At 45.9% G+C, this 115343-nt stretch carries 78 protein-coding genes, 1 tRNA gene and 2 pseudogenes (1 of these 81 running past the window's edge); 38 read left to right on the plus strand and 43 right to left on the minus strand.

From position 1 onward, the window contains the following. Positions 1-16 precede the first annotated feature (16 nt). The 9 genes from D0A37_RS20855 to cheB all read left to right on the plus strand — a co-directional run bounded on the left by D0A37_RS20855 (position 17) and on the right by cheB (position 14836). Positions 17-1339, plus strand: a complete 1323-nt coding sequence (locus tag D0A37_RS20855) for a four-carbon acid sugar kinase family protein (protein ID WP_242717186.1) — start codon at positions 17-19, stop codon at positions 1337-1339. 426 nt (positions 1340-1765) lie between these two features. Further along, positions 1766-2917: a circadian clock protein LdpA gene (ldpA, locus tag D0A37_RS20860; RefSeq protein ID WP_242717188.1), complete on the plus strand. Its 1152-nt coding sequence runs from the start codon at positions 1766-1768 to the stop codon at positions 2915-2917. A gap of 145 nt (positions 2918-3062) precedes the next feature. Next, entirely contained in the window at positions 3063-4829 is a 1767-nt protein-coding gene (locus tag D0A37_RS20865) for a R3H domain-containing nucleic acid-binding protein (protein ID WP_242725669.1), read from the plus strand. Between the two features lie 402 nt (positions 4830-5231). Further along, positions 5232-6902 carry a CheR family methyltransferase gene (locus D0A37_RS20870; RefSeq protein WP_242717190.1) on the plus strand — a complete coding sequence of 557 codons (1671 nt, stop codon included), beginning with the start codon at positions 5232-5234 and terminating at the stop codon, positions 6900-6902. Positions 6903-6905: 3 nt separating this feature from the next. Beyond that, positions 6906-8036 (plus strand): chemotaxis protein CheW, encoded by a 1131-nt coding sequence (locus tag D0A37_RS20875; protein ID WP_242717192.1) that lies wholly within the window; start codon positions 6906-6908, stop codon positions 8034-8036. Between the two features lie 258 nt (positions 8037-8294). Next, positions 8295-9758, plus strand: a complete 1464-nt coding sequence (locus D0A37_RS20880; RefSeq protein ID WP_242717194.1) for a methyl-accepting chemotaxis protein — start codon at positions 8295-8297, stop codon at positions 9756-9758. Between the two features lie 331 nt (positions 9759-10089). Then, positions 10090-10923, plus strand: a complete 834-nt coding sequence (locus D0A37_RS20885; protein ID WP_242717196.1) for a cache domain-containing protein — start codon at positions 10090-10092, stop codon at positions 10921-10923. Between the two features lie 73 nt (positions 10924-10996). Continuing rightward, a complete protein-coding gene (locus D0A37_RS20890) occupies positions 10997-13492 on the plus strand; it encodes a hybrid sensor histidine kinase/response regulator (protein ID WP_242725672.1) in 2496 nt (831 codons plus the stop codon). A gap of 258 nt (positions 13493-13750) precedes the next feature. Continuing rightward, the gene (gene cheB / locus D0A37_RS20895; RefSeq protein WP_242717198.1) at positions 13751-14836 is read left to right on the plus strand and encodes a chemotaxis-specific protein-glutamate methyltransferase CheB; all 1086 of its coding nucleotides are present in this window, start codon (positions 13751-13753) and stop codon (positions 14834-14836) included. A gap of 143 nt (positions 14837-14979) precedes the next feature. On the opposite strand, the gene D0A37_RS20900 is transcribed toward cheB, so the two are convergent. Continuing rightward, on the minus strand, positions 14980-15366 hold the full coding sequence (locus tag D0A37_RS20900) for a response regulator (RefSeq protein ID WP_242717200.1): 387 nt from the start codon (positions 15364-15366) through the stop codon (positions 14980-14982). Between the two features lie 741 nt (positions 15367-16107). On the opposite strand from D0A37_RS20900, the gene D0A37_RS20905 reads away from it, so the two are divergent. Both D0A37_RS20905 and D0A37_RS20910 read left to right on the plus strand, forming a co-directional pair. Then, a complete protein-coding gene (locus D0A37_RS20905) occupies positions 16108-18912 on the plus strand; it encodes a GAF domain-containing protein (protein ID WP_242717202.1) in 2805 nt (934 codons plus the stop codon). 101 nt (positions 18913-19013) lie between these two features. Further along, positions 19014-19085: transfer RNA gene (locus D0A37_RS20910), tRNA-Gln, on the plus strand. A gap of 479 nt (positions 19086-19564) precedes the next feature. Here the strand turns inward: D0A37_RS20910 and D0A37_RS20915 are convergent. Continuing rightward, positions 19565-20842 (minus strand): serine hydrolase, encoded by a 1278-nt coding sequence (locus D0A37_RS20915; RefSeq protein ID WP_242717205.1) that lies wholly within the window; start codon positions 20840-20842, stop codon positions 19565-19567. A 155-nt stretch (positions 20843-20997) separates the two neighbouring features. Here D0A37_RS20915 and D0A37_RS20920 point away from each other — a divergent pair, with 155 nt between their 5' ends. Continuing rightward, entirely contained in the window at positions 20998-22128 is a 1131-nt protein-coding gene (locus tag D0A37_RS20920; RefSeq protein WP_242717207.1) for an N-acetylmuramoyl-L-alanine amidase-like domain-containing protein, read from the plus strand. Positions 22129-22482: 354 nt separating this feature from the next. Here the strand turns inward: D0A37_RS20920 and D0A37_RS20925 are convergent, their stop codons facing one another. Beyond that, a complete protein-coding gene (locus D0A37_RS20925) occupies positions 22483-23907 on the minus strand; it encodes a D-alanyl-D-alanine carboxypeptidase (RefSeq protein ID WP_508632738.1) in 1425 nt (474 codons plus the stop codon). A 552-nt stretch (positions 23908-24459) separates the two neighbouring features. Continuing rightward, the gene (locus D0A37_RS20930) at positions 24460-24795 is read right to left on the minus strand and encodes a ribbon-helix-helix domain-containing protein (RefSeq protein ID WP_039886507.1); all 336 of its coding nucleotides are present in this window, start codon (positions 24793-24795) and stop codon (positions 24460-24462) included. A 93-nt stretch (positions 24796-24888) separates the two neighbouring features. Between D0A37_RS20930 and D0A37_RS20935 the strand changes: the two genes are divergently transcribed. The 3 genes from D0A37_RS20935 to D0A37_RS20945 all read left to right on the plus strand — a co-directional run bounded on the left by D0A37_RS20935 (position 24889) and on the right by D0A37_RS20945 (position 26496). Next, positions 24889-25143 carry a hypothetical protein gene (locus D0A37_RS20935; RefSeq protein ID WP_242717209.1) on the plus strand — a complete coding sequence of 85 codons (255 nt, stop codon included), beginning with the start codon at positions 24889-24891 and terminating at the stop codon, positions 25141-25143. Between the two features lie 212 nt (positions 25144-25355). Continuing rightward, the gene (locus D0A37_RS20940; RefSeq protein WP_242717210.1) at positions 25356-25871 is read left to right on the plus strand and encodes an HNH endonuclease; all 516 of its coding nucleotides are present in this window, start codon (positions 25356-25358) and stop codon (positions 25869-25871) included. Between the two features lie 226 nt (positions 25872-26097). Next, entirely contained in the window at positions 26098-26496 is a 399-nt protein-coding gene (locus D0A37_RS20945) for an alr0857 family protein (RefSeq protein WP_242717213.1), read from the plus strand. Positions 26497-26752: 256 nt separating this feature from the next. Here the strand turns inward: D0A37_RS20945 and D0A37_RS20950 are convergent, their stop codons facing one another. Both D0A37_RS20950 and D0A37_RS20955 read right to left on the minus strand, forming a co-directional pair. Continuing rightward, positions 26753-28873, minus strand: a complete 2121-nt coding sequence (locus tag D0A37_RS20950) for a ShlB/FhaC/HecB family hemolysin secretion/activation protein (protein WP_242717215.1) — start codon at positions 28871-28873, stop codon at positions 26753-26755. A 310-nt stretch (positions 28874-29183) separates the two neighbouring features. Next, complete coding sequence (locus tag D0A37_RS20955; protein WP_242717217.1) at positions 29184-30053, minus strand: DUF928 domain-containing protein; 870 nt, start codon at positions 30051-30053, stop codon at positions 29184-29186. Positions 30054-30476: 423 nt separating this feature from the next. Here D0A37_RS20955 and D0A37_RS20960 point away from each other — a divergent pair, with 423 nt between their 5' ends. Both D0A37_RS20960 and D0A37_RS20965 read left to right on the plus strand, forming a co-directional pair. Next, complete coding sequence (locus D0A37_RS20960) at positions 30477-32168, plus strand: transglutaminase domain-containing protein (RefSeq protein WP_242725679.1); 1692 nt, start codon at positions 30477-30479, stop codon at positions 32166-32168. 108 nt (positions 32169-32276) lie between these two features. Continuing rightward, positions 32277-32417, plus strand: coding sequence for a hypothetical protein (locus tag D0A37_RS20965; protein ID WP_242717219.1), 141 nt, complete (start codon positions 32277-32279; stop codon positions 32415-32417). Between the two features lie 172 nt (positions 32418-32589). Here the strand turns inward: D0A37_RS20965 and D0A37_RS20970 are convergent, their stop codons facing one another. From D0A37_RS20970 to D0A37_RS20985, 5 genes are all read right to left on the minus strand, one after another. Then, positions 32590-33120, minus strand: coding sequence for a hypothetical protein (locus tag D0A37_RS20970; protein WP_242717221.1), 531 nt, complete (start codon positions 33118-33120; stop codon positions 32590-32592). A 10-nt stretch (positions 33121-33130) separates the two neighbouring features. Continuing rightward, positions 33131-34534, minus strand: a complete 1404-nt coding sequence (locus D0A37_RS20975; protein WP_242717223.1) for an AAA family ATPase — start codon at positions 34532-34534, stop codon at positions 33131-33133. A gap of 165 nt (positions 34535-34699) precedes the next feature. Further along, positions 34700-35470, minus strand: coding sequence for an aldo/keto reductase (locus D0A37_RS20980; RefSeq protein ID WP_445242554.1), 771 nt, complete (start codon positions 35468-35470; stop codon positions 34700-34702). Continuing rightward, on the minus strand, positions 35410-35739 hold the full coding sequence (locus tag D0A37_RS29540) for a hypothetical protein (RefSeq protein WP_445242423.1): 330 nt from the start codon (positions 35737-35739) through the stop codon (positions 35410-35412). Before D0A37_RS29540 ends, D0A37_RS20980 begins: the two co-directional genes overlap by 61 nt. Positions 35740-35828: 89 nt before the next feature. Continuing rightward, positions 35829-36722 (minus strand): alpha/beta fold hydrolase, encoded by an 894-nt coding sequence (locus D0A37_RS20985; protein ID WP_242717225.1) that lies wholly within the window; start codon positions 36720-36722, stop codon positions 35829-35831. A 697-nt stretch (positions 36723-37419) separates the two neighbouring features. Here D0A37_RS20985 and D0A37_RS20990 point away from each other — a divergent pair. Next, complete coding sequence (locus tag D0A37_RS20990; RefSeq protein WP_242717227.1) at positions 37420-37908, plus strand: ATP-binding protein; 489 nt, start codon at positions 37420-37422, stop codon at positions 37906-37908. Between the two features lie 245 nt (positions 37909-38153). Here the strand turns inward: D0A37_RS20990 and D0A37_RS20995 are convergent, their stop codons facing one another. Further along, positions 38154-38429 carry a DUF6439 family protein gene (locus tag D0A37_RS20995; protein WP_242717229.1) on the minus strand — a complete coding sequence of 92 codons (276 nt, stop codon included), beginning with the start codon at positions 38427-38429 and terminating at the stop codon, positions 38154-38156. Between the two features lie 211 nt (positions 38430-38640). Here D0A37_RS20995 and D0A37_RS21000 point away from each other — a divergent pair, with 211 nt between their 5' ends. The 3 genes from D0A37_RS21000 (at position 38641) to D0A37_RS21010 (ending at position 42207) form a co-directional block, all read left to right on the plus strand. Beyond that, complete coding sequence (locus D0A37_RS21000) at positions 38641-39015, plus strand: sll0565 family protein (RefSeq protein ID WP_242717231.1); 375 nt, start codon at positions 38641-38643, stop codon at positions 39013-39015. A gap of 113 nt (positions 39016-39128) precedes the next feature. Continuing rightward, positions 39129-40520 carry an asparagine--tRNA ligase gene (gene asnS / locus D0A37_RS21005; RefSeq protein ID WP_242717233.1) on the plus strand — a complete coding sequence of 464 codons (1392 nt, stop codon included), beginning with the start codon at positions 39129-39131 and terminating at the stop codon, positions 40518-40520. Between the two features lie 259 nt (positions 40521-40779). Continuing rightward, positions 40780-42207 carry an IS4 family transposase gene (locus tag D0A37_RS21010; RefSeq protein WP_242715793.1) on the plus strand — a complete coding sequence of 476 codons (1428 nt, stop codon included), beginning with the start codon at positions 40780-40782 and terminating at the stop codon, positions 42205-42207. A 176-nt stretch (positions 42208-42383) separates the two neighbouring features. Here D0A37_RS21010 and D0A37_RS21015 read toward each other — a convergent pair whose 3' ends face one another. From D0A37_RS21015 to D0A37_RS21025, 3 genes are all read right to left on the minus strand, one after another. Then, positions 42384-43865, minus strand: a complete 1482-nt coding sequence (locus D0A37_RS21015) for a M16 family metallopeptidase (protein ID WP_242717235.1) — start codon at positions 43863-43865, stop codon at positions 42384-42386. 214 nt (positions 43866-44079) lie between these two features. Further along, positions 44080-44268, minus strand: coding sequence for a hypothetical protein (locus D0A37_RS21020; protein ID WP_242717237.1), 189 nt, complete (start codon positions 44266-44268; stop codon positions 44080-44082). Continuing rightward, entirely contained in the window at positions 44246-45841 is a 1596-nt protein-coding gene (locus tag D0A37_RS21025) for a M16 family metallopeptidase (protein WP_242717239.1), read from the minus strand. Before D0A37_RS21025 ends, D0A37_RS21020 begins: the two co-directional genes overlap by 23 nt. A gap of 281 nt (positions 45842-46122) precedes the next feature. Between D0A37_RS21025 and D0A37_RS21030 the strand changes: the two genes are divergently transcribed. Continuing rightward, the gene (locus D0A37_RS21030) at positions 46123-46740 is read left to right on the plus strand and encodes a TetR/AcrR family transcriptional regulator (RefSeq protein ID WP_242717240.1); all 618 of its coding nucleotides are present in this window, start codon (positions 46123-46125) and stop codon (positions 46738-46740) included. Positions 46741-46868: 128 nt separating this feature from the next. On the opposite strand, the gene D0A37_RS21035 is transcribed toward D0A37_RS21030, so the two are convergent. After that, positions 46869-47231 (minus strand): hypothetical protein, encoded by a 363-nt coding sequence (locus tag D0A37_RS21035; RefSeq protein WP_242717241.1) that lies wholly within the window; start codon positions 47229-47231, stop codon positions 46869-46871. A 75-nt stretch (positions 47232-47306) separates the two neighbouring features. Here D0A37_RS21035 and D0A37_RS21040 point away from each other — a divergent pair. Continuing rightward, positions 47307-47549 (plus strand): annotated as a pseudogene (locus tag D0A37_RS21040) (TetR/AcrR family transcriptional regulator); the annotation flags it as partial. A gap of 50 nt (positions 47550-47599) precedes the next feature. Here the strand turns inward: D0A37_RS21040 and D0A37_RS21045 are convergent. Beyond that, on the minus strand, positions 47600-47962 hold the full coding sequence (locus D0A37_RS21045) for a hypothetical protein (protein ID WP_242717242.1): 363 nt from the start codon (positions 47960-47962) through the stop codon (positions 47600-47602). A gap of 120 nt (positions 47963-48082) precedes the next feature. On the opposite strand from D0A37_RS21045, the gene D0A37_RS21050 reads away from it, so the two are divergent. After that, entirely contained in the window at positions 48083-48880 is a 798-nt protein-coding gene (locus tag D0A37_RS21050; RefSeq protein ID WP_242717243.1) for a cobalamin biosynthesis protein, read from the plus strand. Positions 48881-48884: 4 nt separating this feature from the next. Here D0A37_RS21050 and D0A37_RS21055 read toward each other — a convergent pair whose 3' ends face one another. Beyond that, a complete protein-coding gene (locus D0A37_RS21055) occupies positions 48885-49253 on the minus strand; it encodes a phage holin family protein (RefSeq protein ID WP_242717244.1) in 369 nt (122 codons plus the stop codon). 109 nt (positions 49254-49362) lie between these two features. Between D0A37_RS21055 and D0A37_RS21060 the strand changes: the two genes are divergently transcribed. After that, positions 49363-49860, plus strand: a complete 498-nt coding sequence (locus D0A37_RS21060; RefSeq protein WP_242717245.1) for a pentapeptide repeat-containing protein — start codon at positions 49363-49365, stop codon at positions 49858-49860. Positions 49861-50096: 236 nt separating this feature from the next. Here the strand turns inward: D0A37_RS21060 and D0A37_RS21065 are convergent, their stop codons facing one another. After that, complete coding sequence (locus D0A37_RS21065) at positions 50097-52298, minus strand: transglycosylase SLT domain-containing protein (protein ID WP_242717247.1); 2202 nt, start codon at positions 52296-52298, stop codon at positions 50097-50099. Between the two features lie 338 nt (positions 52299-52636). Here D0A37_RS21065 and D0A37_RS21070 point away from each other — a divergent pair, with 338 nt between their 5' ends. After that, a complete protein-coding gene (locus D0A37_RS21070) occupies positions 52637-54115 on the plus strand; it encodes a leucyl aminopeptidase (RefSeq protein WP_242717249.1) in 1479 nt (492 codons plus the stop codon). Between the two features lie 413 nt (positions 54116-54528). Next, positions 54529-56751, plus strand: a complete 2223-nt coding sequence (locus D0A37_RS21075; RefSeq protein WP_242717251.1) for a PAS domain-containing sensor histidine kinase — start codon at positions 54529-54531, stop codon at positions 56749-56751. 86 nt (positions 56752-56837) lie between these two features. On the opposite strand, the gene D0A37_RS21080 is transcribed toward D0A37_RS21075, so the two are convergent. The 12 genes from D0A37_RS21080 to D0A37_RS21135 all read right to left on the minus strand — a co-directional run bounded on the left by D0A37_RS21080 (position 56838) and on the right by D0A37_RS21135 (position 83237). Further along, positions 56838-56966: an ATP-binding protein gene (locus D0A37_RS21080; protein WP_242717253.1), complete on the minus strand. Its 129-nt coding sequence runs from the start codon at positions 56964-56966 to the stop codon at positions 56838-56840. Between the two features lie 73 nt (positions 56967-57039). Beyond that, complete coding sequence (locus D0A37_RS21085; RefSeq protein WP_242717255.1) at positions 57040-62490, minus strand: trifunctional serine/threonine-protein kinase/ATP-binding protein/sensor histidine kinase; 5451 nt, start codon at positions 62488-62490, stop codon at positions 57040-57042. Between the two features lie 90 nt (positions 62491-62580). Continuing rightward, the gene (locus D0A37_RS21090; protein ID WP_242717257.1) at positions 62581-67962 is read right to left on the minus strand and encodes a trifunctional serine/threonine-protein kinase/ATP-binding protein/sensor histidine kinase; all 5382 of its coding nucleotides are present in this window, start codon (positions 67960-67962) and stop codon (positions 62581-62583) included. A 299-nt stretch (positions 67963-68261) separates the two neighbouring features. Next, a complete protein-coding gene (locus tag D0A37_RS21095; protein WP_242717259.1) occupies positions 68262-74120 on the minus strand; it encodes a trifunctional serine/threonine-protein kinase/ATP-binding protein/sensor histidine kinase in 5859 nt (1952 codons plus the stop codon). Between the two features lie 500 nt (positions 74121-74620). After that, the gene (gene cydB, locus D0A37_RS21100; RefSeq protein ID WP_242717261.1) at positions 74621-75634 is read right to left on the minus strand and encodes a cytochrome d ubiquinol oxidase subunit II; all 1014 of its coding nucleotides are present in this window, start codon (positions 75632-75634) and stop codon (positions 74621-74623) included. An 8-nt stretch (positions 75635-75642) separates the two neighbouring features. Beyond that, the gene (locus D0A37_RS21105; protein WP_242717262.1) at positions 75643-77085 is read right to left on the minus strand and encodes a cytochrome ubiquinol oxidase subunit I; all 1443 of its coding nucleotides are present in this window, start codon (positions 77083-77085) and stop codon (positions 75643-75645) included. A 273-nt stretch (positions 77086-77358) separates the two neighbouring features. Continuing rightward, complete coding sequence (locus tag D0A37_RS21110) at positions 77359-77832, minus strand: hypothetical protein (protein ID WP_242717263.1); 474 nt, start codon at positions 77830-77832, stop codon at positions 77359-77361. Beyond that, entirely contained in the window at positions 77807-79012 is a 1206-nt protein-coding gene (locus D0A37_RS21115) for an urease accessory protein UreH domain-containing protein (RefSeq protein WP_242717264.1), read from the minus strand. Before D0A37_RS21115 ends, D0A37_RS21110 begins: the two co-directional genes overlap by 26 nt. Positions 79013-79115: 103 nt before the next feature. Further along, the gene (locus tag D0A37_RS21120) at positions 79116-79718 is read right to left on the minus strand and encodes a hypothetical protein (protein ID WP_242717265.1); all 603 of its coding nucleotides are present in this window, start codon (positions 79716-79718) and stop codon (positions 79116-79118) included. Between the two features lie 266 nt (positions 79719-79984). Then, entirely contained in the window at positions 79985-81052 is a 1068-nt protein-coding gene (locus tag D0A37_RS21125) for an LOG family protein (protein WP_242717266.1), read from the minus strand. Positions 81053-81241: 189 nt separating this feature from the next. After that, positions 81242-81565, minus strand: a complete 324-nt coding sequence (trxA, locus tag D0A37_RS21130) for a thioredoxin (protein WP_006631199.1) — start codon at positions 81563-81565, stop codon at positions 81242-81244. Between the two features lie 508 nt (positions 81566-82073). Continuing rightward, the gene (locus D0A37_RS21135; RefSeq protein WP_242717267.1) at positions 82074-83237 is read right to left on the minus strand and encodes a GuaB3 family IMP dehydrogenase-related protein; all 1164 of its coding nucleotides are present in this window, start codon (positions 83235-83237) and stop codon (positions 82074-82076) included. A gap of 122 nt (positions 83238-83359) precedes the next feature. On the opposite strand from D0A37_RS21135, the gene D0A37_RS21140 reads away from it, so the two are divergent. Beyond that, a complete protein-coding gene (locus D0A37_RS21140) occupies positions 83360-83842 on the plus strand; it encodes a hypothetical protein (RefSeq protein ID WP_242717269.1) in 483 nt (160 codons plus the stop codon). 192 nt (positions 83843-84034) lie between these two features. Here D0A37_RS21140 and D0A37_RS21145 read toward each other — a convergent pair whose 3' ends face one another. The 5 genes from D0A37_RS21145 to D0A37_RS21165 form a co-directional block, all read right to left on the minus strand. Next, positions 84035-84235 carry a polysaccharide deacetylase family protein gene (locus D0A37_RS21145; RefSeq protein WP_242717272.1) on the minus strand — a complete coding sequence of 67 codons (201 nt, stop codon included), beginning with the start codon at positions 84233-84235 and terminating at the stop codon, positions 84035-84037. A gap of 179 nt (positions 84236-84414) precedes the next feature. Beyond that, the gene (locus D0A37_RS21150) at positions 84415-84573 is read right to left on the minus strand and encodes a hypothetical protein (protein WP_242717274.1); all 159 of its coding nucleotides are present in this window, start codon (positions 84571-84573) and stop codon (positions 84415-84417) included. A gap of 51 nt (positions 84574-84624) precedes the next feature. Further along, positions 84625-84807, minus strand: a complete 183-nt coding sequence (locus tag D0A37_RS21155; protein WP_242717276.1) for an NfeD family protein — start codon at positions 84805-84807, stop codon at positions 84625-84627. A 79-nt stretch (positions 84808-84886) separates the two neighbouring features. Further along, positions 84887-85078 carry an NfeD family protein gene (locus D0A37_RS21160; RefSeq protein ID WP_242717278.1) on the minus strand — a complete coding sequence of 64 codons (192 nt, stop codon included), beginning with the start codon at positions 85076-85078 and terminating at the stop codon, positions 84887-84889. 26 nt (positions 85079-85104) lie between these two features. Beyond that, positions 85105-85311, minus strand: a complete 207-nt coding sequence (locus D0A37_RS21165) for an NfeD family protein (protein WP_242717280.1) — start codon at positions 85309-85311, stop codon at positions 85105-85107. Positions 85312-85525: 214 nt separating this feature from the next. Here D0A37_RS21165 and D0A37_RS21170 point away from each other — a divergent pair, with 214 nt between their 5' ends. The 3 genes from D0A37_RS21170 to rodA all read left to right on the plus strand — a co-directional run bounded on the left by D0A37_RS21170 (position 85526) and on the right by rodA (position 89865). Then, complete coding sequence (locus tag D0A37_RS21170) at positions 85526-87937, plus strand: tetratricopeptide repeat protein (RefSeq protein ID WP_242717282.1); 2412 nt, start codon at positions 85526-85528, stop codon at positions 87935-87937. A gap of 61 nt (positions 87938-87998) precedes the next feature. Further along, positions 87999-88346 (plus strand): VOC family protein, encoded by a 348-nt coding sequence (locus tag D0A37_RS21175; protein ID WP_190661613.1) that lies wholly within the window; start codon positions 87999-88001, stop codon positions 88344-88346. A 259-nt stretch (positions 88347-88605) separates the two neighbouring features. Beyond that, positions 88606-89865 (plus strand): rod shape-determining protein RodA, encoded by a 1260-nt coding sequence (rodA, locus tag D0A37_RS21180; RefSeq protein WP_242717284.1) that lies wholly within the window; start codon positions 88606-88608, stop codon positions 89863-89865. 499 nt (positions 89866-90364) lie between these two features. Here the strand turns inward: rodA and D0A37_RS21185 are convergent, their stop codons facing one another. Further along, positions 90365-91726, minus strand: coding sequence for a proton extrusion protein PcxA (locus D0A37_RS21185; protein ID WP_242717286.1), 1362 nt, complete (start codon positions 91724-91726; stop codon positions 90365-90367). Positions 91727-91778: 52 nt separating this feature from the next. On the opposite strand from D0A37_RS21185, the gene D0A37_RS21190 reads away from it, so the two are divergent. From D0A37_RS21190 to D0A37_RS21200, 3 genes are all read left to right on the plus strand, one after another. Next, positions 91779-93983 (plus strand): recombinase family protein, encoded by a 2205-nt coding sequence (locus D0A37_RS21190; protein ID WP_242717288.1) that lies wholly within the window; start codon positions 91779-91781, stop codon positions 93981-93983. Positions 93984-94370: 387 nt separating this feature from the next. Then, on the plus strand, positions 94371-97664 hold the full coding sequence (locus tag D0A37_RS21195) for an Ig-like domain-containing protein (protein WP_242717290.1): 3294 nt from the start codon (positions 94371-94373) through the stop codon (positions 97662-97664). 34 nt (positions 97665-97698) lie between these two features. Next, entirely contained in the window at positions 97699-100848 is a 3150-nt protein-coding gene (locus tag D0A37_RS21200; RefSeq protein WP_242717292.1) for a calcium-binding protein, read from the plus strand. A 252-nt stretch (positions 100849-101100) separates the two neighbouring features. Here D0A37_RS21200 and D0A37_RS21205 read toward each other — a convergent pair whose 3' ends face one another. The 4 genes from D0A37_RS21205 to D0A37_RS21220 form a co-directional block, all read right to left on the minus strand. Next, positions 101101-101805, minus strand: coding sequence for a rhomboid family intramembrane serine protease (locus D0A37_RS21205; RefSeq protein WP_242717294.1), 705 nt, complete (start codon positions 101803-101805; stop codon positions 101101-101103). A gap of 373 nt (positions 101806-102178) precedes the next feature. Further along, positions 102179-103276 carry a DJ-1/PfpI/YhbO family deglycase/protease gene (locus D0A37_RS21210; RefSeq protein ID WP_242717296.1) on the minus strand — a complete coding sequence of 366 codons (1098 nt, stop codon included), beginning with the start codon at positions 103274-103276 and terminating at the stop codon, positions 102179-102181. A 135-nt stretch (positions 103277-103411) separates the two neighbouring features. Further along, complete coding sequence (locus tag D0A37_RS21215; RefSeq protein ID WP_242717298.1) at positions 103412-104170, minus strand: SDR family NAD(P)-dependent oxidoreductase; 759 nt, start codon at positions 104168-104170, stop codon at positions 103412-103414. Between the two features lie 262 nt (positions 104171-104432). After that, positions 104433-108293, minus strand: a complete 3861-nt coding sequence (locus D0A37_RS21220; RefSeq protein WP_242717300.1) for a PAS domain S-box protein — start codon at positions 108291-108293, stop codon at positions 104433-104435. A 246-nt stretch (positions 108294-108539) separates the two neighbouring features. Between D0A37_RS21220 and D0A37_RS21225 the strand changes: the two are divergent. Then, positions 108540-110713, plus strand: a pseudogene (locus D0A37_RS21225) (EAL domain-containing protein). A gap of 177 nt (positions 110714-110890) precedes the next feature. Continuing rightward, complete coding sequence (locus D0A37_RS21230; protein ID WP_242717302.1) at positions 110891-111835, plus strand: NAD(P)-dependent alcohol dehydrogenase; 945 nt, start codon at positions 110891-110893, stop codon at positions 111833-111835. A 41-nt stretch (positions 111836-111876) separates the two neighbouring features. Here the strand turns inward: D0A37_RS21230 and D0A37_RS21235 are convergent, their stop codons facing one another. Continuing rightward, positions 111877-112026, minus strand: coding sequence for a hypothetical protein (locus D0A37_RS21235; protein ID WP_242717304.1), 150 nt, complete (start codon positions 112024-112026; stop codon positions 111877-111879). 13 nt (positions 112027-112039) lie between these two features. Here D0A37_RS21235 and tatC point away from each other — a divergent pair, with 13 nt between their 5' ends. Beyond that, positions 112040-112885 (plus strand): twin-arginine translocase subunit TatC, encoded by an 846-nt coding sequence (gene tatC, locus D0A37_RS21240; RefSeq protein ID WP_242717306.1) that lies wholly within the window; start codon positions 112040-112042, stop codon positions 112883-112885. Between the two features lie 670 nt (positions 112886-113555). Next, complete coding sequence (locus D0A37_RS21245; protein WP_242717308.1) at positions 113556-114185, plus strand: calcium-binding protein; 630 nt, start codon at positions 113556-113558, stop codon at positions 114183-114185. 52 nt (positions 114186-114237) lie between these two features. On the opposite strand, the gene D0A37_RS21250 is transcribed toward D0A37_RS21245, so the two are convergent. Further along, positions 114238-115343, minus strand: the 3' portion of a protein-coding gene (locus D0A37_RS21250) for an NF041680 family putative transposase (RefSeq protein ID WP_242716831.1). Its footprint extends 202 nt past the window's final position; only the last 1106 of its 1308 coding nucleotides appear in the window; its start codon lies beyond the right edge, outside the window — the gene reads right to left on this strand; it ends in the stop codon at positions 114238-114240.

Consider the following 115343-nt stretch of genomic DNA (forward strand, 5'->3'; position numbering starts at 1 on the left):
TAACAACCAGGTCAGTATGTCTTCTGTTAAACCCAAGATTATAGTTCTCGACGACGATCCGACTGGTTCTCAAACCGTGCACAGTTGCTTGCTGCTGACACGTTGGGACGAAGACACCCTGCGTTTGGGGCTGCGCGACAAGTGCCCGATTTTCTTCATCCTGACAAATACTCGATCGCTAACTCCCGAAAAAGCAGCCTCCGTCACCCGCGAAGTGTGCCAAAATCTAAAAAGGGCGATCGCCACCGAAAAAATCGAAGACTTCCTAATAGTTAGCCGTTCCGATTCTACCCTGCGCGGTCACTATCCCATCGAAACCGACGCGATCGCCGAAGAACTTGGCCCCTTCGACGCTCATTTTCTGATTCCCGCCTTTTTTGAAGGAGGCAGAATTACTCGCCACAGCGTGCACTACCTAATAGTTAACAGTGTCCCGACACCAGTACACGAAACCGAATTTGCCAAAGATTCAGTCTTCGGGTACAGTCACAGTTACCTCCCCGACTATGTAGAAGAAAAAACCAAAGGTCGCATCCCCGCTGATGCAGTCGATCGCATTTTACTCGGAGACATTCGCTACGGAAGTTTAGATCGACTGATGGACATGACAGACAACCAATGTGCAGTTGTTGACGGCCAAAGCCAAGGCGATTTAGACACATTTGCCAAACACATTCTCCATGCAGTCAGTCAAGGCAAAAAGTTTTTATTCCGTAGTGCAGCAAGTATTTTAACATCCTTAGCTAACCTCGGCCCACAGCCAGTAGCAGCCGACGAAATGGCAAAATATGTGAGGGATGGCAAACCGGGTGCAGTAATAGTTGGTTCCCACGTTAAGAAAACTACCGAACAATTGGAACGCTTGTTAAAAGAACCCAATATAGTTAGCATTGAAATAGATGTATCTCACTTGGTAGAAGATTCACCAGAGTATCGCACCCAAATGCTCGATGAAATTCTCCAAAAATGCCGCACTGCTCATGCAGAGAACAAAACGCCTGTAATTTATACCAGCCGCAAGGAACTCGAATTTGAAAATACCGAAGTCCGGTTAAAATTTGGAGAAGCGGTTTCTGCTTTATTGATGGATATCGTGCGGGGACTGCCTGCGGATATCGGGTTTTTGATTAGCAAGGGCGGTATTACTTCTAATGATGTTTTGAGTACAGGTTTGTCGCTGAAAAGTGTCAGGCAAATCGGTCAAATTATTGCAGGTTGTTCGGTGGTGAAAACCGAGGCGGAGCATCCTCTGTTTCCCAATTTGCCAGTTGTTTTGTTTCCGGGAAATGTGGGGGATAGCCATGCTTTGGCTACTGTTTACAAGCGGCTGAGCAAGTAGTATAGCTCGTTGAATCGCAGACTAACCCAGATGAATTTAGCTTCGAGTCAGGGAGGATAATGTTCATCTGCGGTTCGTCGATGGGTTTCCCTGCTCGATCGAACTTTATGGCAATTGCCACTGCACGGCAACTTCAAACAAAAATCTCTATCCTACTGTTTCCTTGCCAAAGCCACCCAACTATGATACAATAGAAGGTCTGTCTGTCACTCAAGCCGATCGCGCCATCTCCAACTCGCCCCTCAGCAGCCGCTCTCAAAAAAATCAAATTTAGAAAAAAAAATTAAGGCAGAACTCTACATATAGAGCCAACAGCGCCAGAGCTACTGCTATCAGTAGCGTTTCCAGCTTGTATGAGCCTAAATTTTAAAATTAAGTAAAAATTTTCAGATAGTAATTTTCAGTTCAAAGGATTAGCATATAAGGGTGACAGAACATTATCATCCCCTAAACTCATTAAAAAGTGGCCATTGGTTCAAGCTGATCTGTGGGGCGAGCTTTCAGCACCTGCCTGCTGTACGGAATCTCACCTTGGCTTACACCTTAGCAGGCGCTGACTGTATCGATGTCGCGGCAGATCCCGCCGCCGTCGCAGCAGCGAAAGAAGCCCTACAAGTGGCCAGCGAATTACAGGCAAGAACTCAAAACCGCAGGTTTGGCGGCAAAGGGTTGCCGTTGCTGATGGTGAGTTTAAATGATGGGGAAGACCCGCATTTTCGCAAAGCCGAATTCAACCCAGCCGATTGTCCGGTGGACTGCTGGCGGCCGTGCGAAAAAATATGTCCAGCCGAAGCAATAGTTTTTCAGAGTGCTGGCAGTGGTTTTTCCGGGGTGATAGACCAGCAATGCTATGGCTGCGGTCGCTGTCTGCCGATTTGTCCGAGCCAACTGATTTATACTCGTTCTTACGTGTCTGCTCCCGCCGCGATCGCACCTTTAATCTTGCAATCCGGTGCCGACGCCCTAGAAATCCACACGCAAGTAGGCAGAGAGGCAGATTTTGCGCGACTTTGGTCGAGTATAGCTCCCTGGGTCGGTCAACTCAAGGTAATAGCAATTAGTTGCCCCGATGGAGACGGTTTGATTGATTATTTGCGGACACTCTATCAAATAATTTCCCCCCTTCCTTGTCCCCTAATTTGGCAAACCGACGGTAGGCCAATGAGCGGAGATATCGGAACAGGAACTACCAGAGCCGCGGTCAAACTCGGTCAAAAAGTTTTGGCGGCCCAGTTGCCGGGATACGTGCAACTTGCAGGCGGCACTAATGCTCACACTGTCAGCAAGCTGAGAGCCGACGGACTGTTGAAGGATGGCGGGAAAAATTTATCAGTTCCCCCTGTCCCATACATTGCAGGTGTAGCTTACGGCAGCTATGCCAGGGTTTTGCTATCGCCAATTTTAGAACAATTAGAAACAATGCAGATCGATCGAGCCTATGCCGTTCCGGTGGCAGTAGCGCGGTCAGGAGCCGGAGTTCAAACATCTCGGCTACCTCAGCTCGAAGCCGTCCCAGAACTTCTCTCGGAGGCCGTGAGTTTAGCTTGTTCTCTAGTTTCCCAGCTCAAAGAATTTTAGTCATTGGGAATTGGGAATTGGGAATTGGGCATTGGGCATTGGGAATTGGGCATTGGTACTAATGACTAATGACTAATGACTAATGACTAATGACTAATGACTAATGACTAAAAAGTTGAAAACGTCACCGAACACATCGAGGCGAATGCAGATTACAGACGACCTCAACAGATTATTAGACATCGTGCCAGATGAGATCCGGCAGCCCTTAGAGCAGCACCCGCAGCGCAACAATCTCATTGAGATTGTCATGGATTTGGGCCGCCAACCTGAAGCTCGTTTTCCATCCTTGGCCGAACCTCTTTCTCAAACGCCAGTTTCCAAGGCGCACCTCAACTATTGCATCGAGCGAGTCGGCCACTTCGGCGGCGACAATCGAGCCGGTATCGAGCAAACCCTGCACCGAATTAGCGCCCTACGCAACCGCAGCGGCGAGATTATCGGCTTGACTTTGAGGGTGGGCCGCGCTGTGTTCGGGACGATCGGCATTATCCGCGATTTAGTGGAAACCGGTCAGTCAATTTTGATGCTCGGCCGCCCCGGGGTTGGCAAAACCACGGCCCTGCGGGAAATTGCCCGCGTGCTCGCCGATGACTTGGAAAAACGGGTGGTAATCATCGACACCTCCAACGAAATTGCCGGAGATGGAGATATTCCCCACCCGGCGATCGGCAGAGCTCGCAGAATGCAAGTTTCCCGTCCCGAACTCCAGCACCAAGTCATGATCGAAGCAGTGGAAAACCATATGCCGCAAGTGATCGTGATTGACGAAATCGGCACGGAACTCGAAGCTTTGGCGGCTCGGACGATCGCCGAAAGGGGCGTGCAGTTGGTCGGTACCGCCCACGGGAACCGGATCGAAAACTTGATGAAAAACCCGACTCTGGCAGACTTAATTGGGGGCATCCAAGCGGTGACGCTGGGAGATGACGAAGCAAGACGGCGCGGTTCTCAAAAGACGGTTTTGGAGCGCAAAGCACCGCCAACTTTTGAAATTGCCATCGAAATGCTCGAACGCGAGCGCTGGGTAATCCACGAGCGAGTTGCAGAGGCGATCGACACTCTGCTGCGGGGACGCGAACCGCACCAGCAAATCAGAAGCGTCAGCGAGAGAGGAGAAGTAATTATCGAGCGCGACTCAGCCGCTCCCCCCGCCCGGTTTCCGGGGAGGCCAGCTTCCGCCGGCCCGGCTGCTGTATCGGCAATGCGGCCCGTCACACCGATCTCTGGGTGGCGGAGTGCTGGCAAAATGGTGCCGATGCCCGCTCCCAGCGAGAACTTAGCTCCTAAGAGCGCGCCGGTTTCTGAGACTCGGTATTTCGAGCAACTGCTCGAAGAATCGCTGTCCGTCGAACCAGTACCCAACCCCGGGCGCTATTCCCATAATGTCGGCCCTAACGGCGAAGATTTGCCCCTCCACGTTTATCCTTACGGCATACCTCGCCACCAGCTCGAACAAGTGATTTCGACGCTGAATCTGCCGGTGCTGCTGACGAAGGATATTGAGAGCGCTGACGTGGTTTTGGCTTTGCGATCGAACGTTCGGAACCAGTCGAAATTGAGGCACTTGGCCAAAACTCGCCAAGTTCCCCTGCACACAATTAAGGCCGGCACTATTCCCCACGTAGCGAGAGCTTTGCGGCGTCTGTTAGACATGGATGACCCCGGCACCCCGGAAGTGGCAGACCTCGCCTTATTCGCCCGCAGCGGTTCTTCTGATGAGCTCGAAGCTTTGGAAGAAACGCGCTTAGCAGTCGAGCAAATTGTCATTCCGAAGGGACAGCCGGTGGAACTCCTGCCCCGTTCTCCCAACGTCCGCAAAATGCAGCACGAACTTGTGGAACACTATCACCTGAAGTCCCACAGTTTTGGGGAAGAACCAAATCGTCGCTTGCGGATATATCCAGCTTAAAGTTGGAGATTAGTGCTTTTGAAGGCAGAAGGTAGAAGGCAGAAGGTAGAAGGCAGAAGGGATAATTTTTTCCTGGCTTGTGTCTTTTACCTTTTGCCTTTTTCTTTTGAGTAGCTGGCAAGTTTCTGATATGATGTGGTGTGACACTGTTCTTGTTAATGCGATCGGCTAAATTCCCAATTTATAATTCCCAATTTATAATTCCCAATTCCCCATATTTGGAATACACGAGCTTACAAGTTCCCCAATTCCTAATAGTTCAGCTACGCACTTCCCTTCGGCTCCCTGCGGCTTCGCGAACGGACGAGCCGCAGACTAGCAACTATGCTCAGCACAAACTCAGCACCAGCTCAGTAAAAGTTGCCACTTCCCCAATTATTAAACGAATCTACGTGAGTTGACATGAATGATTCCATAATTCAGCTATTTATTAACTTAATTACTACTGAAATTGGAGTGCGAATCAGATCCCAAGATAGAGCTGGTTTGTCTCATAAAATCATGAGTCGAATGAGAGCAAGAAAAATCGCAGAACCGGAAAAATATTATAAACTTTTAACCGCCAAAAATTTTGAAAGTAAAAATGAATGGTCAGAATTAGTAGTGCTATTAACAACAATTGAAAGTTATTTTATGCGAGATAAAGGGCAGTTTGCTCTGTTAAAAAAAGTAATTTTTCCTGAATTGATAGAGCATAAAAGAAACTTGCACAAGACCTTGGGAATGCAGCCGACATTGCGAATCTGGAGTGCGGGCTGCTCCACCGGTGAAGAACCTTATTCTTTAGCTATTGTTTTAAAACAGTTGATTCCCGATTGGGAACACTGGAAAATATTAATTTTAGGTACAGATATCAATGAAAAAGTAATCAAAAAAGCGCCCCAAGGAGTTTATAGTCATTGGTCGTTTCGCTTGGTTGAACCGCAGATACAAAAGCAGTATTTTCATCAGAAGCAAAATGATTGGGAAATTAATCTAGAATTGCGCCAAAGTGTCAACTTTAGCTGTGTAAATTTAATCACAGATGATTTTCCTAATATTTACCAAAATATTTATAACCTAGACTTAATTTTGTGTAGAAACGTTTTTGTATATTTTGAACATAAGTATATTTCACTGGTACTGAAAAAATTTTCCAAAACCCTGAGACCTGGAGGATATTTAATGACTGGTCACGCTGAAGTTTTCGGTCAAATTATGAACGAGTTTGAATCCAAGATTTTCCCGGAGTCGGTGGTGTATCAGCGTCGGGATGCAGTACCGGAGGAAGGCGGTCAAATAGAGTCTAGGGTTGCGACGGTAGGGGAAGCCAACTCGGCATTTCGGGAATTCCCGAAAGCAGATACTATGGGCGATGATAGTAGTGAGTTGCTAACAAGGGAAACGATGCCACCTCGTGTTACTACTAACAGCAATTTTCCCGAGATGTCGCCCGTATTAAACATAAGTAATCCGCTGGGGAAGATGCTGCGCTCTCGCTATCTGGAGGACGGATTGCCGAACAATGCCCTGTCAGTTACACAAAAAATAATAGCAGAAAATACTCCAGATAAAACGCCTAAAATACTCATTTTAGAGGCTAAAAAATTATTTAAAGATCACAATTATGCTGAGGCAATCAACAAGGCACAAGAGGCAATAGACTTGCAGGGGCATAATTTTGATGCTTATTTTTTAATCGCTCAAGTTCAGGCAAATGCAGGCAATTATTCTCAGGCAATAGAATACTGTAATCGAGCTAGGAAAGTAGAGCCTGGATCAGTATACACTGATTATTTACAAGCTCAAATTGCTGAAGAACAGGGGCAATTGGAAACAGCAAAAAATTTATTAAAGAGGACTATTTATATGTGTCCATCTTTTGTTTCAGCTTATATAGAACTAGGGAATATATACAATAAAGAAGGTCAAGTAAAAAGAGCTCTTAAAATGTACAGTTCATCTTGTGAAATCCTGAAAGCACTACCGCCAAACACTCCCATAGATTCACAGGGGAAAATGACAGCTAGTCAAGTGCTGATGAATGTTAAAAATAAATTGTTAAGATTATACACTAAAGAAACTGTACACTAAAATATGGAAACTAAACCGTATCTTATCTTTGAACAGAACGGTTTTCTCTGCGGTATAGAAGCCTGTTATGTTCGCGAAATTTTCTTTCTGCCGGAGTTGACAGCAATTGCAGAAGCACCTCAAGATATTGTGGGGGCGATCGACCTTCGGGGCGAAATTCTGCCCGTGATGGATCTGAATCTGCGTTTTGGATACGCTTGGCAGGAGTATTCTCTGACAGATAGTACGATCGTCATCGAGTGGCAAGAATCGAAAGTCGGTATAATTGTCAATCAAGTTCGCGAAGTTAAGGAACTCTCACAAGATGCCATCACTCCGCAGCTATCTTATGGGCGAGAGACTTCACAAGTCTCTCATCATTTTGTAGCTGGACTTGCCCGCTGCGAAGCCGATATTATCATGCTGCTGAATCTCGATCACTTAATTCGATATTCTCCCCAAAAGTCAGAGGAAAGCTGGTCTGTTTCTCCAAGCAATGCAGGTAATCAAGAAACAGCAGGTGAGGCAGAGACGAAAAATTTACACTCGCAAATAAGTGCAAAATTGTTAGGCAAAAATCCTACAATTTTGAGCAATCGTCACGTTTTTTGCGCGCACGCTACCCCCGAAGAAAAAGCAATTTTTCAATCGCGGACTAATAATTTGAGGCGGCAAGGCGAGGGGGAAAATGATGCTGCAATTAATATGTCTTTGGCGGTGTTTGTTTTGAATAGTGAATACTTTAGTCTTCCTTTGGATCAAGTGCGCGAATTTACTGAGATTAACCAAGTAACTCCGGTTCCCTGCACTCCCGATCGCATAGTGGGAAATATAAATTTACGGGGAGAAATTGTGACGCTAATTGATATTCGCAGTGTTTTAAATATGTCTTTAAATATGTTGGAGAATACGAATTATCTCTCTAAGGCGATCGTTGTTGAAGTTGGGGATTTTGTTACTGGTATAATTGTTGACGAAATATTAGATATTATATACTTAAATGTGTCGGAAATTGCGGCTGTTCCGGCTGCACTGTATTCTGCAAACCGCGAATATCTAAGGGGGACAGCTCTTTACGGGGAAAAAATGATGGCTATTCTGAACTTGCAAAAACTTCTGACAAAAGGAGGAGTAGTTGTTGATGAAGAGGTTTGAATCAAATCAAGAACAGGACTTACGCAAAGCCTATGTATCCTGAGTCAAGTGAAGCATCTGGCTTGATACTTCATTTCCTTCGCAATCCCGATCCAACGCACAGATCAGGACTGGTAAGGAGCGAGACTCCGCATGAGAGAAGTATCTTGAACTGCGTCCATGACTAAAGAAGTTAATTATACCAAATCGGCTTTTAAAGCGCTATTTGGCAAAGAAATCTAATTCGTGTATGCACTTGCTTAAATTAAGGAAAAAAATATGTTTTCTAAAATAAACAACTTAAACATTAGAAACAAGATGCTGCTCGGATATCTAGCGCCAGCCGCTATATACTTAGGGTTTCCGGTAATAGTTATCGCTACTACACAGCAGGTGTTTAAAACTTTCCAAGAAACGGAAAGGGTACAGAACGTACTCGGAGAAACAACTAATCTATCCCTAGGTGCGGAGCAAATGGTACGGGGGCTACGTGGATATTTAATTAATAAAAATAATGATTTTTTAACTGATTTTCACACAGGTGCAGAGTTGGCTCAGCAGTCGGCGGATAATGTAGCGCCGACCGTTAAAGATCCCGAACAGAGAATTCGTTTGCAGAGGATGCAAAAGCTAGTCCAGCAATATTATGAGGGTTGTAACGAAGACATTGTTCGCTTAGTGCTGCAAAATCAGACAGCGGCAGCCATCGCTGTATTTAATACAGGCAAGTACAAAAAGGTAGTGGAAGAATTTTTGAAAGTGAACCGGGAATTTCGGGAAACAGAATTAAATCTGGTTAACCAAAAAACTAAAATGACGAAGGAAGCTTTAAGCTTTTTGGTATCGACGCTGCTGGTTGCTTCGGTGCTGTTAGTGCTGTTTGGTGCGGGTATGGCTGGGCTGATCTCGTCAGGAATTGTTGCAACTATCGATCGGGCAATTAGCTCGATCGCCTCTTCTTCCACTGAGATTGCAGCCACCGTCGAAGAACAGGAACGTATGGCAAGTCAGCAAGCAGCTTCAGTAAATCAAACTACTACTACAATGGACGAATTGGGAGCATCTTCAAGGGCGACATCACAGCAGATAGAAACAGCCGTGGTTCAAGCAATGCAAGCTTTGAGTTTAGCGGGAGGTGGCACAAAAGCTGTAGAACAAACTTTAGAAGCAATGGCAAGTCTGAAAACTAAAGTTCAGGATATCCAAGGACAAATTATAGAGTTGAGCGAACAAACAGCTCACATTGGTAATATCTCAAGTGTAGTTAGCGATTTGGCCAATCAAACTAATATGTTAGCACTCAATGCTGCTGTTGAAGCAGTGCGGGCGGGAGAACACGGCAAGGGGTTTGGCGTGGTGGCGTCAGAAATTCGCAAACTTGCCGATCGCAGTAAAAAGTCAGGAGCGCAAATTAATCTATTAGTTGGTGATATTCAAAGGGCGATTAACTCAACGGTAATGGTGACAGACGAAGGAACTAAAACAGTGGAATCGGGCGTGAATATTGCCTCAGAAACCGCAGCAGCATTTGCAGGAGTTGCCAATGCCATTAACAATGTGGTTTTGAGTTCTCAGCAAATTTCGCTAAATGCCAAACAGCAATCGATCGCGATCGAACAGGTAGTGCAAGCTATGAACTCCCTCAATCAAGCCGCAGCCCAAACCGCTTGCGGTATCAGTCAAACTAAAGTCGGCACTCAAAAATTGAATGAAGCAGCCTTAGATTTGAAAGCAGTTTTGTAGGAGATGAATGAATTATGAGTAGTTCCCAAAAAAGGCTAAATATATCCTTAAGAATTAAAGCAATTGCTGTGGCGATCAATCGCGGTACAATTCCCGTGATATTAACGGTAGGAATAACTGGTTTTGCGGTCAATCAGAACCTAATCTCCAATCAGCCGTGTAGTTAGTTGTTATTTGTGAGTTATTATTAGTGAGTGGCTATGTTTTATTTACTAACAATTCCCTATTCCCTATTCCCTATACTTCTGCTACGCGATCGTACAATTTTCCAGTTCCCTATACTTAGACTATGCCAGCGTACAAGTTACCAGTAACCGATTTCTCGTAACCAATGATTAACAATTTTTTCCAAAAAATGCAGCCTCGACTGCTGCTGCGCCTAATTTTAAGTACCTTGATTCCAGTATCTATTGTTGGTTGGTATGGAATTTCTTCTTCAACAAAAGCACTGCACAACTTAGCATTAATAACCCTTAGTGACAGTGTAAATTCTACGGCCTCTCAAATGATTAACAAGTGGGAAAATCGGAGAGCCAAAATTTCGTTTCTCCGCAAAACTCTCCCTGTTCAGGGAATTATTAGAATTCAAGAAGGAAATGGAGGAGACAAAAACACTAATTCAACTTATAAAGATTGGGTTGAGCGAATGCAAGTCACATTTTTGTCCATGATGGAAGCTAAGCCATATTATATGCAATTGCGTTACATAGATCACAAAGGTAAGGAGATCGTGCGCTTAGATTCTGACAGCACAAATATCAACGTTATTTTAGATTCTAAACTACAAAGTAAAGCAGACAGAGATTACTTTCTGGCCACTATGAAGCTAAAACCAGGAGAAATCTATGTGTCTTCCTTAAATCTGAATCAGCAAGGCGGAAAAATCGAAATTCCTTACAAGCCAACAATTCGTTACGCAACTCCAATTTTTAATACCAAAGGAGAAAGACAAAGCCTTTTGATTAGCAATGCTTTGGGTAGCACTCTTATCGATATGGTGAAAAATTTCAATCCTGAACTCTCCGACAAATCTTTTATCTTAAATCAAGATGGGTATTATCTGGCTCATCCCAATCCTAAAAAAGCCTGGGGATTTGATCTAAAAACTAACGAAAACATCAAAAATGATTATTCATTCGACATAGTAGCTAAAGAAATCGGCTGAGGGTTCAACATAATTATCATTACCAATTACCCATCAGCCCTGCTCAATTACCTATTACTCAAAAACATATATGATGATTGAAGATCAAGAACTTAGAGATGTATTTAAAGTCGCTAGTGAAGAACACTTACAGAAACTAGACGACGGATTGCTGTACTTAGAACAGCACCCAAGCGACTTAGCTAAGTTAGAAGAATTGTTGCGGGAAACCCATTCTCTTAAAGGGGATGCTGGGATGCTGGGAGTAAAAAATGTAGCCTATTTAGCTCATCAAATGGAGCATATTTTGGAAGGTGTCAAGCGGGGAGAAACTCAACTGAATTCGGATATTAGCGATCGACTTTCGCAGGGTTTAGACGCCATGCGGAAACTCGTTAACGAAGCCGTTACCGGCGAAGATTGTGGCGTTAATACTTTTTACCTGCTCGCTAACATGATGGGTGCTTCTAGTCAGCCACAGCCACAGGCTGCCGCCTCAAGAGTAGATACCTCATCTTCACAAGTACCAGAACCACCGTTGGTAGAACCGCAATTTACTGAGCCTCCTACCCAAGAAGTAGAAACAAATGTTGAAACTTCTGAAGTTCTTAACTTAGAGAAAAATTCCTCTTTTTTACCCCTACAATCCCAGCCAGAATTTCTACTGCAAGCTCAAAACTTGCCTGCACCTTCTGGGCCCACCACTGAGTCGGCTTCGCAGTCGGCAGTTACTGCATCCTCAACCTCATCTTACCGCATTGAAACCATTCGCGTTGCTACTCAAAATTTAGACGATTTAATGACTCAAGCAGGAGAACTTACTGTCACAAAAACTCGGCTAGGACACCGAGTTGCAGAGATAGAACAAATTACAACTTTGTGGGAAGAGTGGAGCAGAGAAGATTTTGTAACGAGCTTGAATGTTGATCGGATGCAAATAGATGAAAACGGTATTAAAGCCAACGGTAAATTTCGCCAATTGCAGGATTACTATCAACGTACAGAAGAACGTTTAGAACGTCTCGGAACTTTAGTCAACCGCTTGAAAAACCGAGTTTATGAAGATACTGCCAGACTCGAATTAATCGCTGAGGCATTAGAATCAGGAATTCGCACTCTGAGACTGCTGCCTTTGTCTACTATTTTTAATTTATTTCCTCGAACTGTACGAGACTTAGCGAAACGCGAAGGTAAAGAAGTTGCATTAGTGATTGAAGGAGGCGAAACTACAGCAGATAAACGCATTTTAGAGGAAATGAAAGACCCTTTAATGCACATGATTAGAAATGCCATAGACCACGGGATTGAAACTGTTGAAGAGCGTGAAAAAGTAGGTAAATCTCCCGTGGCTACTCTCCGAATAAAAGGCTACAATCTTGCGAGCAATATTATTATTGAAGTTGCTGATGATGGCCGGGGACTAAATCTAGAAAGCATTAAACAAACTGCTGTAAAACGTAATATTTGTACGCTTGAGCAACTGGCAGAAATGACCGCAAATCAAGTACAGTCTCTAATTTTTGCTCCGGGTTTTTCAACCAAGAAATTTGTTACCGAAGTCTCGGGTCGCGGGGTGGGTTTAGATGTAGTTCGCACTAATGTTGAAGCCCTAAAAGGTAGTATTCAAGTAGAGTCTTTACCGGGAAAGGGATGCACTTTGAGGCTGCAAATCAGCACGTCTTTAGCTACAGCCAACGTATTAATTGTAGTAGTTGAAGACATTCCTTATGCTCTGCCCGTAGAGTTTGTAGACACGGCCAAACAGGTGTCTCAGTCTGAGATATTTGCTATAGAAGGTAAGGAAACTATACTTTCAAACGGCCAGCCTCTGTCAGTGGCTCATCTAGCAGATTTATTAGAAATTAACCATAAACAATGGTCGGAAAAAAATCGGCATTTGAGACAGGAAACCAACAGCGAAATTCTTAGAAAAGGTCAAAAAACATCCCTAAATTCAAATTATTCAAAAATGCCTTGTATTGTTTTGAAAGTTGGGGAGGAAAGATTGGGATTATTTGTAGATGCTTTGATAGACGAACAGGATGTGGTGATGAAACCTCAAAGTCAATTGCTGAAACGGGTGCGAAATGTTTCCGGTGCCACAATTCTCGCTACTGGGGAAGTTTGTATGGTACTCAATCCCCACGATTTGATAAAATCTGTACGCCAGCAAGTTTCGTCCCGTGGGGTTTCTGGTGCGCGATCGCAACTTGAGACTGCGAGCAGAAAACAAGTTATACTATTAGCCGAAGACTCGATCGCCACGCGCACTCAAGAAAAGCGCATCCTGGAAGGTGCGGGTTACGAAGTTGTGACTGCGGTAGACGGATTGGATGCTTTCCATAAATTGAAAACTCGCGATTTTGATGCTTTGATTTCTGACGTACAAATGCCCAACTTAGATGGGTTATCCCTGACTATTAAGATTCGCGAGCAGAAACAATACAGTGAGTTGCCGATAATTTTAGTTACATCTTTGGCGTCGGATGAAGATAGAAAAAGAGGGGCTGATGCGGGGGCAAATGCTTATATTCCTAAAGGGACTTTCAACCAAGATGTGCTGGTAGATACACTAAAAAGGTTAGTTTAGTCACGAGTCCTTAGTCCTTGGTTATTAGGCCTTTGTTATTTACTACCAATTAGCAAAGCCCAATACCCAGTACCCAGTGCACAATTACCAGTGCAGCGATGCCCAATGCCCAATACTTTGATTCTGCGGTTCCTGAGCGAGTTGTACTGAGCTTAGCCACTCGCTGTGCGCGGCTTGCCCGCTCACGAAGCCGAAGGTAAGTAAGTCGAAGGGACTTACAAGTGCCCCATTTCCCATTCCCTATTTTCCAGCAAACAGATGTTATCGCCCATTAAACTATTGTTAGTTGAAGATTCTCCAGTAGTTACGATCGTACTCAAACGAATTTTTGATTCCTCGCCCGAAATCAAAGTTGTAGGAACCGCTTCCAATGGGTTAGAAGCACTAGAATTAATCCCGAAACTTCACCCCGAAGTAATCTGTACAGATTTGAACATGACACCAATGAACGGATTAGAATTTACGAAAGAAGTAATGAAGAAATATCCGCTACCAATTTTAGTAATTAGTGCTTCAGTGCAAGCGAAGGATACTCAGAATGTATTTCAAGTCTTAAAGGCTGGTGCATTGGATGTTTTTCCGAAACCGATTGGCGGCTTGGTATCAGATTACGAGCGTCTAGCCAATCAATTAATAGCTAAAGTTAAAATACTCTCCGGAGTTAAAGTATTTACACGGCATCAAAAAACGATGCCCCCAGAAGATAATAATCAAATTTCAAAAATCAATCAATCACCAGTTGCTAATTACAAGTTTTCCAACGAAAATCTTAAATCTCCAACTATTAAAGTATTGGCTATAGGGGCTTCTACAGGGGGGCCGCAAGCGCTTTACTCGATTATTGCTAAGCTTCCGGCTAGTTTCCCAGTGCCTGTAATTTGCATCCAGCACATCAGTGAAGGTTTTTTGCAAGGATTAGTTGATTGGCTAGGTAAGGAATCGAAACTGCCTGTTAAGATAGCTGCTTTTGGGGAATTGCCACAAGCTGGGACTGTTTATTTCCCGCCAGAAAAACGTCATTTAGAATTGGACTCTCAAGGGCGATTTGTTTATTCAGAAGCTGGTCATGTCGCGGGACACTGCCCTTCTGTAACGGTGACATTTAAATCGGTAGCTAATTTTTATAATCGCGGGGCAGCGGGAGTTTTGCTCACAGGAATGGGTAGAGATGGTGCTGAGGGAATGTTGGCTATCGCTAAACAGGGCGGTTTGACAATCGCCCAAGACGAAGCTAGCTGCATTGTCTTCGGAATGCCCAAGGAGGCGATCGCCCTCGGTGCGGCCCAATATGTTCTACCTGTCAGTGCGATCGCTCCCTTACTGCTGGCTAAATTAAAAATTTAGGACTTACCCCGCAAATAGTGCAGAATACCCCGATCCGGGACTTGTTAAAAAAATCGGGGATAAGAGAGCGCGATCGCAACTTTTTAGTTCATTAATTACTCAATTTACTTCATTAATTACTCAAAACTGATTTTTTATTCCGATTATTTGATTTTGATAAACTTACCAATTACCTCCCGCAACTTATCAGCATCAAACGGCTTAGTTAAATACTCTGTTGCTCCTGCCAAACGCCCTTGTACCTTATCAAAGGCTCCATCTCGCGCTGTCAGCATTATGATCGGCAAATTCTGAAACTGAGGCAAACTGCGTACCGTCCGGCAGAGTTCCAATCCGTCAATACCAGGCATCGAAACATCCAGCAACAAAACAGAAATTTGTTCGTGATAAATCGTTGACAAAGCATCCACTGCATTGTCGGTTACGAGAACTCGAAACTCTTTGCTTAAGGCCTGTTTAACAAGTCCTTGCATCACGACGCTATCATCAACTGCCAAAATAGTTGGTACTTGACTGCTACTTGCAGACATATTCTTCTCCCTGTTTATTTATAGTTCTTGAAAATACAAAACATATTTCCGGCTGTTATTTTTTGAGAGTTGCCTCTACACAATAATTGTTAACCCCGTTAGAGCGTTAGTTGAAACTTTACCCCGGTTTTTTTACCTCAAACTCCAAAAAAGGGATTGGGAGAGTGGTCGATCGGCGATTACAACATTTGCAAAATGTGCATCCGGGCCCAGAAACCCTAGAAGGTCGAGTTTGAGTAACTATTGTTACAAAGTTTAACATCTTGGCAATCTTTTGTAATTCATCTCCTAACTGTAGTTAAACTCCAGGCTAAGGCACAGCTCGGTAAAGTACCCAGGTATTGTGGCACAAACGCCTGATTTAAATCTACCAGCAAGCCAGCTACCCACGATTAGACAAGTCTGTTAAAATACTATTAAACTGATAAAAAAATTCTAGGTAAGCAATAGTCATATATTTTGGAAAGCTGCTTCCTCCCAACAGAGGCTCTTAGATTTAGAGAGCCGGAGGTATTCAAAAGCATAGTCAACTGGAAGTAGAATTTATATAGTCTTAGATCTGGGGTGCTCTTACTCCGATAACTCAAAAGTTTCCAGATCAGTCAAGAGGTTAGTCTGAATTCGGCGCAAGCAACCTGCGCCGAACTTGCGCCCAGAGTCTCCCAGCACAGAATTCATAGCTTGTTTTTCAAGGGAAGTATTGGGAAGGGCGGTTGCCAGCAACTAGACGGGCAGTTACACATGATGAAAGCACCCTTGCCTCTTGGTAAAAAAGTGTTCAAGCTCCATAACATTGACTTATATCATCTTCTGGGCTCTGCTCCAGACGCTTGCTTGGACAATTTGGTCGGTTTGGCAGCTCTGATCAGCCGAACTCCTATTGCTTTCTTGAGCTTGATTGACGGTAACCGCCACTGGTTGAAATCGCAATTAGGTATCGATCGAACTTTGGCCCACTGTTACCTGAATTTTTGCGCCCGCGTGATCGACCAAACTCCCGAAGAGTTGGCAGTCGGCTTCAACTCAAACTCGGAATTTCACCGGGCAATCCCCCTGGAAAAACCGCCCGTTGCTCCCGAATCTGCGATCGAACCCCCTGCAAATTCGTTTCGGGAACCGCCCGTCGCCATTGTCGGAGATGCTTCCACAGACGTGAGATTTGGCCAGCATCCCCTAACGATTTTCTATCCCTTCGTGAAATTTTACACCGGCATCCCAGTCATGACCTCAGATGGGCAGATGCTGGGAGTGCTATCGGTCATGGACTCAGTACCGAGAGACTTGACAAAAGAAACCATAGAAGGTCTGCAAGCTTTGAGTCGGCAAGTTGCGAGTTTGGTGGAGCTGCGCTGGCAATTACTCAAAGCTCAGAAACAGTTGCCAGAGGCAGAAGATATCAGCTCCGACAGCGAGCAAATCTCCGAGTTAGTTCGTGGCTCGAACCCATCCAGCTTGTGTGCCGTACAGACGCCACAAAACTGCACGAGAATATACGCAAAAAAGCTCCCGACGCTGGAGGAAACAGGCAAATCTCAATATTCGTGGGAAACTTCAGCGAGCATCGGGCGTGCAGACGATACCAAACAAATCCGAGAAATCGTTGTCAGCTCCCGGGACACCTATGAGCGCCAATTAACGGCCCCGTCGCTAGAAGAGCGATCGCGCTTGGGAACTCTGCAAGCTAAAGTCGGTGCCGCCCTCGGACAAGGTGGGAAAATATCGCCCATCCTCAACCGCTGCACCGAGGCAATGGTAGATTACCTCGACGCCAAAGAGGCGACTATCTGGACCTTCAACCCACAGACAGAGCAGTTAGAATTGCAGGCCGATTCAGGACTCAGCACCGAAGGGTGGCAACGGGAAATAGAAGATTGGGTGCGAGCAGAACCGGGAAAACTCCAAACGGCTCCTGTCTGCCTACTGTCGAACCCGTCTCTTTGCGCCATTGCCTATCCGCTGATAGTGGAGGAGCGCCTGGTGGGAGTGCTGGCTCTGTGCAGTAGCGCTTTGGTAAGCGAGGGAGCGCTAGAAGTTCTGAGCTGCATGGCTAACGCCATAGCTGTGGCGATCGATCGCATCACGGCCCGAGAAGAATTGTTGAGCCGCCGGGAAGGCCTGCTCTTCGGCCTCGCCAGCCAGATGCGGAATTCCCTCGACCTCGACAAAATTTTAGATACGGCTGTCAACGAAATTCGCAGCTTGTTGCAGGTTGACCAGTGCTACTTTTTGTGGTATTCCATCTCGCGAGACGGGCAGCCAAGCTTTGCAATCACCCACGAGGCGGCAAATCCCGAACTGAAAGAGCGGCTTACAGAATACCCGATCGAACAAGTAACGCTGCTGGCGGAGAAAATTTGCCACCGCCAAACGCTCCGGATCGGGGACGCGGCAACAGCACTCTGCATCGAACCGCCCACGCGAGATTTTTTGACCAGTCTCGGCATTGTTTCTAACCTGCTGCTGCCACTCAAGACTCGCTCCGGTCAAATGGGTGCTGTAGTTTGTAACCATTACAGCAGCCACCGTTCCTGGGCGACGAGCGAAGTGGAATTGCTGCAAGCGGTGGTTGATCAACTGGCGATCGCGATCGACCAAGCCGAACTCTACGCCCAAACCCGGGCGGCAGCCTTAGCCGCTCAAACTCAAGCCCGCCACCTGACGGAAACTTTGCAGCAGTTGCAGCAGAAAGAAGCTCAGCTCATCCAAAACGAAAAAATGTCCTCTCTCGGTCTAATGGTCGCCGGCGTCGCCCACGAAATTAACAATCCGGTTAATTTTATTTACGGCAACTTGACTTATTGCAAGCAGTACATGAAAAATTTGCTGGATTTGCTGCACTTGTATCAAAAGCACTACCCCGATCCTTGCCCCGAAATTCTCGACAAAAACGAAGAAATCGATGTTGATTTCATGGTGCCGGATTTGCTGAAAATTTTGTCTTCAATAGAGATGGGAACTGAACGCATCCGCCAAATTGTCCTGTCTCTGCGGAACTTCGCGCGGCACGACGAAGCAGAGATGAAGCTGGTGGACATTCACGAAGGGATTGACAGCACGCTGCTGATTTTGCAGAGCCGTTTGAAGTCAAATGGGCTAATACCGGAAATTGAGGTAATTAAAGACTACGGCAACTTGCCGAAGGTAGAGTGCTATCCCGGACAGCTCAACCAAGTATTTATGAATATTTTGGCGAATGCGATCGACTCTTTGGAAAACCAGCCCTCACCCAAGACGATCAAAATCTCGACGGCGGTGGTGGCCCCCAACTCGGAGGCTGGTGAGTCAGGAAAGTCGAGCGGTCAAGTTGTGGTGATTCGGATTCAAGACAGCGGGCCGGGATTGGCCGAAAAAGCTAAATGCCACTTGTTTGACCCTTTCTTTACCACTAAACCTGTGGGCAAGGGTACGGGGCTCGGCTTGTCTATCAGCTACCAAATTGTGGTGGAAAAACACGGAGGAAGCTTGAACTGTATCTCGAAACCCGGACAGGGAGCAGATTTCAGGATTGAAATCCCGGTAGCTCGCCCCCCTGCGGTCAAAGAATAAACCGGCCGGCGATCGGTTTCAAAAAGATTTTTTAAATTTTATTGTCAAAATGCTTGACAGATTGCTGTGTTTGAATGCTAAGATAGTGAAGGTTAAGACGTTGGGGCGTCGCCAAGTGGTAAGGCAGCTGGTTTTGGTCCAGCCATTCAGAGGTTCGAATCCTTTCGCCCCAGTTAAATTGTTTCCGGTCAATCAATTGTTTAAGTGATTGTTTCTAGTCTGCCCAAAGGCGACGAGAGAAGACGCACTTCATAACTACAAACCTAACTAGGGCTTGCTCACAGGATATAAGAAACCGGGTTTCTTGCTGCGGATTTTGCCTAAAAGCGTAGATTTGTGGTCAAGAAATTGGTTTTTTTGGTCGTCAGTGCCCATTTTTGGCAGAAACTGTGGTTTTTGCGTAATATCACTTCTGAGTGCGCCGGAATTGTAAAATCGAGTCAACATTCAACACTCCTATCAAATCCGGTTGCATTGGAATGATTAAACCGCTCTTGACGCAGAGAATACAGAGGAAGAGAACAGAGAGATGAATAATTCCGATCCTACCGGATTTGATACCCACCATCCTTCAGTTTTTCGACTAACAGTCAACAGTCAACAGTCAACAGTCAACAGTCAACAGTCAACAGTCAACAGTCAACAGTCAATATCACTGCAAACTGCTGGGGCCGCGAGCATTTAGTTGATCGAAAACGTATCGGGAAATTGCCGGAAATGCTGTTTCGTCCTTGGAATAAGCCGGATCGTCTGCAAAAACAACTAAGATATAAATCGCGCGATCGTCTAAAGTTCTAACAAATGCCGCTTCGCTGCGGGAACCAGAGGTATAGCCAACTTTGGAACCAAAATAAATATTAGTTGGTAAAGATTCGCCCAGAAATCCTTGTATCGAATTGCTAGGGTCATTTTTCCAGGCCTTGGGGTCTAAGTCTCTCGTCAGCAAGTAAGCCATTTTACGGCTGGCGACAGTGGAAACGGCTTGCCTAGTATAGATTTCATATATTAATCTGGCGGCTTGGTCGGTAGTTACTTGATTGCGAATCGGCTGGGAAGGATCGCCCCGCAATTGCAAGTCGCGACCGATGGGCTGTTCTTGTTTTAAATAGTGTATGGGATAATTTTTGGTGGTTATACGAATATCATTGTATCCAGCAGATTGAAAAAATGTGTTAATTTGATTGCGCTTTTTCAGCCAGGTTTGCAACTCTTCTCCCGCGAGCCTACCCCCGGATTTTGTATCTGTGATTTTGTCTAAAAGTCGGCTGGCAGAATCGTTGTTGGAGATGCGAATCATTTGATCGAGGTCGTTTTTAAAGGCCGCTTCTCGTTGCGTAATGATGCCTTTTTCTAGGGCTGAGTAAAAGGCTGCCATCCAAAATAACTTGGCAACACTAGCGGGAAATCGGAGAGTTTGATTTTGATATCCGGCAAAGGTATGACTTTTAGGGTTGCTGACATCAAATAAGGTAATTGATAGCCGTTCTGCAGGCAATCCTTTGCTGGTTGCAATCTTCACAGCTTCATCAACAATCCCTTGCAATTCTTGAGAGTAAACGGGATTGGGAGGTGTTTTGATGTTGTAGCTAAAGGTAGGCTCGCTTTGACGAGCGGCTAAATTTTCCGAGGGTTCAATTGTCGGAGGCGAGAGTGCTTCTTGAGGCGAGACGGCCTGTTGAGCCAAGATGACTGGCGGTTCTGGGGGACGGCGAATTCTGAACGGTATTGTGACAATCCAACCGATCGCGATCGCCCCGGCAATTAAGCACAGGATGTTACGGTACTTTAAGCGAGCAAATTTCGTCCTGGCTCGACGACGGGATTGAACAGGACGCTGGCTGCTTTCGCGTCGTGGCCCGATCGGGCCTAGGGGATCGATTGGGCGTCGGGGGGGAATTGGGCGTGGGCGGCGTCGGCGTTCTACTTGCATTACAGTTTTGTGCTATCAAACTCGCACGATCAGTTTATAATAGGGCGGCATCTAAATGACAAGGGTATCGATCTAGTCCGCTGTTGCCAATTTTATCTGTCTACTAGGCTGATTGAGACTTCTAGTAATTGTAAAATTTTCAGGATAACACTGAGTTGAAGCAAAATCCTTTGAAAAACATGAGAAATTTTTGGAGTCTGGCTGTTTTGGGATTTGCGATCGTCGGCGTGAATAATTCTTTGATACCTGATGTTTGGGCATTTCAGCCTCAATCTGCTACGGGATATGTTGTTGAGCGACAAACAGCGGGACAGGGCGCGGATGTAGCGTTTTCCTTGACGGGAGAAAGCGAAAATGTGGAAGTAACAAACAAGCAAACTGTTTCCAGTTTTCCGAGTATGTTGTGGGACTTCAACAAGTTAGCGGAAATTTCCTATTCCGAATTGCTGAAGGTGCTGGCGAGAGGATCGGACTCAAATAATACGGAGAGAGAAACCGCTGCACAACCAGAAGACATAGCACGTTTTGAACAGGTTGTACAGTATGCAAAACAACAAAATTTGCACGATCGCTCGATCGGAGAAATCGTCCAGGCGATCGCCGATAATTTCCTAGGAAAGCCCTACGCCGCTGGTTTGCTGGACGAATCCGGCGAAGAAAAGTTGATTATAACTTTGAATAAATTTGATTGCGTTTTGTTTGTAGAAACGGTTTTGGCGATCGCCAGGGGCGTAGCAGTACAAGATTATGACTATCAAAATTTTGTCAATCGCATAGAACAACAGCGGTATTTAAACGGTAAAATCAACGGTTATTGCAGCAGATTGCATTATTTTTCCGAATGGATTAACGACAATCAAAAACGGCAAACAGTGGAAAATATCACCGCTGAATTAGGTGGAGTTCCCATGAATAAAACACTAAATTTCATGAGTCAGCACCGCAGCAGTTACCCGCAAATGGTTAAAGACGAAGCGACTTATCAGTGCATAGTCAGCCAAGAAGCAGACTTAGCCAAAACTACTGTTAATTACATCCCGACAAATCAGATAAAACGTGTTTATTCTCAGTTAAAACCCGGGGATATCGTAGCGGTAGCGACGGATGTTAAAGGATTGGATGTCACCCACACCGGTTTAGTCTACCGCAATGCTGACGGTAATATGGGTTTAATTCACGCTTCGCCGGCTGGGGAGGTGACAGTTGCTTACGACTTGCAGAGATATATTAGCAGAGTCGAAAGTGCGATCGGCATAGTAGTCGCTAGGGCGAAAACACCTGATTAAATTAGTTTGTACTCCTAGGGTGCGACAGCTTGCATTATTTTAGCTGAAAATTTAAAATCTCTGTGCTGACGCACCCTACAAACTCAGCCCTGGACGCCACTGGCACCTTAAAAAAGGTATGTTGTTGCGCTTGAGCGCTCTTAAAAAATGAGAATTAAATAACTTACAAATTTGATGGTTCTTGCGGGATGGGCGTCCCGCCCGTCCAGAAAGGGCGGGCGGGACGCCCACCCCACACACTTGTGTAAATTATTTAATTCGCGCTCTTAAGGTATATGAAAGAGCGCTCAAGCGCAACAACATACCTAAAAAAATCTTTAACTATTGTGACATTTGCGATCGCGAACTAAAACTTTATTGAACAATTTCGCTGCGAGATACCTTACTACTTCTAGCAGGATTTGGCGTTAATTCCGGCGGCGAAACTTGAACACTTCCCCACTCATCCACAAAGCTTTTCAGCAAAACCTCTTGCTGAGTGCGAAATGTCTCGACATTAGGCCCGCGATTCATAATCACAAACCACACTGTTTCTTGTTTTTGAGTTGGCAGGGCTCCGCCCAAAGCGCTAACATTATCCAACGTGCCAGATTTGATTACTGCTAATTGGGGAAGCGGCCGTTCTGACAGTATGCCTTTATCTTTCCCAACTACAGTTAAGACATCCGCAACTGTCATGCTGTAAGGTTGAAGATAGCGTTCTAAAGCTATAAACAACGCGCAAGCAGCCCGGGGAGAAATGCGATTTTCTTCGCTCAATCCCGAACCGTTGACGAGTTGAATTTCTGCGGGAGGAACTCCGGTTGCTGCTGCTGCTTTTTGCGCGACAGTTTTGGCGCCACCGACAGTATCCGCTAGCATATCTGCCATGAGATTGTTGCTGTACTGATTCATTTTTTTGATCAGTTCGGCAAGGGGCAAAGAATAATGTTTGACTAAAGGCTGCACGTCATTGGGAGGTGCTGACAAAACTTTTACAGTACCCTCAATTGCTATTTGGGGTTTCGGCGTATTTGGAGGCAGTGTTTGATACTGGGCGGCGGCTTCACTGGGCCAGATTTCACTGTTCAATCCTTGTTTGAGCAATTCTCCCGATTTGAGGGGCTCAAGTTCAAAGTTCATGTAAAACTTATCGACAATTATCAAACTGCCAGTGACTCGCTTGATCCCTTTTTGATTTAAGGCGTTACCGAGGGCGATCGCCTCTTCCCACACAAACAACGGATCGGCGCTTCCCTGAACAATTAAATCGCCTTTTAATACGCCGTTTTCTATTTTTCCGGTTGTACCAATTAAGGTGATAAATTGATGTTCCGGCCCGAATTGTTGCAGGGCTACCAGAGATGTTGCTACTTTGGTAAGAGAAGCGGCTGACAGAGGAACTGTACCTTGATGATTGGCTAACAAAGTATTGCCCGATTGCATCCAGATCCCTTGGTCTTCTTTGGCATAACCTTGTGCTGTTAAGCCGTTGAGATATTGCTGAATTTTGGTATTTGTGGCGGTTTCGGGATTGCTAACAGAGACTATTAAGGGCTGAGACTGACTTGGTTTAACTGGGGGCGGAGAAGATTCAGCTACCGGAGAGGGAGATGCAAGTTGAGGTGATTCAGTAGCTGTACATCCGGCAATAATTGTGAGAAGGGCGATCGAACTCGCAGCAGTCAAGTAGCGGTTTTTTAGCATTACTTTAATTTTTTTCATCAAATGTACGATCGTCTGTTCGGCACGCCCGATGGAAATTTTAGCACTAGCCAGCGCGTTGTGGAGCGTCCGCATCTGCGTTACCAGAATTGCGAACTGCTAACATTAGCTATCTTCTTCTCCATCTTCCTTCGCGTTCTTTGCGTCTTCGCGGTTCGTTAAATAGAGATTGTTTAAAGACTGCGGAACTTTATACCAATAGTCCGGAGTGTTTTTAGTTCGTAGCCTGAAACCCTCGATTTTTCGTTGGTAGCTCACATCTTGCATCATTCTCAAGAACAGGCAAGATACCTGTTCCACAACAAGTGCATTTTCTTGTGGGGTGGACAGGAGATCCCGCCCATAAAAAGCTTATGGAAAATGGTGCAAGATGTCAGTTGGTAGTTCGATTGCCGAATCGCCTTGAAATCCTTATTCTACGGTTGGCACTCAACAACTGTCCGAAGTCTTTTTATACCAGTTCCCAAAAACAATGCAACTCTAGGCAAGCTCCCAACCCTTATCTTATAAGCCATTCCCAAATCTAAAATCTAAAATCTAAAATCTAAAATCTAAAATAGTCTGATCTTCAGCGCCTGGGGCCTTCACCCCAGGCCGATCGCTCTCACAAATTTTCGATAAACTGGTTTATCCAGCCATACTCCCTATACTCAGTGGCACCATTTCGCCGTGCATCGTCAACCCTAATAACATCGGCCCGCCCGGTCGAATCAACTCTCCTGTAAGCGCGCAGCGTTCCTCCTGCTGTGCTGTGGCATTAATGCTGGCTCGAATATCCGATCGAGAAAACATCTGCCGATACTCTCCAGACTTCTGCTGCACGTAATTCCAGAGCAAATCTCGAATCAAAGCTTGATAGCCTTGATTACCCGCGAGCTCTTTAAGTCTCTCTTTGAGTTCTCTTTCGAGTCGAATGCTGGTGACTTCCATTTCGGTGGTTGAGGTTCTAGGTAGGGTATGCATAATTTTTTCTCCGTGACGGGTGGACATATGTGTAATATCAGTGTAGTATGTTTACAGCTAGATTGAAAGCCTCTTAACCACCTTCTGCCGACAGTGAAATTTCTCCCCACCTACTCCAACTATCAACTGAAGTGCGATCGCCCCACGGGTCACTCCCAGTCGTTACAGCACGTCTTTAGGACGGGTTTGGCGACTGTCGCAGCGACCTCGTGGGCGGGCTTGGGCCTAAATAAACACGGTTATAGTGGATTAGGAGAAATTGCAGAAATTAATTACAACGAGGTAGACCATGACGGTCTGCGAGTGGCACAGCCATATCGAGATACGCGAAGCGGGAGGTACAGCTAAACGACTGTACCAAGACAGGATGAAAATTTGCCTTTAGCAGTTTTTCTAGCCCCCGCTTCTAAGTAAGAGAAGCGGGGGCATTTGATTGGATATTTGAGAAATTCGATCCGCTTGGGGAACTGGGAAAAAACCAGATGTAGCCAATGCTGACGAAGCAAGCAAAATTCAAAATTCAAAATCTAAAATCCAAAATTGATGAGGAGGAGCAAGCCGTGACCGTAGTAACTGATGTATTGAGGCAATCTGTGGTGGTGTTTTCTCAGAATTACCTACCAATGAGCCGTGTCAACATCAAACGGGCGATCGTACTTTTGGTAACAGGCAAGGCTGAACCTCTCGATTTTAGCATCGGCAACGGCTGGCTGGTGCGATCGCCCAGCACCAGCATCCACGTACCCGAACAAATCCGCTTGACTTTTGGTAACAGGGAACGCCTTTGGAAAGTGCCCCCGGTCAATCGCCGGGAAGTTCTGCGCCGCGACGCTCATTCTTGCCAATACTGCGGTAGCAATCGGCATTTGACGCTGGATCACGTGATGCCTCGATCAAAGGGCGGCCCGCATACTTGGGACAACGTGGTGACTGCTTGCGAACGGTGCAATTCTCGTAAGGGCGATCGAACTCCCATAGAAGCTGGAATGACTCTGCGAACTAAGCCGAAGGCTCCTATACACCCCACTGTTGCTTTTGCCGAACTGTTTTGGCACGAATACCAAATAGGGGAATAGGGCATGGGGCATGGGCCAAACAGGTAATTGGTAATTGGTAATAGCTAATAGTTAATAGCTAATTAAGTCCTGTAATTGAAAAGGATTTTAGGTCGGAATAGCAAACTTTTCATTCCGACCTATCCGAGGCCCAATTCCCAATCCCCAATTCCCAATCCCCAATTCCCGATTACCAATTTTCAATTACCAATTTTCAACTTTCAATTCCAAATTTAGGGCTGTCAATATGCTGAAGTTGACTTACACTGAAACGGGCTTTAACCTGGAGCGTTTGGCTCAATCTCCCGAACAGTTAGTGGCGCTGCGAGTTGTGCTGGCTATGCGAGTTGGTCAAAGCATCAGCGTCGAACCGAGCACTGCGGCATTTTTGCTGCCCGCGAATTTGCCGGCGCTGTCTCTGTTGGAATCTGAGGCCCGCCGAGACGACAACGATGCGATCGAGCTTTGTGTTGCTGATGCTGAGTTTGTAGAAGTGACTCTGCGCGGTACGTGGATTTCTGGCGCGTCTGAGGGGGCTGATGGGGTGTTTGCGACTGTGTTGGGCGATCGGGCGGAGCTCTTGCTGCTCAAACTCTGGCTCGAAACTCAGGCTGCTGCGGAGGTTGTCGGGGAAGTCGGGGATTAATATCAATTCCGGTTGCACTCAGGAGAGATGACTGTTGACTGTTGACTGTTGACTGTTGACTGTTTGAACAATACCGATGCAACCGAAAACGATATAAGATCCGATGTTGAAGGAAGAAGGAAGAGGGAAGTTCGGTAACGGATGCAAGTAACGGATGTAACGGATGGAAGAAGGAAGAACGAAGAGGGAAGAAGGAAATATTTTCTTCATCTCCCACTCTCCCCCTCTCCCTCTCTCCCTCTCTCCCACTCCCCCCTCATGGCGTATAAATTATGTTGAAGTAAAGTCCCTTATCTTGCAGATTGTCGCCCCGATCGCTAATTCTCACCAAAGGAAAAGCGTAATCTACGCGCAGGTTCACCCGCTGTATTGGTTCCCAGATTACCCCTAAACCCACACCGGCTAAAAATGTCTGATTGGTTAACTTATTAGGATTGTTCGCCATGTTCCACACCGTACCCGCATCCAAAAAAGGAGCCAATTGAAGTTTGGGATTTCCCGAAGCATCGCGCTGCAAAGTAATCCGATCCTCGATCGAAACTCTGAATCCGTTATCGCCAGAACGGACATTTTGGCGGTAGCCGCGCAAAGATTGCCCGCCGCCTATTACAAATTGCTGTGAAGGCAACAAACTATTAGCTGACAACTGCAAGTCTGCCTGCAAAATTAATAAATGTTTGTCATTCAATCGCTGTACTCGCTGCACTTGACCCAGCCAACTAAAAAATTGTCCGTCTGGATCTGAACCTTCGTTTTGAGTAGCATCAAACAAGCTAGTGCCGATCGTAAATTGCGATCGCAAGGCCCAAGCACCCTGGGGGTCGCGCCGAATGTAGTCCTGTCCCAGCTTAATTGCGCTGGTAGTGGTGACACCATTGGAGTCCGGGCCGATGCCAAAAGGAAACGGCTCGCCAGCGAGAAAAGTTCTACCTGTTTGATAAGTAAAACCGGCAGACAAGGCAAATTCTTCGATCGGCGTTCTCCGCAGCGGCTGGCGGTAACTAACTTCAAATAAATGCGATTTTCCCGAAATGTCAAAACGTTTAAAATCTGCTTGTACAATACTGTTGCGATTCGGCGCTGCCCTCAATTGCAAAGTGCCGTTCATCGCATTTAGCGGCACGCGATAGCTAAAATCAAACACGTCTGAATCGCCGAGCGATCGGTAATAAGCCCCTGCCAGTTCGTCGCCATTTCCTGTTATATTGCGGTGCCGCAAACTAACTCCCAATCTTTCGGAACCGACACTGGGAGGCGAGTAATTGTCAATGCTGAAAGTAGGTTGAAATGGGTTAGCTTCCGAGACTCGGACGATCAGAATGCTCTCGCCTTCATTATCCCCAGCCCGCAGGCTGGCTTCTACATTGTCAAATAAAGGATCGACTCGCAGCAGCCGGAGTTGGTCTTCTAATGAAGCTGTGCTTAAAGGCATTCGGGCACCGAGTCGAATCCGGCTGCGGATGTAACTTGGATTCAATCTTTTAGTTCCTTCTACCTCAATTCGGGCTAGCTTGCCTTCAATCACTTGAATTTGGACTACCCCTGCGGTGATTGTTTGGGGCGGCAAGACTGCTCTCGAAGTGATGTAGCCACGATTGAGGTAAATTTCGGTAATTTTGTCGGCGATTTGTTTGAGCTGTTCTAGGGTGGTAGAACGGCCTTCTAACGGGTTGACTAAGGCATTAATTTCGTCTTGGCTTAAAATTGTGCTGCCAACTACTTGAATTTTCTGCACCTCAATTGGTGTATTCGGCAGCGTTGGGGGAACTGGCGACGGGCGCCCCGGCGCTACTGTGGGCGGTACTTGGGGAGGTTCTGGGGAAGGCTGCGGGGCCGGTTGCAGAAATCGATCGCGATTTGGATCGGGCTCCGTCGGCGGCGGTGGCAGGTTTGGAGGCAGCGAGGGTTGGTTCTGGGCTAAAACATGATTGCAATCTAGCTGGTTCTGACATTTGGGCTCGTTGTCAACGAGATTTGTTTGTTCGGGCAAGATTCCCGCACCACAAGCAGTTTCATCGATTGTGGAACAACCATCTTGGCTGTTCTCGGCGGGGTTCGATTGTGTTTCTGGTTCAGGGTTGGTCTCGATCCAATCGGGGAGTTGATTTAAGTTTGTGGCAGCTTCATCTTGCTTGGTTTCCAGTTTTTGCAGTGCTAATACTTGATTGCCCGTATCTGCTGAGTTGTCAGCGGGGACGGGCAACAGAGAAATATCGTTGGTTTGGGATATAGCTTTATTGGCATAAAAGCAAGCAATGGGGAGTCCAGTCAGAAGTGAAATCGCCAACCGAAATATTGCAATATTTGCACTCGGGCGCATAATTAATATTTTGTCTAAAATAAGTTGGTATGCTGCTTGACTCTGCCAGTTTATCATTTAGTATTGAGCGCAATTTAACAATAAAAATTTCCCCACTCCGGCTTTCAAGAGGCAAGCGAGCGATTCCGGCTTATTAGCACAAAAATTTTCATTTATTTACAACGATCGACCCCAAAACCCCGAATAGGCAAAAACCATCTGTGACGCTGCCAAATACCGCAATCGAAACCTGGTTTTTGGTACTTGCTCCAGAAGTCATACCATTTTAGATTTTAGATTTTAGATTTTAGATTTGGCAATGACTTATGGCTATCAGGGTTTGGGGTACGGGCCTAGGGTTGCATTCTTTTGTGAAACTAATGTCGAATTATTTTTTTGTGATGGGTGTTAACTCACTTGCGACTAAGGGTTCTTGGGCGATTTTGCCGAGTTCGACTGAGTTCAACACTTCTAACCACTTGAGCGCTAAACTGGCATCGCTGGGAGACTCCATACGCAATTGAGCTAGAGTTGCCAGGTACTCGTACCAGAGGCCTTGTTGGGCGAAGATGATGAGCTTGGCGCGACGATCGGGCGATCGATCCAACTCTGTTTTCACTGTTGGGACGAGTGCAGTGCGGTTGATCCACCCGGAAACGAGAACATCCTCTGTAGAGTTTTTTGGGTTGCATTTGATAGTAAAGTACCATTGATAGTTTTTGCCAACTTCCAAGGCTGGTGAGTTGCCGTCGGAGTCGAGGCGGACGCTAACGATACCAGCACGGCTAGTTACCATCCGAAAACTTTTTTTGTATAGTGTTTTGTCTCTTTCGTCTGCTAACTCAAACTGAACTGTTTTGTCGAGGGCTATGGGAAGGTAGTAGAAAAATGTCGGTGTTGCTGATATGGTTTGCCCCATAGTTGATTGGGGAATTAAGGCAGTTAAAGCAGTGGTGGCCGTGGGGCATTCTAAGCCACGGGTTCCTCCTCCTTCCCGCCTTCCGGGTACTCCGTCCTCTGGGGGTTGAAAGCTATTCCACGCGGATCTCAATTGCTGGCTGTTCGGTCTGGGCCCGCTGGGTTCAGGGGGTTGAACTGCTTGCCAGTTGAGGGGTAGCTGCGGTCGTGAGGGCCGCTGGACAATGTTTGCGGGGCTGTTGAGAGCCTCTGCTGGTATTAAAAAACTACCGGCGGCAACTGCCTCTAAAGACAGAATTAAGGAAAAAACACCGATATTTAGAGCAGACTTCAAAGCCATGACGAACCTGCCTTCTGATGAACCTAGGAACTTTATCGCACGGTTTTATTCTACCTAAGGTTTTGGCGAATCTAGTAATCTGTTGAACTTAATTTATATCTTTAGGCAGATACGATTAGTTTCGCCGTTCTGCTCAACATAGAATGCTCTGTCGCGTTTTTCAGTGGTAGCTTAGTAGTTATACTTACTTGCAGTGACGGCAGCAGGTTCGGTTGAGCTTGTTAAACCCAACTTTGACCCAGGCTAATATTCCGGGTTTTCTAACTCCGACAAGAGGCTAAAACGAATTATTTTCGTAAAAACACCAGGTTGATGCGTCAGTCCTGGATATCAGGAAACTCGGCAATTTTGCTGGTGAACCTCAAGCGATCGGCTACAAGTTACATATCAGGTTTTCTGTACAATACCGGCAAGAAATTTAGCATGAATCTCGATTCACCTGTTCTCTCGGATAAACAGCCTTCGGGGCTGCGGATGGTCAGACCCATCGGAGTCTTGGCACTGCACGGCATTGCTTTTTTAGGAAATAGGTTGTTCGCTGTCGATCGCGCCGAAGGGCTGCTATTGGAGATCGATCTAGAAACTGACAACACTACAGTTTTAAATCCTTATCAAACGGCTAAGTTTGCGGGCGCAACCGGGCTGGCTATTTCGGAAGATACTCTCTGGTTTGCGCGGGATGAGGATATTTGTTGCTGTCGGGGCGCAATTCGGGACGGGGCGATCGCTGAACTCAAACCCGAACATTTTGTTTCCCTTCCTTATCCTGCTGACGGGATTGCTGTTTGGAAATCTACGCTTTATGTCACTTGCCAAAGATTGGGATCTATTCTGGTTTTTGACCTGCAAACTGGTAGGGAAATTACTCGGTTTTACGCTCCCGGTATAGGGGGGGAAAATATCACCGTCCGGGATGAGGAAATTTGGGTTTGCGACAAAATTGAGCAAACTGTTTACTGTTTGGAACGGGGAACTGGGGAGATTAAGTTTAGCGTTTTGACTCCCTTTGAGTCGCCTTCTGGTTTGGCTTTTCACAAGGATTCCGAAACCGGGGAGGAGGTTCTGTACGTGGCTTATGCCGGGGAGGAACTTTACATCCGGGATGACCCGAATTCGGAAGATCCTTTTCAGGTGACGAAGCGCGATCGCACTTTTATTCAGCCTTTGTATTTTCACTACAATGAAGCCGAGCGCTACGCTCTGTCAAACGGTTTTTTGATGGAAATGTCTTATGTGGAGGAACTGTCTCCTCTCGATGAGGTAGAAATCGAAAATTTGGAGTGGCGGATTGCTTTGCCTTCGGAAACTCATCGGCAAAAAGTAAGGAGTGTTACGCCGATCGGAATGCCTTTTACGGAGGAAATTCTGGAAGGGGAACGGGTGGCGGTGTTTAAGTTCGATCGCCTGCACCCTGGGGAACGCCGAATTTTTGGCTGGAAGGCTTTGTTAGAAGTTCGATCGATTAAGTATCAGGTGTCGCCTCGGGATGTCGAAAAGATTCCCAAGCTGTCGCCGGAGTTTGCAGCTAAGTATTTGGTGGATAATGACAATTTGGCGATGGATACAGAGATTGTGCGATCGGCTGCTGTGGCTGCCATTGGCTCAGAAACTAATATTCTGAGGCAGTTACTGAGCATTCGCAATTTTGTTTACGACCAACTTTCTTACGGGATTAGGCCTCACATTGACACTCCCGATATTGTATTACGCCGCGGCATCGGTTCTTGTGGCGAGTACGTGGGCTTGTTGTTGGCTTTGGCAAGGTTAAATCGGATTGCTTGCCGCACGGTCGGGCGCTACAAGTGTCCGGCTTTTGCTGACAGAAAAGGTGTGTCGCTGGAGCCAGATTTCAATCACGTTTGGCTGGAGTTTTACATTCCGGGTTTTGGCTGGGTGCCGATGGAATCTAATCCTGATGATATTCAAGACAGAGGCCCTTATCCTTTGCGCTTTTTTATGGGTTTGGCTTGGTATCACGTAGAAATTGGCAAGGGAATTCGGTTTCAAAGTCTCACGAGCGGCGGTCTTCCTTTAAACAAGGAGGATGTTTCCGTGGGGACTCTGGCAATTAATCATGTGAGGTTTACAATCTTGGAAGATTTGCCAGCAGTTTGAATCGAGTGTTAACAATTAACAGTTAGCCGTCAACATTCAACTGTTAATTGTTAACATTTTTAATCTAAAATCGAAAGTAGAAAATGTAAAATCAGAGGAAGAGGGGTTGTGGAATTTTCGATTGCTAATATTCTCGTTTTAGTTGCCTTTGTACTGCTGGTGACGGTGACTGGCGGGGTCGCTTATTTGACGGCGGTTGAATGGCGCGATCGCAGGCGGTTAGATAAGGCTAAACGGAAAAAAAAGTAGCGGTTTGCTGTTGACAAATTGCATTCTTTATGATAAAAAACAAGGCGACCAAACCAGGTCGCCTTGTTTTTTGATTTGACGTATTTTCACCGCAGAGGTGCAACGAAAGAGAAAATATAGGTGTAGCGCTTCAAAAAAATCTTATTGAATAGCCTTAATTGACCGATTTTTTCTACTTTTTATTTTTCCGCTTCCCTCCACCTGGTTTAGATAGGGTTCCCCGCAACAAATTACCTAAAGCATCATTACTTCTGTCATTAAAATCAAAATTATTTTTCCCAAACTCCTTTAATAACTCTCTCTGATATTTTTCATGTTCGCGGGGTGAAGAACCGGCACACGCATAAATAAATGCTTTCGCCGTATAACTTTTTTGCAGATGTCTCTTGAAAGTATTGTATGTATTAATTACTTGCTCTGTGGCATGACCTAAATCACTTATATTATCTTTTAATTCTACAAAACAGATAACGCGCTTGCTGTCTGTAGCGTAAAACACAATCAGGTCGCACATTTTTTGACCTTTTTCTGTTCCCCATAACAATTCACGCAGCTTGCAACCAGGATTTGATTTGTCATCTATGTTAAAAAAAAGTATTGTTTCGCCCGCTAGGGGTTTTACTTCTACGGAAGCTTTACTTTCCTTAAAAGCGGTTTGACCTGGAAGTAAACAGGAGGATAAAAGCAAATTTTCAAAAGGCATTAACTGTCTCTCAATCTTGAATTTTCAGTAAATTAGCATAAATGCGAGAAACATCATCAGACACTCGACCAAAAGTTTCCCAATTTATTGTACCTTCTTCACTGATAATGTTTGTGGCTGTTCCATCTTCAAACAAATAGACTGAAACTTTTTCTTGAGGAATAAAGGCATCAGTTCGTTCTAAGTAAAACATTTCTTTAATGCTATCGGGATCTTCATGTTTAGCGGCTTGCATCAGATTAGCAAGATGGTCAACAATGTACGGACTGTGGGTTGTAATTAAGACGTGCAACCCAGCATTAACTAACATCGCCAAGAATTCAGCAATTTCCACTTGAGCTGCGGGGTGTAAGTTCATTTCGGGTTCGTCAATTATCAGCAACTCATTGCGTTCTACTAAATAGCGCAAACAGAGAACTAATGGAGCTAGTTCTTTTACCATTGAGGAAACAATCGGCATCTCCAACTTAGTATTTTCTTCAGGTTGAAAAAGTAGTTCTTCTCGCAATTCGGCTGTCTCAAAACCAACGGTTCCTCGTAAAATCTCCTTTTCCAAAAAATCAGCCAACTTCACATATTCCCCTAGCTGGGGATTTTTATTGATTTCCTCTTCTCTGCGTTGTCTGTGTTCTTTTTGATAACTAAGTATAATCATGTTCAAAAAATTCTTTACTGGTTCAACTAAAGGCGTCCCTCTTTGTTCAAATTCAGATTGATCTGTGTCTGTTAAAAGTTCTTCAGTTCTAACTTCTCGACGTGGAAAAGGGCTAAATGGAAAAGTTATAAAAGCCGTTCTTTCAGTCGGAAATGTATATATATAATCATAAAAGGCTCTGTGGAGTATCTGGAAAATTTCCCGAACCACGAATTGCTTAATCGCTTTTCTAGGGAGCTTTTTCAAAATGTCTCCTTCTGAATAGAAGTATAGTATTCCATCTCCTGTTTCTTTAAGAGCATTTAGTAACCCTAAAGAAATTTTTCTCTGTACTGAAGCAGCTTTTATCCTTTCCAAAAACTCTGCCTTTGTTTCTGCTAAATTTAAATGTACTTGCAAATCATTAAAATTGGCTCGTTCCGTAGCCATAAACGATCGCATCCTGTTGGGAGCTAAACGAGCCACATCATTAATATAAGTTTCGGCATATTCATTAGCAAATTGAATAGCGTCAATTTGTGCATTACCTTCCTCAAAAAGCTGCTGAACTGCGCTATCTAAGGTTGGATATCCTTGTTGGGTGTTACCGTCAAGATAAGCTTTCAAGTAATGTCGGTATCCCTGCTGCCCAAAGATAGCTGACAAAGTGTATGCAGCCCAAGTTTTGCCTTCACCATTACCACCAATAAAAACAGTTAAAGGCTTCAAATCAATTTCAGCTTTTTCAATAACACCTAAGTTCTTAATTTCTACTTTCATTGAATATTTTCCTGTTGATAAACTATCAGATCGAGGGTACGATCGGCAGTGAGTTTTATTTATGTTTAGTTACTCAACTAATTCTACCAGGATTTGTAATTTATGCTCAAAATTAACATAAAGGAGAAATGCGACGCAATCGCGCCGCATTTCCCAACATCAGATCTAAGTCCACTGTCGGAAAAATGTATTTTCTTGCCAAGCGGCGGCGGTGCGTTTTTCAAGTGCTGCCATTTCTGTTGTGTTCAGGGGTTTGAATGCTTGGGCAACTTTAAAGTTTTCTTCTAATTGCTTTACTGACTCGGCGGCGATGACGCAGCAGTGCACGCCTGGAAGTGAAAGCGTGTAGCCCATTGCTTGGTGCATTCCATCTAAAACACCGTTCTGAAATAATTTGCCGTAAGCGGGTATTTTCATGGCTATGACGCCAATGTTTTTTGCTTTGGCTACTGGTAAAGCGCTGGTAACAAAGGAGCGCGGGTGATGTTTTTCGGCGGCGTTGAGGGAGATTAATGTTGTGTCGAAAGGATAGCGCTCCAAGCCGGCCACAATGATAGCAGGTTCGTGGTGTCCGGTGATGCCGGAAAAACGAATTATTTTTTGCTCTTTGGCTTCTTCGATCGCCTTTATTGCTCCTTTGGCACTGAAAATTTGGTCTAATTCGGCTTGGAATGAGACGTGGTGGAGTTGCCACAAGTCTAGTCGATCGGTTTTTAATCTTTTGAGCGATTGCTCTAAGTCTCTCCACGCGCCGTCTCTGTCTCTGGCGGAGGTTTTTGTGGCTAGGAATAGGCGCGATCGATATGGTGGCAAAACTTTGCCTAAGTTTTCTTCGCTGGGCCCGTACTCGGCCGCCGTGTCAAAATAGCGAATGCCTAGTTCGATCGCGCGTTCAATTTGCGCCGCTGCTTCTGCTTCTCTTCCCGGCTGCGACAGCGGTGTTTGTCCGGCCCCCCCAAACCGAAAATCGGCACTTTCACCCCGGTGTTACCTAACAGTCTTTCTGGCATTTTTACTGTGGCGGCCGCCTGGTTATTGGGTGCGGCTGCGATTTCCCCCTCCTGCTGTTCGATCGCCTTAGCACCTGCAATGCCGCTGGCAACAGCTATACTGCTCAATATAAAATTGCGGCGAGTCTTTTTGCGGGCCATTGTTTCCGTCTCCTCAGAATATGTGAGAGAAATTAACCGCGTTTTTGTTGGCACAATACATAAATTTTTACTGCAAATCGGATAATTTTCCCCCTCTCCGAGGGAGGAGATGGCCGGGGGAAAATTATCGATGTGCCGATCGACTATTGGTCAATTATCCATGTGCGAATCAGTTCGTTTATCTGTTCTGGTACTTCGTCGTGGGGACAGTGACCAGCTTTGATAAAGTGTTCTGTCAACTGCGGATAGTGTTTGCGAAATTTGGCGCTTCTTTCTGCGGAATTCATCCACGGATCGCCTTCTCCCCACAGCATTAGCAACCGGCAGTTTAATTGACTAAGTAATACGTCAATTTTTTCGCCTTGGGGTGTTCGGAATACGGAAGCGAATACTTTGGGGGCACCGGGATCGCAGGAGGGAAGGTAAATTTCTTCTACTAATTGGTCTGTGACGGCGCTTTGGTCGAGATAAACTTTTTCTAGGGTTTTCCGAATTGTCGATCGCTGGCGCACGTACTGGAACAGTAGAAAACTTGCCCAATCTTGCTGAAATAAAGTTTTAGCTACCGCAGAGATGGCTTTTTGCAAAGGCGGGGCTTCAGGTGCGGGCTGCGGTTCGCTGAAGGGGCCGGCGCTGTTGATTAGTATGAGTCCGGCTGCTGATTCGGGGCGCTGGGCTGCTACACACAAGGCGGCGTAGCCTCCGAGGGAGTTGCCGGCTAGTACGGCGGGTCGGCCGATGATGTTGGTGATAAAGTCGTGGAGTTGGTCGCGCCAGAGGTCGCCGCTGTACTGCAATTCGGGTTTTGCCGATCGCCCGAATCCGATCAGGTCGATCGCCCACACTTCAAAGTCTTTGCTCAGGCCGCTGATATTTTTGCGCCAGTGGTCTGTGGACGCTCCAAAACCGTGAATTAACAGCAGGGGAGGGCGTTCTGGATGCCGATCGCTGGATCGAACGTAGTATACTGAATGCCCCCGCCACTGCCAGTATGTGCCGGCGATGGGGGCTGTGGTGATGGCTGGGGTTGCTTGCATAATGTAAAGAAATAATTATTTACTTTAACTATTGTATCGCGACGCTCAGATTTATAAAGTTTGGCATCCGCGCTGGGGTTCCGCTAGCAAAGGATGCGTCAATGTGAGCGAGTTGAGATCTGGCGATATTCCGCACTCATGATTAATAACTTTTGTAACGAATATTGATTTTGTGAGGGGCGCAGCAATAGGAGATGTTTTGCCCGATCGCATTTGGCAGAATAAATCGGGTTTTGGCTGCAACATACCTAGGTATGATGATTGTGCTGTGTGGCGGTAAGAGATAGCTCTGGGGGGCTCGGTGCAAAGCTTGGCGGCGAGGGTCGAACCTGATTGGCGAGCGTTAAGGGATCGACTTTTTTATAGTTATTTCCGAGCTTTTCCAGGTGGGGATCGTTTGTTCAAAAGGTGTTGACGGCTTGGGGGATGAAGCGAACCTAAGCGTTGCGAGTTGGCAAAAGCTGAAATCAAAAATTTCGTGACCGGGAGAAGTTATAAGTAAAATTACTGATGGTTCTCTGCAGAAGTTTCTCAGAATCCCTGAATATTTTGTGACGTTGTTAGCTGTTCTTAATTGCTTTGATACTCTAAGATAGAAGTAGAGCTGCGCCGCTCAATTAATTAGCATTTTGAATACTAGGGAGCCAACTATGCAGGGTGTGAACTTTATCCACCTGAAAGTTAGGGAGTTTTCTGAGTGATTGCTATTTCACCTCGTCCCGTCGGACGCAATTGGATTACGATTAGCTTCGCTTCTACTCTATACCTTTGTCCTATTTTGGATCTGCTCCTAGCAGAGGTGCCAGATGTCTGGCAAGCGGAATTGCGGTTGGGGCTTCAAGAAGCTTTGGTAAATGCTGCTAAGCATGGAAACAAACTAGACCCCGGTAAAACTGTTGGAGTCCGTTTTTCGATCGTCCAAAACCAATATTGGTGGGTAATATCGGATGAAGGTTCTGGCTTTAATGCCCCTTGCAGTTGTAACCTTTATACCGATGATTGCGACAATCTCCTCGCAGAGGACGTTGCAGATAACTCTGGACTACCTAATGTGGAACAGGAATGTGGTAGGGGGTTGTTTATTCTTTACCAAATATTCGATCGGGTAGAGTGGAATTCTCAAGGTACAGAGTTACGGCTGTGCAAAGAACTTACCAGTCGCTACCGACTGCCTCGCTTGCGCTAGAACTGCTATTTGGCAGCAGTTTTCACCTCAGCTAGACCTGGAAAATTTTTCGTTCTTGGGCTGAAGTTTGCAGTGAGAATTTGAACGTTCGGGCTATTGATAGCTGATCATAATGCAAAATGTGAGTTTTGAGTTAAAAAAGTATAAATCTTTTGAACTCACAATCGCGCTGCTCGATCGAGCGGCGCGATTGTCTAATTTTTGAGCGACTAATCAAGCCAAAACTCAATACTCAAAACTCAAAATTATTTGCCGTGGGTGGGACAGGCAGGAGCAGATATCGATCGATCCAGCCATCCTGCTGCTTGTTTTAAGCGCGGGAGAGCTTCTTCTGGCTGTTTTTTGAGCAAAAAGACCAAAGCGGCCGCAGCTTGCTCTCCGGCCCGCGCGGAACGGTTGGCTTTGAGGCGGTGCCAATCTTTTTCGTGGATGGCGAGGCGCGCGGCTAGAGCTTGGGCTAGTTCTACCGTGCTCAGCTCGTTGAGGTTGACAGTTTGGGTTGTTTGTGTAGTTTCAAGCATAGGTGGTAAGGAAGAAGGAAGAAGGAAGAAGGAAGAAGGAAAATGCGATAAAATCAATGGTTTCAGCAATTAAAAACGTTTTAAATGCCGATAAAGTTGCTATACTTATGTCTATTTGGCTAGAGTTCCTTAATTTAGAAAATATACTGCATATAATAACAACTTAATTGGAAATCGGTTTTTTTTATTATTGTCAGGTTTGCAGATCGAAATGCCTCAACAGCCGTCAGATTTAAATCGAGAGACACCGGGAGATGATGAAAGTGAGTTTGTTCAAGCGCTCGCAGCAGTGGAGCGATCGCTCGCGGCACTGAAAGAACGGTACACTCAAATTCAGGTCGATCGACAGCGCCAAGTCGAACTCGGCCATCGGCGCGAAGAAATCCGCCAGTCCAAGCGCCAAAATCCATTGCCGCAACTCAAAAAAGAATTGCGGGAAATTGAGCAAGAATTGGAAACTATCGAGTTGAATTTAGAAAGCAGCCTGTTTTCTTGGGGAAGCATAAAACAACCTTTTTGGCAAGCAGTTCGCTTTGGGGGACTCGGTATTTTGATCGGTTGGATTTTGAAATCCTATGCAGGTTGAACTATGTTGGGATTTTTGATTTTTTTATTTACCGCAGAGGGCGCAGAGGACGCAGAGGAAGAGAAAAGAGAGAAAGATGGTGCAAAATAAATATTAAATAAATAGGAGTGGATATGACAAATCAACGAATAGCAGCAATTTTGCGCGCAGGTGAACCCGACGAAACTGTAACTGTTCAAGGTTGGGTTCGTACTAAGCGCGAATTGAAAGAATTTGCCTTTGTCGAAGTCAACGACGGTTCGGCCATGGCTAACTTGCAAGTAGTCATAAATTCCGATTTGCCAGACTTTGAAAATGTACTGAAACAACTGAATACAGGTGCATCTCTAGAAGTGTCGGGAGTGCTGGTAGCGTCTCCAGCAAAAGGACAGCGAATTGAGTTGAAAGCCTCACAAGTACAAGTTTACGGCGATGCAGACCCGCAAACTTATCCGCTGCAAAAAAAGCGCCATTCCTTTGAATTCTTGCGGACAATCGCGCATTTGCGGCCGCGCACAAACACGCACGGTGCTGTCTTTCGAGTGCGAAATGCTTGTTCAGCGGCGGTACACCAATTTTTTCAAGAACGCGGTTTTTTGTGGGTTCATACTCCGATTATTGCTGCTACTGACTGCGAAGGGGCGGGGGAAATGTTCGCCGTTACCAACTTTGATTTAAAGAATGTGCCGCGCACTGATTCGCAAGACGTTGATTATGCTAAAGACTTTTTTGGAAAGCGCGCCTATTTAACAGTTAGCGGCCAGTTGGAAGCGGAAGTTATGGCGATGGCTTTCGGAAATGTTTACACTTTTGGCCCGACTTTCCGAGCGGAAAATTCTAATACTTCGCGGCATTTGGCCGAGTTTTGGATGATTGAACCGGAGATGGCTTTCTGCGATTTGCAGGGAGATATGGATTTGGCTGAGGCGTTTTTAAAGTACATTTTTAAATACGTTTTGGATCGTTGCCCGGAAGATATGGAGTTTTTCAACGAGCGCATTGACAAGACGGTTTTGGCTACGGCTGAAAATATCATTAATAATCAGTTCGAGCGGATTACTTATACCGAGGCGATCGCACTTTTGGAAAAAGCCGACAAAAAGTTTGATTTTCCGGTCAGTTGGGGCTTGGATTTGCAGTCGGAACACGAGCGTTATTTGGCTGAGGACTTGTTTAAAAAGCCGACAATTGTCAGCGATTATCCCGTCGGGATTAAAGCATTTTATATGCGTTTAAATGAGGACGAGAAAACCGTGCGAGCAATGGATGTTTTGGCTCCTAATATTGGGGAAATTATCGGGGGTTCGCAGCGGGAAGAAAGGCTGGATGTGTTGGAGCGGCGCATGGAAGCGCAGGGTATGAATAAGGAGGAATTGTGGTGGTATTTGGATTTGCGCCGCTACGGTACTGTGCCTCACGCTGGGTTTGGTCTGGGATTTGAGCGGTTAGTGCAGTTTATGACGGGAATGGGGAATATTCGGGATGTGATTCCGTTTCCCCGAGCACCTTTGAGCATTGATTTTTAGCAAAACGTAGGGACACTCCAAGAGCCCATTGGTGTCAACTTAACGTCAAACGTAGTATCAGTCTGCTGTCGGACGATTAAGCCTCGATCCCCCCTAGCCCCCCTTAAGAAGCTATGCCTTACTCACATCTTTCTTAACAAAGGCGCTCCGGCTCAAGCCGGAGCGACCTCCGGGCGCTCGCTCCCTTGGAGTAGGATTGACAACCAGGAACCGAATCAAGTAAGCCTGAAATTACGGTATCAGAGGCGAGTGAGGAACTATGACGGCAGAATGGGCAGTAGCAGAACTACAATTTGCTTGTTTAGGCGATCGGCGTCGCCAGAAAAGACTGGTGCGAATTGTCTCAGACTTAGCCTCACAGCCCCATGCCACTGTGCCACAAGCATCAGGGGATTGGGCAGCCACCCAAGGGGCTTATGACTTTTGGTCATCTCCACGAGTCTCGTCAGATGCGATTCGCCAAGCCCACCAAAGAAGTACCATCGAACGAATCAAAGTACACCCAATGGTTCTGGCGATTCAGGACACCACAGAACTGAATTTCACCCACCATCCCAGCAAGAAAGGAATGGGACACTTGGATAGTGCCACCAGTCGGGGTCTGAAAGTTCACTCAGTATTTTGTAGCTCTGCCAATGGAGTACCATTAGGAGTGTTGCACCAACAAGTATGGGCGCGAGATCCTGCGACTATTGGTAAGAAGCATTCCAGAAATCAAACCGAAACCAAAGACAAAGAAAGCCAACGTTGGTTAACAGCTCTTGATGCGACCCAGAAGGTGATGCCAGAATCAATTACTGTACTAACGGTAGCCGATCGCGAAGCCGACATCTATGACTTTTTAGCGACTGAAAGACCTGAGAATTCTCAGTTGTTAATTCGCGCCTATCACAACCGTCAAGTCAAGAACTCTGATGGTACAAAAGAAGTAGAGCGACTACAAGGTGCGATCGCCAAAGTACCGATCGCCGGACAACTGGACTTGGAATTGCGAGCTAATCCGCAGCGAGAAGCTCGTAAAGCGACTCTGAACCTGCAGGCTACAACAGTCGAAATTCTACCTCCTCAAAGCCACCCTCACCACCAAAATTTACAGCCGCTGACAGTGCAAGTGATTCTGGCTAGTGAAAACAACCCACCGACCACAGAGAAGCCTGTAAGCTGGTTGTTATTGACCACCTTGCCCATTAATGGTTTCTCTGATCTTGTCCAGTGCTTACGCTGGTACAGTTACCGTTGGTTAATCGAACGCTATCATTACGTTCTTAAAAGTGGATGCGGTTTAGAACAGCTACAATTAGAAACTGCCGAGCGCATCGAACGGGCAATCTCAACCTACACAATTGTGGCATGGCGGTTATTGTGGATGATTTACGAATCTCGTCATCATCCTGAGCTGGGAGGGGACACCATTCTCGAAACCCATGAATGGCAAGCACTTTACTGCACAATTCATGGGACTCCTATCCCTAGTGAATCACCCCCAACTTTAAGTAATTGCATTCGTTGGATTGCAAAATTAGGTGGATTTTTAGGACGTTCATGTGATGGTGAACCGGGTGTCAAGACCCTGTGGCGAGGCTGGCAACGTTTGCATGACATTGCTGGTACATGGAAATTAGTTTCCACCCATTCCCCCCCGGATGTCAAGCCTGATTTTGTTAAGAAAGATGTGAGTAAGGCATAGCTTAATAAGGGGGGGACAAGAATATTCTCAAAGTCCCCCTTCTTAAGGGGGATTTAGGGGGATCTAGACTCAGCTAAAAGCGATATTTATCAAGGGTTTTAGGCTGAAGTTGACACCAATGGGCGAAAGCCCGCGTCCCTACCTGAAAACAGAGGAATGCAAGCCTTTGTTACCGATTAAGTCGCGGGGGGAATTGTGATATCAACAGATTGCACTTTCACCGAAGTTCCCAAACTAGATAACGGCGGTTGAATTGCCGCACTATTTCCCACTACTAATGTTACCAAATTCTCCGGTTTCAAGTAAGTCTGAGCTACGCGCTGCACGTCGGCAATTGTTGCTGCTTCGATGCTGCGGCGGTAGCGAAAAATGAAATCTTCGGGATAACCGTAGTATTCGTAGCGCATTAATCGCGACAAAGTTTGAGTGGGATCTTCAAATTTGAAGATGAAAGAATTGAGGGTGGAATCTTTAGCAAAAGCTAATTCTGCCGGGGTAATTGGTTCGGTGCGGATACGATCGATCTCGGCGCGAATGGCCTGGATAAATGGTACTGTGGCATCCGATCGCGTTTGGCCTCCTGCGACAAACACCCCCGGAAAGTCAAACCTCGGACTCCAAGCTGCGTATACTGAATAAGCTAAGCCTTGGCGCGATCGCACATTATTAAACAAACGACCACCGAAACCGTTGAGAACCCCATTCATCACGTCCAAAGCACCGTAATCTGGACTGCTGAGCATTCCGCCCAAATGTCCCATTTGCACGTAACTTTGACTTAATTGTGGCTGATTTACCAAAAATATGCCGCCGCCATTTGCTGGCGATACCTTTGGTAGTGCAGGCACTTCTGCACTTTGACTCGGTTGCCAGTTGCCGAATTTTTGCTCGACTAGCGATCGCATTTTAGCTGTATCAAAATCGCCAGAAATACCCAAAATCATATTCTTGGGATGGAAATATTTTTGGTAGAAACTCACCAAATCGTCGCGGGAAATATTGGCGAGGGTTTTGTATTCTACCGTGCGCGCGTAAGGACTGCGCTCGCCGTAAATTAATTTTTGAAACTCGCGGCCGGTAATACCGTTAGGATCGTCATTGCGGCGGGCGATCGCACCTTGAGTTTGGTTCTTCGCTAAATCCAACTTTTCCTGAGCAAATATTGGCTCCCGAATCACTTCCGCAAATAAGTCAAACACGGGTTCCACATCTTCAGCTAAAGCACTAAAATTAGCCGTACCAGAAGCAACATCAATCCCCGTTTCTACCGAAGCTGCTCGCTGTTCTAACAACTGATTTAATTCATCAGCCGTATGCCAGCTCGTGCCGCCAGTTCGCATCACTTCTCCCGTCAAACCTCCCAATCCAATTTTATCGGCAGGTTCAAAACGCTCGCCCGTGCGAAATAGCGCCGTTCCCCCGACTAACGGGAGTTCCCGGTCTTCCATCAGATACACTCGGATGCCATTTTTCAGCTCGAAGCGAGTGTATTTAGGCAGTTTAATTTCGGCCAGCGGGGGAAATGTTAATTCGTCGTAGTGTTTGGGGGCCGCCGCAAAGGAAGGTAACAAATTAAACGTGCCAAGTGAAACAGTAAAAAAGCAAAGCGATAGCAGAAATAACTTTACTTTTTTCAGTCTCAATTTAGTCCTTTTCATCCTTTCTCCTAAGTTTTTTATTGTGACAATTCTACAGCGAGGCCTAGCCTCTGGATCTGCGTTCCCAGGCTCTACCCAAGGCGTGACAACTTAACGTTAAACCAACCGTCTCTCTTGTTTGTCGCGAACTGCGAGATCCCCCCTAACCCCCCTTATTAAGGGGGGGACAAGAGTGTTCTCAAAGTCCCCCTTTTTAAGGGGGATTTAGGGGGATCTAGACTCGAATAAAAGCGACATTTATTATGGGTTTTAGTCTTAAGTTGTCAGGAATGGGCAGAGTCGGGAAACGAGTTTTCCTCCTTCCTTCTTCCTTCTTCCTTCTTCCTTCTTCCTTCTTCCTTCTTCCTCCTTCCTTCTTCCTTCTTCCTTCTTCCTTCTTCTTACAGTGGCAAAAGCTTACCAATCGTGCGATTTTCCGGGCGGAAAGTGGCCTGAGCGACACGCTGAATGTCAGCGGGAGTAACAGCCGCGATCGCATCCAATTCCTTGAACAAATTTTGCCACGAACCAGTTTTTACTTGATAGTCCACCAGCGCAAATGCCATGCCCATATTAGAATTGAGCGATCGCAATAAATCGGCTCTCGCCTGAGTTTTCACTCGCTCCAATTCCAAAGCAGAAACCGGCTCTGTTTTCAGGCGCTCTATTTCCTTGCTCAAAGCAGCAGCTACTTCATCAACCGTGCGGCCCGGAGCAGTTTGAGCGTAAAATAACATCAAATTCGGATACTTTTCCCCCGGATAACCGCTGAAACCTTGAGCCGCCAGCGCCAATTGCTGCTCTTCTACCAAAGATTTGTAAAGCCGAGAAGTGCGGCCATCGCTGAGCAAAGAACCAATCATTTCATAAATCGCATTGTCGGGATGATTCATCGCCGGTTTGTGGTATCCTTCCAAATACCAAGGTTGAGTTTTTAATTGCAGCGTGACTTCCTTAGTTTGCGTTTGGGGAGGTTCGACAATCTGCAATTCGGGAGGGGCTGGTTTCGCCTTGTAACGGCCGAAATAAATTTGAGCGAGTCGCTTCACCTCCGAAGCTTTCACGTCTCCTACCACAGCCACAGTCAGCTTGCTGGGGACGTAGTGAGTCTCGAAAAACTTCTGCACGTTGCTGCGCGTGAGGTTTTTAATGTCTTCACTGTAGCCAATTACGGGGCGGCGGTAGGGATGAGCAGAGAAAGCTTTGTTAGCAAAAAGTTCCACCATTTGTCCGATCGGAGAATTCTCGGTTCGCAGCCTGCGCTCTTCTAAAATTACCTGTTTTTCTTTGTAAAATTCCCGAAATACTGGTTCTAGAAATCGCTCGGATTCCAGCGACATCCACATTTCTAACTTATTAGCTGGGAGGCTGTAAAAATACATTGTGGCGTCGGTGGAAGTAGCGGCATTTAGTCCCACTCCACCTGCTTGTTCCACTATTTTGCCGAGTTCATTGCGCTTGACAAATTGCGAAGCTTCGGCTTCAACTTTGTCAAATTCTGCTTTTAATTGGGCGACTGCTTCAGTTTTGCCGCTGGCCTTGGCTGCTTGCATTTGCTCGAAGAGTTGGTCTTGTTTTTCTAGCAGCGGCTTTTCGGCTTGGTAGTCGGTAGTGCCGATTTTGGGCGTGCCTTTGAAGGCTAAATGTTCGAGATAGTGAGCGACACCGGTTTGACCGTCGGGTTCGTTTGCGCCGCCCACATCGGCGTGAATCAGAAACGATGCTACGGGCGCTTTGGGCCTTTCGAGTACGATGAATTTCATGCCGTTGTCGAGCTTAAATTCGCTGACTTGGCTGATTACTCGATCGAGCGATGGTTGAACAGAGACTGTTTGGGAGCCGCTAGCGGGGTTGGGGCGGGCGAGGGCGATTTCGGGAGAAATGCCCCACCACAGCAGTACAGCGGCCAGCAGGGAGGCGATGAATCGAGTTTGGCGATCGGGCGATTCCCTACGGGATAGCTTCGCTTCACGGGGTTTTTGGAACTGCGGGGTCATTCGATTTTTGATTTTTGATTTTAGATTTTGGATTGTCAAACAAAAAATGTTTGTGCCCGGCGGCCAGAGATTCTTTTTTAAGGATAAAGATTTTTGGAGGCATAAGCGATCTGTTGCGTCCCAGATGTTAGGCTGATACAGCAAATTTCAAAAAGGGTCTGGGGCCCGGCGAGGAGTTTTAAGTTTGGGATTAAAGCCGCGCACAACTTAAAACTTAACATTATTTAGCCCTTCAGTCCCGAACCCGTAGTTACAAGTCGCCAATTACCGATTGCAAAGCCATGCGAATTTTTAATCAGTCTCCTCCTTCTGAAACAGAAACCAAGAAGCGGATTTTACAAGCCGCTCAGCGCTTGTTTGCCCGCAGCGGATACGACGGCACGACAACTCGCGATTTAGCCGCGGCGTCGGGGGTGGCAGAGGGTACGCTATTTCGGCATTTTGATAATAAAAAAGCGATTTTGATTGAGGTAGCGACGGAAGGATGGGTGGAGTTGCTGACAGATTTGCTGACCGAATTGAGCGAGATGGGCAGTTACAAAGCAGTGGCTCAGGTGATGCGGCGACGGATGCTGAATATCCGCGAGAATAGCGACATGATGCGGGTGTGTTTTTTGGAGGCGCAATTTCACCCGGATTTGCGCGACAGAATTCAGTTGGAAGTCATCGGAAAAATGAGCGATGTTGCTGAGGCTTTTTTTGAAACGGCGATGGAAAAAGGAGTTTATCGGAAGATGAATCCAAAGATTGTCGCTCAGGTATTTTTGGGAATGTTTGCAGTTGCAGGTTTCAGTCAAAATACAATTATGGAGCCGAATGCTTCACCGCAGGAAATGCAGGAAATGGCTGAAGGACTCGCAGATATTTTTCTGAATGGGGTTTTACAGAAAGATGAATAATTAGTCATTAGTTATTGGTCATTAGTCATTTGTTGGTTGTTATTTGTGCGTTAGTGGTGATTGATTATTATAACCAATCACCACCAACCAATCACAATCACAATCACAATCACAATCACAATCACCAGTTACTCTATAAACTCGTACATCTTTTGCACCCACTTCTCCCGATTATCCTGCCATTCATCCGTCACTACTTCCCAAGTTGTATTGCTTTCAAGTTCCAGCAATAGACTCGATACTTCTTCCAACGTCGATGCTATATGACATTCTTCTACCCAACTTTCACGGATCATTTTCCAGAGACTTTGTACCGCTTCTCGCTGAAAATTTGATTCTAATTCAACTAGCAATTTGGCTAGGTGTTTTTCGTCACTTGCTGCTGACACCTCGCTCATCCAACAGTTGCGACGTTCTTTCCATTTTTCCGTCACTGCGTCCCAGTTTAGGTGAGCTTGAAACTCTAACAGTAATTGGTTTAGTTCTACCATATTAAATTTTGTCTTGTTTCCAGCTTGTGCTATTTTTGTACAAATTTTATTGATTTAGACGGTTGGTTTTTTATAATGAGCGATGTGGCTGAGGCTTTTTGGGAAACGGCGATGGAAAAACAAGTTTATCCAAAGATGAATCCGAAGATTGTCGCTCAGGTATTTTTGGGAATGTTTGCAGTCGCGCCCTTCAGTCAAAATACGATTATGGAGCCGAATGCTTCTCGGCAGCAAATGCAGGAAATGGCTGAAGGACTCGCAGATATTTTTCTGAATGGGGTTTTGCTGAAAGATGAAGAATTAGTGATTAGTCATTAGGAAATTTTAGAGCCTGGAAACGCATATTTGCAGGCTCTAAATCCTCAAAACTACTCCTTAAACTTGTGCATTTCCTGTACCCATTTCTCGCGCTTCTGCTGCCATTCCTCGGTCACCGATTTCCAATTGGTATTGGTTTCAAGTTCCAACAATAAACTTGATACTTCTTGAACAATCGATGCTCCCATACATTCTTCTACCCAACGGTCCCGACGCTCTTGCCACTGAATATCTACCGATTCCCACTGCAAGTTAGATTCCAATTCAACTAGCAATTTTGCTAGATATGTCATGTTAACTGATGCTGCTACATCGCTAACCCAACTGTCCCGGCGCTCTATCCATTCTTTTGTCACTCCTTCCCATTTGAGGTTGCTTTCAAACTCTAACAGTAACTGATTTAGTTCTACCATCTTAAATGTTGCATTTGTTGTAGTTTGCGCTACAATTATACCAAAATTATCAGTCAACAGAGTGTTAAGTTTTTTTTAAGATTGCGGTCGCAGTGAAACTACAGAATAGATAACTGAATAATGAGCGATGAATTTACTTTAGATATGCTAGACATTCCCAGCGGTTGGACGCGGGGCGAAGGTGACTGGACAGGAGTGGCGGCCGCTCTTGCTAGAGGGGAAACTGTCGAAGTAATTCAAGAAGTTGGTTCTACTTTGTGGCAAAACAGTCTGCCAGAAAAACATTCTTTGTATTGGGATGGGGAAAATCTATCAACTATCAAAGCCAGAATTTGGATTAGTTTCACCCAGAGAAGATTTTCGCCGGAATCTGCTTTGCCAAAGGTTCAGTGGCATCCGAGAGTGTTGTGGATAGGGATAGGTTGTGAACGCGGAACAGGGCGAGAATTAATCGAAACTGCGATTAAACAAGTATGCCGTGCTTATCATTTAGCCGAAAGCGCGATCGCAGGGATTGCTACAATAGACACTAAAGCAGGTGAAATCGGATTGTTAGAACTTTGTCAAGAGCGACATTGGCCGTTACAAACCTTTGCTGCTGACATTTTAAGTTCCGTAGAAGTCCCCAATCCTTCAAATATTGTAGCAAAAGCAGTCGGGACGCCCAGCGTAGCAGAAGCTGCGGCACTTTGTGCGATCGAACGGATGTCTTGTACCATTCTCAACAACAGCCAAGATGCGTGTTCCACCAAGAGTCAATCTGCTTGTGGGGTGGGCATCCTACCCGCCCGTGAACAGCTTTTAGTCCCTAAACAGATATTTCGCAGCAAAAATCCCCCCCTTTCACAAGGAGGGGCTAGGGCGGGTTCTGCGGTAACAGTAGCGGTTGCAGTTTGCCCGATCGAGTATCTGGGATAATGTATTACTGAGACAAAGTATTGGCATTCACAAATCGACCAATTACCCCAGAAACGAATGACAACACAATGGAACCCACCAAAGCCGGCCAAAAACCGCCAACCACAAAGCCGATATTGAACGCACCCGCCAACAACGAAGCCAGGGAAAGCGAAATTGCATTCACAACGAATAAAAACAAACCTAAAGTAATAATTGTCAAAGGCAGCGTCAGCAAAGTAAGAATCGGTCTGACAACCGCGTTCACCAATCCGATAACAACAGCAGCCAGCATCGCCGCCGGAAAGCTAACCACCGCAATACCTGGTACAATGTTAGCGGTAATGATTAGCGAAACCGCTGCTACTATCCAAGTTAAGAAAAAACTTACCATATCTTTTTTTCCATCTCCATCACTATTAATTAAGATTGTAACTGTTTAGTCGATCGACTAAAGTTCGGGATACACTACGAAATACCCACCTTGCGAGAATATCAGACTTATGAAACTCCGGCAACTAGCAGCATTCCTTTTGGCGCTAACTATCTTCATCCTGCCGCAGCCAGCCCAGGCTCAATCTAAATATTACGCTCCGCCGTTGTCCTTTAGCAACGCCGAACTAACAAGACGCGATTTTTCGGGTCAAATGCTGCGGGCCGCTGAGTTTTCTAACGCTAATATGGACTTGACTAATTTTTCTAATGCCGATTTGCGGGGAGCAATTATGAGCGCTTCGGTGATGACTCAGGCGAATTTGCACGGCGCAGATTTAACTAATGCAATGATAGATCAAGTTAAATTTACTAAGGCCGATTTAAGTGATGCAATTTTAGCAGAAACAATTTTGCTGCGTTCTACTTTTGAGGGTGTAGATATCACCGGCGCTGACTTTACCGACGCAATTATGGACGGCTCACAAGTTAAAGAATTGTGCACAACAGCCAGCGGTATTAATTCTCAAACAGGGATTTCTACTCGTGATTCCTTGGGATGCCGCTGATTTATTTTATAATTCCATAATTTCAATTTGTGGAACGGGCCGGAGAGCCCGTTTAGGGCGGGCTAGAAGCCCACCCCACAATCAATAAATACAACAAATAAATTTGTTTGTGGGACGGGCCGGAGAGCCCGTTTAGGGCGGGCTAGAAGCCCACCCCACAATCAATAAATACAACAAATAAATTTGTTTGTGGAACGGGTTCTCAGGCCCGTTCCTGACAGCCTCAACCAAATTTACTAAGGCTTTGCTTTTTTCTGAGCAGCCGCATAATGCTCACTCATTAACTGATTAACTTCTGGATTGTAAATCCGCAGATAATTCCAGTAATTCTCAAACACCGATTTTACGTATCCTTTCGTTTCAGGAAACGGAATCTTTTCCGCAAAAGCATCCGGATCACTAAAATTAAACCTCTTCAACCAATCTGATACTGCCGTCGGCCCGGCATTATAACTCGCGACAGCTAACATCGAGTTATTCTTGTACTCGTCGTGAGTGTGATCCAAATACCACGTACCGAGTTTAACGTTGTCGTCCACATTCTCCAATGAATACTTTTTGAGGCTGATTTGAGCGGCAACCCAAGCTGCTGTTTCCGGCATTACTTGCATTAAACCGGTGGCGCCAACTGAGGATTTGATTGCGGGCATAAACCGCGATTCTTGCCGGATTAATGCTGTTACTAATACTGGATTTAATTTGCGTTCTTGCGACCATTTGACAATGGTTTCTAAGTAAGGAAAAGGATAAAGTGCTTGCCAATAAATCGGTTGCTGTCTCAGAGCGAGGTATTGGGTTCTATCATCTGGTTTGTCTCGCTGCCGCAAACTACCAACCATCCACAAACCGTCTAAATTGTCTCCAACTCCTACTCGCATTAAACCGTCGGTAAACTGTTCCGCAATACTTGGTTCTACGCGATCGATAAATTCTACTTGCCATAGCGTCCAGGCATCTCTATCTTGACCTAATTGATAGAGTTCTTTCAACGCAGGAGAACCGGCGGTTGGTTCGGGGCGCTGAGGTGGTCGCACTACGTTGGGAGACAAATCTCGGACTGTGGTAAAGTCGCCTACGGGCCAGCCGAGAAGTACAGCCGATCGCCACGCAAAATATGATTCGGGATAACGTAAGAGAGTGTATTCAAATGCAGTCTTGGCGTCTTGTTGGCGGCCGAGTTGCTGTGCCCATTTTCCGACCCAAAATGCTGCTTCTGGAGCTTGTTCGCTGTCGGGATTGTGGGTGGTTAATTCTCTTGCCCACTGCCAAGCTGATTTTAAATCTCCGCCTTTGGCAAACTGCTGGGCGATCGTCCACCGCAATTCGGCTGCTTTATCAGAATTATTGTACTTTGTCAAGAGCAACTTGCGGGTATCTGAGGCGGATTGACCGCTGCGTGCTTTGTCGAGAAGTTGGGATTTATCTAACAAAGCTTCGGGGGCATAATTGGGGAATTTGCTAATAACTCGATCGAGCAAAACGATCGCTTCTTTTGGTTCGCTCAGCCGCGATAGCCGAATTAAACCCATACCAGTATCTTCGGCATCGGGAAACTGGCGCACTAATTCTTGATAGGCAATTCTCGATTCCGGGATTTTTCCGTCGAGCCACAAACCGCGAGCTTTTCGGTAAAGATTCTTGGGGTTGCGGGGAGCTTTCCCGTAAGCAATAGCTCCTTTGCCGTAATCTTGTTTTTCCCAATAGCCAAAGGCAATTTCTTCCCAATCTTCCGGTTTTAAAGTGGCGCTGTTTCGCTGCACCAGTTGTTCCAAAATTGTCCCGTAGTCTTTGACATAATGACCGTATTTTGCTACGAGCAGCATCAACTGCCGCTGATTGGGATTTTCTTTTAACTTGCGGAGGGCAATTTCTACACTGCGGGGATGAGCGGGAAAGTCAGTAATTGCCTGTTGCCAATATTCCGGTTTTGACTTGCCTAAAACATATAAAGCTTCCGCTGCTACGGGGTCGTTTGGATAGTTTTTGAGCAGTTCCTCCCAAGCTTTTTGGGCTTTGCCTTTGTCGCCGCTCAATTGGTAGGCTTCCGCTCTTTTTAGGGCAATGTGAGCCGCTAAAACCGGATATTCTTGCTCTAATTTGTCCAATAAGTTTAATGCTTTGGCGGCATTTCCTTGCTGGATTAAATCGCTGGCAAGCAGGTAGCGGGCGCGGCTTTGAGGGGAGATTTGCTGCTGCGAGTTTGTACTTGCAGACTCAGTAGCTGCGAGTTCAACTAATTTTGCCGATCGCTCGCTCGGTGACAGCGACACCAGCATCTTGACTTGCGATTCGGAATTGGCTGCCTCTAGGGGCTGCTCGGCCTTCTGGAATGAGCCCAAACCCATCAATTTCATCACAGCAACCAAAGAGCCGATCGCAATAACGCAAACTGAAACGCTGATTAAAACAGAAAATCGGGCCCGGCGTCGTTTTAGCATGGGAAAATTTAAGAGAATAAGATATAGAGAACCGATCGTTTGTCAAGAGCTATCACAGGCAGGATGGGTGTTCCACGCCATCACAGGCAGGATGCCTGTTCAACGAGAAATAAATGTTAACAGTGGGGCAAAAAGGGACAGCCGACCCCCAAACAGATGATTGAGATGGGTGGAAGATCCAATCGCAGGCGGACTTGGCTGATATAGTAGCAGAATTTATTTCGATGTGGAGCGAAGAATTTGTGCGATCGATCTATTTACCCGCACAAAGGAAAAACGACAAACCACCAAGTACAAAGTACAATCAAAAATCTAAAATCTAAAGTGTAAATCAAAACATGGAATTTCTAGTCACCGATACGCCCCGCTCTGTTTGGACCGGAGACGCCTTGGCAATTGGTCTATTTGAGGATGGCTTGGAACTCACGGGCGAGCTGGCACAATTAGATGAAAAGCTGGCAGGCACTTTGAAAGAACTGCTACTGGAAGTAGATTTTAAGGGCAAAGTGGGTACTAGCGCCATCACCCGCGTCGGCGGCAATAATCCCATTCGCAAAATTGCGATCGTCGGTTTGGGCAAAACAGAGGACTTAAAATTAGACACCGTGCGGCAAGCAGCAGGCGTTTGCGCCAAGTTAGCCAAAAAAGAGAAATGCAAAACCCTTGGAATTAGCTTTCCGGTATGGAAAAACGCCCCGGATCTTACAGCAAGCGCGATCGCCGAAGGTGTAGAACTTTCCTTGAATCAAGACAACCGTTTCAAATCGGAACATGAAGACAAAAGCCCGCAACTCGAACAAATTCATTTGCTCGGTTTTGCCGGTACCGAAAGTGCGATCGCCCGCGCCCGCCAAATCACTGCCGGAGTCATTTTAGCACGGGAATTAGTCGCAGCGCCGGCAAATTTTGTCACCCCGATTACCATGGCCGAAACCGCTCAAAGTCTGGCTGCAGAATGCGGTTTAGAATTAGAAATACTGGAGCGGGAAGACTGCGAAAAACTAGGCATGGGAGCCTTTCTCGGCGTAGCCCTAGCATCAGATTTACCACCTAAATTCATCCATTTAACTTACAAACCCGAAGGCACACCGCGCCGCAAAATAGCAATTGTGGGCAAAGGATTGACGTTTGATTCTGGGGGTTTGAACATCAAAGGTGCGGGCAGCGGCATTGAAATGATGAAAGTAGATATGGGCGGCGCTGCGGCTACTTTCGGAGCAGCAAAGGCGATCGGACACATCAAACCCGATGTGGAAGTTCACTTTATCAGCGCCGTCACTGAAAACATGATCAGCGGCCGCGCCATGCGCCCTGGAGACATCCTTACAGCTTCCAACGGCAAAACAATTGAAGTCAACAATACCGACGCTGAAGGTCGTTTAACCCTGGCTGATGCTTTGGTATTTGCTGATAAATTGGGAGTTGACGCGATTGTCGATTTAGCAACTCTAACCGGGGCCTGCGTAATTGCTTTAGGCGACGATATCGCGGGTTTGTGGAGTCCTCAAGATAGCGTCGCCGCCGAAATAGTCGCAGCCTCAGAATTGGCCGGCGAAAAATTTTGGCGGATGCCGATGGAAGAGAAGTATTTTGAGGGCTTGAAAGCATTGCACGCCGACATGAAAAACACAGGCCCACGTCCCGGCGGTTCGATTACGGCGGCGCTATTTTTGAAGCAGTTTGTGAAGGATACTGCTTGGGCGCATTTAGATATTGCCGGCACGGTTTGGACTGACAAAGAAAATGGCTACAATGGCCCGGGGGCTACCGGTTTTGGAGTTCGGACTTTGGTGCAGTGGGTGCTGGGCGGCGCTTAATTGTGGATTCCGAGCGCAAAAATTGAGATTTTCTCTGCCTTAAAAGTCTGCTAGTCCATTTGTGAGCCAGGGGTTAAAAACCCCTGGCTCACTGCTATAAGTAATCTAAAAGAAAATTTAATAGTGATCATTAAAAATTTAAATGTTGCTGAAGCAATCAGTAGGCAAACCTATCTATTCCGTCACAGGGAGCAACGTAAGCGTTGCGAGCCGTGACGCTCGCTCGGGCTCATACTTCGGGAAAGCTTCGATCCCAAAGCCTAACCGAGACAGTTTTGACATTCCTTTACAAAATAGCTGTTTCATAAAAAATGAAAAAAGTATATAATTATGTAAATATTTCACTAGCCAAAATCAAATAATTAGATTTGATCGGATTTGCATTGGTACAGATAACTTTTTTCTTGAACTTCATGCAAGAACAATTAACAGTTTTTTTTTCACCACTTGCTGTATCTTCCGCACTCGGCTGCAACGCGGTACCTGAGTTGCGACTGTACGCGGTGTTTGATTCGCTGACGGCACTGGCTTATTGCTCGATCGCCCTCTCTTTAGTTTATTTTAGCCGCCAAGGTTCTCACCGCAAGATTTTCCGGGTGTTTGCGGTTGTTTTTTTTGCCTGGGGCGCTGCTAAATTGACGGAAGTTTGGACGCTTTGGCATTCCATATATTGGCTGTCGGTAACTCTCAAAGCTGCAAGTGCTTTGATTTCTTTGCTTTTAGCCGCAGTCGCTCTCGCTCTCATGCCGAAAGCACTTGCAGATTCGGGTTTAAATCACAAAGAAAATCTTCAACAACTGCCGTTAAAAGAGGTAGAAAAAAACCATCACCCGCATGATATCAAAAAAGGAGAATTGGCAAAACCATCACTCAACTTTTCCCCTTCAGATACTATTGTCGATCGCGCTTTAGATATCAATTCGCTTAACGAACAGTTAGAAAAAGAAATTGCCGATCGCCACCGAGTTGAGGAAAAGTTGCAACTGACTCAGTTTGCGATCGACCGATCGGCAGATGCGATATTCTGGATCGGGCCTGACGGTAAATTTTTGTACGTCAACGACGCTGCTTGCACTTCATTGGGATATTCTACCGCTGAATTGCTCTCGATGACCGTGCACGACATCAATCCCGATTTTCCCCAAACTGCTTGGAGTTTGCACTGGAAAGTATTAAAACGCTGCGGTTCGGTTAATATTGAAGTTCACCACCTCACTAAGTACGGTCGCATTTTTCCGGTAGAAATTACGATCGACCATTTGGAATTTAACGGCAAAGAATATCAGTGCGCGTTTGCTCGCGACATTAGCGAACGCAAGCAGATTGAGGCAACTTTGCGAGAAAGGGATGAAGAATTTAGGTCATTAGTTTCGAGCATTCCCGGTGCAGTTTACCGTTGCAGTGCAGCAGGGCGATCGAGCGTAACTTTTATCAGCAGTGGCATAGAAGCTATTTCCGGCTATCCCGCAGCTAACTTTATGCAAAAACCGGTGCAGGCTTTTCCGAGTATAGTTTATCCCCAAGACGCTGAGTATATCGATAAAATTATCGACCAGGCTATTAAGACAAAACAACCTTACACGCTCGAATATCGCCTGATTCACTGCGACGGAAATGTGCGGTGGGTTGCAGAGAAAGGTCAAGCCATTTTCAACGCAGCAGGTCAAGTTTTATCCCTCAACGGTGCGATTTTTGATATGACAGAGCGCAAAGCAGCGGAGGATGCTTTGCGGCTCTCTGAGGCGATCGCCAACAACAGAGCCCAGCAGCTAGAAATCGCTCTCAAAGAACTCCGAGAAACTCAAGCTCACCTCATTCATACCGAAAAAATGTCAAGTCTCGGTCAAATGGTAGCTGGAGTAGCTCACGAAATTAATAACCCTGTCAGTTTTATCTACGGCAATATTTCCTATGCCAGCCAATATATCAGAGACTTGTTGCAGCTTGTGGAACTTTACCAAAAACACTATCCTCAGCCCGTGGTAGAAATTCAACAATGTATTGATAATATCGATTTAGAATTTCTGAGAGAAGATTTAGTAAAAATATTATCTTCCATGAAAATGGGAGCCGATCGCATTCGCGAAATAGTTCTGAGTTTGCGAAACTTCTCGCGTTTAGACGACTCCGTAAAAAAACCTACTAACCTTCACGAAGGCATAGATAATACCCTCTTAATATTGCACAACAAACTCCGAGCCCGAGGCGACTATCCCGAAATAAAAATAATCAAAGATTACGGTCAACTCCCTTTAATAGAATGTTATGCAGGTCAGCTAAATCAGGTATTTATGAATCTGCTTAGCAACAGTATTGACGCCTTGGAAGATGCTTGCAACCAAAAAAGGCGATCTGCGGCGGTGGGCGACGATTGGAAACCAACTATTAGCATTCGCACAGAAGCCCTGAACGAAAATAGTATTTGCATCCGCATTGCCGATAATGCGATCGGCATGACAGAAGACGTGCGGAGCCGATTGTTTGACCCGTTTTTCACGACAAAACCGATGGGAAAAGGCACCGGTTTGGGGTTAGCCATTAGTTACCGAATTGTGGTGGAAAAACACGCCGGAGCCTTGAGCTGCCGTTCCGTCATAGGAGAAGGTACGGAATTTGCGATCGAAATTCCTTTATGAATTAGTACGATTGTCAAGTAGGCTGTAAAAAAAATTCACTTTTCAAAAAAAATCCAAAAATTGGCTATAAATTACCAACGTAATAATCAACATGGCAGTGAAATCGTAAATTCTGTACCTCGACCTAAAGTTGAGTTGACTTCTAGCATACCAGAGTGTTTCTCAACTACAATCTGCCGTGCGATCGCCAAACCCAATCCCGTGCCTTTACCCACACCTTTAGTTGTAAATCAATGATCGCATATCTTTTGTGTTACTTCCCAACGGGCGTAGCAGTAAGAAGCTTCTTTAGGCTTTAATATAGCTGATAGGAATCTCGATCGCTAACTCTGTACCATCTCCAACTCTAGAATTACAGGTTAATTTACCGCCATGTTTTTTGACTATACCATAGCTAACAGATAAACCCAAACCTGTACCACTACCAACTGGTTTAGTTGTAAAAAATGGATCGAATATTCGGGATTGAATATTCGCCGGGATACCAGCACCATTATCCGAGATTTTAATTCTAACCCGGTCTTTTTCTATGACTTCAGTCTGAATCGTGATTACAGGATTTTTGTCGGTTTTATTAATTGATTGAAGAGCATCAATAGCATTACTGATAATACTCAGAAATACTTGATTGATCTCACTAGCATAACAAATGACATTCGGCAGATTTCCATACTCTTTAATAACTTGTATTTCTGATTTGCCATCGCTCAGTCTTAAGCGAGTTTGTAAAATTAGCAAAGTGCTTTCAATTCCGCTATGTAAATCTACTGCTTTCATCTGGGCTTCATCTAAGCGGGAAAAGTTACGCAAACTCAGGATAATTTGGCTAATGCGATCGCTCCCTGCTTTCATAGATTCCAGAATTTTAATTAAATCTCCCCAGATAAATTCTAAATCCATTTCTTCTATTTTCGCTTGAATTACTCCACTCGGTTCAGGATACTCTTGTTGATAAATATCAAGTAAAATAAGCAAATCTTTGACATAATCCTCTATATGTGCAACATTACTACGAATAAATGTTACTGGATTGTTGATTTCGTGAGCAATCCCAGCTACCAGTTGACCGAGAGATGACATTTTTTCGCTCTGAATTAATTGTGATTGGGTTTGTTGTAAGTTTTTAAATGCTTGCTCTAAATCAAAAGCTTTTTGGCTTAAATCTTCCGTTTTTTGTGCTACTTCTGCTTCTAAGCTTTGGGAATATTTCTCTATTTGTTTATATAAACGAGCATTATCAATAGAGATCGCCGCTTGAGCTGCGAGTATCTGGAGAATTTCTACTCGCTCATTAGTAAATGCTCCCAGTGTTAAGTTATTTTCTAAGTACACAATACCGACGAGTTTTCCTTGCCGAATAATTGGAGTACATAAAACTGATTTAGGTTGATGAGCCATAATATAGCGATCGCCTGCAAATTTGTCGGCTTTACTTAAGTTGTCAAAAACAGCCGTCGCTTGAGTTCGTGCGACCGCATAAATCAAACTCTGAGGAATTTCCTGATATTGTTCCAGAGGAATTTCTAATATTTTTGTCTGCTTTTGTGCGGCTTGAGCGACGACTAACCATTGTCGGTCTTGGCGAAGCACTAAACAACCGATTTGTGCTCCCCCATTCGCAAGCGTAATCTGCATCAAAGTGGCTAACAGCTTCTCTAATTCAATTTCTTGTGAAATGGCTTGTGCCGCCATCATTACTGCTGGAAAATCTAACCATAAATTCTCGCTACTACTGACGCTAGGTAGGCTTCCCATCCAGGTAGGGTTGATTGTTGTCCCAGAGGTGAGTACCAAGTTAGCAGGTTGGAGAATAGCTTTCAGTAGTTGTGGATAGTGTTGTTCTAAATAAGCGACTTTAGCCTTTGCACCCCAACGCGAATAACAGTAATACGCCTCAATCATGTAAGATTGTGCAACTTTTTCTTTCCCCCAATCTAAGTAGAATTTCGCAGCTAGTTCGTTAGCTAAAGCTTCTTCTTGGATATATTCGTTTTTCTTGGCTCCGGCAAGTGCGCGATCGTACCAATCTCCAGCTTCATAATTCTTGCCTAAAACTCGGCATTTTTCTGCTTCTACTAAGTCAAGTTTATGTTGGTGATTCATCGGTGCCTGGCGCGCCCATTGACCTAAAATATCTTGATGGATTTTCACTTCCTCAAGAGCGTTAGCTTGCTCAATTTCTGACTGGGTAGAAAATAGTGTAAAATAGGTTAACCCAGCATAGAAATGGAAAACCGGAGTATTAATCATTGCTGCCGCTACCATCAAATATGGCTTGGCCTGGGCAATGTAGTCTAGAGCATTGGCGTAATTGCCAAAGAGATAGGCAAGGATTAGTTTGTAGTTAGAGGCAACAGCGATGGCAGTAAAATCACTATTCTGATGGTGCTGAGGAAACATCACGGTTTCATCATAAGCCTGGCCGATTAACAAATCCGGTTGATTGACAATTTCCCTCAAGTTATGCACCGTCTGTTGTGTGATCTTTAGGTAACCAATAGGACCATATTGCTTCACAGGCGCTAAGGCAACACAGTAATTCTCTATTTCTGCTTCCCAAGCATCAATCTCTACTCCCGAGAAAAAATTATTATAGAAATAACTAATGATGCTGTAGCCACCATTGAGAAAATCACCTGTTTCAATTCCGACAAAATAGCCTTCTTTCGCCATTGGGATTGCTGCCCTCAGAGCTTCTTGACGATGCTGGATAAAACAGCTAAACCAAAGTAAAGTTAGACACTTAAATTCCCGCCAATTCAACCGATCAAGTAAGCTCAGTGCTACTCGTCCAAAGCGATAACCTTTTTCTGCTTCTCCGAAAAAACTAGACAGCACAATGCCATAACCCACATACCCGATTGTTGATGCGGGTGCATTGCCAAATTGGAGTGATAGACTGACCATTGTGGCGCAAAGCAGAGGCTGCAAGGCTGGATTTGCCGTAAAAATAGCCGGAAACAAGATGCCTAACAATTGCATCGCCGCGATTATCCTTGGGTCGCTCATTACGGGAAGGTTAACCAGTTCCTCAATCTGTTTGTCCTCCAGTTGGGTGGCAAGGTTTTGTAATGCAATGCGTGTCAAGGCTTCGTCAGTTTCATAGGGGAGTTCAATCCCCAATTGTGCTAGGGCATTGGTGCCGATAGCGATCGCTTCTAATACCTTACTCTGAGTGGTCAGTGCGTTAATTTGAATCTCAAATATCTTGACTTTATCTAGGATTGTTTTAGCCGATCGCAAAACCCGGTCTGCCATTTCTTCCATGCCATTAAAATCGGCATTTAAGTAAGCCGTTTCAGTCGCAGCCACATAAAGATTCAGGGTTAATTCATACTGAGTTTGCCAACAGTTTTCTGTGAGTAACTCCAGCCCTGTTTTCACAAAACTTCTGGCGCCTGCATAGGCTGTAGAATTTCTGGCTTTCTGTCCTGCTGCTAAGTTCAATCTGGCTAAGGCTTCCCGTTCCTCTGCTTGAGTCATGAACTCAATTCCTAAATTCAAATGCCCGACAATATCAAACAGCTTTTCCTCTTTTTCTATCTCTGATAAGTTTTGTTGGAGTAGTTGCCCAATATGGTAATGGGTCTGCTGTTTTTGCTCGTCAGGAATCAATGAATAAGCCGCTTGTTGGACGCGATCGTGTAAAAATCGATAAGTCGGATTAGCCGAAGCATTGAAAACTTCCTCACTATCAGATTGGGTAAAGAACTTATAGATTTCGGTAGTAGGAATTACCAAACCTTCCTGCAAGGCTTTCCATAAAGCTGTTGCGGTACTGTCTGGTGATTTCTCACTGACAATTACTAAGGTATTCAAATCAAACTGCGCCCCAATACAAGCAGCTAGTTTGAGACTATCCTGAGTTTCTCTGGGCAATTTCTGTAATTGCAATGCCATGAATTCAACGACATCATCAGTAATTGCTAAGGCCTTCACTTGGGCAATATCGCATTGCCAATATTGAATTCTGCAATCAAAGCTAATTAACTTGTCATCATGTAATGCTTTGAGAAACTGGGTCGCAAAAAAAGGATTACCTTGAGTTTTTTGATAGATCAATTTTGTTAAAGGCTGGGCTAGGGATGATTCACAATTCAGTGTATCTGCCACTAAATAATTCATATCAGGCTCCCTTAACGGCGGCAAAGTAATTATATTCACCGTTGCCCCAGTTTTGACAATTTCATCCACTGTTAAAATGAATGGATGTACAGGGGAGACTTCATTATCTCGATACGCACCTAATATTAATAGATACCCGGCATCTTGCATCAATAATTTAAGCAAGTTCAGTGATGCAGAATCTGCCCATTGCAAGTCATCTAAAAACATGACTAACGGATGTTCTTTACTGGTAAAGACTTGCACAAACTTTTGAAACAGGAGATTAAAGCGATTTTGGGCGGCTGTTCCCGATAATTCAAGGGCGGCGGGCTGTTTACCGATAATATTTTGTAACTCAGGAATTACGTCAATTAAGACTTGTCCGTTGTCTCCTAATGCGGTTAATATCTGGCTTTTCCATGTTTCTAATTGCCAATCTGATTCGGATAGCAACTGCCCCATTAAATCGCGGAACGCTTGCACAAAGGCGCTAAAGGGAATGTTGCGCTGAAATTGGTCATATTTCCCTTTAATAAAATAACCCCTTTGCCGCACAATGGGTTTATGAACTTCGTTGACCAGTGCGGTTTTTCCAATTCCTGAAAAACCCGCAACTAGCATGATTTCTGTTGCACCTTCGCTGACTCTTTCAAAGGCTTGTATGAGCGTTTCTACTTCGGTTTCTCGTCCATATAGTTTGTCGGGAATCAGGAAGCGATCGCATACATCCCGCATTCCTAACTCAAAAGTTTCAATCTTTCCAGTTTCTTGGCACTGCTGCAAACACCGTTCTAAGTCATGCTTCAATCCCCAAGCACTTTGATAGCGCTTTTCGGCATTTTTTGCCATCAGTTTCATTACCATATCCGAAACCACCTGCGGGATTTCTTTGCTGTTTATTGTAGAAGGTTGTTGAGCAATATGGCAGTGAATCAACTCCATCGGGTCGTCACATTCAAATGGCGGTTTTCCTGTCAGCAGTTCGTAAAAAGTTGCTCCCAGAGAATAAAAGTCAGTGCGGTAGTCGATGCCTCGGTTCATTCTTCCGGTTTGTTCGGGAGAAATATAGGCGAGGGTTCCCTCTAAGACGTTGGGATTTTGAATTTCTTGAGTTTCTCTCGGAAGTAGGGAGGCGATGCTAAAGTCAATCAGTTTGACTTGTTTAGTTTCCGGATGTATTAGGATGTTAGCTGGCTTAATATCTTTGTGGATGACTCGGTTTCGGTACAGTCCGTCAAGAATGTCAGTTATTTGAATGGCAATTTCCAATATTTCCGCTAAAGTCCGCGTAGCTGCTTCACCGAGGGGTCTTTGGCATCGATCTTGGGCGTATTGCCGTAGAGAAATGCCCCCAAAATCCTCCATCACTAGGGCATAGCTGTTGCGGTAGGATTCCAGACTGTAAGGTTCAACGACTCCCGGCAGACGTAGATTTTTGGCGATGGTATACTGGTTGCGGAATTGCAGCAGTTCGCTGAAACTGGGATAGTCTCGATTTAATAGTTTAATGACAACTGGAAGCCGATCGATTTCTCGAATGGCTCGATAAACCATGGTTTTAGAACCACTGTACAGTTGCTCGATTAGACGGTATCCGGCAATGGGACTGGTTAAATCTATACCTGCATTCATGTTGGTTATCCTAATCTCAAATATTGACTGCTAAAAATTAATGTGCGCCTCTATGTGTAAGGGTTAAAGGCGGCGATCGCATAATTAACTTCATCCGTTTGTAGGCAATGATATCGTAAACTCCGTCCCTTCTCCTAATACCGAATTTACCTCGATTGTACCGCCGTGTTTCTCAACTATAATCTGCCGTGCGATCGCCAAACCCAATCCCGTGCCTTTACCCACACCTTTAGTTGTAAATAACTGGTCAAAAATATGATTTTTTATCTCATCTGATATCCCTGGCCCGTTGTCACAAATGCGAATCCTCACCCACTCCTTAGACTGTCTTTCGGTGCGAATCGTGATGCAATTGGCTGCGGCTTTAATCTTCTCTAAACTCCGTTCCCGATTTGATTCTTCCAGTGCATCAATCGCATTCGCCAATATATTCATAAACACCTGATTTAATTGTCCGGGGAAGCAATCAACTGATGGCAAGTTGCCGTACTCTTTCACAACTTCAATCGCTGGACGCTGTTCGTTGGCTTTCAATCTGTGTTTGAGAATCAAAATTGTACTGTTAATTCCGTCATGAATATTGAAAGGCACTTTGTAATCTTTGTCGGCTCGGGAGAAGGTACGAAGACTGGTGCTGATACCTTGAATGCGATCGCACCCGATTTGCATCGAATTCAACATTTTGGGTAAATCTTCTAAGAGATATTCGATCTCGGTCTCTTCTGCTTTTTCTTCAATCTCCTCACCCGGACTGGGAAATTTTTCTTGATAGAGTTGCAAGTATTCTGTAATATCTTTGACGGCGGCGATCGCTTCATGAATATTACCAGAAATAAATCCCACTGGATTATTAATTTCATGGGCAACCCCGGCCACTAAATTGCCCAACGCCGACATTTTTTCGCTCTGCACTAATTGCAGTTGAGATTGTTCCACCTGGTGAGCGTAGTCCTGGGCTTGCTGATACAATCGCGCATTTTCTAGGGAAATGGCAGCCTGAGTGCAGAGGAAGTTGAGGATGAGGAGACGATCGCGAGTAAACACTCCTTTTGTCGAGCTATGTTCGAGATAAAGTATCGCAACTAAGTTCCCGCGATCGAGAATCGGAGTACATAGCATACTCTGAGAGTGATACTCGAGCGTACAGTCATTCATTAAACCCGGAATATCGGTTTTGCCACCTTCAATAACCACAGTTTCCAGGGTGTGTTTGACATAATAAACCAGCTTGAGCGGAATCACCGCCGAGCCATCTATAGGTTGGGTTTGCAGTAAGGTTGTGGGTAACTCATTATCTGGATTGAGGTGAGTTATTGCTCGGATTTGCCATTTATCCTGATGGGGGAGTAGCAAAGCACAAGTTTCTGCCCCAGAAGTTTTCAAAATAATTTGATTGAGGGTGTCGAGTAATTCATCAAGCTGAATTTTACTGGATAAAGCTTGAGCAGCTTGCACAATAGATGCGAAATCAAGGGCATGGGAAATACTCGTGCTGCTGCTGGTGGAAGTGTGGGGAGACTGGCTAATCGTTACCAGCGTCTCTAGAGGATTAAAGCGGAGTTTTGGCTGATTCAGGATGGGCCCAAGTAATTGAGGATAGCGTTGTTCTAGGTGTTCAACTTTGGCTTTAGCTCCCCAACGGGCATAACAGTAATATGCTTCCTGCATATAGCTGGCGGCAACTTTTTCTTTGCCCCAGTCTAGGTAGAACTTGGCAGCTAATTCGTTGGCGATCGCTTCTTCTTGGAGATATCGATTTTCTTTGGCTCCCGCAATAGCCAGGTCATAACAGTCAATTGCTTCAGCTTTATTGCCTAAAACGCGATGTTGTTCTCCGTAAATCAGATCGAGCTTATGTTGGTAATTTACAGGCGCATAATGTGCCCATTTCTGCATCTTCTCTACGTTGGCTCGAATTTTTTCAAGAATGCTCCTGCTTTCAAATTCCGATGCGTCTGCTAATACCGCTAGTTGAGTAAGGGAATCGTAAAAATAAAATACCCCCACTACAAAATTAGCTGTCACGCCTCTTAAGTATACTTCTGCTGTTGCCGCATTCTCAACGGCTTCAAAAAACTGATCGAACAAGTAGCAAAGAATTAGTTTATTAAAGTAAACGTAGAAAATAGCACTTGCATCATTGCCTTGCTGGTGTAGTGGCAGCATGGTTTGCTCGTCATAGACATTCCCAATTAATCTGGATTGCTGTTCGGCACACTCGATCAAATTCAAGATCGCTTGATGTATAATCTGATTAAAATTTAAGGCATTTTTCTGCTTAATCTGAGCTAAGGCTGCTTTGTAACTGGTAATTTCCCGTTCCAGGACTGACAATTCATTGCCACCCAAGTACGCATGGTAAGCATAAATGTAGGTAGACAGTGCGGCAAATTCTAAGTCTCCTGTTTCCAGCCCAATTGCATAAGCTGATTGCAATGGTTCCAAGGTTTTTTGCACGGGTTCTCGCCAATGCCGGACATTCGCATTTGCTACAAAAATCGTTCTGGCTTTAATATCTTTAGCGTTAAGCCGATCGAGCAAGCTTAAAGCTAGTTGACCGAATTGATAGCCTGTCTCAATGTCTCCCACAACGCCACAAAGAATTAGACCAAAGTAGGCGTAACTCGGAGCTGAGAGCGCGGTATTGCCATATTGAATTGATAAGTTTACCTGTTGTGACACGACTAACGGCAGCAACAACGGTGCAGCTTGGTAGGCACAGGGAGCCAAACTGCTAAGAATCTGCATGGTTGCCTGTTTGAATGGATCGGTCATTTCTGGCAATGCAATCAAGTCTATGGGAGACCTACCGGCCAAAGCAGACAGGGTTGCTTCTAGTTTGATTTGGACATCAGATAGTTGCGGATCTTCAGGAAACTCTAACCCCAACAATTGCAAAACTTGCCGTCCGGTTTGTATGGCTTCTAGCAACAGATTCTGAGCCAGACAAGCCTGCATTTTGATATTGTAGATTTCGATCGTTTCTAATAGGGCTGGAGATTGCTGTAAAACTACTTCAATCCACCGATCCATCTGTGCAAAATTACTGCTAAGATAGGCTGCCTCTACTGCTTCTTCATATATCGCCAGCGTTAGATTGTACTGACTATGCCAGCTATCAGTTGCCAACAGTTTAATACCTGTCTTTAGATAGTTCAATGCAGCTACATGGGCAGTAGATGCTTTCGCTTTCTGTCCTGCCAGTAAATTCAATTGGGCGAGTTCATATCGCTCAGATTGCTGATTGATTAACCCGACACCCATATTCAGTTGATTTACAATTTCAAATATCGGGTTTTTTCTTTCTCCCGTCGAAGAGTTTTTCAACAAAAGTTGTCCGATCTTGAGGTGGGTTGCTTCTTTGCGTTCCGTAGGAATTAAAGAATAAGCAGCTTGCTGGACGCGATCGTGCAAGAAGCGATAAGCAACCGTTTGAGAAATCGCTTCAGAAATAGTCTGTTCTATTCCTACATAAAACTTATAAACTTCACTTTGGGGCAAAACCAAACCTTCTTGTAAAGCTTTCCACAATGCGGTTGCGTTTTCCGTCTCAGAACTCTCTGAAACAATTGCTAATGTTGCTAAGTCAAACTGGTTGCCAATGCAAGCGGCTAATTTTAAAACATCCTGAGTTTCTCTGGGCAATTTCTGCAACTGCTGCGCCATAAATTCCACTACATTATCAGTCAGTGCTGCCTCTCGAACTTGACTAATATCGCACTGCCAATGTCCTAAGTGGATATCAAAAGTCATCAATTCATCCTGATGCAACGCTTTGAGAAACTGCGTTGCAAAAAATGGGTTGCCTTGAGTTGTTTGATAGACCAGTTCTGTCAGCGGTTGTGCCAACTTAGGAGAACAAACTAGCGTATCCGCTACCAATTGATTCAAACTAATTTTGTCGAGTGGTGCTAATGTAAGGGTGTTGAGTATTGTTCCTGATTTACTAACTTCATCTAAGGTCAACATCAGGAGATGGGTTGGTGATACTTCATTATCCCGATAGGCTCCCAGCAGCAACAGATAACCCAATTGCGACTCATTGACGAGCATTTGCATTAATTTCAGCGATGCCGAATCCGCCCATTGTAAGTCATCCAAAAATATCACCAAGGGATGCTCTTTTGTGGTGAAGACAGCAATGAATTTGTGGAAGAGCAAATTAAATAGATTTTGAGCAGCAACCCCCGATAAGTCCGGGGCTGGGGGTTGTGTTCCAATAATCCGTTCTAGTTCGGGAATTACTTCAATAATGACTTGTCCGTTGTCACCAAGAGCTTGGAGAATTTTAGTTTTCCATTCTTTGAGTTCGGCATCACTTTCACTCAGCAATTGTGCCATAAAATCGCGGAATGCCTGGACAAATGCCGAGAAGGGAATGTTGCGGCTAAACTGATCGAATTTGCCTTTGATAAAATAGCCGCGCTGCCGGACAATCGGTTTATGCACCTCGTTGACTACAGCCGTTTTTCCAATTCCGGAGAACCCCGCGACCAGCATTAATTCTGAGGTGCCATTTGCCACGCGCTCGAAGGCATTCAACAGGGTTTGTACTTCGGTTTCTCGACCATAAAGCTTTTCAGGAATCAGGAAGCGATCGCATATATCCCGCGTTCCTAAGTCAAAAGTTTCAATCTTTCCAGTTTCTTGGGACTGCTGCAAACACTTTTCTAAGTCATGTTTCAATCCCAAGGCACTTTGATAGCGTTTTTCGGCATTTTTTGCCATCAGCTTCATGACAATATCCGAAATCACCTTCGGGATTTCTTGGCTGTTTATGGAAGGAGGTTGTTTGGCAATATGGCAGTGAACCAACTCCATCGGATCGTCACATTTAAATGGCAGTTTTCCTGTCAGCAATTCGTAAAAGGTGGCTCCCAGAGAATAAAAGTCGGTGCGGTAGTCGATGCCTCGGTTCATTCGTCCAGTTTGTTCGGGAGAAATATAGGCGAGGGTTCCTTCTAAAACGTTGGGATGTTGAATTTCTTGAGTTTCTCTCGGCAGTAGGGAGGCGATGCTAAAGTCAATCAGTTTGAGTTGTTTGGTTTTGGGATGAATCAAGACGTTAGCTGGCTTAATATCTTTGTGGATGACTCGATGCCGATAGAGTCCATGGAGGATGTCAGTTATTTGAATAGCAATTTCCAATATTTCTGCTAGAGTCAGCGAGGCCTCTTGGGCGTAGTCTCGTAGAGAAATACCACCAAAATCCTCCATTACTAGGGCATAGCTGTGGCGATAGGAGTCCAAATTGTAGGGTTCAACAACTCCCGGCAGACGTAGATTTTTGGCGATGGTATACTGGTTGCGGAATTGCAGCAGTTCGCTGAAGCTGGGATAGTCTCGATTTAAGAGTTTAATGATAACCGGAAGCTGATCTGTTTCTCGGATAGCTCGATAAACTAGGGTTCTCGAACCGCAGTATAGTGGCTCAACCAGATGATATCCCGAAATTCGGTGCGTCAAATCCACTGCCGTACTCCTCTGGATTACTCGATCTCAGACATTGACTCTTGTAAGTAAGTATACACTTGTATTGATCTAGTCTGAGCAAAATAAAACTGCGAAATCCCCAGCCTACAGACTCTACCGCTTTTATTCTTTTTCACTTTTGAAGAGAAAGATGACGTTCTATCAAGATAGTATTAAAGAGCATCTCAATGAAAGCAGCCAAGCCCAAAATTGGAGTTTTGAGGCAGGAGACAGGAGGAAAGAAGAAGAAGGAAGGAGCCTGAAGAAGTGTTTTTACAAAGATGAGATGCTCCCTAGTCTTATCCTTTCATCGGCAATAAAATTGTAAACTCTGTCCCTTCTCCCAATACAGAATTTACCTCTATTGTACCGCCATGTTTCTCAACTACAATCTGCCGTGCGATCGCCAATCCCAACCCCGTCCCTTTCCCTACTTCCTTGGTAGTAAATAACTCATCAAAAATATTCTCTCGCACTGCTTCACTCATGCCCATACCGTTATCTTTGATGCAAATTATCGCTTGTTTTTTGTCGCCAGAAATGTCAGTTTTAATGGTAATTTGATTGGCAATTTCTGCATAAGCTAGTCCTTGATTTGATTCATCCAAAGCATCAATGGCATTACCTAACAAATTCATAAATACTTGATTCAACTGTCCGGCATAACACTCCACTTGTGGCAAATTTCCATATTCCCTAATCACTTTGATTTCTGGACGACTGTCGTTAGCCTTGAGGCGATGTTTCAGGATCATAATGGTGCTATCGATGCCATCGTGGATATTGCAAGCGATGGGATAGTTAGTATCGGCACGGGAGAAGGTTCGTAGACTGGTACTAATATCCCGAATCCGCTTCACGCCTTCCCGCATCGAACCTACTAATTTCGGTAAATCTTCCCGGATGTAGTCAAGATCAATGTTCTCGATTTCCTCTTGAATCTCTGGATCGAGTTGGGGATATTTTTCTTGATACAAATCGAGCAAGCCAAACAAATCTTTGATGTAATCTAAGGCTGGGGTAATGTTGCCAGCAAGGAATCCGACAGGGTTGTTGATTTCGTGAGCGACACCAGCTACTAAATTGCCCAAGGCTGACATTTTTTCACCTTGGATAAGTTGGATTTGAGCTTGTTGGAGTTCTCGTAGAGTCTTTTCTAGGGCTTCAGACTTTTGTTGACGTTCGGCTTCGATGCGTTTGAGATGGCTAATATCTCGCATCACAACTACCGCACCGACTTTTTTTCCCCAAGGATCGAAGATTGCTTGTCCGCTGGCTAACAAAGTTCTGATAGAACCATGCTTCGGCGCAATTACCATTTCTACATTTTCGACTATTTCTCCTTGCAAGGCGCGAAACAGTGGAATTTCCGTTGTTGATAGGGGTGTTTGACCATCAGCTTGATAGAGAGCGAAGTGTTCTGCCCATTGTTCGGGTGGTAATGATTCTACGGGTAAGCCATGAAACTCACGAGTTGCCTTGTTGAATAGGGTCAATTGGCCACTAGGATTACAAACAACAATCCCATCTGTAATATTGTGAATGATGGCCTTCAAGAATTCTCGTTCTTTGGCTAGAGATTCTTCGACCTGTTTTAATTGTTCTAGTGATGCTTGTAATGACTGGGATTTTTCCTGCTCTTGGGAATAAAGTCGGGTGTTTTCTAAAGAGATGGCAGCTTGAGCGCAAATAAGGTTCAGCACTTCAACCCTATCGCTCGTAAACGCCCCTACGGTCAGGTTATTTTCCAGGTATAAAACTCCTATCAACCGCCCTTGATTAAGAATTGGAATACAAAGAACACTGATCGGCTGGTGCTGTTCAATATAGCGATCGCTCGCAAACTGGGAACTTACCCTAGCATCAACTATTACCAAAGGTTTTAAACTACGCTTGACAGTGTTAACCAAACTAATTGCTACATCCTGACTGGATTCTAAAGGTATTGATGGTAATAGCTCAGGTTCCTGTCCCTCTGCTACAAGAGCCGCTACCTGTAAATACTGTTTTTGTTTGAGCAATAAGACACACTTAGTGGCGCCAGCATTCGCGCTCGCTATTTTTAAGAGAGTAGTCAGGAGTTTATCTAGTTCAATCTCCCCAGAAATGGCTTGAGAGGCTTGGATCAGAGTAGGCAAATCTAGAAATTCCGAGTTGCTGCTAGAAGAGTGGGTATAACTAATCGTTCCCCGGGCGATCGTTTCCTTAAAGGAAGTAAAGGATTGAGGTTGCTGAAGGATAATACCGAGTAGGCGAGGATAATGTTTTTCCAAATCGTCTATTTTGGCTTTAGCTCCCCATCGGGCATAACAATAATACGCTTCAATCATGTAGGCTTGAGCAACTTTTTCTTTGCCCCATTCCAAGTAGAATTGAGCTGCTAGTTCGTTGGCGAGGGCTTCTTCGTTGATGAATTGATTTTCTTGAGCTAGTCGGATGGCGCGATCGTACATTTCAAGTGCATCTGCTTTATTGCCCAAAACCCGCTGCCGTTCTGCTTCAACCAAATACCATTTATGCAGATGATTCATGGGAGCATTTTGCGCCCACTGGTGCAGAGTCGTTTGATGGATTTCCACAGAGGCGAGAATGTCAGCTTGCTCAATTTCAGGATGTGTGGGGAAGAGCGCCAGGTGTGTCAAGGCTGCATAAAAATGGAAAATGGGAACAATAATTAATCCCGATACTGCCATCACACACTCTTTGGCTCCGGTAATGTAGTTTAGAGCAGCCGGATAATTACCAAAGGAATAAGCAAGCAGTAGTTTGTAGACGTAGACAAGGGCGATCGCACTGAATTCCTGATCCTGATAGTGCTTAGGAATCATCACCGTTTCATCATAGGCTTCGCCGATTAAGCAATCCGGTTGATTCACTACTTCCCTCAAGTTGTGCAACATCTGCCACTCCATATGCAAATAAGTTCGAGCAGAATATTGCTTCACCTGAGCCAAGGTAGCACTGTAGACTACAAGTTCCGGTTCCCAAGTATCCAGTTCTACCCCACCGAAAAAGTTGATATAGCTGTAAGTAGCTATGTTGTAGCCAGCGTTAAGAAAATCGCCAGTTTCCATGCCAGCTATAAAGCCCTCTTTCAGCGTTGGTATCCCTGCCCTCATAGCATTTTGATGATGCTGAATAAATGCCCCAAACATATTATGAGTAATGCACTTAAATTCTCGTGCATTGACGCGATCGAGCAATGAGAGGGCCAATTTACCAAAGCTATAGCCCGTTTTTGCCTCTCCCAAAAAGGCACTTAATACAAGTCCGTGAATCGCATAGCCCACTGTTGATGCGGGTGCATTCCCAAAGGAGAGCGATAAACTTACCATCGTGGAGCTCAGCAGGGGCACTAAGCCTGGAATTCCTTGGAGAATGGGTGCAAATAACATTGCCAATATGGGCATAGCTGCCTGAGTCTGAGGATCACTCATCACAGGCAAATCGATTAGTTCCTCAATTTTTCTGCCGCTGAGTTGGCCCGCCAAACTCTGTAGCGCTTTACCAATCAAGGCTTCGTCAGCTTCGGTGGGGAGTTCAACCCCCAATTGCCAGAGTGCATCTCTTGCTACTGCAATCGCTTCTAACGTCTTGCTTTGTGCTGTCTGTGCGACGATTTGAATTTCGTAAATTTTGATTTTGTCTAAGATTGTCTGTGCATTCTCTAACACTTGTGCTGCCATCTGTTCCATGCCATCAAAGTCAGCATTTAAATAGGCGACTTCAGCAGCAGCAACATAGAGTTTTAGGGTCAATTCATACTGGTTTTGCCAGCAGTTGGCTGTCAGTAGCTCAACCCCCACTTGTAGAAAAACTCTGGCTGCTGTGTAGGCGGTAGAATTTCTGGCTTTACAACCGGCTGCCAAGTTCAGTTTAGCTAAGGCTTCTCGTTCGCTAGGTTGGGCGATTAACTCAATTCCTCGATTCAAATGCCCGACAATATCAAATAGTTTTTCCTCTTGCTCTATCTCGGCGCAATTTTGCTGGAGTAACTGTCCGATTTTGAGATGAGTTGCTTTTTTCTGTGAATCGGGAATGAGTGAATATGCGGCTTGCTGGACGCGATCGTGTAAAAATCGATAAGTTGGATTAGCTGAAGACTTGAAAACTTCATCACTATCCGATTCCGTAAAGAACTTATAGATTTTGGTCGTGGGAATCACCAAACCTTCCTGCAATGCTTTCCATAAAGCCGTAGCCGTCCTTCCAGCAGATTTCTCACTGACAATTACTAAGGTATTCAAATCAAAGTGCGATCCTATACACGCAGCTAATTTGAGAACATCCTGAGTTTCTGGCAGCAACTTCTGCAATTGCCAAGCCATGAATTCAACGACATCATCAGTGATTGCTAAGGCTTTGACTTGGGCAATATCACACTGCCAATGCCGAATATCCCAGTTAAAGCTAATTAACTGCTCGTCATGTAATGCCTTGAGAAACTGAGTGGCAAAGAAAGGATTTCCCTGAGTTTTTTGATAGACTAATGTTGTCAAAGGTTGGGCAAGTGATGATTCGCTATTCAGCGTATCCGCCACCAACCAATTCATATCTGGTTCGCTTAATGGTTGCAAAGTAATCGTCTTCACTATTGCCCCAGTTTTAACTATCTCATCTACTGTTAAGATAAATGGATGCACGGGCGAAACTTCATTATCTCGATAGGCCCCCAATACTAATAAATATCCTGTATCCTTCATCAATAAGTGTAGCAAATTTAGGGAGGCTGAATCCGCCCATTGCAAGTCATCCAAAAACATCACTAAAGGATGTTCTTTGCCGGTGAAAACTTGCACAAATTTCTGCATTAGCCGATTAAAGCGATTTTGGGCGGCACTTCCTGACAATTCTGTTGCAGGAGGTTGAGCGCCAATTATGCGTTCTAACTCAGGAATCACGTCAATCAAGACTTGTCCGTTGTCTCCCACGGCTGCTAAAATCTGGGTTTTCCATGTTTGCAGTTGGGTATCCGATTCTGATAGCAATTGACCCATTAAGTCGCGGAAGGCTTGCACAAAGGCACTGAAGGGAATGTTGCGTTGAAATTGATCGTATTTGCCTTTGATAAAATAACCGCGCTGACGGACAATGGGTTTATGAACTTCATTGACAACGGCGGTTTTCCCAATTCCCGAAAAACCAGCTACTAGCATCATTTCGGTGCTACCTGTGCTGACTCGCTCAAAGGCCGCTAATAGTTTATCAACTTCTTTTTCTCTACCGTAGAGCTTTTCGGGGATAGTAAAGCGATCGCTAATATCTCGCTTTCCCAGTTCAAAAGATTCTATCTGGCCTGTTTTTTGTAGCTGAACTAAACAAATCTCTAAATCGTGCTGGAGCCCTAATGCACTTTGATAGCGTTTTTCGGCATTTTTTGCCATCAGCTTACTGACAACTTGCGATAAAGTCAAGGGGATTTCAGGATTAATTTGATGGATCGGTATCGAGTGTTTAGCGAGGTGACAATGCACCAATTTCATCGGGTCATCAGAGATAAATGGCAACTTTCCTGTCAACAACTCATAAAAAGTCACACCCAGGGAATAAAAGTCAGTACGATAGTCAATGCCTCGATTCATCCGTCCTGTTTGTTCGGGGGAGAGATAGGCTAAGGTTCCTTCTAAAATATTGGGATTCTGGATTTCTTGGGTTTCTCGTGGTAGGAGCGATGCAATACTAAAGTCAATTAGTTGAATTTGTTGGGTGTCGGGATTAATGAGAATATTAGCGGGTTTAATATCTTTGTGAATAACTCGGTTTTGGTAGAGATAGTGGATAATTTCTGTTAGTTGTATGGCGATTTGGAGAAATTCTGCTAAAGGTAAAGCTTGAAATGATTGGGTTTGATTTGTTGCTGTTTGGAGATAATTAGGTAGGGAGACTCCGCCAAAGTCCTCCATTACTAGGGCATAGCTATTCTGGTATACTTCCAGCGTCAGCGGTTTGACAATGTGAGGGAAATCTAGATTTTTGGCAATGGTATATTGGTTGCGAAACTGGACGAGCTCGTTGAAGGGGGGGTATTCGTTTCGCAGCAGTTTGATGACGACTGGGTATTGGTCATGGGTACGGATGCCTCGATAGACTAGGGTACGTGTACCTACATAAAGTTGCTCTGTAATCTCATAACCGGACAAATCGGCGATCGTATCCATAACTTATTGACCCTTTATTATAAAACAGTTAAATTAAAACCTTCTATTCCATTGTATTTTATTATGTGACAAAAATAGCGATCGCAAACTCTGCACCCTCGCTAGGGAGAGAATTAACTGTAATTTTTCCCAATGTTTATCAACTATTATTTGACCAAAACCAATTTGGTCACAAGCATCCGGATTCATCTATTTACCTTTGAAAAAAGCTCCCCATACTGATCGCAACCCCCCGAGCTCATTCCTTCGCAGGCTCAGGAGGGAAGCAATGTCAAATCTCAAATTTCAACTTTCAGGCGGCATGACGTGCGATCGCTAATCCTAAACGAGTTCCTTTCCCTACTCCGCACTATTTGCGCTTATAGTATGGTTGCCTAATGTTGTGATGTATCAGAAAACAATAATTTGTAATTTTTAACCGCAAATATACGCAGATAAACTCGAATATAGAGTTGAGCTTATCTGCGTATATTGAGTTCAATCTACGGTTTTATTATTCTTTATTCCCCGTAGTGACCTCCGACAACCTTACCCCGAAACACAACATAATTGTAAATGTTGTAAAAAATCATAATCGGGAGCAGAACGCCCATGAACACAATCATAAATATCAGGGCGCTGGGCGAAGCTGCGGCTTGATAAATCGTGATGTGGGAGGGAATAATGTAGGGAAAAACAATCAACCCCAAGCCGATAAAACTGAGCAAAAAAATCAGAATTGTCCAGACAAACGGCGTGCGTTCTTCTTTGTTGGCGAGACTTTTCAGCAGCAGTCCCACCAACAGCACCCCCAGCAAAGGAATCGCGGCAAAGACATAAACTAGGGGTTTCTCGAACAACCTGGATCTAGCACTTTCGTAAAAAATCGGAGTGGCGATCGTAATTAAAACTGCTCCGATTAAAGTCGTCACCGCCGCAATTTTAGCCGTGCGATAGTGATTTGTTTGCAGTTCGCCCTCCGTTTTCATAATTAGATAGGTTGAACCAATCAAAACATAGCCTTGAATCAGCGTCAAAGCAACCAAGATCGATCGCCAATCCAGCCAATCCCAAGTAGTACCCACAAAGTGACCAGCTTCATCAACCGCAATGCCTTCGAGCACCGCACCGAGGGCAAATCCTTGAGCTAAAGCTGCTAAAAAACTGCCAGCACCAAAGGCATAATTCCAGAGTAATTTGCGATTAGAATGCTCGCGAAACTCAAAGGCTACAGCCCGAAATATCAAGCCAAAAAGCATCAGGCAAATCGGTATGTACAATGCCGTTAAAATCGTGCCGTAAGCAAGTGGAAATGCACCAAATAAAGCGCCTGCCATCAACACCAGCCACGTTTCGTTCGCGTCCCAAACGTTGCCCAAACTCGTCATTAAAATGTCCCTGCGTTCCTCGTCGTCAGAAGTCAGAGACAAGATTCCTACTCCTAAGTCAAAACCGTCTAGCATGACGTAGAGCAAGAGAAACAAAGCCAAAATGACAAACCAAACTTGCGGGAGAAAATGCTCCACAGCTTGCATACAATCTCCTATTGTTGTGCTTCTACGGGACGTTTATCGGGAATGTCTCCTGCAGGTTGACTTTCGATTGCGGGTTGATTGTCTAAACCTGGCACAGGCCGACTTAAATTAGGGCCTTGGCGGATAATTCGGCTGCCAAAATACAAGGCACAAACAAACAAAAAGCTGTAAACAATGGCAAAGAAACTGAGAGAAGTTAAAACATTGCTGGCGGGGATGTTTGACACCGCGTCAGCAGTGCGAATTTGCCCGTATAAAGCCCACGGTTGTCTGCCGACACAGCGGACAATCCAACCCGATTCTACAGCAATATATCCTAGGGGAGCAGCTAATACCCAAGCGCGCATCAGCCAAGGTTGACTGCTAATATTTTCAGCAGAAAGTTTGCCTCGCAGCCACTGAATTATACTGAACAGCATCAGTCCTACAAAGAAGAATCCAATGCCGGACATGATGCGGAAACAATAGTAAATTAAACCCACCATCCGGGGTCTATTTTCTGGCTTCCATTCCTTTAAACCTAGTACGGGTTCGGAGAGTTTTTGTTTGAATCCCAGAACGTATCCTAAGCCATTGGGTACGCTAATTTCCCAGTCATTTTTTTGGGCTTTTTCATTAGGCAAAGCTAGCAAAGTCCAATCTGCTGACTCTCCCGCTGGTGAGGTTTCCCACTTAGCTTCGATTGCTGCTAATTTAGCGGGTTGATAGTGATAAACTTGTTCGGCGCTCAAATGTCCGATGTATATCTGCAAAGGTGCAACGGCGATTGCTGTCGCTATGGCAATTTTTAAAGACTTGGAAAAAAACGCTTGGTTGCGCTTATTAAGAATATACCAAGCGCTAATTCCGCCAATGACAAACAGCGAAGTTTCTAACGTCGCAAAAAACATATGAAGAATGCTGTTTAATGCGAACGGGTTCATAATTGCTTGAAAATAATCGCTGACAATAAACTTGCCATTGACCATTTGTCCGCCCGCAGGAGTTTGCAGCCAAGAGTTAGCGACTAAAATCCACACTGTGGATAGGTTAGCGCCGAAGGCTACCATGATTGTAGCGAAATAATGGACGATCGGGTGAACGCGCTCCCAACCAAATAGCATAATGCCTAAAAACCCGGCTTCTAGCATAAATGCCATTGAAGCTTCAAATCCCAAAATGCTGCCAAAAAAGTCACCAACAGCTTCAGAAAATGGTGCCCAATTCGTGCCAAATTGAAATTCCATCGGAATTCCTGAAGCTACTCCAATACCGAAGTTGAGGAGGTAGAGTTTAGACCAAAAACGAGCGTGATGGTAGTACTCGGAATTGCGAGTTTTTAGCCACATTCCTTCAACAATTACTAGATAAATCCCCATTCCAGTAGTTAGAACAGGCCACAGCATATGGAATATGGCGGTTAGCGCAAATTGCATCCGCGATAGCGCCACGGTGTTAGATAAGATATCCATCGTTATATTCTTTGGTCAGTTCAAAAGAGGTTAGCTTGCACAACTTCCATAATGGACACTGGTTATAATGTAGTGTAAAAATTTGTGACATTTTCTAGAGTTGGCATTTTTTAAGGTTTTATACAGATTTCGGTTGTATTTCTTGTATGTTAAAATAGGTAGATTATGATTTGCCGTTGGGTGGGGGCGGGTTTATGAGATTGTGGGTTTTAGGTATTTATTGTCGGTGAACCCGCCCCTACAAGATTTATGTTTGGTGAGGGAAAGATTATCTTAGCGAACCGTGACTGTATAAGTCAGTTTAAAGGGTTTAAAATTAGCTTTATTTTTGGCTGTTCCGCTCAATTCAAGTTTGTAAATCCCAGCCTTAGGAAACACGATATCAGCTCCCGGAATCCCTTGATATTTCTCGGCAGATATGGCGGTTAAAGGCGGCTGCATCAGCGGCTTATCCCCCTCTTTACGATTTTTAGGATAAACAGCCAATTTGCAATTACACTGCTCTAGCGGGATAATTTGACCGCCCCTGCGAGTCAGCGCAAACCACACTTTCGCAGGCTGTCCGGCGCGGGGGTTGTGGTTTGGTTCTAGGTGAAAGGTAGCGGCGACATCTCCGGAGACTTCGACTTCGTGTGCCAAAACTGAAATCGAATTTAACTGTGGTATGGGAAATATTGCTGCTTCTACTAGCAATCCCAAAAATACTAACAATCCTAAAGTCTTACTTTTGTTTGACAGGTGAAACATAAAAATTTTCTAGTGATAAAACTGACCAAAATAAGCGCGTTCGCACTAACATAACTAAAACCACAACCAGCGCTAACACCGCTGTCAGCAGTTGATTGTGCAACTTCCATTCAAAACCGCCGAGATAGTGGGAACCGATGAGTGCCGCGTGTACAGCGCACAGCAAAAAAGCTGGAACGCTTAATAGGTGAAGCATCCGCCACAGTGGGCCTAAATAATTTTGAATGCGATCGCAACTTGTAACCGCCGCCGGCAACATCAACAGCAGCGACAGCATCCCAGCCATCATTCCCAACTGATGCTGCGGCAACATAAAAGATAGCGCGTCAAAATTCCATTTCAGCGTATGATCCAGCATATGAAACGTGTGGGCGACTGCTAAGACAAACGCGCCCACACCCAAAGCGCGGCGGTAGCGCAGCAGTTGTGGCAAAAACTTGCTCACCGGACGCGCCAACAGTGCTAGCATCAAGCACAGCAGCGCTGCGTGGCCTGTGAAATCGACCATTTCATCGGTTCGCAGCAAGGTAAGAATCCCGATCGCCACCGTCACCCAACCACCCCCACGAAACAGTTGACTGCGCTTATCCGCGCTCAATCTGCCAGCAAAAAAACCCACTCCCAGCATAGTTGGCAGCGTGCCGAGTCCAAAAGCCAGCATCGTCGCCGCACCCAAAACCGGGTTTCCGGTTTCCGCCGCCTTAATCTGCGCCGCGTATAGGAAACCGCAGGGAATCAAACCCCAAAGCAAACCCAAAGCCACCGGCACCCACCATTTTTTTTGTGCCGAAAGCTTGCTCATTGCTTGCCCGACTCGATCGTGCGACATTGGGTGCAGCAGTGGCAATCCCGGCAGCAAGTTCGGTTGAATTTGCACTACTCCGAACCAAATCAGCATCGTGCCCGTCAGAAGTGCGATCGCCCGCCGCAATTCGCTACCCGTACCGGCCAAAAGTCCGCCAGCAATTAACACCGAACCCAGTCCGCCAATTGCAGCACCAACCAAAGCGTAACCAGCAATTCTCCCCAAATTTAGTAGCAAATGAAAGCGGAAAGCAGCTAATTTATCGTTGCGGGAATTAGAAAGAGAAAACGCCATTGTCAGTGGGCCGCACATCCCGGCGCAGTGACCGAAACTGCCGAGAAATCCCAAAGTGCTAATTAGCAGCAAGTCTAACATTTTGAGTCATACGATTTTAGATTTTAGATTTTAGATTTTAGATTTGTTTTTACTGCTTACCTATTACCTATTACCCCATGCCCCATGCCTCCGCTTCGCCCAATTACCCATTTTGAATGCCAATCGCTAAAATTCCCAAAATTTTATCAACCTGATTCAAAAAATACTCTAATAAATCTATTTGAACTGCTTGCCCTTCCAGCATTAAAAACTTCCAAATTTCTCCCGTTGTCACAACCCCATAAATCCTCGATACCTGATTTCCTTCCCGTTCGTTAAACAGTTGAGCTGCATACATTTCCGCTACGCACTCACCCAACCCAGCATTAATATTTTCCTTTTTAGCCTCAACGATTAAAATCGCTGGCGCGCTCACAATCAGGAATTCTACCGATCGACTGATCAGAAAATCGCAACTGCCGTTTAATCCCAAGTCGCTGTCAACCGTAAAATCGACTCCCGAAAACAAACTAATGCGATCGGGAAACTGTTTGGTAAGTTCCAGTAAAATCGGCGTAATAATCATTTCTGAGCGTGATTTTTCCGTATTACTCGCCAGAGCAAAAGGAACATTATAAGCTAAAGTTTCTGTTAAAGGATTGCTGCATTCTAAAGCAGGTACGGCCGAAAACAAATCTTGCCTCGGCGAAATCGTTAAATTAAAAGCTTTTTTGACGCTTGCCAAACTAAAATCGCTGTAAGCCATACATTTTACCCTAAATTTTTTACTTTCTTAGGACTTACGCAACTGACACATATAGTAATCCTTGCAGGAGTCGTAAATTTTTTACCCCACCCCAGCCCTCCCCTTACCAAGGGGAGGGAGTAAGAAATTCACAAATGATTTAGGATTGCTATATAGTATGGTGCGTCTGAGGTCTAAACCCTTAATAATCGCTCTCTAACGAAATGCTGACGCACCCTACAAGTCTAATGACTAATCACTAATGACTAATCACTAATGACTAATAACTACTTTTGTTCTGGATGCGCCGCCGCAGGCGAAGCTGCACCCATTTGATTAATAGCAGCAATTAGCTGATAAAGTCGCCCTAAATCCCGCTGGTTGAAATGCAAAGTCAGGCGCGGCAGATCGAAAGTTTCATCTCCTATTTCCGGTTCCAAAGCTTGACTTTTTTCAATTTTTCCGGTGACAACAATATCGCTAAAATCAGTATTTAGCCGATCGACATTCTCCTCAGAAAGCTGTGTTTTCAAGCGAATTACCAATTTTTCGCGCACGTAGCGGCAGGAGTGATAAACCAGATAAAAACTACCGATCGCCTCGCAAGCGACATTTATATCGTCAGTAATCGTATACAGGCTGCGATCGTCGGCTGAAATCAAACCCCGGCCCCGCAATTGTTTTTGCACAAAATAATTCCAATCGTGCCAATAATCTCCTCCCGGTCGATCGATCAATACCAAAGGAGCCGGCCCGAACTTGCCAGTTTGAGTCAAAGTCAGACACTCAAAAGCCTCGTCCAGAGTGCCAAAACCGCCCGGAAACAGAGCTAAAGCATCGCTCTCGCGGAGAAAAAATAACTTACGAGTGAAAAAATATTTAAAATTGAGCAATTTGGGATCGCCCGCAATGAAAGGATTAGAACTTTGCTCGAAAGGTAACTGAATGTTGAGCCCAAAAGAACGTTCAGCAGTCGCCCCCTCGTTCCCCGCCTGCATAATTCCGCCACCGCCGCCAGTAATCACCATAAACCCCTGCTGGGCGATCGCCCGCGCAAAGTCTCTGGCCATCAAATATTCTGCCGATTGTGGTGACACCCTTGCCGAACCAAAAATCACAATTTTGCGAACGTGGCGGTAAGGATAAAACATCTCAAAAGCCTTTTCCATATCTCGCAGAGACGACGAGATAATTTTCCAGTCTAGGCGATCGAGATCCTCTCCAGTCATTTGCACTATAGTAGAGAGCGATCGTTCGATCCACTCAGAGTGCTTCAACATTGGCAAGCGATCGAGCAAATCCATCACTTCAGCTTGGAGGGACTCAAAACCTTGACCAGACCCAGAACGAATCATGAATTTTTCCGAAACTATAACAAATGGTCGCTGCTCAAAATTAAGGGGCAAGCCAAAGTTATAAGCCAATAGCCACCAGCAAATTGCCTTGCTGGTCACTAATAACTTTTCCCGTAGCTTTGCCCCGGTTGTGAAGCGAGTTAGCTTTCGCGGCCAAAAAATAGCAACGCGAAACCGCTCGCATTTCGGTTAAATGTACTTTTCCAGAGTGTTGGCCAGAGTAGTTTTCGGAACTGCCCCAACCACCATATCCACACGTTGACCGCCCTTAAATATCATCAGCGTCGGAATGCTGCGGATACCGTATTGGCTGGCCACGTTAGGATTCTCGTCGGTATTAACTTTTACTACCTTGACCTGCCCTTCATATTGCTGGGCAATTTCGTCTACGACGGGCGCCACCATCCGACAGGGCCCGCACCAGGGAGCCCAAAAATCCACTAGAACTGGAACTTCGCTATCGAGCACTTCCTGCTTAAAGGTAGAGTCGGTTACTTGCGCGGCTGCTGACATCCCTAGCCATCCTTGTAAATACTATTTCTCGGATAACAAGTCTAGCAAAAAACGTAACCACTTGCGTCAACGATTTTAACAGAAGGCTTCTGAAGGAAGAAGGAAGACGGTACAAGCAAGAAGGAAGACGGTATAAGCAAGAAGGCACAAGGTTTCTGAAGGCACAGGGCACTGATGTTTCCGAAGGCACTTATGTTTCCGAAGGCAGAATACACTTATGTATAAGAAAAATTCTCTCATTCCCACACTCTCCCACTCTCCGCCTCTGGGCCTCTCCGGAGCTAAAAGCCTCAGTCCTGTATCTAGTAAGCAAGAGCCAAAATGTCCGCCACAAAAGGAACCGCCCGAACAGTAGTCCGGGCGGAGTGTGGTGTGAGGAGTGAACGGAAACATGCGTCTCCGCTTCTTCTATTGTGACACCTACTTCTCGATAATTCCACAATATTCTGTAAATTTCGAGACTCTTAAACAAATTTTGTCAAGGTATGCTGGTATTTAATCGGTAAATCTACTTACCCATGCCCAACTGCTGAGCTTTTTGATAGACTTTACCCTCGGTCAGCAGAGAAGGAGCAATTACCACCTCCACTTGCTGCATCTCCTTAATATCCTTCGCGCCCAAGGTACCCATGCTAGTTTTCAGAGCTCCGAGCAAGTTGTGCGTACCGTCATCGAGCACCGCAGGCCCCCGCAAAATTTGCTCCAGAGTACCCGTAGTCCCCACGCGAATGCGAGTGCCTCGCGGCAAAACCGGGCTGGGAGTTGCCATCCCCCAGTGAAAGCCCCTGCCGGGAGCTTCGGCGGCCCTGGCAAAGGGCGAACCAATCATCACTCCATCGGCGCCGCAGGCAATGCACTTGCAGATATCGCCGCCAGTAATTAAACCGCCGTCAGCAATCACCGACACATATCTGCCAGTTTCGCGATAGTAGTCGTCCCGCGCGGCCGCGCAGTCTGCTACCGCTGTGGCTTGGGGAATGCCGACACCCAATACGCCCCGAGACGTGCAAGCAGCACCCGGCCCAATGCCCACGAGAATGCCCGCAGCGCCAGTTTTCATTAAATTCAGGGCGACTTCGTAGGTCACGCAGTTACCCAAAATTACTGGGATCGGCATTTCTTGACAGAATTGAGTCAAATCTAAAGATGAGATCGATTCAGGGGAAAGGAAAGCTGTCGAGACTACAGTTGCTTGCACAAAAAATATATCGGCTCCAGATTCAGCAACCGCCCGTCCGTATTTGCTCGCACCGGCCGGTGTACCGCTGACGGCGGCAATCCCTCCTCCTGCTTTAATTTCTTTAATTCTGAGCTCGATTAATTCTGGCTTGATGGGTTCGGCATAAAGTTCCTGCATCAGGGAAACAAATTCGTGGTTCCCCACACTCGCGATGCGCTCTAATATTGGCTGGGGGTCGGCATAGCGGGTTTGAATTCCTTCTAGGTTGAGCACGCCCAGTGCTCCCAATTCCGACAGCAAAATGGCCATGCGGACATCGACTACTCCATCCATTGCGCTGGCGATGATCGGGATTTCTCGATCGATCCCGCCAATCTGCCAGCGAGTATCTGCCAAACTCGGATCGAGCGTGCGCTGTCCTGGTACAAGCGCGATTTCATCTATGCCGTAAGCTCGGCGAGCACTTTTGCCCCGCCCAATTTCAATATTCACGCTGTTTCACTTCCACAATGTATTTAAATTAGAGTAACAAAATCGTAGCCTGTCAGCAGGTAGCGATCGCACGGCTGTCTTTAAAAAAAGCTCGGCACTGATTCTGATTGTATTCTGATTATATGAAATCGAAGGGGATACTTTTCCTCAGCAACGGCCACGGGGAAGACTCGATTAACTGTCAAATTCTCAAAGCTTTGAGAGTATCTGGCGCAGAGGTTGATGTTTCCGCGATGCCGATTGTAGGTGACGGGGCTGCTTACGCGCGATCGACCGTGCCAATTATTGGGCCCACCAGTCAAATGCCGTCTGGGGGAGTTTTTTACATGAATCCCCTGTTTTTCCTCAAAGATGTTGGGGCGGGGCTCATTGCTTTAACTTGGCAGCAATTGCAGGCTGTTTGGACGCATTGGCCCCGCTGCGATTGGGTGGTGGCGACTGGGGATATTGTCGCGGGGGCGATCGGCCCCGTCGTGCATCACCACAATCGAACCCGATCGCACATTGTCAACCACCCGACTTGCGATATCTTCCGCCGTGAGTGTTTTTTCATAATCTTGGGAATCCCCATCCCACATAATCAGTTTTTTGTGTATTTGGGATAGCAAATAAGACAAAACTACAAATCGCCTACCCCAAGGCGGGCGAAAACTGATACTTTGTTGCTTAACCCCAACTTCCTGCAAAAGTTTGTCCGTTTATTCAATTTCCGACAGCCAAACTTCCCTGGGTTGAAACATCATATCTTTGTGAGACTATGAATGGTTTGGCAACTCCTCTCCCCTCGCGACAATCATTTACACGATTTCTGGATGTTTCTCAATATTGCGACCAATTTCCAAAAAAGTTGCTTTAACTTGATAGCGGTCTAAGATATCTAAAAGCTGATTTGTATAGGAAGCAGAGGGGCCGTTGTCGTAGGTAATGGCAAAAACTTTCACTTCGGTATCGGCGCGGTTGAGGCCGAAATAATTGTGAACTTTAGTAACTTTAATCAACAGCGATACAGCGAAAAATCACCCTATGGGGAAAAGCAGAAACTTTTGTAAATTTTTACCGATTCGCTAGCTGCACGCACTCAATCGAAAATGAAAGTGGATTGTTTTCAGATGACCACAATTGGGAAGCTGAATCCTTAAACTATTTTATCATTAATTATTGTCCGTTCCGAGATTTTTCAGTTTTGGCGATCGCACAGTAGGTAGAGGCTGCGATCGCCATTGCCGTTGTACGCCGGATCGGGGGTACTTGCGTAAGTCATATTGCAATTAACAGAGGTGATGAGTACGATCGCGCGCTTGAAGAGAAATGTATCGAAATAGAAACGCGATCGCAAATTTTATTTTTCTACCCTCCGATAACTCCCCACCTAGAGATTGTTTCCCAACTACGATTCAACTATCAGAGTAATGTTGTCAAGTCTCACGACGCGAACAACTTCACCGGGTTGCAAAGTTATTTCTCGAACGCATTTGGCAGACCACCAACTGCTTTGAAATCGCACACTGCCGGAGTGATTTGGTTTAATTTCTTCTTCCACGATCGCTCTTTCCAAATGGCTGACAGTCATGATTACTTTCTCCTGATTCTAGGTTGGCCTGAACGTTGGGAGGCTATAAACCTATAGCTCGACTCCCTAACCCATTGATTTATAACGCGGCTTCCACTATCAAAGTAATATTGTCAATTCCGACTACGCGCACCACGTCACCAGGCTCAAAAGTGATCTCTAGATCGCACTTCGCAGGCCACCAACTGTTTTGGAAACGAACACGACCGGACTCATTAGGTCGAATTTCTTCATCCACGATCGCTTTTTCGGAATTGTCAAAGTTTATCATTGCTTACTCCCGATGGTAGATTTGCCTTAATTTTCAGAATTGATCTCAAACGACGCTGCAACGATCAAAGTAATATTTTCAATTCCCACGACGCGAACCACTTCACCGGGTTCAAAAGTCATGTCTCGATCGCACTTCGCCGGCCACCAACTGTTTTGGAAACGAACCCGGCCGCATTCTTGAGGACGAATTTGTTCATCCACGATTGCTGTTTCAACATCGTTAATAGACATAGGTGCTTGCTCCTGAATATAAACTCGACTCAATCGGTGTGTAAGTTAGAAGCTTGTCTGTCAACTTCCCCTCCACACTCAACAGTATCCCCGGCCAACCTCGGCCTTGTCAGTCGGTAAAAGTCTATACAAGTCCACTGTTTGAGGGTGTAAACGAGTCGGAAAAAGTCTGTTAAAGTTGTGTCATATTGGTAACGCTAAACCTGGTGACTAAATGGAAGCCGATCGTGCACTGGATTTTACCAACTCGTTACTTGTGGCTCGAAACCTGAAAACTCTCGACAACCTTGACAGCGCGATCTTTCGCGAAGCTTGGCAAGGCGTGCAAGGCAGGACGTACCAACAGGTTGCAGATAGTGAAGGGTATGGAGTAGGGACTGTTAAGGATGCTGCTTCTAATTTGTGGAAGCGACTTTCAGTGCTGTTTGGAGAAGGAGAAAAAGTCAAAAGAGACAACCTTCAGGCGGTTGTAGAGCGCTTTTGGCGCAGCTACTCGAAACTAGAACCGCAGTCGGGACAAACTGTTCTGGCCCAAGTGCCTAACAACCCCGATGCGGAATTGGAAATCGAAAACCCGAACTTTTTGGGCCGATGCGGGGCGATCGAAGATCTCAATACTCTTGTCGCCCAAGGTGCAAAAGTGATTGTCATCCAAAGTGCCGGCGGTATCGGCAAAACGACTTTGGCCAGACAGTATCTCAAATCTCAAGGGTTCGATCGAACCATTGAACTGTTGATGGCAAAAGAGACAGAGAACATCACAGCCTTGGAAAGCGCGATCGAAGAATGGCTCAAGCAAGACTTTCAGGAAGAACCAGGGCCCGACTTTGGCGTCACCTTGGGGCGGCTGAAGCGGCAACTTCAGACTCACAAAGTCGGCGTATTGATTGACAATTTGGAAGCCGCACTCGACGGACAAGGTAAGTTTATTGAGCCACATCGGCTTTACGTGGAACTGTTGCGAGTTTTGGCTGACGCAGCGGTGCAGTCGGTAACGCTGATTACCAGTCGCGATCGACTTTGCGATTCTGATGTCACCGTCGAACACTACTTGCTTCCGGGATTAGAGGTGGAAGTTTGGCAGCAATTTTTTAGCTGCCGCAACATCAATATAGATGATGTCGCCCTCAAGGAAATGCACAAAGTTTACGGCGGCAATGCCAAAGCAATGGGCATTATTTGTGGCACTATCCGAGAAGATTTTGACGGAGATATGGCGGCTTACTGGCTGGAAAACAGCGAAGATCCGCTCGTTGAAACCGACTTAAAAAATTTAGTTACCAGTCAATTTAACCGCCTCCTCGAACTCGATGCCGAAGCCTATCAACTCCTCTGTCGCTTGGGCTGTTATCGATATCAAGAAGTGCCGACAGTTTCTACTGACGGACTTTTGTGTTTGCTGTGGGACGTGCCCGAAGCCGGACGACGACAAATCATTAAATCGCTGTTGCACCGATCGTTAGTCGAGTATCAGAAGGGCGAATATTGGCTACATCCAGCAATTCGGGAAGAAGCCGTCGATCGGATTTCGCCCGGAGACTGGGAGACTGCAAACCGCAAAGCCGCCGAGTTCTGGACAGAGAGTGTTGAAAATATTGAAACGGTAGAAGATGCGCTGAAAGCTTTTGAAGCTTACTATCATTATGTAGCAATTAGCTGTTTCGACCAGGCCGCTAGCGTTATCCTCAAAAAAATCAATATCCAGTTTGCCAACGATCACAAGCTAGGTAGAGCACTCTACAAATTAGGTTTCTTGCAGCCAATAATTTCAGCAACTACTCGCATCGTCAACAATGTGACTTCTGATTATTATTTGAGCGGTTTATACAGTATTTTAGGCATTTGTTACCGGATCTTAGGCGAAATAAATCAAGCCATAGAATGCCACCAAATATCAGAAATAAAAGCCACTAAATCTTTGCAAGTTATAGCGAAAAGTAGCGAACCGGACAACGGTAAACAAGCTGATTTGGAATTTTGGAAAGTTAACGCTGCAATTAATATAGGTTTTTGTCAAATAGAAATGTGGGAGTTAGAATCAGCTAGGGAGATATTTGTCAAGCTGCAAACTTCACGAGACGAAATCGGGGTTAACAGCTATGCGGTCGATGTCGGGTTAGCATTCCTCAACTCTTGTGTCGGAGCTAAAAAAGAGGCGGAGGAAGTCGCCGAAAAACTGTATGCCGATCGGGAAAACAGTCATTTGGTGGGTACGGGATACAAATTAGTTTTTCTAGCTGCAACCTACAAAAATCTCGGAGATAGAGATAAAGCTTTGAGCTTGTACCGCCAAGCGATCGCCCAAACCGACCAAAACCATTACAGCACCATCAAAGCCAAAGCTCTCAGCGGTATCGCCGAAGTGTACCGAGAACAGGGAGAATTTGACCAAGCCCTGCAGCACCATGCAGAAGCAATAGAAATACTCGATCGAGCTAGCGCCAAATTAGACCGAGCCGAAGCTTACTATCAACTAGCACTGACAGAACAAAAAGTTGGTAACACGGAGAAAACCCAAGAAAATTTTGACCGCGCCATTCAACTGTTCAGCGAAATGGACGCTAGCAAACAAATAGAAAAAGTACAGTTAGCTGCAACAAAAAAAACCGAAAAAATACCTAATTAATCCAGCAAAAAATCAGAAAATAGATACAATACACGAAAGAACAACCATAAACTTTGTAGATATGAAACTAAAACGATTGGGACACGTAGCCGTCTGCGTGCAAGACATAGAGAAGTCTGCTGAATTCTACCGCAACTTGGGCATGGAGTTAGTCTGGAAAGATGCAGACTGGGCTTATTTGAAAGCAGGAGAGGATGGATTGGCGCTGTTGAGTCCGAGTTACGACCAAGCAGGGCCGCATTTTGGGTTTGTATTTGACGATCGTACCGAAATGGAATCCGCCTACGAACAACTCAAAGCCGATGGTGTTTCCGTCACCCACATTCACGAACACCGCGACGGTACTGCATCCTTTTACGGCAGAGACCCGGACGGTAACGGCTTCGAGTATCTTTATGAACCAGCCTGAGGATTCTCGGAATTGCGGATCGCGATCGGGCTAAATCCGCGTAAGCTGCGGGGCCCGGCGCACCCTACAGATTAGTGTGTCCGCGCACTCCTACCCAGTTGCTTACGGCCCGGAACATCGCTACAACTCCCTGAATAATGTGAGGTACTCACAGCGACGCTTCTAAAGTAAGGTGCAGACTCTGAATTCAAACTATATCCACAACTTCCGAAAATCCGCTCGATAATCTAAAATCTAAAATCTAAAATCTAAAATCCTCATGTTGCACAGAATACAAGTCAGAAACCCCTGGAAATCAATCTTCAAACCCTGGGAAGAAGCAGACCCTTGGCTGTTTGGCGCTTGCATCGCCCTCACCATCTTCGGCGGAATTATGATCCACAGCGTCGAAATTAACCAGGGACTCATCAACTGGTGGCGGCACTGGGTAACTGGGGCAGTCGGTTTGTTCCTCGCCATCATCATTTCCCGCTGTCGCTACCAAAGACTGATTGAGTGGAAATGGCCGATTTACATATTAATCAATTTGTCTCTGATCGCAGTGCGGTTTATCGGTACTACAGGACTCGGTGCCCAGCGGTGGATCAACATCGGCGGCTTCTACCTGCAACCCTCAGAATTTGCCAAAGTAGGCATGATTGTCACTTTAGCCGCTCTCCTGCACGACAAAACTGTCCCCACGGTGGGTAATATGTTGAGGATGCTGGCCATTATGGCTGTACCCTGGGGATTGATCTTTGCCGAACCAAATTTAGGTACTTCCTTGGTGTTCGGCGCGATCACAATCGGGATGTTTTACTGGGGAAATGTCAATCCCGGCTGGCTAATACTGCTATTCTCTCCTCTGATCTCAGTTCTCTTCAATAACCTGTCTACACCGATTTGGATAGGCTGGGTAGTTGTTGCGGGTATTATCGCTTGGCGAACCCTGCCTTGGCCGTGGTTGGGGACTTTCGGTGCTGTGTTGGTGAACGTTGTTTCTGGACACCTGGGAATTATTTTTTGGAATGTGCTTAAGGATTATCAAAAAATGCGCCTGACAGGGTTTTTAAACCCCGAGAAAGACCCTTTAGGCAGCGGATATCACTTGATTCAATCTCGGATTGCTATTGGCGCTGGGGAACTCAAAGGCAGGGGTTTGTTTCAGGGAACGCAAACTCAGCTTAACTTTATTCCCGAACAGCATACTGACTTTATATTTTCAGCTATTGGCGAAGAATTGGGTTTTATTGGCTGTATTGCCGTGTTGTTGATTTTCTGGATAATTTGTTTCCGGTTGGTGACGATCGCTCAAACTGCTAACGATAATTTTGGTTCTTTGCTGGCGATCGGCGTACTCTCAATGTTGATTTTTCAGGTGTTCGTCAATATTGGGATGAACATTGGCTTAGCTCCGGTTACGGGGATTCCGCTGCCTTTCCTGAGTTACGGGAATGCGTCGCTGCTGAGTAATTTTCTCGGCCTGGGACTGGTGGAGGCGGTAGCAAGCCAGCGACAGCGCAATAAGCGTTGGAATTAGACAATTGGCAATTGCTAATTGGTAATGGGTTCTGAGAATGCGATCGCGCTTTTGATTTCTTTCGAGAGATTCTGCGGGCGATCGCATTTTTTTTAATCGATCTAGCCACATCTAAATTTTACGCTTCCTGAGCCCAGCCTTTAGGACAGTCAAGTTTGATAAAATTCTTGTGGGGTGCGCGCGAGAACCCGCCCCAAAATAAAATTTAGAGGCCAAACAGTTTAAGTATATCAACTTAATTAAACCACTCGTGACGCAAACAATAAATGGTTTTATGCGCTATGAGTAAGCCACTCTGTGTGCAATGGACGCCCTACTGAGGACGTGATCACTTCCTGAAACCATTGCTCTTATTACATCTTTTTTTCTTCTTCCTTCTTCCTTCTTCCTTCTTCCTGCTCCCTTCTTCCTGACATCCGTTACATCCGTTACATAATCCGTTGCCGAACTTCCCTCTTCCTTCTTCCTTCTTCCTTCTTCCTTCTTCCTTCCCCTCTGATTACTCGTTCATATTCTTATACGTAGCAACAGCCGAAGGCGAACTCCGGTTTAAGTAACGGAATATCCAATACTTAAATACCGTATCCAAAATAACTGGAAACGTTGCAATGAACAAAAATATGAACTGCCTATTTTCTGGCAATCCCAAATGCCTCGATACACCTTCGAGAACTACTTCCCAACCATGAGGCGAGTGGAATCCGACAAACACATCTGTAAACAAAATAATTACGAAAGCTTTCGCACTGTCGCTGAGGCCGTAAATCACATCGTCCATGAAAGACTTTAAAATCTCAATCTCTTTCTTGTTAGTAACGATAATCGCGGCAAAGGCAATGCAAGAAATCAAATCGGCAAAAATATTTTTAATAGCTCCATCACTTTCAGCGCGGTATTCCTCCGCTAGTTCAACTGCTTTCGCGGCAATCTTCTTTTCCGTTTCCTCTAAAGAAAGCGAGGGAGCATTGCCAATTAACGTTTGAAATTTGAGGTGCTGCTCAAATCTCTCCAGTTGTTTGAAGGCTTCTTCTTCCAGGTCAACATTTATAAATATTGGAGCATTTTGCTTGCCTCTAAAATAGTCTACTGTCGGCCCGACTATAAAGTTTTTGGCAATTTGATTCGTCAACAGCGGAACTAAAATCAAAAGCAAAATAAATCTGAGAGAAATAATTGTTTTTACTTTGGAATTGCGAAAATTTTTGACTACTTCTTTTTCAGCTCCCGGGTCTAAATCTTTAGTGATTCGATTCAAAGTTCCCAAAAGCGAGCGTGGCAATAAATTTACTTCTTCATAGTTAGTGTCAACCTCACCATCGTGAATTTGAACAAAATTACCTGAACTTTTATTTGGGTCAGAGGGAGAGCTGTTATTTGTAGATTTTGCCTGCACCTTTACTGAACCGACAACGGGAACAATTGCCGTTGATTTACTATTATTAATATACTTGTCGATAACTCCATCAATAAACTCTAATTTCTCAAATATCAGGGATTCTCTATCTTTATTGTTGAGATGTAATCCGTGCTGGTGATGAGCGGCGCTGTGCGCTGTCTTGGGTTTGGCCCCCACTCGCTCCGGCAGTTCCAAAAAAGAACGGCTAGCATTAAACTCAACCATTCTGGTTTGGATGACCTTGAGGTATTTTTGCAGTTCGGATTTAAAGTAAGACAGGGTGCTTTGTCCGTAATCGGGCGATCGATCAGAGATTCCTTGACCGCCAAAATGCTCGTCTTCGATCGCCTTAATTGCTAATGCAGCATCGTAAGCCTGTTCTAGGGCCCTCTCAGGCGTTTCTCGATACCATTGGTGAACGCTGTAGAGATATTTTACAATCCTGTCCCAGGGAGAAGTATTCATAGCTAAAGCTTGCTAGTTGGCTGTCAACATTATTGATTAAAGTATTCATGGTATGGTAACAAATTTACATAAATTGGGCACTGCCACCGAGGATTCAATTTGGATTGTTGGAGCCGCCCGCAGCGGCAAAACCGCTCGTTTAGTCGAGCAGTTTTGCATTTGGAGCAAAACTGTCAAGCCTCTACCCGCAACAGTTTCAGGGATGTGGAGTTCCGGGCGGCGGCGGGCTGGACAAACTGCCCCAGCAATTTTAGTCTTAGCAGCTAATGGAGACAACCGGCTAGAATTGGCCGATCGCATCGCCGTCGCTACTCAAGGGAAATATGCTTTTCACTCCACAACACCCTTCGGTTTTTTTGAGCAGGAGGTATTGCTATTTTGGCCACTGCTTGTTCAGTCGCTGGATTTGAGGGCTCAATTTCCCCTACGGCTGCAACCAGAAACAGAACTGGAACTTGCCGCGAGACTCTGGCGTCGCGAACTAGACGAAGGGATATTGCAACAAACAGGGGTAAGTCCAAACCGAATGGTGCGTCGAACACTAGACTTATTACAACTTGCTGCTGTCAGCGGTACGCCCAGAGAAGAGATTCCCAGCATTCTGGAACAGGGATTTGCTATCTCAGGCGGCTCGACCAACCTGTGGACTAGCATGGGAGAGTTGCTCGAAAGGTGGCGGGAATGGTGCTTGACGCGGGGGTTTCTGACTTACGGGATTGTTTGCGAACTCTACTGGCATGATTTGTTGCCGGATGCCACTTATCAGCAGCATTTGGCCTCTAGATACCAAGCTGTGATCGCAGACGATGTTGACGATTATCCGGCTATCAGCGGCCATTTGTTCGATCGAATGCTCGACCAAGGTGCAGTGGGGGCGTTCTCCTACAATCCGGATGGAGGAGTGCGTTTGGGCTTGGGGGCTGACACAGAATACCTAGCCCGACTCGAAGACCGCTGTCAAAGCGTGGAAAATTTGGACGCAAAAGTCGGTTTAGCCGCAGAGATTGGAGATTTAGCGGTAAGTTTAGCAGTTAATTCTGAGGGTTTTTATCCTTTAGGCTTGAGTTTGCCCGGTAAAGTTCGATCGCTCCAAACCACTTCCCGCGCTCAACTGCTGCGAGAAACCGCCGAAATCATCGTGGATGCGGTGAAGTCAGAAGCCGTGGAACCGCAGGAAATCGCCGTAATTGCCCCGGGTATGGATGCGATCGCCCGTTACAGTTTAACGGAAATTCTCGCGCGAGATGGTATCGCCGCCGTATCTCTCAACGATCAGCGTCCCCTCTCGACTACCCCCGAGATTCGAGCTTTACTCACTTTGTTAGCCTTAGTTTATCCGGGACTCGGCCGTTTAGTCGATCGAGACGGCGCCGCCGAAATGCTGGTAGTGTTGGGCAGCCAGAAACACAGTTCATTGGAAACAGAAGATTCCAACTCGACTTTCAATCTACCATCTCAAATCCAAAATCAAAAATCGATCGACCAAGTGAGAGCAGGTTTAATCGCCGATCACTGTTTTTGTCCCAATATCGATCGACCTCAATTGCTGGAAATTACAGCCTTTCCCCGGTGGGACAGACTGGGACACCGAGCCGCCGCGGCCTACGAGCAGATTGTGGAGTGGATCGAACAACAGCGATCGCAACAGCAGGAGCGGCTGTTGCCGAGTCCAATTGCCCTGCTCGATCGAGCCATCCAGAAATTTCTCATGAACGACAGATACCTCCCCTACGATCGCCTAGCAGCCCTGCGCGAGTTAATGGAAACAGCCAGCCACTATTGGGAAATCAACGGGCGAATGCAGCGCGTAGAACCCACAAATGGCGGCGACTCAGAAACGATCGCCCGGTTCATCCAGTTGTTGCGCCAAGGAACCGTCACTGCCAACCCCTTTCCAGTAACTCCAGAAGGCCCAGCAGCCAGATCCGTCACCCTCGCCAACATTTTTCAGTACCGCAGCAGCCGGCGCGCCCACAAATGTCACTTTTGGCTGGATGCCGGCTCGTCCCTGTGGCTGAGTGGCGGTGCGGCGACATTGTTTGGCGCTCCCTTATTTTTGCGATCGCAACAGGGGCGTCCCTGGGAAACCGAAGATGAAACGGCTGCCGACCAACAGCGACTGCGGCGAATTCTGCTAGATTTGTTAAGTCGCTGTTCCCTGCTTTACCTTTGCCACAGCGAACTATCCGTCAGTGGACAAGAACAAACCGGGCCGCTTCTGCCCCTAATTAACAGTTCTGTTTCTTGTCAGCAGTGAGCATAAGGCATTCGGCTTCTGAAGGCAAGAGGCACATATGTATTCGGCATTCGGCAGGAGGAAAGAAAAAATTATGACAGCGAAGATTTTTATTTTTTATGCTTCGGGATAAAAACGCAGGGCTGACTCGAAACCATACTTCTAAGTTCTATCTAAATGGGGCGATATTAAAGTATACCCAACATAGGCAGCAAAACGTGCAATCATTAATATTTTGAGATCAAAAGATCCCCGGCTGAAAAAATATCTATAGCCGTTGCATTTTTGATTTAGTATGTTAGAAATGATCGGGATTATTAATCAATTTTAAGCCAGATTTGTGCCAACAAACTGATACTAATCAGTTCTTAAAGTTAATCGGGATCGTCGTTTAAAGGAGCCAAAATAATGCCCAGTGCAGTGCCAGTAGTATTTATACCAGAACCAACACCAACACCAGAACCAGAACCAACACCAACACCAGAACCGACACCCGAACCAACACCAACACCAGAACCGACACCAGAACCAACACCAGCTCCGACGCCGACGGAAACTCCAACTCCCTCCGGTGACGACACATTTGGTGGCATAGACGACACATTGGGCGGAGGGCAAGGTACGTCGCCCGCAATCATTGGTGGCGTAGTCCGCGGCACAGAAGCCAACGACTCCTTAGTTGGCAGTCCCGGCCCCGACGTGATTTCCGGGCTGCAAGGCAACGACAACCTCCAAGGAGCCGGCGGCGACGATTTAGTATTTGGCAACGACGATGACGACGTGCTGTTCGGCAATGAGGGGAACGACGTTCTTGATGGCGGTTCAGGACTCGATACCCTGTACGGAGGCAAAGACAACGACTCCCTCGAGGGGGGAAATAACCCCGACCTGCTGTACGGCAATGACGGCAACGACACGGTAATCGGAGGCGAAGGCAGAGACACGGCTTACGGCGGGAAAGGCAGCGACAGCTTGCGCGGAGGCTCTGGCGACGATAGCTTTTTGGGCGATCGAGGCGACGACATCCTGTGGGGCGACCAAGGCAACGACTCGCTCTTCGGCGGCGATGGCGAAGACTTGGTATTTGGCAACGAAGGAGGCGACTGGCTCTACGGAAACGCCGGCGGGGATACATTTTTTTCCGGCGACGGCGACGACATCGTATTCGGTGGCGACGGCGACGACATCGTGGACGGCGGCGCGGGCAACGACGTTCTTTGGGGCGAAGCAGGCAAAGACATAATGGCAGGAGGCGAAGGCAGAGATGTCTTCGTCATCGGTGCCTTCAGTTCCCCCAGTGGCAGCAGCAGCGACGGCACTAACGCGGCCTTTCTCACCACAGGCGGCCCCGACATCGCCGATGCCGACATTTTCACAGACTTTCGCCAAGGCGAAGATTTAATCGGGTTAAGTGGCGACCTCAAGTTTGAAGATTTGGTAATCTTCCAAAGCACCGAGACAAAAGCCGGCAGCACGATTATTCGCAACGGCGTCAGTGGCGACTTTTTAGCAGTATTGCCCGGAGTGGACAGCAGAACCCTAGGGCGAAGCTCATTTGTAATTGCCCCCACAGTTCCCGGCAGCGCAACCCCGCTCCCCCTGCCAACGCCGACAGACAGTCCGACACCGACACCGACACCGACGCCGACACCGACAGCCAGTCCGACGCCGACGCCGACACCGACACCGACGCCGACAGACAGTCCGACGCCGACACCGACACCGACGCCAGATGAGCCGGTGCCGGCGTTCCCGGGGTCGCCGACACCGGGGTTGCCGACGCCGACAGGAAGTCCGACGCCGACAGGCAGTCCGACGCCCATCCTTAACCAACCTCCAAGAGCAGTTAACGACAACTTCACCACGGTGGCGGGTCAAGAACTCAGTCTCAACGTTCTGTTGAATGACACTGACGCGGAAAAAAGCGCTCTGACTGTCACGACTTTTAGTCCAGCAGCCAAGGGCACCCTGGTTCCCGTGGGCGGCGGCGTATTCAAATACACGCCGAATCCGGGCTTCTCGGGTGCTGACAGCTTCAGCTACTCGATCTCAGATGGCAACGGCGGCACAAGTCAGGCGGTAGCAACCATCAACGTCAGCAACCCGCCACAGCTCGTAATTAACGACGGTGTGGTGGTTGCCAAAAGTAATCCTACCCAGACGATTACTGCGGCCGATTTGTTAGTCACAGATCCCGACAACAGCCCCTTGGAAATCGTTTACACGATTACTAAAGCCCCCGATGCTACCAGAGGTTTTGTCCAAAGGGGTAGCACCTTTCTCAACGTCGGTGGCAAATTCAGCCAAGACGATATCAACAACAACATCGTCAAATACAACTTGCTGGCAGGAGGTGGCAGCGACAGTTTCACGTTTACAGCCTCCGATGGGTCTGCAACTGTCGGGCCGGCATCCTTCAGCATCACGGTTGTAGATAATATTGTCGATCGCAGCGCACTCCCGGCCAGCAGCTTTACAGGCAGCAACCTCAGCGACTTCATCCTCGGCGGGACCGGCGACGATACCCTCTCTGGGGGCGACGGCAACGACATCATCGATGGTAATGGCGGCAACGACCTTGTATTCGGTGAAGCAGGCAACGACTCGCTGGTGGGTGCGATCGGCAATGACATCCTCGACGGCGGACTGGGCAACGACACGGTTGACGGCGAAGACGGCATAGACTCGCTGATCGGCGGACTGGGCAACGACCTGATGTTCGGCGGCAATGACAATGACAACCTCTTGGGCGGTGACAACAACGACACCATTGACGGCGGAACAGGCAATGACTCGATGTTGGGAGAATCCGGCGACGACTCGATACTGGGAGGAACCGGGATCGACACCTTACTTGGTGGCATTGGCGACGACTCCCTCGACGGCGGTGAGGGCGACGACATCCTCGACGGTGGACTGGGCAGAAACTTGCTCGACGGCGGTATCAATAACGATTCCATCTCCGGCGGGGACAGCGATGACACGATTTTGGGTGGACAAGGCAACGACACGGGACTCGGAGGTTCGGGCAATGACTACGTGTTGGGCGAGGCCGGCAGCGACTCCCTCGACGGCCAAGCGGGCGACGACACTCTCGACGGCGGTGCCGGCAGCGACTGTCTCAGCGGCGCCTTCGGCAATGACTTGGTATTGGGCGGCGATGACAACGACTCGCTTTCCGGCGGTGCAGGCAATGACATTGTGGGCGGTGGCAACGGTTCTGACTTGCTCACGGGCGATGCTGGCAATGATTTCTTCTACTACGAAACTCCCAGCGAAGGCGTGGACGTGATTGCTGACTTTAACGCTAACGGCAGCGAGACCGACAGATTTTTGTTCAGGTCGTCAAATTTCGCAGGTTTAACCAACTCAGGAACTACTCTCGATTTCACCAGTTTTATCGTCAGAAATATCGGGTCTAGCGGCGACGACATCAGCAAGCAATCAGTCATTTTGTTTGAATCTAAATTTGACAACGCTCAATCAGTAAATGCAGTGTTGAAGAATCAAAACGGTTCGAGCCAAACGGGAGCTTTCTTTGTGTACCTGAACAATACTTTTAACAAGTACGTTCTCGGCTTTGACCCGAATGTGGCAGATGACAGTCTCCCAGCTTTTGATTTGGGAGTTTTGAGTTCTATTCCTACAGTGCCAGGAGCGCTCAGCACCGTCATTACTGCATCTGACTTTAAGTTTATTTAGTAGTTTTTGAGTAGCGTCGCAAGGAGTCGGAACAATGCCCAGTGCAGTACCAGTAATTTTTCTCGAAGGGCGGCTACCCGATGAGAACGAGGATAGTTTGGATAGCGGCACGGTGCCGCAGCCTACGCCGTCGTCGGGAACGGAGCCGATGATGACGGGAACGGAGCCGACGATGACGACGGGGACCTCGACAACGATGACGGGAACGGAGCCGACGATGACGACGGGGACTTCGACAACGATGACGGGGACTTCGACAACAATGACGGGGACTTCGACAACAATGACGGGGACTTCGACAACGATGACGGGGACTTCGACAACGATGACGGGGACGGGCCCTGACATTTCGATCACCCCGGTGCCGCGGCCACCTCTGACAGTTCCCACGCCTCCCCCAGAACCACTTTTTGTCGATGGCTTAGTTGTCGCAAATGACGGCAGTAACTATTTAATCGGCAGCTTGTTCAATGACACGATTTCCGGGGGGGGTGGCGACGACACGCTTTTGAGTCGGGACGGAGACGATCTACTCAGGGGCGAAGACGGTAACGATTCTCTCAACGGTGGCGCTGATAAAGATATCGTTGAGGGCGGGCGTGGCAATGACACGGCGCGGGGCGGCAAAGGCGATGACTTGGTTTCTGGCGACGAGGGCGGTGACGTAGCTTTTGGCGACCAGGGCAATGATATTGTCTTGGGTTCTGAAGGTAACGACTCGCTGTACGGCGGTAAAGGCAATGACTGTCTGCGCGGTGGTGGCGAGGACGACCTGATTTTGGGCGACAAGGGCAGTGACACTGTTTTTGGCGACACGGGTAACGACTGCCTCATAGGCGCTGGGGGCAATGATATTTTGTTAGGCCAGGAGGGCGGGGATGTCATCACCGGCGGTGTTGGTAACGATACTGGTGACGGCGGCGAGGGTGATGACCGGCTCTTCGGGGGCGACGGCAATGATTCTTTGTCTGGAGATGCTGGGGATGATATTCTTTCGGGCGATCGCGGATCGGATACTCTGACAGGAGGCGACGGATCGGATATCTTTGTTCTCGGTAGGGTGGGCACGTCGCCTGGTGGCAACGGGTTTCTCACTACTGGGGGCCGCGAAATCGGCGATGCTGATGTAATTAGAGATTTTAATGCGGGAGATTCGATCGGTCTGGCTGGAGGTCTGAACTTTACAGAGTTAGAAATATTCCAGGGCCAAGGCTCGAATTCTAGCAACACGATTATTAGGGACAGGCGAACTGGGGAATTTTTGGCAGTCTTGATTGATGTTCGATCGAACTCGCTAGATGAATCTAGGTTCACTACAGCTCAAATACCGCGCGTAGACGACAATCCCTTCACCATTGAGGGGACAACTGCTTCTCCGACACCAACGACGGGGACAAGTGCTTCTCCGACACCGACGACGGGGACAAGTCCTTCTCCGACACCGACGACGGGGACAAGTGCTTCTCCGACACCAGCAACGGGGACAAGTGCTTCTCCAACACCAGCAACGGGGACAAGTGCTTCTCCAACACCAGCAACGGGGACAAGTGCTTCTCCGACACCGACGACGGGGACAAGTGCTTCTCCGACACCAGCAACGGGGACAAGTGCTTCTCCGACTCCGGCGGCGACGACTCCAACTCCGGCGGTGACGACTCCAACTCCGGCGGTGACGACTCCAACTCCGGCACCGAGTCCGAGTCCAACTCCGGAACCGGCTCCGAGTCCAACTCCATCACCAGGGACAACTCCGAGTCCAACTCCATCACCATCACCGGGGACAACCACGAGTCCCACAACGGGGACATTGCCGACACAGGTTCCGAGTCCGAGTCCGACTCCGAGCCCGACTCCGACTGCGGGGGGGACAACTCCGAGTCCGAGTCCTTCGATCGTCCCGACTCCAACTGCGGCGCCCCCAACTCCTCCGCCTTTGGGCGGCGGGCCGACTCCGCCGAGTTTTACATCTCCGACTCCTAACCAGCCGCCGATCGTGGAAGCTGGCAAGACGGTGACTGGTTTGCAGAATTTGCCTCTGTCTCTGAGCATTTCGGCGCCCAGTGACCCGGAGGGCGATCCACTGTCGATCGCGGTAGTCGGACTTCCCAATCCTACTTTTGGTGAGGTAACTACCGGGACGAACCCCCTCGCCGTGAACCAAAAGTTAACCGTTCAGGATTTACTAGGGCTGACATTTCAACCTGGAACAAACGTGATCGGGCAAGCCGGTTCTTTCAGCTACAGCGTAGCTGACGACCAAGGCGGCACGGCAGCAGCGTCAGTCGCAATTAACATCAATTCTTTCGATACCTCCGTAACTGTTCCAACTCTCCTGCCGCCAATTGTTGTTGATGACGGCATCGTATTTACCAATACGAATAATTTGCTGCCCACTTTTATCGACGTACTGGCGAACGATTCCAGCCCGCAAAAAGGGACGCTCAGCATTATTAATGTCAGCACACCGCAACTGGGGATAGCTGTAAATCTTGTCTCTCAAGTGCAATTCATCCCCGGCAACGTAGCGGGTACAACTGCTTTCACCTACAGCGTCAGCGACGGATTCGGGACAATTCCGGGCGTAGGTACTGTCACCGTTCAAATCTTGCCGGCTGATAGCGGGCCTAACAATTTGGTTGGGGGTTCTTTGCCGGACAATTTGGACGGTTTGGCGGGCAGCGATACTATAGATGGTCAAGGCGGCAACGATACGATTAACGGCGGTGTGGATAACGACGTGCTCGTAGGGGGCCTCGGCGCAGATACCATGACGGGGGGCGGCGGCAGCAATCAATTCCGCTATACCAGCCCTGCACAAGGTGGGCCTGCCTTTGATGCGGCTTCTTCGGCGGCGATCGATGCTGCGATCGCAGCGGGCGGATACGATGTGATTACTGACTTTAACGGCCTCGGTGTGCCGATCGCCGATCAGTTTAATTTTGCCCCAGGATTCCCCAATCTCAGCAATGGCAGTCAAGTTCTGCTGGATGTGCAGACAACTGTTTCTGCAAATATTCTGGGAGGAAGTGCTTTCTTGTTTGCTTACGATTCCGGCGGCAATACTTACATCATTTATGACGGCAATGGCAATAACGTCGCCGGTGCTGATTCTCGCATTTTGGCGAAGTTAAATGGTGTAACTGGGGTTTCTTCTCTTTCGGGATTTGACTTCACGTTTATCTAAAAAGATAAGAGGTTTGGAACCGCAGATAAACGCAGATAAACGCCGATTTTGGTGGCAGTTTATCTGCGTTTATTTGTGTTTAGCTGAGGTAAAATTAAATCTCCTTCTTTTGAGGAAAAGTCCCAAAAAAGAGCCAAGTATATCACCGAAGTTTGAGAAAAATCAGAGGTTTGAAACTGCAAATAAACGCAGATAAACGCCCATTTCTTGGCAGTTTATCTGCGTTTATTTGCTTTCATCTACGGTAAAAAATTAAATCTGATTTTCCTCAGAAAAAAGTCCCAACAAAGGGCCGAGAATAGCGCCGAAAACAAAGCCGCCGGCGTGGGCCCAGTAAGCAACTCCCCCGGATTCCATGCCAACACTTGCCGGGGCATTCAAGGAAGCCAGGCCGCTCAATGCTTGCTGTGCAAACCAAAATCCTAGAAAGAAGAAAGCGGGGACTCTGACGGTGGTAATAAAGATTCCCAAGGGCAGCAGTGTCAGAACTTTGGCTTGGGGATATCTGAGAATGTAAGCTCCCATCACGCCTGCGATCGCGCCGCTAGCACCCAGGGACGGAATGGCAGATGCTGAGGAAAAAAACCACTGAGTTAGTGACGCTAAAACGCCGCAAGTAAGGTAAAATATTATAAATTTGACGTGTCCTAAACGGTCTTCTACGTTGTTGCCAAAAATCCACAGAAATAACATATTTCCGGCAATGTGGAGAAAGCCTGCGTGCAGGAATTGGGAGCTAATTAGTGTCGTCCATTCGGGAAATGGCGAAGCTGGCAGAGCAACCCGACACATATTGCTTAACTGGCAAGGAATTACGGCCCAAGAGTAGAAGAATTGGGTTAATTGTCGATCGCCCAAACTGAGTTCGTACAAAAATACTAATATGTTTGCGGCAATCAGCCCGTAGGTGACGTAGGGAGTGATAGTAATGGGATTGTCATCGCGTAAGGGAACCACAGCCTTTTTTTCCTCATCAAAATATTGGCAACACAGTAGCGCATTTATTGCCCAGGTGTCTCCTGTCTAAAGGAAGAGGGAACAAGTCAATCAACTTTAGATTGTAGATTGTAGATTTTAGATTAAATAATTAAAGAAGTGAAGAATTGAAGAAAGCGACTTGACGGATGTATCCGGGGGGCTAAAACAAAAATACAACCCATTTAATAAAACCCTCCACCTTGCAGTTAGTTGAATATCTGCTTTTTAGTGTTGGGTTTTATTTTACCGCAAAGCCGTATATTGTAGGAGTGCAGAGCAAGTTTGTAGTTGCGATATTGGTGCAGGGTTTCACCTCTCAACCAAACTACAAACTTATTTATCCCCTTGCTGATTACATTTTTACAGCAGGGCTAGTCGAAGGTTTAGGCGACTTAATTTCCTGGGAAGCTGCACGGGCGCGGAAGAGTTTAGCAACGACTTGTTCACACTTAGACAAATCCGATTCTATCTCTGTCAAAATGGCAGTTGATACCGGATCTGTGAACTTCACCCGCAGGTTGTTGACATCGACAACACCGGTTTGCAACTCACCGAGAGTGCTCCGCAGCAAGAACGTTTCATCGGTTCCTTGCATCGAGGTTTTTAATTTGGCGTATTTGTCAGCAATTTGGGCAGGAATTGAGGGTTTTTCACCAAAATCGTTGAGGCGTTTTTCGAGAGCGATGATGTGGTGCTGTTTGTTTTGAATCATTTCTCTCAAGAGCGATCGCAAATCGCTGTCTTGGGTTTTTTCCGCATAATTTTGAAACGCTTCGCAAGCATAGCGTTCCCCTGCAAGGGCGGTATTCAAACCTTTAACAATGTCGCCTTGTGTCGAACCTCCCCAACCATTAGCTAATTTCCACCATTCTGCATTTGTGTCAGTTTCTTCTGGTAAACCGACTGCTTTTCCGCCGTAACCGAGGCGAGCCATAATTGCGGTGGTAAATATTGCTAAATCTCCCGGTTGGCGGGAAGTAATCAAGTTGCCGTCAACTACTAAAGCTTCGTTAATGTAGTTAGCTCCGGCATTGATCATGTCTTTTTTTATTGCCAAGAAACCAGTGGCATTTTTGCCTTTCAGCAAGTCGGCTTCAATCAAAACTTGCGGGCCGTGGCAAACAGCAGCGACGATTTTTCCTTGCTCAAATGCTTCTCGTACAAAACGTACTGTATTGGGATTAGTCCGCATCATATCGGGAGCCATACCGCCCGGGATGATCACTGCATCGAATTCTGCGGGTATTGCTTCAGTGGTAGTTCCGTCAGCCTGCTGGGCAACTTTTCCTTGTTTCCCTGCATACTTTTCGTTTGTCCGCGAACCGAGGACAACTACTTCAAATCCTGCTTGTTTTAAGGCGTTGTAAGGAACTAGAAATTCGGAATCTTCAACTCCATTTTCGATGAGTATGGCAACTCGCTTTGTGTTGCTACCGTTATCGGTTGTCATAATCAAATTTCCTCAGACTATCTTTTATCTAACGCTAAGTGATTGATGGAGTTGTTAGCGTCTTGCTAAAGTGATACATGAGTTAGTTTTAAAAGGTGTCAGCGTGGGCCTTGAGAGGTATTTTACAGAACTGTCTCAATGCACGTAAGAGGCTCCATTAATGTCGATCGTAGTCCCGGTAGCGTGCGTAGCCAAACCCGACGCTAAAAAGGCGATCACATTGGCAACATCTTGAGGAGGAGCGATTTTGCCGATCGGGATATCGCGAATAATATCAGCTTCACCGAGCTCCTGAATAAACTGATTAGACATTTCTGTACTGACAAATCCCGGTGCAACTGTAAAAGCCAAAATATTATCAGCAGCAAACCCTCTAGCAATACTGCGAGTTAAAGCAACAATAGCACCTTTGGACGCAGCGTAATGCAGATAATTAGGGTCATCCCCACGAAAAGCAGCGCGACTTGCTATATTAATAATTGTACCGACCCTGCGAGTTTGAAAATGCAGAATAGATTCCCGGCACAAATCGGCAACGGCAATTAAATTAACTTGTAGAGTTTGCTGCCAAGCTGACGACCAAATATCGAATTTATCCTCAATACCCGCTGACTGCATAATCCCCGCATTGTTAACTAAAATATCAATATGACCGCGCCATTTTAAAGCATCTCGCCACAAAATCGAGGCCGCGTTTTCCACCATCAAATCTGCGGCCAATAAATAACAGCGATCGCCCGCAACACTTGCTGCGATCGCTTCAGCTTCTTTCTGACTGCGAAAGTAATGCAAAATCACCTCAGCCCCAGCGTTAACCAGAGTCCGTACCGTCACTGCACCAATCCCTTTCGAGCCACCAGTTACTAAAATTACCTTTCCGGTTAAATCAATCATTTATGTCTCTCTTTTCTCTTTCTCTGTGACCTCTGCGCCCTCTGCGGTTAATAAAAAAATAAATCCCCTTCACGCCAAAAATATAATTGCTATATGATACAGCACATTCCATCTAATCTAATGTGTATGCCATTGCCTCATGCTGAGCGATATCTGCAATAGACCTCTCCCAAAACTTCCAAATCCTTTCCCCCGTTGGTTTCTATTGGAAATACAGCCACTGCTTACACCACTATAGCTTCTTTGTCCTTAAACTCGATAACTACAGTGGATTCGGCAGCAGAGGTCGAATCAACTCCATAATTCGGTCAGAATTAAAATTATTGATATAATCCGTTAGTGCTTGGGACAAACTTGCTTTGGAGGCTGGAATTTGTCCAATTAATTCATTCATAACTTCGGTATCGAGATAGTAAGCGGCTTGATACATTTGTTCTAACCACTGAGGTGGCATGATGGATAGATCTTCTACAGACACCGTTTCAACTAATTGTTTTTGGGGGGTTTGTTCTACGGCTTCGTAGATATATGTTACTCCCAAATATTTAGCTAGTTTGTCAAAGATCTCTTTCTGCTGAAATGGCTTGCTTATAAAGTCGTTAAAGCCAGCCATAAGGACTTTCTCTCGCTCTTCTTCAAAAACACTGGCAGTTAAAGCAATAATGACAGTTTCTTGGCTCTGAGGGCGTTCTCTAATATATTTAGTAGCTGTGTAGCCATCCACGATCGGCATTCGTAGATCCATCAGAATCAGGTGTGGCTGCCAGCTCTCCCACAGTGATAGTGCCTCCACTCCCTGTTTTGCTTCTCTCACCTCAAAACCCACCGAGGTAAGGATCTCGACTAACAAGCGGCGATTTTCTTCTAAATCTTCAACAATCAGAATCCGGTAATTTGGTTGTCCGGGAGCTAAACCAATTACTCTTTGATTACTTAATTCTGGGGGTACGGATTCTGCTTGAGGTAACTGTACAGGAATCTCAAAGGAAAAAGTGCTACCTCGGTGCAAAGTGCTTTTAACGCGAATTTGACCGCCCATGAGTTTGACGAGTTTTTGACTGATGGCTAAACCAAGCCCACTGCCTTGACTCAACTTATTCCCAGCTTGGGCTTGCACAAATACCTTAAATAGGCTATCAATTTCTGTGGGCGAAATTCCCACGCCTGTATCCTCAACTTCAAAACATAGGTGACAGGAGGTTTTGTCTCTTTGTGTTGCTCTTACCCGTAGGGTGACGCTTCCTTGGTTGGTAAACTTAATCGCATTACCGAGCAGATTGACGAAGACTTGATAGAGTTTTTTCTCGTCGCTATGCACAAATTTAGGAATGTCGGGAGCTAGCTCGAAAATTAGTTGCAATTCTTTAGATTGGACTTTAACTTGGAACATTTCTTCAATAGAAGCCAGCAAATTTGTCAAATCAAAGTCAGAAAGATTGAGTGTCATCCGTCCGCTCTCTATTTTGGATAAATCTAAAATATCGTTAATCAAGTCCAATAAATGTCTACCGCTACGATTGACAATCTGTAAACGTTCTTGAAGAGAAGGAGTCAGATTTCTCTCATAGCTCATCAATTGCGTGAATCCCAAAATTGAGTTCAGAGGGGTGCGGAGTTCGTGGCTCATATTAGCGAGGAAGACTGTCTTGGCTTCGTTTGCTTCATTTGCCTGGTGAAATTCCAACTCAGCTTGTTTGCGATCGCTAATGTCAATTAAATATCCCAAGATTTCTACTGGTGTACCTGAATGATCTCGAATTAGCCTAAGTTGACCCAGCATCCAGCGATAAACCCCATCAGAGCGATGAAAACGGTATTCGTGGAAATAAAAATCATTAACTAATACATTTGGTAAGCCATGAAGCACTGGTTCTACATCATCGGGGTGTAAGTGATTCACCCAAAATTTAGAATCTTCTAAAAACTCCCTGCTTTCGTAGCCCAATACATCTTTGATATTTTCGCTGATGAACGTTACGCCATAATCGCCAGCAGATTTACTGCTAAAAATGACCACGGGGCTGTAGTTTAGGAGAAAGTTGAGGCGATTTGTGGTAGCTTGCAAGGCTTGCTCAGCCAGTTTTAGCTCTGTTGCGTCCTCCTGAACGGCAACATATACAGTTCCGTATTCAGGATGCTCAAACATAGATGTATGAACTCTGCACCAAAAGAGAGTTCCATCTTTCTTTTTATTGTGGACTTCATATTTCGCTTCCCCGCTTTGTTCAATTTGAGTGAGGATATCTCGAACGGTTACATCTGGTGTAACCTTTGTATCGACATAATTCAAGACACCAACGGATTGACCTGCGAGTTCGCCCTCTGTGTAGCCAAACATAGCGTCAAATGTAGGATTGGTGTAGACGATCGTGAGGTCGGAGGCTTTAATCAAACACACTCCTCCTCCCATGTTATTCATGATAATACTTTGAATTTCTAGCGTTTCTTGAGCTTCTTTTCTGGCGGTAATTTCTTGAATTTGAGAAATAAAATGCAGTGGATTTCCCTGTCCATCTTGTACTACCGAGCCATTAAGAATAATCCAAATAATATGTCCTTGTTTATGGAAATACCGTTTTTCCAGTTGGTAAGTTGAAATTGTTCCTGCTAATAGTTCCTGGGCATAAGTAAGATCCCCGTCTAAATCGTCAGGATGGGTAATGTCTTGGAAAGTTAATGCTAACAACTCTTCGGAGGAGTAGCCAAGAATCTGACATAAGGCAGGATTGACTTTAATCCAGTTCCCATCAAGTGAAACGATCGCCATCCCGATAGAGGCATCTTCAAACGCATGGCGAAATTGCTCTTCACTGTTTCGTAAAGCCATCTCAATTTGTTTGCGATCGCTAATATCGCGCAGAATAACAGTAAATACCGTTTCGTCTCCCATCTCCAGCCTAGAAATAGAGGCTTCAGCCGAAAACTGTGTTCCATCTCGACGACGACCCAAAATCTCGCCTCGTTCTCCCATTCTTCGTGCTCTGGTAGGAGAGTGTGCAAATTGTTTGATATGCTGCGGATGTGCATCTCTAAACTGTTCTGGCAGCAGTAAATTCAGTGGCTCCCCTAAAATGTCCTCCATTTTATAGCCAAACATCTTTTCTGCCCCTTGATTAAACAGGGTAATGCGTTGAGTGCGATCGACTGAAATAATTGCATCATTGGCTATTTCTAGAATTCCCGCAAAACGAGTCTGCGATTTTTGTAAAGCATCTGTTCGTTCAGCGACAAGAATTTCTAAATTTTCGTTAAGTTTTTTAATTTCTTTTTCGGCTTGTTGGCCCTTGTAATCTATCTGGTTCAAAAAGCGAGCCGTCGTCAAGATGAGAATTGAGAACGTGACAACCATAAGAGTTGAACGCAATGTATAGCCAAAATTAGCGTTATACCAGCCTAATTTTTGTCCCTGAAGAGTGAACCAGTTCAGTGTCACTGGAAAGATTGTCGCCCAAGGCAGCAACCACCGAACCATTACTCCGCCGACCTGGGGACTGGTTACTACTTGCATTAATCCTTCGTTGGGGCGGAGCAATAAAATTCCTCCATAGAGGGTGAAAAAGGCAACGATCGTGTTTATGGGTTGAGTCGTCCTAACTGTAACCAACCTTTCAAGAATATCGACATGGAATAGGTGTGCAAATAAAGCTAGTAGAGAAATTAAAGCTGCAACACTACTCAAAATCTGAGCCAACCAAGTATGCCGTTGGGAATTTTGCCCTACCAGTAACAATCCTACTCCCATCAGCACAAAATTTAGGGCGGTATTGACTCCCATTCTTCCCGGATAACGAGTCGCTGAAGACACGAAATCTCGGAAAAGCCACTCATCAATACCCAGCTTCCAACCAAAAATATACTGGCTCAGCGTCAACAGACTGATGATGATTATGAATCCTGCTATCCCTTGAGCGATGCGATTGTGCAGTCGGATTCTTTGGTACTGCAACAATCTCAAAGACACTCCAGCCAACAAAAAGCAAATTGCCGAGTTTGCTTTCATGGTCGAAGTCATACCGGGAAAACCACTTTTGAGTAGGGAGATGTCAAATTGCCAACCCAGCAGCACGAGACATCCGATCGCAATGACGAGTATACTTGCCATGTGAGAAATGCGCTGGTTCATAAATCGGCTGCTTAGGTTGAAACAATCTTCTTATGATGTTAGGCGAAGCGAAGAAGGGCGACCACGGGGGAACTGCTCCTACCCGAACAATGCAGACTTTGTAGGGCTGCGCCCCCCGTGGTTGCCCCATATCTCGGGGATCGCAAGAATTGTTTGTGGGTAAAGTAACCTTTTTAACCGAATAATTCAACTATACTATTTGTGCATAGGTTTATATTCCTCTAGCAGGAAACTAGGGAAATCAGTATGATTGTCGATAGAACTCGCGATAAGATTAGCGATCCAGCTACAAACTACCGAGGCAATATTTTAATTGTTGATGATTTGCCTGATAACCTGCGTCTTCTCAGGGATACTTTGAGCGCAGAGGGTTATAAAGTTCGCAGTGCTATAACAGGGACAATGGCGCTCAGAGCTGCCCAATTGCCATCGACGGAGCTAATTTTACTCGATATTAAATTGCCTGATATTGATGGTTATGAAGTGTGTAAAAAATTAAAGGCTGACCAACGCACCGCTGACATTCCAATAATTTTTTTGAGCGCACTAAATGAAACTTTTAATAAGGTTCAAGGGCTGGCTGCGGGAGGGGTAGATTATATTGCTAAGCCATTTCAAGTCGAAGAAGTATTAGCTCGTGTCGAAACCCACCTAACTATCGGAAGGCTGCAACAAAGACTCCAAAACCAAAATTTACTTTTATTGAAAGAAATTGAAGAACGGCAACGTCTCGAAGAGTCTCTCTTTGCCGAAAAGGAATTGGCTCAAGTGACACTGCAATCAATTGGTGATGGGGTTATTACTACAGATGCCCAAGGTAATGTGACATATTTCAATCCTATAGCTGAGCGGCTGACAGGCTGGAAAACTCATGAGGTTCAAGGAGTTCCTTTTTCTACAGTCTTCCTAATTGTCGATCAAGTAACGCGAGAGCCAGTAGAGAATCCTATAAACAAGGCTCTATTAGAAGAGCGAATTGTGGGCTTAGCTAACAATACTATTCTGATTGCCCATGATGGAACCGAGTATCCCATTGCTGACTCGGCCGCACCGATTCGAGACCGCCAAGGTCAAATTATTGGGGCAGTCATGGTCTTTCATGATGTTACTGAGTCGCGCTATCTCACCCGTCAACTCTCTTGGGAAGCGAATCACGATGCCCTGACGGGGTTAATCAACCGTCGAAGATTTGAGGAGGAGCTAGTCGAGGCGATCGCCTCTGTTGAAGATAGCAATCAGCAGCATGCTCTCTGTTATTTAGATTTAGATCAGTTCAAAGTTGTTAACGATAGCGTAGGTCATATTGCTGGCGATGAGTTACTGCGCCAAATCACCGCACTTATTCAACAGGGAGTCCGTGCTAATGATATGCTGGCTCGCTTGGGAGGTGATGAATTTGGTATTTTGCTCACTCAATGTTCGATCTCTCAAGCAGCTCAGATTGCGGAAAACCTCAAAGACCTAGTACATCAGTTCCGGTTTATTTGGAATGGCAAAACCTTTATCATCGGAGTCAGCATTGGAGTTGTTGCTATTGACCAAACCAGCCAAGATTTGAGGGAGCTTCTGGGAGCGGCTGATGCAGCTTGTTATGCCGCCAAAGCCAGAGGCCGCAACTGTGTTCATATTTATCGTCTAGATGATAGCGAACTAATTAAACAACGTGGTGAGAGGCAGTTAATTTCCAAAATCAGCCGAGCGCTGGAAACCAATAGTTTTTGTCTCTACTACCAAAAGATTGTTTCTATTACCTCTAAACCATTAGTAGAGCATTATGAGATTTTGCTCAGAATGCGGGACGAAAATGGACAAATAGTATCTCCCAATGATTTTATTCCCGCCGCCGAGCGGTACGGCTTGATAACTGAGATAGATTGTTGGGTAATTGAAACTTTTTTCTCGAATTATCACAATTTGCCGGAGAAAGATGTTCTTACTCAAGGCTTGTATACGATAAATCTTTCTGGGGCTAGCATTAGTAACAAGCAGTTTCTGAGGTTTTTAATCGAACAATTTCCTCGCTACAAAGTCCCCCACAAACCATTGGTTTTGAAATCACGGAAACCGCAGCGATCGCAAATTTTGAGGAAGCCAGATATTTCATAAGCGAGCTCAAAAAAATTGGCTGTCGCTTTGCTCTAGATGATTTTGGCAGTGGATTGAGTTCGTTTGCGTATCTGATGAATTTACCAGTGGATTATCTAAAAATAGATGGAGCTTTTGTCAAAAATATTAGTCAGAATTTGATTTCTCAAGCGCTCGTTGAAGGCTTTAATAGTATTGCCCATGCGATGAATCTCGAAACTATAGCTGAGTTTGTCGAAGACGAGGCTATCTTAGAAAAATTGCGGGAGATTGGAGTAGATTATGCTCAGGGTTATGGGATCGGCCGCCCTGTTCCTATTAATTTTAATCGCTAGCGATCGCACTCAGGCAGCGAACCCATTGCCTCACGCCTGCGCCCGGTATGCAGGCTTCCAAGAGTCGATCGCCCGCTGCTACAAGGGTGACTCAATTTACTGTGTCACATTGAGATCGAATGTGCTGTAATTGTAAAGGATTGAGTGTTCTATTGGAAATAAACCGGAAAATTTGCCATGAAAGCAGTTGCGTTCGATCGCTACGGTTCAGCCGAGGAATTGCGGTACCGAGAGTTGGAAAAGCCGATCGCCAAATCCAACGAATTGTTAGTGCGAGTTCGCGCTAGCAGCGTCAATCCCGTAGACTGGAAAATCCGGCAAGGACATCTGCAACTATTAACAGGATTTAACTTTCCTCGAATTGTCGGTTCTGATATATCGGGAGTTGTCGTGGAAGTCGGCCGGGAAGTCACCAAATTTCAACCCGGAGATGAAGTTTATACTTTCTTAAATCCCATGAGTGGGGGTGCTTGTGCGGAATACGCTGTTGTGGCAGAATCGGATGCGGCAATTAAACCGAAAAACATCACTCATGCAGAAGCAGCAGCAGTACCGATCGCAGGTTTAACTGCTTTGCAAGCGCTCAGGGATTTGGGTCAAATTCAAGCAGGAAACAAAGTATTGATTAACGGCGCTTCCGGCGGAGTCGGCACTTTTGCCGTGCAAGTTGCGAAAGCAATGAATGCAGAAGTAACGGGAGTTTGCAGTGCTAAAAACATAGAATTTATCAAGACTTTGGGAGCAGATTTTGTCCTGGATTACGCGGAAGTTGACTTTACTCAACAAACACAAAAATATGATATAATTTTAGATGCTGTGGGAACAAAAACATTTTCTGAATGCGAAAAAGTGCTGCAACCAGAGGGAGTTTATATCTCGACTTTGCCAAGTTTCGAGAACCTCGCACCGATGTTAACGAGCTGGTTTTTATCGGGTAAAAAAGCTAAATTCATTCTAGCCAATGCCAATCCCAGCGATTTAGGGGCTTTGCGGGAGTTAATAGAATCCGATAAAGTTGAGCCGATTGTCGATCGCACTTACAGCTTACAAGAAGTAGCAGCAGCCCACGCTTACAGCGAAACGGGCCGCGCGATCGGCAAAATTGCGATCGTGATTGAGTAATGAAGGCACGACACGGATTTTGACACCGCTACAGGGATTAATTATCGATCGTTCCTTCTGCTGCTGAAGTCAGAATAAAGAATGAAGAAGGAAGTCGGAGCAATTATGAAATAACTATTCTCAATTTCCAATTTCCAATTAATTACCACTTTCCAATTAGCCCTTCCCTCTTCCCAGTTACCCCTTACCAATTACCCATTCCCTATGACTTCTCCCTCAAACTTGGAGACATCCGAACAAGGTTCCGACAACAACCTCGAAGCAATTAGCCCGGAAAACAGCATTGCACCAATGGCAGGCGGTGTGCTGGGTTCCCGCAACCTAGAAAACGAATTTCTCGACGAACTTCCCGACGAAGTTGAGATGTCTTTATTCGACCATTTAGAAGAATTGCGCCAGCGACTTTTCTACTCGCTAATTGCAGTAGCAATCGCAGTAATTGGTTGCTTTTTCACCGTTAAACCCATCGTGCAACTGCTAGAAGTACCCGCCGGGCCCGTCAAGTTTCTGCAACTAGCTCCCGGCGAGTATTTCTTTGTTTCTATCGAAGTAGCCGGATACAGCGGTTTGCTGATCGCCACTCCGTTTATTTTTTACCAGATAGCGCTGTTTGTTCTCCCCGGCTTGACTCGCAAAGAACGCAGGTTGCTGGGGCCGGTGTTTTTCGGATCGAGTTTCCTATTTTTGGGCGGTTTAGTATTTGCTTACATCGCTTTGATTCCGGCGGCGCTCAACTTCTTTGTTACCTATGGAGCGGATGTTGTAGAGCAGTTGTGGTCGATCGACAAATACTTTAAATTTGTGCTGCTGTTAATGTTCAGCACCGGCTTAGCTTTTCAAATCCCGATTCTCCAAGTATTGCTCGGCGTTTTGGGCATAGTTTCTTCCAACCAAATGCTCTCCGGCTGGCGGTATGTAGTCTTGGGAGCGGCAGTTTTGGGAGCGGTGTTAACGCCTTCTACTGACCCTTTAACGCAAAGTCTTTTAGGAGGTGCGGTGCTGAGCTTGTATTTTGGCGGCGTTGGTTTGGTGAAGCTTTTAGGACGATGAGAATTAAGAATAGCAGACAATGTAAAAGTTACCGAACATCTGAATTTTAAAATTGTCTGCTATTTTTAGCCGAGATTGGGATTGTTGTCAACTTATCTTAAAAACATTGCTTCAGCTATTTTGAGGGCGAATGCCCTATTTACTTAAGTAAGGTTATAAACATTGTGTAAAGCTAAGCTTCTCAGCTATTTGAGTAAGTTGATTGTTTTATATGATAATCTTTGCTGATTTAGTGTCTGTTTGATAAGTTTTTAAAATAAAATATAAAATTCATATTAGCAAAGTTTAGTGTTAGGTGTCTGGGGTCAAGGTTTTGAGCCTTAATTCACACTATTCTTTAGGCGATCGGGCTGACCATCATAAGTTATTTTAATAAGTTAGTTTTTAAGGTTTACATGAAGATTTGAAACGAGCCGATCCTTAGTATTCGATCGAGAGATAACATACCAACACAGTGAAATTACTGAAAAAGAACGTAAAACTTCAGCAAGAGAGTCAACCTGGCTCACTGAAGTCTAGCTATATCTTTTGAGTTTCCTGGCTGCCTAAGATAGGAGACTTGTTGGTTTTTTGGGCGGATTTTTTAGTAAGTTCATTTGAAAAATCCACACTGTAGATTTTTACCTTTTTGACGGTTTCAGTTTCTTAATCTCAATCGGAAATTAAATATATGGCAACAAGAACTGGCACTCCTGGCCCTGACTACTTATTCATACCGGTTTTCTTTTTCCGGCCGCCTAATGACATCATCTATGGCCTGGCAGGAAATGACACTCTCTTGGGCTTGAAGGGCGAGGACACTCTCTATGGCGGGGAGGGTGATGACTGCCTTTATGGCGGGGTTGGCAATGACTTGCTCTATGGCGCGACTGGCAGTGACTCACTTGATGGTGGGACTGGCAATGATGGGCTCTCTGGCGGGGAGGATGATGACTCACTTGATGGCGGGACTGGCAATGACACTCTCTATGGCGAGGATGGTTATTACTCACTTGATGGCGGGACTGGCGATGATCTTCGCGTGGCCCATTTTCGCCCGGACGGTTCTGGCGGCGATGATTATCTCGTGGGTGGTTCTGGCAATGACTTGCTCTATGGCGGCTATCGCATCGACACAGTATCTTACACGAGTGCGAGAACTGGTATCAATCTTCAGTTGGAGCCCGTCGGCGACGGTTCTGGGTTAGGCAGGACTACCGATGGGTTGGGCGGTGTAGACTCGCTTTCGGGCCTTGAAGTCGTTATCGGTTCTAACTTCGACGACACCTTAGTTTTGGAGTTTAGACTAAGCACAAATTGACTCAGCTAACGCTGAGTGAAATTCTAGTGAATTTAGAAAGAGTTTTCTAAGGTTAAATTACGAATTTGGGAGAGTTTTGGAACCGACCTTTACCCTTTTTGACCACGGGATAGCGACATCTTTGAGCGCGCAGTTTACCGGATGACCATCCAGCCGATTTTCCTCGGGATTTGGGAGCAACAGCCGGACTCCCAATCCTAATTAAAAGTGGAAGCATTGATTGTGCAACCCTTCCAGGTGTCAATTCAGGGAGAGGCTTTTGCCAGGGTAGACGAATTTCCCTGACTAAATCTTGAGCTAACCATAATTGCCAAGTTAGCAATGGCATCAAATCACTCCATCGTTCACATTGTTCTGGAGTGCTTAGCTTCGGAATTGTCCAATGCAATGTTTGTTTCGCTAAGCGATACCAGTGTTCGATGGCAAAACGACGTAGATATAGTTGCCAAATTTCTGTAAGAGGTGGCATTTGAACACCAACCCAAACTAACCACAAAGGTTGAGTTTTTAATTGACCCGTTACAGTGTCTAAGCGTTCTACTAAAATCAGAGTCATCGGATGTTTGGGACTACCTCGGAAATGTAAGTTATCCCATGTTCTCAACCTGATTCGTCCGAGTTTCGGCTCAAGGGATTCCAGGGTTTGTTCTGGTTCCCACCAGCTTGAGGAGTCGTTAAGCTTAAACTGGTTTCCATGAATTTTTGGCCGTCCTCTACCACTATAGGCTGGGGGTGTTGACCATAAGCAACGATTGGAGCGAATACGCATTAGTTTATCAGCGGCGATCGCAGCAGTAGCTTTAACCAGAGGGGCGCACCCATACTCACTATCAAATAGGGCGATGGGTCTATTCTGAAGATATTCACAGACTTGTGCCAATTGTTCAGCGCCTTTACCGATTGGGTTGTCCCAACTGGTAATACGTTCGTGTCTTAATGGCAGCGCCCAACTCCCGCTAATCGTTGGTATCAGTGCGATCGTACTATATCCTTGACCGATACCAACAGGTATGCCGTGAGGTAAGGCTGTGGGTTGATGTTCATAGGTCCGTTCTTTGAGAGTAGGTGCATGGGGTCTCAACCATGCTGTATGATCGATCGCTAATACTGGACGTTCCACTTGTGACATCTGTTGGATATATAGTTGCATCAATTGGT

The sequence above is a fragment of the Microcoleus vaginatus HSN003 genome, assembly GCF_022701255.1.
Taxonomy (GTDB): Bacteria; Cyanobacteriota; Cyanobacteriia; order Cyanobacteriales; family Microcoleaceae; genus Microcoleus; species Microcoleus vaginatus_B.

Excerpts from the sequence above, each read along its gene's own strand:
- D0A37_RS20855 (WP_242717186.1), top strand. The coding sequence starts at position 17 with ATGTCTTCTGTTAAACCCAAGATTATAGTTCTCGACGACGATCCGACT.
- D0A37_RS20865 (WP_242725669.1), top strand. The coding sequence starts at position 3,063 with ATGCAGATTACAGACGACCTCAACAGATTATTAGACATCGTGCCAGAT.
- D0A37_RS20870 (WP_242717190.1), top strand. The coding sequence starts at position 5,232 with ATGAATGATTCCATAATTCAGCTATTTATTAACTTAATTACTACTGAA.
- D0A37_RS20875 (WP_242717192.1), top strand. The coding sequence starts at position 6,906 with ATGGAAACTAAACCGTATCTTATCTTTGAACAGAACGGTTTTCTCTGC.
- D0A37_RS20880 (WP_242717194.1), top strand. The coding sequence starts at position 8,295 with ATGTTTTCTAAAATAAACAACTTAAACATTAGAAACAAGATGCTGCTC.
- D0A37_RS20885 (WP_242717196.1), top strand. The coding sequence starts at position 10,090 with ATGATTAACAATTTTTTCCAAAAAATGCAGCCTCGACTGCTGCTGCGC.
- D0A37_RS20890 (WP_242725672.1), top strand. The coding sequence starts at position 10,997 with ATGATTGAAGATCAAGAACTTAGAGATGTATTTAAAGTCGCTAGTGAA.
- cheB (WP_242717198.1), top strand. The coding sequence starts at position 13,751 with ATGTTATCGCCCATTAAACTATTGTTAGTTGAAGATTCTCCAGTAGTT.
- D0A37_RS20900 (WP_242717200.1), bottom strand. The coding sequence starts at position 15,366 with ATGTCTGCAAGTAGCAGTCAAGTACCAACTATTTTGGCAGTTGATGAT.
- D0A37_RS20905 (WP_242717202.1), top strand. The coding sequence starts at position 16,108 with ATGATGAAAGCACCCTTGCCTCTTGGTAAAAAAGTGTTCAAGCTCCAT.
- D0A37_RS20915 (WP_242717205.1), bottom strand. The coding sequence starts at position 20,842 with ATGCAAGTAGAACGCCGACGCCGCCCACGCCCAATTCCCCCCCGACGC.
- D0A37_RS20925 (WP_508632738.1), bottom strand. The coding sequence starts at position 23,907 with ATGCGGACGCTCCACAACGCGCTGGCTAGTGCTAAAATTTCCATCGGG.
- D0A37_RS20930 (WP_039886507.1), bottom strand. The coding sequence starts at position 24,795 with ATGCATACCCTACCTAGAACCTCAACCACCGAAATGGAAGTCACCAGC.
- D0A37_RS20945 (WP_242717213.1), top strand. The coding sequence starts at position 26,098 with ATGCTGAAGTTGACTTACACTGAAACGGGCTTTAACCTGGAGCGTTTG.
- D0A37_RS20950 (WP_242717215.1), bottom strand. The coding sequence starts at position 28,873 with ATGATAAACTGGCAGAGTCAAGCAGCATACCAACTTATTTTAGACAAA.
- D0A37_RS20955 (WP_242717217.1), bottom strand. The coding sequence starts at position 30,053 with ATGGCTTTGAAGTCTGCTCTAAATATCGGTGTTTTTTCCTTAATTCTG.
- D0A37_RS20960 (WP_242725679.1), top strand. The coding sequence starts at position 30,477 with ATGAATCTCGATTCACCTGTTCTCTCGGATAAACAGCCTTCGGGGCTG.
- D0A37_RS20970 (WP_242717221.1), bottom strand. The coding sequence starts at position 33,120 with ATGCCTTTTGAAAATTTGCTTTTATCCTCCTGTTTACTTCCAGGTCAA.
- D0A37_RS20975 (WP_242717223.1), bottom strand. The coding sequence starts at position 34,534 with ATGAAAGTAGAAATTAAGAACTTAGGTGTTATTGAAAAAGCTGAAATT.
- D0A37_RS20985 (WP_242717225.1), bottom strand. The coding sequence starts at position 36,722 with ATGCAAGCAACCCCAGCCATCACCACAGCCCCCATCGCCGGCACATAC.
- D0A37_RS20995 (WP_242717229.1), bottom strand. The coding sequence starts at position 38,429 with ATGCTTGAAACTACACAAACAACCCAAACTGTCAACCTCAACGAGCTG.
- D0A37_RS21000 (WP_242717231.1), top strand. The coding sequence starts at position 38,641 with ATGCCTCAACAGCCGTCAGATTTAAATCGAGAGACACCGGGAGATGAT.
- asnS (WP_242717233.1), top strand. The coding sequence starts at position 39,129 with ATGACAAATCAACGAATAGCAGCAATTTTGCGCGCAGGTGAACCCGAC.
- D0A37_RS21010 (WP_242715793.1), top strand. The coding sequence starts at position 40,780 with ATGACGGCAGAATGGGCAGTAGCAGAACTACAATTTGCTTGTTTAGGC.
- D0A37_RS21015 (WP_242717235.1), bottom strand. The coding sequence starts at position 43,865 with ATGAAAAGGACTAAATTGAGACTGAAAAAAGTAAAGTTATTTCTGCTA.
- D0A37_RS21025 (WP_242717239.1), bottom strand. The coding sequence starts at position 45,841 with ATGACCCCGCAGTTCCAAAAACCCCGTGAAGCGAAGCTATCCCGTAGG.
- D0A37_RS21030 (WP_242717240.1), top strand. The coding sequence starts at position 46,123 with ATGCGAATTTTTAATCAGTCTCCTCCTTCTGAAACAGAAACCAAGAAG.
- D0A37_RS21035 (WP_242717241.1), bottom strand. The coding sequence starts at position 47,231 with ATGGTAGAACTAAACCAATTACTGTTAGAGTTTCAAGCTCACCTAAAC.
- D0A37_RS21045 (WP_242717242.1), bottom strand. The coding sequence starts at position 47,962 with ATGGTAGAACTAAATCAGTTACTGTTAGAGTTTGAAAGCAACCTCAAA.
- D0A37_RS21050 (WP_242717243.1), top strand. The coding sequence starts at position 48,083 with ATGAGCGATGAATTTACTTTAGATATGCTAGACATTCCCAGCGGTTGG.
- D0A37_RS21055 (WP_242717244.1), bottom strand. The coding sequence starts at position 49,253 with ATGGTAAGTTTTTTCTTAACTTGGATAGTAGCAGCGGTTTCGCTAATC.
- D0A37_RS21060 (WP_242717245.1), top strand. The coding sequence starts at position 49,363 with ATGAAACTCCGGCAACTAGCAGCATTCCTTTTGGCGCTAACTATCTTC.
- D0A37_RS21065 (WP_242717247.1), bottom strand. The coding sequence starts at position 52,298 with ATGCTAAAACGACGCCGGGCCCGATTTTCTGTTTTAATCAGCGTTTCA.
- D0A37_RS21070 (WP_242717249.1), top strand. The coding sequence starts at position 52,637 with ATGGAATTTCTAGTCACCGATACGCCCCGCTCTGTTTGGACCGGAGAC.
- D0A37_RS21075 (WP_242717251.1), top strand. The coding sequence starts at position 54,529 with ATGCAAGAACAATTAACAGTTTTTTTTTCACCACTTGCTGTATCTTCC.
- D0A37_RS21085 (WP_242717255.1), bottom strand. The coding sequence starts at position 62,490 with ATGAATGCAGGTATAGATTTAACCAGTCCCATTGCCGGATACCGTCTA.
- D0A37_RS21095 (WP_242717259.1), bottom strand. The coding sequence starts at position 74,120 with ATGGATACGATCGCCGATTTGTCCGGTTATGAGATTACAGAGCAACTT.
- cydB (WP_242717261.1), bottom strand. The coding sequence starts at position 75,634 with ATGCAAGCTGTGGAGCATTTTCTCCCGCAAGTTTGGTTTGTCATTTTG.
- D0A37_RS21105 (WP_242717262.1), bottom strand. The coding sequence starts at position 77,085 with ATGGATATCTTATCTAACACCGTGGCGCTATCGCGGATGCAATTTGCG.
- D0A37_RS21110 (WP_242717263.1), bottom strand. The coding sequence starts at position 77,832 with ATGTTTCACCTGTCAAACAAAAGTAAGACTTTAGGATTGTTAGTATTT.
- D0A37_RS21115 (WP_242717264.1), bottom strand. The coding sequence starts at position 79,012 with ATGTTAGACTTGCTGCTAATTAGCACTTTGGGATTTCTCGGCAGTTTC.
- D0A37_RS21120 (WP_242717265.1), bottom strand. The coding sequence starts at position 79,718 with ATGGCTTACAGCGATTTTAGTTTGGCAAGCGTCAAAAAAGCTTTTAAT.
- D0A37_RS21125 (WP_242717266.1), bottom strand. The coding sequence starts at position 81,052 with ATGATTCGTTCTGGGTCTGGTCAAGGTTTTGAGTCCCTCCAAGCTGAA.
- trxA (WP_006631199.1), bottom strand. The coding sequence starts at position 81,565 with ATGTCAGCAGCCGCGCAAGTAACCGACTCTACCTTTAAGCAGGAAGTG.
- D0A37_RS21140 (WP_242717269.1), top strand. The coding sequence starts at position 83,360 with ATGAAATCGAAGGGGATACTTTTCCTCAGCAACGGCCACGGGGAAGAC.
- D0A37_RS21155 (WP_242717276.1), bottom strand. The coding sequence starts at position 84,807 with ATGACTGTCAGCCATTTGGAAAGAGCGATCGTGGAAGAAGAAATTAAA.
- D0A37_RS21160 (WP_242717278.1), bottom strand. The coding sequence starts at position 85,078 with ATGATAAACTTTGACAATTCCGAAAAAGCGATCGTGGATGAAGAAATT.
- D0A37_RS21165 (WP_242717280.1), bottom strand. The coding sequence starts at position 85,311 with ATGTCTATTAACGATGTTGAAACAGCAATCGTGGATGAACAAATTCGT.
- D0A37_RS21170 (WP_242717282.1), top strand. The coding sequence starts at position 85,526 with ATGGAAGCCGATCGTGCACTGGATTTTACCAACTCGTTACTTGTGGCT.
- D0A37_RS21175 (WP_190661613.1), top strand. The coding sequence starts at position 87,999 with ATGAAACTAAAACGATTGGGACACGTAGCCGTCTGCGTGCAAGACATA.
- rodA (WP_242717284.1), top strand. The coding sequence starts at position 88,606 with ATGTTGCACAGAATACAAGTCAGAAACCCCTGGAAATCAATCTTCAAA.
- D0A37_RS21185 (WP_242717286.1), bottom strand. The coding sequence starts at position 91,726 with ATGAATACTTCTCCCTGGGACAGGATTGTAAAATATCTCTACAGCGTT.
- D0A37_RS21190 (WP_242717288.1), top strand. The coding sequence starts at position 91,779 with ATGGTAACAAATTTACATAAATTGGGCACTGCCACCGAGGATTCAATT.
- D0A37_RS21195 (WP_242717290.1), top strand. The coding sequence starts at position 94,371 with ATGCCCAGTGCAGTGCCAGTAGTATTTATACCAGAACCAACACCAACA.
- D0A37_RS21200 (WP_242717292.1), top strand. The coding sequence starts at position 97,699 with ATGCCCAGTGCAGTACCAGTAATTTTTCTCGAAGGGCGGCTACCCGAT.
- D0A37_RS21210 (WP_242717296.1), bottom strand. The coding sequence starts at position 103,276 with ATGACAACCGATAACGGTAGCAACACAAAGCGAGTTGCCATACTCATC.
- D0A37_RS21215 (WP_242717298.1), bottom strand. The coding sequence starts at position 104,170 with ATGATTGATTTAACCGGAAAGGTAATTTTAGTAACTGGTGGCTCGAAA.
- D0A37_RS21220 (WP_242717300.1), bottom strand. The coding sequence starts at position 108,293 with ATGAACCAGCGCATTTCTCACATGGCAAGTATACTCGTCATTGCGATC.
- D0A37_RS21230 (WP_242717302.1), top strand. The coding sequence starts at position 110,891 with ATGAAAGCAGTTGCGTTCGATCGCTACGGTTCAGCCGAGGAATTGCGG.
- tatC (WP_242717306.1), top strand. The coding sequence starts at position 112,040 with ATGACTTCTCCCTCAAACTTGGAGACATCCGAACAAGGTTCCGACAAC.
- D0A37_RS21245 (WP_242717308.1), top strand. The coding sequence starts at position 113,556 with ATGGCAACAAGAACTGGCACTCCTGGCCCTGACTACTTATTCATACCG.